This window comes from Natronosalvus halobius, from assembly GCF_024138145.1.
In the GTDB taxonomy this organism is placed as follows: domain Archaea; phylum Halobacteriota; class Halobacteria; order Halobacteriales; family Natrialbaceae; genus Natronosalvus; species Natronosalvus halobius.
The window spans coordinates 3,102,876-3,218,218 of the sequence record NZ_CP099997.1 but is presented as its reverse complement, the minus strand read 5'-3'; the positions used below and the strand labels follow the sequence as shown (position 1 = coordinate 3,218,218).

Genomic DNA, 115,343 nt, shown 5'->3' with positions numbered 1-115,343 from the left:
GTGTGCAGTAGTTCACGGTTTGCAAATGGAGCAGATAACTCGCTCACCAAATCTAACTCACGACCGGCTCGTGCTCCCCAATTACTGATCTTCTGCTCCCAATAAAATAGATCATATGGGTTAATTCCACTCTCTTTTTCATATCTTTTTGCGCAATCGAGCCAGTTGTTGAGTTCTCTATAGCTATACTCTGTTTGTGGTAAGTGAGCCAAGGTATGACAAAGCTCAGCGGATAGTTCTTTTGTAGGGTGTTCGTAGAAGGTCCGACCTACTTCTGATACAATTCCCGAAATTACAATGCCATTTTCTGATTGGTTATTTCCGGTCCATTCAACATTTGGAAGAGTGTTATCATATCTAGGTGAACAGAAATTGGAATCAATTTTATTTTTGAATGACGCGCTAATAGGTCCGAGGTCAGCTGTCGTAACATCAATGTCTAATTCCACCTGCAATTGTTGGGCAATACTCACATCTGTTTCTTTAACATCATTACGATTAAAGACGATATATTGACATTGGTCTGAAATCGGTTTTGATGCAGCAATAAGCATACGAGAATCCAATCCGCCAGAGATCCACATCTGGGGATTTTCGAATCGTTCAACAATTGCTCTGAGAGTTCCTTCCAAAAGTTCTGAGGAGTACTTTATTGATTTAATAGTTGATGGAGGAGAATAGGGAATCCGAGATTGTGACTGCTTTTCCAGATCAAGAAAATGATTTGCCAGAACACGCGTTAGACGATCATCGTCTGTACCCCTACCCACTCGCCAGCCGATTCGTGGTATGTAGTTTTCCTTTTGTTTATTCATTACCTGTTCCGTATCGAACCACGCGAGAGACAGTTTCGGCGAAGAAGTGATAACTAAATCATCACCTATACGACCATACATAATTGGGCGAAGGGCACCAGCATCTGGAACCAGTAATTGGTTTTCCGGGTGATCAATAATTAATACATATCTCCCACCTAAGTGGTTAATTTCTTCAAATGGGTCACCATCAGCATTGAGATCAGAGGCCAGTTGACTGAGTATCTCAAAATTTGACTTTTTTGGCGAGAGAGGGTCCAAAATATACCCTATAGACGTTATTGTAGTTTGGTTCTTAGAAGCAGAGCGAACCGGTAAATCTGGATGAGAATATAAGATCAAATTCTCATCAATATATTCATCTGGCCAAGCTTCATATTTACCTGGTCTGTCAGCAGACGTCAAAAGATATTGGTTTCGAAATTGGTCAGGGTTCGTCATTATGAAGGTGGTATTGGCAGACGTATATAACGATGGCGTTAATGCAATGTATTGAATCTAGACCAATCTATTATAAAGAGATATAAGAGACTCAGCTTCGGACTCCCAACTATACTTCTCCTCTACAAGTGACCGCATCTCTTGCTTGTCATAGTTAGTCTCAAGTGCCGTCTCTATGGTTTCTGCTGTTGCAACCATATCGCTTTGTGAGACTGTGTGACAATATTTTTCAGGCATGTATTTACCAATTGCGTCAATCGGAGTCACAATAATTGGTAATCCAGCATAAAGGTATTCGAAAAGTTTTGTTGGAACTCCTTTTTGATAATGCTGAACATCTAATAGGGCAAGTCCAACATCTGCTGAATAGAGATATTGAAACATCTCGTCGTGATCTAAATATCCAGGGAATTTAACACGTGAAGTCAATCCATTTTCTTGAATGAAATGTTTTGCTTGTGCTTTGTTTGCGTCAGGTTTCCAAGATCCAATAGCCCATAACTCAATGTCAATATCGCGATCAACTAATATTTTTAGAACACGCAACATACGATGAATGCCTCGAACATCTACCAATCCCCCTACATAACAAAGCACATATTCAGAAGTTCGTTCGATTGATTTATCATGAACGGGTTGTGAACCTACTTTTGGGAAATTATGTGCAATACAGACATTATCATTTATATCAACAAACGGTTCTGCAATCCATTCTGAAACAGTAACTACAGCATCAAATCGAGAAGATGCATATCTCTCTATTTGGGGAACTCCTCTCGAAAGAAATGGGGCCACCATGTTAGGAATCCACTCTCTCATGGATGCAATATGTCCATAGTCCTCATGCACATCATAGATTATAGCAGAGTCCGTCATCTTAGATAAGTACAATCCAACTGGTATCAGCTCCGGATCATGGAAATGATAGATAGATGCATCTAAGTCCTTCGCTTTTCTAGCTGCCTGTAGAACGTTCTTCCAGCGATCAATGCGTGTAGACGGTATCCCCAAGTCATAAAATGAAACTTGGTAATCTTCACCATTTGGGGTATTATGAGCCATAATTCCAATATCAAATCCGTACTCCGCGAGACTTTTTGCCTCTTTATCAAATATACGTGTATCAAGTGGTGTATGTGCAGTTGTCAAGTGGAGTCCATCCATCACATGAAATCTCTGTACGTTCCATATAAAAGCGTTGTCAGAGACACGCTCTGAGCTGCACTCGGAAATATCAATAGCTTTGTAACCCTATCTAATAGATGACAGCGCATGGCAGAGCAACCAAATGTTTTCGTTCTCTCGGTCGACTCACTTTCATATTCTTGGTTCGCAAATAGTAGTCAAGAGTTGGCAGAACTGGTTGGCGGTGTCAATTTTACGAATGCAATTTCTCCAGCGTCATACACCAGTTCAGCGATGCCGGCTATTAACACTGGCAAATATACAGATGAAATAGATGCATGGGGGCTTCCAGAATCAGGTGAGCCAGCCCCGGTCGCGGAGGAATTTGAAAAAGCTGGGTACGATTGCGGTCTTTGGACAGATAATTACTTATTCGGCAGCGAATACAATTATGATAGAGGATTTTCAGCAGGGAATCGTGGACAACCTGGTCGGAAAAAACAGATTGTGAATGCTATCAAAAACACACCACTTAATTCTTTATTCGGTCTTTTTGAGGCAGCGTATTTTAATGTTATAGAACCAGTGTTAGCTCTGGGAGGTGAAGAAAAATCGTTCTACAGAAGTGCAAATTCTCTTAATAAGGAGGCGCTTGACTGGCTTGAAGTTCGAAAATCAAACGCTCCAATTTTTTGTTGGCTTCATTATATGGATACCCACCACCCGTATCAACCCCCAGAAAAGTACCTTAACGCACAATCGTTTCATGAATATCGCTCTCAAAGTAAACTGGGAGAGTTCACTCGAAACGCAATCAAATCTAATGGGGAATCACTTACCGATGAGGAATTGGAAGATCTCAAGGCATCATATCGAGCGTGCTGCGATTATATTCGGGATGAACTAACCAATTTCATCACGACTGTTAAAGACCGAGGGTATTTCAATCCAGGAAAAGATATTGTAGTGATAACTGCTGATCACGGAGAGATCCTAGACCGTGAAAGATATGGAATGCTGGGACATGTCCCACCAGCCTTCTGGGATGATATTGTACGAGTACCATTTATTGTCGGATGCCCCCAATGGCCAAACTCAACGGACGACAATCTAGTCAGTTTAATCGATTTAAAGCACATTCTAACTAATATTTCGGGAATTCGTGGAGAAACATCACTGTGGCCTTCAGATATTTCTCGAGACCATGTTTTCATGGTGTCAGAATGGGAGGAGCCTGAGAACGGGTCAATAACAACGTTCCAAGGAGTTCGGGCAAAAACCGGAGAAAAATGCTTTGGACTGCGTCGATTTGATGAAGATCGAATAGTCTATACTGACATCAATGATCTTGAAGAAAAAGTCATGGAAACTCATGATTTGGATGATTGCATAGAGGAGAGAAATTTAACTAGTATACATACTGACCTCTACTCAGAAATTCGGGAGCGTGGTGACGTTGTGAAGTACCAGTCAGGCAACCGTTCAATTGGCTATAAGGCTAATGAAGATCATCTTCGTGATCTAGGGTATTTAGATTAGCGCCGGTTAGGAATACTAGGAGAAATTGCGTTCTACCTTATGAATTCGACCGCGCTGATTCGAAAACGATGGCAGTACCTTGTTAGGACAGTTAGAGGAACGGGCAGGTCGTGGAGTTAGTTTGGAATGTAACTCCCAGACCTGTTCAGCGAGTGCTACGCGACGGAAGTTGATGAAGTTTGGGAGCGTATGCGACAGGGTGTTCGCTTCCACAGCCACAAATGATTATTCCTTGCTCGGCGTAGAACTCTCTCATCAAGCAATCTGTCACTGGATACATTGGCTGGCTGATAGCGTTCCAGACCCGCCAACAGCGAAGCCGTCGCGGGTCGCCATTGATGAGAATGCTGTCAAGATCAACGGCGAATGATCTAGGGCCTTCATTACTTAGACCTAGACTCACGGCTCAAACGGCAGAAACCGAACCGCTACGTTTCTGCACCAATTGACCGAGAAATACGATCTCTCCAAGACAATGTTTCCATCAATGGCTACAGCTATCTGACAGCACTCCCCGAGGAAAATTGATCGGTCGGTTCGAAACGTCGAGCGAATCTTGACCGAAATGTGATTTCATATCCTCAAAATACAGGTGACCGCTTCCAGAACTCATGGTGGGCAGCCGGACAAACGTCAGACATAGATTAAACCTTTCGGCCGCTACTATATCCACAACGACCACATCCATTACTAATCAATATATTCATTATGATAAGAAAGCTGATATCCAGTGGCTAATAGAAACGAAAAAGCAATTCCCATTGTTAATATAGACGTTGTAAGGCCTGTGTTGACCAAATTGAACATTCCCGTAACAATAATAGCCACTGATAGAGAATTTTCTTCAATGATTAAAAGATCAGAAATATAAAGAAGCAGACCCAAAGCAATGGAGATCAGAAGGATTCCTAGAAGCCCCATTTGTGCGTACGCGTCGCCAAAATAAGCGGCATTCGCGAATGAATCGGTATATTCACTTCCAACAAGTTCTGGGACTGGTGTATTATAAGTATCCTCAAATAAAAAACCAATCTTTGAATTCGAAAACCAAGACTTTTCTCGATGAATAAAATATTCGTAATAATAAAACTGATTACGAGGTTGGGTAAAGAACAGTCGTCCAATTAAGATTGAAGGGAAGATAACAAGGCCGGACACAATCCATGCTAACCAAGAAAGAAGCACTCCAACTGAGATCCCGCGGAGCAATCCTAAAAAGAGCCGATTACGCTCCAGCAGATAAAGGATAAGAACTAGAAGTACAATTGCCATCACAAAAGATTTGTGCGCCATATACAGATACAACACTATTTGGGCAAAGACGGAGAATAGAAACAGTATATAATTGCGATTTAAAATGGATTTTCCGATTAAAAATGGATTTAGAATATTTGCCTGCCATAGAGTGAGATATAAGAATAAAGGATGAAGGAAGGTTGTAGACCCACGGACTTCGTATACAGAATATGGATTAATGGCAGTAATCGAAGGAATTCCGTTTGACACGTACAATGTAGAATAGACAACAATGCTAAATACCAAAATAGATATCCAAAATCCACTTTTAGGTACTGGAATTAAACAAAGTTGACCCCGAGGGAGCGCTCTTATCATTAAAATAGTTAAAATAAAGCCAATAGAGACAGCGTGTATATATATTCTAGGCCCTCCATTAAATGTATATAATATTAGTGTAGGAATAAACAAGAATACAGAAAGCATATTGATTACTGACGAGGATGGCTTTTGGTTATACCCATTTAAAGACATTAAAAAGAAAATTGAGATAATAAATAATTCGAACGCCCTCAATAGATCGTACTCAGCGGAATAGCCAACATGGGCAAGGATCCTTGCGGCAAATAACATATACATCATTGAAAGAACAGTGATAAATAATATATAACTGCGTACTTCTAATACATATCTCTTATTTATATTAATTTCCATGGATTTTATACCTCATATCCCCAAATGCTTAATAATGCACCCTGTGTCAAGCATAAAGTCTGGAGGTTTTTGCTTCGCTGGAAAATCGGAACGGTAGCTAATAATACTGTTGATGGGCGAGGCGGGCGTTGTTCAGATTTAAGATTGAAGGAGCGGCAGTGGAATTCGTGATGGATATGCCCGAACTTGACCGCCTCGGCGGATCTGTTACAGAAATTTAGTCAGGGTTTGTGGAACAAAAAGCGATACCACGTGAGTTGATGCACCTTAGTATCCACCTGCATTTGCACGGGTTATCATTTTCATGTACTCTTGTATACTCGAGAGATCCGGTGTCAAACGGGTTCGATCTCTATTCACAACCGGGTCCAGTAGCAGACTTACAGCCTACAGACGGCACGTCACCGAATCAAGTCGCCGTTAGCGAATCGGTGATCTAACTCACTGACCTGCGTTACTGGCTGTTCACTTCCGTCAATCCCAAAACTAACGAATTCCTTCACTCCCGGTTCTTTCCGCCGCGAAATATCGCTGTCACTTCGAACTTTCTTGCCGGACTTTCCGAGAAACCGACATCAAAGACGCTGTATTTCTCGCTGATTCTGCACAGCGGCTACACGCTTCACTCCACTGCTAAGAGCTCCGATTTCGATACGAGCGCCACGAACATCAAAGATAATGATAAGAGGTTCTACCAATGGCTTTATCAACTCAAAATGCAGAAACCTATATATGGCTAAACCTAATGTTCTCTGGATATCTCTTGAGAGTGTCCGTGCTGACTACACATCCTTGGGGCAGTCGAACGATACACCAACTCCGAATATTAAGCGAATAGCTTCCACAGATGAGGGAAGATACTTTAGCAACTGCTACGCTCATGCTCATTGGACTCCTGCTTCTACAACATCAATTCTCACAGGAACATATCCTTCAAGCCATGGTGTCGGTTACAAATCTGGGAAAAATATAACTAAAGTCCCACGGGATTTGTCTACTGTCCCCCAACTACTAGATGGCCAAGGCTATCAAACAGCTCTCTTTGGGGGCAATACATATGTAAGCTCCGCCACAGGCCTTGATCGTGGATTTGACCAATGTGATACGACTTCTGAAACGGATCTATTTTCTTTAAGAGGTATGAAAGCATTCTACCAGTATATAAAGAATGTGAGATATAATGGTATAGGGCTGAGGACAGATATTCCAACTCATGGAGATAGTTTCAGAGAGTGGCATCAATTCATTGGACTAAGGGACTGGATCAAATCCTGCACAGAGTCTGAAATGCCATATTTTGGCTATGTCCATATTAATAACTCACACCATCCGTATCGACCCCCCAATGCAGTATTGAGACATACGATATCTGACAATGATATAACGATCTCTGAGGTGAGAAAACATTCCAATAAATTTAGTGATGGTATCATGGATTTGATAGCTAATAACTCTACACTGAATGCTAATCAACGAAGGGCTGTATTGGCAGCGTATGAGGCTGAAATTCGATATGACGATTATTTCATTGGAAAGATTTTCAATTACGTCCGGTCTCAAAAAAATACTATTATAGTTATTACCGGCGACCACGGTGAACTCTTTGGTGAAAAAGGTGTGTTTGGACATAATCTTATTTTGCATGATAAACTACTTCATGTCCCTATGGTAGTCTATGGGTTAGACTTGGAGACTGTTTCTGACGATGCACTTATGCAACATATGGATGTCATGCAGACGATCCTCAATACAATTGGTGTAGATACAACCCAATTTCAAGGGTTTGATTTGAATAGTCAGAAGAGGGATTTCGTAATAGCTGAACGTGGTCCGCGGCCCGAGGATATCGATAATTTGAAGAAGATAAATAGCCAAATAGATGATAGAAGATTCCATCGAACTGGGGTTGCTTGTCTTCGGTCAAAAGAATGGAAATATCAGAAAAGCACTGACCGAGAGGAATTATTCCGCTTGCCAGATGAAACAACCGATCTCTCTAGCGAATTTCCAGGAAAAAGAGATGAACTCGAAAAAGCACTTGATGAACGACTCCCTACTGACAAATTTGAATCTTCTGTAAAGGCAGAATTCACGGAACAAATGAAGGATCAACTTCGAGATATGGGATATCTTGACTAAACACGTCTCATAAATACCTTCTTCGCTCTTGCGAACCAGATTGTTCGCCAGGGAGAGCTACCGCTGGAAGGCCTAGTGGTAAGCTATAGAACTTGTCGAGAATCTTATTAATCCGTCATCCCGGCATTGTCTAGTTAAGCGCTTCTGGCGTAGACCGACGCTTCACCGACTGTCGAGGCTCTCCTGCTGAAGGGTAGATATTCACTCATTGTGAGAAGTGTACTGAAGTTGTCGAATGTCCGCTGCTCGTCGGTCGAGTCCCACTTGTGTCAGAGACTATATGGTGGTGTCAGGGGTGTCATTACGTCTTCACCCTCTCCAGGTCTTGCGGTTTCCCCTATCTAGACAGTGCCGTCATCCCCATCAGGATCGGCGAGTTCAATGAATGGGCGATGCTCACGTTGCAAGTGCTTTGAACTAAACTTAAAAAGTCCTACACCCGGCGATTAATCTCCTAGGAAAATGCCAGACATCCCAATGATATTGACCTCACGCAGCCCTCTCACTTTACCGTGCTTCGTGACAGGTTCAAAAACATCGCTATGGAGACTTACTATGCGTTTCTCGGCTGGTTCGTTGCTAAACGTATTGGCAACGTTCTGTCGACTCAACAGGGTTCAACCGATATCAGCCGTCTCGCCATTACACGACTCACGCTCGCAATTGTGCACTCGCTCAAGTTGACGTGAAAACGCTGTACGTCTTCGATGTTCACTGTACAACGATGAAGAAACACGATGTGAAGATTGGACCTAAGGTCACTGGCCGCTGCCAAGACTACGACAGAAAACCGGTTTGAGATGGACTCCTACCGGTGGCATGCGCCCCACTGATCAAGCGCCGGGTCTACTCTTCACTTGATAGAGCACACAACGCTCGGATGAGCATCCGTGGATACCCTATACTGAACGGGCGAAACCGTCTTCTCGTTGATTAGGCGTACCCACGGTTCCAATTTACGTTCGTAAAAATGGAACCTCAAATTCTGGGATTCCGACCCTCTATTCGATATCGAACACGTCCATCAGGTGGCCATATCGATCGAGTGTATCGTACGCGCTGTCACTGACAATCCACTTCGGTTACTGACGGTGAATGCGTTACGGGCGACGCGCATCGCCGTCTTTTCAGGCTTATTTGCTTTCGGTAGACTTTCCTACAATAGGGGTTTGTCCTATTGCTACGGCCGTACAGCCGTAGTACTCTTCAGCAGTTGGTTGTAGCATTTCTACGAATCTTGATTAACGGGCATCGTTCCTACGTCAGTCAAATCAATGCAGTAGGTCAAGTTGAGCAGGCCGCAGCAAGTGGCTTGGTCAACGAGATTGTCGAAGACTCCGTCAATGACGTGTTCAAGATCAATAATGGAGGGATCAACCGTATATCTGGACGGTTGATAATCGAAGCTGAGTTGAGCCAGACAATCAAGTTGTTCAGTTCTTGCGCAACGGAGACTGCTGGAATGCTAGTAGCCAACCAATGTAGATAGCCCGGTGAGACTGTTCAACGCCAAACTACCGAAGTCTTTCAAAGCGAACAACCATTGCGTGGAGGCGAATGGCGAATAAAATACCGTGACGGGCGTTGTTGTCCGTTGGCGCTGCTAACATCCATCAAATCCTGCCACATAGCATTCACTGAGTCGATCAGTGAGCGTGATTTCAAATTAACTTCACAACCCACTTATTCCTAAAACTGGCCTAACTATACGGTTTTCACCTCAGTGCTCACTCTATTCCTTGAAAACTGTTCTATAATATCCTCACCCACCAAACTAATCTGTGAAAATCATAGTCCAGGTAGTACGGATTTTCTCCCATGTTATTATGCCCAATCCTATAGCGATCAGTGTGAACAGGACCCCACCTAAGGGGGGAATTATTATGAGCTTGTGTATTGGGCTTGTTATATTATACTGAACAACAAATAGTACAATTCCAGTTAGAATTCCTGTGATAATTACACGGACCGGTTGTGTACCAGAAAACGGATTATACCCAATGGATCGTGCAGAGAGCAATTGGGTTATCAATAACGAGCTGTAACCCAGAGTTGTAGCAACAGCGGCACCTACCATTCCATAGGGCGGAATTAATAGCATATTTAATATTATATTGATTCCAGCAGCAATACCTGTTCCAGTGATCAATAGTCTCATATCACCTTTTGCATGAGTAATAGCAAGAGATGGTCTGATGACTGCGAAACAAATTGTTCCAGGCAATAGTATCAGAAGTGGTGTTGTCGCTGGGGAGTAACTATCACCGAAATAAAACGGCATAAACGCCTCAGCGAGTACCATTAGTCCGACAGCTAACAATATAGTGATTAAGGACACATATTTTGTTATTTTAGATGATAATTCGTTGATTTTATAGATGGAACCCAATCTCCAATATTCGGAGACAGACTGAATCAATACTGATTGAATCGAACGAGGTATTACCCAGAGCAATTCAACAATAACAAGTGCAGCCTTGTAATATCCTACAGTTTCCTCACCTGTAAATATCTGCAACAAAATTACATCAACATGATAGAGCGAATATAGTAGGAAGGCAAAAAGCACAGAACTATAGTTGAATTTCCATAGCTCTCGTTTCGGAAACTCCTTCGGAATGGGATCCGTGATTTTTGACAAATCAATTTGGTTGTGGACAATTACTGAACAGATTAATAAGGCAAGCCCAACTGAAATGATATGACCTATAATCACCCCAGGTACGCCAAATCCAATTGCCGTTAGGGTAATGGCTACGATCCCGAATGTTGCTTTCTCAAATATTTTGATTGGCTCCGAATATTTTTCAAGTTGTAGACCCATAAGCGCACTGACTAACAAGTTTCGGAATTGGGTGATTAACGCAAGGATTGAAAGCAAGTAGAATAATAAAATGTAAGATTCACCAAATGTAATGGCGATAATTCCACTTGCAGATAGAGTTGCTAATCCAAAGGCAAACAAACTGCCAAATATTATTGATATGTGCAGATAGGTGGATAAAACATGATTTTTCCAGTTTGGTATCGAGCGTTCCTCTGACAAATATTTCTTTGTTCCGCTTCGGATTCCAGACACCATAAGTATTTTTACCAATAGAAATATCGAAAGTATTGTAGCATATTGGCCATATGATGATGGACCTAACAATCGTGTTAGTAGGGGAGTGATAAGTGCACCAACGACAATAATAAAAATCCTGGCACTAAATACAGCACTAATAGCAAACGAAAGCGACCGGTTCATAGCATTCGATCTATTGATATCTTCACACGCCCGGTCGTTCCATAGATATTAGTTTCAGTCCAAGAAAGTAACTTATTTAGTTCAGTATTATCCATATCATCACGGTAATTAGGAATGTATCTGCTAAGTAACCATATATCGTGCGAATAGCTTCTCAATGCAATTCTCCTTGTAAATAGTTCAAAGATGTCGTTCCTGTTCAAAGCGCCGATTTCTCTCGTTTATTACCCCCTGAGAGATTCTGTCTGTTTCAGTGGTAGAGATGTCAAATAGAATGTGGACATGATTAAGATCAGGCAGTATCTGGTTAAGCGGTTCTAAGGACGAGCAGTCCGTGGAATGGACTGGGAACGAGGATCGCAAACTTGCTCAGCAAGTTTACGTAGCAGAATTTGATGACTGTTGAGAATGTGAGCGGCAGCGACAATCGATAAGGTGTTCGCCGTCCGCCTTTGTTCAATCGGTATTCCGCTTCAAGATTCTCGGTTGAATCTTGATGTCGCAGTCTTCGGACAACGAGTACCGATCCAGGCACTGCGTTTCTGCACCGATTGACCGAGAAACACGATCTCTCCGAGACGGTGATTCTCGTCGATGGCCGCAGCTATTTGACTGCCCTCCCTCAATTGAAACTGAGCGTTCGGTTCGATTACGTCGAGCGAGCTTCAGAAACTAATTGAACAGTTCGTACACGCCTACAACACAGAACGACTGCACCAGTCATTAACGGATAGACGACAGCGGAGATGCTAAACTAGACAGTGCCACCAGAGCTATCAACTTTGATCTTTAACCCGTTTTCTACATGTTCCTCAGAAATTTCAACAGTACTGTCGCCGATCGAGTACTTGCCAGGGTATGGTACCGTCACCTTAAATTGGCCGCCCTCTCCAACGGTTACTTCGCGCTCGTATGTGAAGGACGCCCCGTCGACGGACACATCTGTACTTACGTTCACAGTCTCGTTCGCTTTGCCGACACCTTCAATCGTTGCACCCGGTACCAAGGCGAATGCTGCAACAGTCCGTTCGTTATTAATGGTCAAAAGTCGGTAGTGGTCTAGCGGCTTGGTAGTATTATTCCCTGTTCCAAATTCCTCCATTAATTGTACTTGCGCAGTGTCTGCCGGCAAATTACCTTCAACATCAGTCATGATAACATATCCAACTCGGTTTCCAAACTGGTCGTAGTAGTCGTCAGGATCGTCGCCAAAGCGGAAGTCATTGAAATATGTTCTCGCGTACCGATAGCTTTCCGATTCTCCGCTCACGAAGTAGTTGTACATCCGATTATTGCCCCATTCACTTATCACATAATTTTCAGAATATCCGCGATCAGTTTCCGCTGAGTGCTCATTAATCGCCATCGCAGCGTCGAACTCTGCATCGCTATACGAGATTTGTCCGGACAGCCCGGGAATATAGAGAAAGCTGAAGCTGCAGATAAGCAATCCGATCCCAAGAATGTATGCGGCTTTTCGCCGATCGGGAAACGTAATCAACTGTTCACCACTCCCACTATCGGGTACCTCTGACTGGAATTGGTTGCTACCGCTCTGCAACGGCAGAGGGCATCGTACGAGGTCAATTGCTGACAGAACGTACACGAAGCCAACACCGCCAAGAAAGGATAACGAAACAACAAGTTGCGCAGCGAACCGAACCTGTATTCCCGCCAACACCATGAAGTATGACGTGTAGACCGCAAGCAACAGCCACGCGGGTTCATATCGTTTATTGACTATCCAGATAGTCCAAATAAGTACTGCAACACCAAGATAAAACCCCACTCCAATCTGGGTCAATGGTCCAAAGATCACCCCATAGTCGAAGGTGAACAACGAAGATGTCTCAGTGGCGCCCTCCCTGAAGAACAGACTGTCGACTCGTCCTTGAATGTCAGTCCAATCATTTGGCCGAACTAACCAAAGCACGTACAGCCCTAATCCGGCGACGCCGACCTCAACCGCCACCAGTCTACTATTGTGCCATTGAAATCGTTGCCAGAGTTCCCCTAAGAGAAGAACGGGGACAGTCACTACGAGCACCATCCCAGGCGTGTAGGCAACGAATGGCTCTCGCCAGCCCCAGTTGATGTGGACCCAAGCCGAGAGTGTGCTACTTAACGCGAGACCGACCACTAACGGAAAATTCGCCAGCATTGGTGGAATGCCCTCGCGAGCATCAAGAATCGCTCGCAGTCCAATGTACACCGCTAAGGGAACAAACATCAATGGTGACCCACCCCAGAGGTGGACCGAAATCCCGAGCGCGAGACCTAATATAACCGCAAAAATCCACGTCACGGGCGACAAGAGGTGTTCTCGAACAGCTGCCCGCTGATTCTCAGACTCGAATCGCTGACGTAGATCGACCGCAAGCCACGCCAACACCAGCAGCGTCACGCCAAGCCAAAAGTATTGATGTAGTCGGTGCTCGAGAAAGCCCACCTGCGTATAGACGACATGAACGGGTGCAACACCGAAAAGTATGACCGAAGCGAGTCCAATGCGGATATCCCTCGTCACTACTATTGCTAGCGCGTAGATGACGATACCTAGTGCGAGCGTCGCAACGATAGGGAGCCAAGTTGCGACTATGTCGGCGGCCCACTGGTCGCCCCCTAACAGCGTTGCGAACCACCAGTTCAGCGCGTGGGTTAGCGGGCGCATAGTGTTTGCACTTTCTGGCATCTCCGAAAGTAGCCCAATATCTGTCGGCCTTGAGGACTCGGCCAGTAATGCCTCCATCCAGTACCGATAGTAGTACGGGTCGTTTCCCGGCGAGACGACGTGGTCGCCGCGGAACACCGCTCTGTACTGAGTAATTCGCATCGTGAAGACCAACAACAGTGCGCCGACCAGTCCGCCGAGCGCCCGTCGGTCACCCCAGATACCCAGATCGAACTCAAGCAAAGACTGCCACGACTTCTTGGACGACGAATCCGCGACGACATCCTTGCCCGCCACCACGGCCTTGATGGCCGTACGATCGGTGATCCGATACTCCTCATCTACCTTCTCGACAATCCCTCTAGAGACCAACTCACCGAATGTACCCGAATCGAGGTCAATATCATCGAAGGTCCACGTTTCGAGTTGCGAATCTACCTCAAGGACGGCCTTGAGTGCATCTTCGCCCTTAGGTTGTTCCTCAAGGAACTGGGTTGTAGCCTCGTATACAGCGACGCGGTCTGCCGCAGCCATTGCACCGATAGTGAGTATCGCGTTCCATTACCCTTTCGTTCCAGGACACAACCGCAATTCCCCAACGCAACACCAAGACCGATAGCTCGAAAGGCGGCAGCCACGCTCGGCCCGTCTCAAGTCCTCGACAATCTCGAGCCCTACTACGACCTCGGGATCAAGGAGCACAATATCGACGCGGCGAAGGCAGCGGCCGAAAACGCTGATTCGAACTACGAGTTCGTCGAGGGCTCGATCACCGACCAGTCCCTCCTCGACGACCTCGTCGCCGACGCCGACGTGGTCTACCACTAGGCGGCCCAGGCCGGCGTCCGAAAGAGCGTCGAGGAGCCGGCGAAGGTCAACGCCTTCAACGTCGACGGGACGATCAATCTGCTCGAACCGCTCGCGCCCACGACCTCGAGCGCGTCGTCGCCTCCCCCTCCTCTGTCTACGGCAAACCGGAGTATCTCCCCTACGACGAGAATCATCCGACGTATCCAGTGTCGCCCTACGGCGTCTCCAAACTCGCGACCGAGCAGTATGCACGGGTCTACAACGAAATCTACAGCCTGCCAACGGTCTCATTCCGATATTTCACCGTCTACGGGCCCCGAATGCGCCCGAACATGGCGATGACAAATTTCGTCTCACGGTGTCTCCACGGCGAATCCTCGGTGATCTACGGCGACGGCTCAAAGACGCGCGGTTTCACCTATATCGACGACGTCGTCGGCGTCAACGAACAGCTACTCACCGACGACAGTGCCGACGGCGAGATCCTGAACGTCGGCTCAACGGACAACATCGACGGCCTCACCCTCGCAGAGGCCATCCGCAACGAAATCGATCCGACTCTCGAAATCGAGTTTGGGGAGCCTCGAGAGGGTGACGCAGAGCATACCCACGCAGATATCGCGAAGGCTAACGACCTGCTCGGCTACGAATCGAGTGTGGATATTCGACAGGGTATTTCGAAATTTATCGAGTGGGATCGTGCTAACCAGGATTGGTACGATCCGCTTGTCCGTTCATCATAGAGTAATTCCAGAATACCGCTGGCAGCAGATGGAACCGTTCTTTATAAGATTGTCCAGACGAATAAGCAACTAATCAGATTTTGATATACAAATGCAGGTAGACCCCTCCACCTTCGAAGACTTCGAACTCAACCACTCCCTCTTCGACCTCCGGATCGACGACGTTGCGATCTGGGAACGGATCCGATTTCGGGCGTTCAGAGAAATCCAGAAGCAAAATGGAATGGGCCAGGCCCACACCGGAATCGAAAAGAACTGGCGAGACTACACTCGTGGATTCTGGCTCTTCCTTCGGAATCTCGTGATCAAGAATCCGTATTTCGGGGGCAAACACGACATCCTTTACGTTGGCCACCATCGACGAAAGAAGCGTGAAGACGGCTACTGGTGGGACATCTACTGCGACCCTATCCACGAGGCCTGCGGTCAAAGCTACCTTCATGTAGAGTCGCCACACCGACTGGAGCACCACACCCCTGCAAAGACATCGAACCTTCGATATCTCGATCTCGCACAGTATGCGGGGACGATTCAGCAAATGCTAGGCGTGAATGAGCCGACTATTCCAGCCATAAAACGACGTAAGCTCAAAGACGCTCAACAGGCGATACGCAGAGAGTTTGATACTGATGTAGACCTCCTCTCAAGGGCCAAAGAACAACTCCACGTTCGGCGAACGACGCTTCCCTTTTACGAGTACTTCCTCAAACGAGTTGACCCGGAACTAGTGGTGATGATTGTTTCCTACATCCGCGAAACACTAGTCGAAGCCTGTGATAATCTAGGTATTCCAGTTGTTGAACTCCAACACGGCGTCATCTACGAACATCATTTCGGCTACTCGTATCCTGATCCACGGACGAAGGAGACCTTTCCCGATTATCTTCTTACATTCGGTGATTTCTGGAAAGATGCTGTGAAGTTTCCAATTCCTGATGAGCGTGTGATTTCCGTCGGCTATCCCTATCTCGAGCAGTCAATCGGCGAGTACAAAGACGTCAAATCGAAGGAACAGTTGCTTTTCATCTCCCAGGGGACGATCGGCAGGCAGCTCTCCAAGTTTGCCATGGAGGCCGAACGACATCCAGACATTAATCACGAGATCGTGTACAAACTTCATCCCGGCGAATACAACCGGTGGGAAGCGGAATACCCATGGCTTCTAGAAGCCGACTTCGAAATTGTCGATGATTCGGATCGGCAGCTCTACCAACTGTTTGCGGAGTCAAGTGCACAGATCGGTGTCGGTTCGACAGCTGTTTACGAGGGATTAGCATTCGGACTTGAGACGTTCGTCTACGAATGTCCGGGATCGTCAGTATTACAGCCATTGGTTGACGAGGATACAGCTAATCTTGTATCATCGGCAAACGACCTTGCCTCATTGCTCGGGCACAGGAAGGTTTCATTTGATCGTGAATACTACTTTACGCCTGGAGCAACTGAGCAAGCTTGTACTGTGATCGAACGGTTGGCCGACGAAGGGACGGTGTATAGGCGGTCTGTTATTGAGAACTAGTGCCATTTGAGGGTTTTATTCACCAGTGTAATAAGGAAACAATAGTACGGATTCCAATACTCTTAATAGTGGAGAAGAAACTTCGAGATATTTGAATATCCCGATTCGTCCGTGGCAAAAGAGTAATAATGTTTGAAAATCAATTAATATCTGTATGACTATTGACGTTATCTACTCAACTACTCCTTCCAATGATTGGCCAGCTGTCGCAGAAAAGTTATACAGAAAACACGGATTGCGGCCAAGATACTGGATAAGTCACGATTTAAAGGACGATATCAGCGAAAGATTCAGAAATACAACTGTACACGATTCTATCGACGCTATACAGGGACGATTTCCCGACGAATACGATCACAGTTCATTTCACTCATTGCTCGATTCTGAAGTTTTAAACCGATTTCAGGAGTATGAGTCGATCGTTCTAAAGATGATGGATCGGATGGATGCTGGTAATGTTACAGGAGGTGATTTTACGCATTCTGATCGTGTAAGGCATTATCACCGGCAACTCTCTTACTGGATTCATGTAGTTGATAATATCAGTCCAGATGTTGTCATCTTTGGAGCTGCACCACATTCCATCTATGATTATTTGCTCTATGCAATCTGTGAGCAACGTGATATAGAAACAGTGATTTTCACCCACACTAGTCTTCCAGATCGTTTTTGTGTCCGAAAAGGGATTCACGAAAGTCCCACGCAATTCGAGAAAACTGATATTGATGATTCCAAACTCTCCCCCGACCTTGAGGAACACGTGCAGAAATTACGAGGGAAGTATTCGCAAGCAGAACCTGAGTATATGCAGGAAGACGCAAGACGAACGGATTTGAGTAGATTAATCACCTACGGACTAGAAATCGAAAAAGCCATAAATAAGTTGTTGAAATTGCCACTCTTGTTGCGTGAGAAGCCGAAGGCATATATTAAAAAATCGGGGAAGCCTATCGAAAAATCTCGGGTGAGATTTTGGGAATGGGAACTCTACCGTGTTAGGGCAAGATACTACAGGCGAAGGTTGCGCCTTCAGTACCAAAAGTATACAATAGAACCAGATTATTCAACTAAATACATTTATTTTCCTCTCCATTATCAGCCTGAAAGGACTACCTCTCCCGAAGGTGGGCAGTATGTCCACCAATATCTCGCTGTTGAACTGCTTGCCGGATCCTTGCCAGATGGAATATCCGTTTACGTCAAGGAGCACCCATCGCAGTTCAGTTCGAGGTTAAAAGGTGAGCAAGGACGACAATCCCACTATTACGAAGATTTGAACACTATTTCTAGTGTGGAACTAATTTCTCTCAATTCAGAACCATTTGAACTAATTGACAACGCTATGGGTGTCGCCACCGTTACTGGGACAGCAGGTTGGGAAGCCCTCGTTCGTGGTACACCAGCAATCACATTCGGAAGTGCTTGGTACCGTGATGCACCCGGTTGTCATCACGTTAAAACTCGTGATCAAATAAGCAATGCAGTTGAAGATATCCTTAGGAAGGACACTATCACAAATAGAGCTATCGATAATTTTGTCTCAAATATTGAATCGTACGTATATCATGGATCCCTTAATACAAGCAACGAGGAAAATGTATATACATTGTATAATGCTACTTGCGATAATTGTGAATTTGTAGAGATTAATGGCCAAAAGTCAACCTCTTCTACGAGTTAGTGCTTTCTGAGGTTTTCGTTCAGTGACATTGTATTGTTCCGTACCTCATCGAGTTGCGTCTTTCCATCGAGAGTTTAGTGCGGTCATTGACGGTTATCGTATTTAATTAAGTGAGTTCCACCAGACGGCGAAGGCTTGCAACCACGTTTCGGCGGGCATACATATACGAGACATTATATAGTCCGTTTTGCTGGTATCTCGTTTCGAATTACATCTTGAATCTTCTCGTAGGTTTCATCAATAATTGGTGCAATAGTCGAAATACGTCTGAAATCAGACCGGTATTCTTCGTCGATATAATGACGGAGATTGGATACCAAATTCTTATTATGAGTTTCTAGGTGCTTATCGAATAGCGATGAGACCCGGTAGAACGCGCTATTTGAGGAAAACGCGCCATGTGCAACGCGACGGCTAAATGCCTGGAAACAGGTATGACCGAGTGAGTTCGAGAATCCAACACCGCGACCATCCTCTGAGATGAGAATAGATGGACGCCGTTTACGGAGATGAGCGACGTGACCGTGGACGCGGTACCCGACGTGTAGATCCGACTCTTTGTAAAAATCAATTGCTGAAATGTTGTTAGCAGCGTTCACCACCTTACCGCCACGACGTTGGCAGTGATCCGCGATACGCTGTTCATGTGAGGTTGGCTTACTGTGCAATGTACAGGTAACATCTGCAGATGGGAATACTTCAAAAAGCATATCAGCAACGTCAATCGCCTGCGATTCGTAATGGCCCGAATGTGGGGTAGTAAGTACCACACTATCGATCGACTTGGGGCGATGCATCGGCTCACCAAGGTAGTCAGTATCGTACCAAGCACAATCGCCAGTCATGACTGTGTTAGCAACGCCATTTTCACGGAACGCCCGGTCAGTCATGTAATCTCGAGTAGAAAGTAATGATACGCCCGAACTAACTTTTGAGAGAAAGTCCTTCGTATCGCTGTTATATTCGGTCATTTCTGCATCAAGACGATCACCTGGATAACTTTTCCATCCCGATCCGAGTGGCACGGCCGGGACAGATACCTTGTCGAAAACCTCCGCAATAGCATAGGTACTCGAGATAGGCTCTCGAACTGCAAATCCAGGAAGCAACACAGTATCAAACGAATTCACGTAATCGAGGCGATCAGTGAGATCTTTACCACGAAATATTTGTTCGAATTCAATCTCCCCGAGTTCATGCTGGAGAAAGTCTTTCGCACTCTCTGTGATGAGTTTATCTCCAACATTCCCCGTGCCACCTTTCGGCCAAGTGGTTAAAACAAGGAAACGATAGTCTGGGCTCATAATACTCTATTTTGAGGTTTTTTCATAGCATTATTACTCTTTTGACTATCGGCATACTTGGCATATTGGTAGGTGAAAACACATGAGCCTACAATGATGAAATTCAAAGGTTGTGGAGCAAAACTTGGTTGGTGTTGAATTGGAGATTCAGAGTAATACTGCCTATTCTCACAAAGTAAACCCACCTAAAAACACTCTTGACCTCCATAGGACCAATAAGTGTAAGGATAAAGAAGCCAAATCACAACCAATGAAAAAGGTAACCGCTACAATTCAGGCTCGAGTCGGATCAAGTCGTCTTCCTGGAAAAGTGATGTATCCTTTGAACGGAGAGCCAGCAATCGGTCACGTTACCAGGCGAGTACAGGCTGCGGAGCAAGTCACAAATGTGGTCGTTGCAACGTCGACAGAACCACAGGACGAAGTCATATATCGATCTGCCCCACTATGCGATGCTGATGTTCTTCGAGGATCAGAATCAGACGTTCTGAGTCGATTTGTGCAAATCGTAGAGCAGCACGACCCAGATATTGTCGTTCGAATTACTGGCGATTGTCCACTCATTGATCCCCGGACTATTGATGCTGTAACCACCAGACTGGTAGAGACGGGAAGTGACTATGCAACAAATGTTCTCAAACGTACTTTTCCGAGAGGATTGGACGTAGAGGCCTTCACAAAGAACAGTTTTGAGAAAATTCAAATCGATGCAACTGAGCAGCACCATCGAGAACATGTCACGCCTTACTACCACGAGAACCAAGACCAATTTAGACTCGAGAACGTCACATCTGACGAAGTCTTCAATCAGGAATGGATGCATAATCGAACGGATCTCCGATTGACCCTCGATGAAGGACCAGATTACGAAGTTCTTCGTCAAGTATACGATAATGTAGCATACGATGAAATCCTCCCAATCCAGGATGCAGTTCGTTATGTAGATGAGCAGGATTTAATGGATGTCAATAAACATGTAAATCAAAAAGAAATATGATGAGGATTACGATCCGGGCAGACGGAAATGCAGAGATTGGTTTTGGACATCTTTTTCGTACCAGTGCAGTAGCGGAAGAATTGCTGAGGCGTGGGCATCAAGTAACCTATGCAACGACGACTCCCAGAAATGTTGCCTCAGTAACCCCCTCATCGGTCGAAATCATCGAACTCAAATCGAGAGATAAACCCAGGTCGTTTACTCAGGTTCTCCCTGACCAAACCGACGTAGTCTTGATTGATTCCTACAGGGCGGGCAAAGACTATCAACGAACCATCCGTGATAAAGTATCAGTTGTTCTCGTTTCAGACGATACACGTCACCCTGTCTGCGCAGACGTCGTGATTAACGGAAATATATACGGGACTGAGCTCGAGTACGAGGTTTTGGGTAATGAACCCGTTTGGTGTCTTGGTGCCGACTATCTCTTGCTCCGTGAATCTATAGCGAGTAAAGCAGTTGAGGAACCACCGTGGCGAGAACAGCCTGAACGAACCATCATTACAATGGGTGGAAGCGACCCAACTGAAATGACACCAAAAATACTAGAAGGCTTTGATGGAACCAGCCTCCGAGTAGACGCAATCATTGGGCCGGGTTTTTCTGAGAGACAAGAGCGCCATATTCGACGGATCGCTGAAACTGTTTCTGCAGATGTGTATCCAATTCGTGAGCCCGACGATATCGCTCGACGGATTTTCGAATCAGACTTTGCAGTTTGTACAGCAAGCACTACAACGTACGAAATGCTGGCCCTTGGAACGCCAATAATCAGTCTTCCCGTAGTCGACAACCAACAACTAATCGCAGCGGAACTTCTCAAGCGCGACGCAGCGACTGTCCTCCAACCAGAATGTGATGTAGCGAGACTCCGAGAGGCAGTAGAGACCTACATCCAGAAAAAAGATCTAAGGTGGAATCGACGGAGTTTAGGAAGAAATCTCGTTGATGGAAAAGGAACACACCGGGTAGTGGATTGCTTAACTAACAGGTATTCGTCGTAAACCATCAATGGTATTATCGACTCGCCCAGTTCTATGGCTATGGCATACTGTGGATTTTGTCATCAGAAACTCAGGCATCGCACAGACAACGGTGGGAAGCAAGAGAAGAAGGTCGGTTGTGATGCTTGTGAGAATCTCATGGAAGATAGGGCAGAAATGAGAATCTCGTCAATAGATAGAAACGATCTCGAACTACTACTGGCATGGAGGTCTTTTCCAGAGATTTACGAGCATTTTCGTAAGCAAGATGGGCCACTATCGTGGGAAGAGCACCTGAATTGGTTTCAGAGTAGAGATGAGAATCGATATGATTTTATTATACACTATGAAGGCCGACGAGTCGGAAGTATTAGTTTAAATTCGGAAGATGAAGTCGGGATTTTCATCGGAGAACATTCCGCACAAGGATACGGTGTGGCAACGAGTGCACTTAGATGGCTTTGTGATCGGTTCGACGATCATACCCCGTTAACGGCGAACGTTTCTAATGAGAATACACAGTCAATGCAATTATTCAGCCGATGCGGATTTGAGAAACAAGCAGAAAATGGGGACTGGGTGAAGTTACAATACACTACTTAAACATCGATATCGTCCCACTCAATGCCTTTACCACTGTTAATAGGTCGGGCCGCAATTTTCCCGGTGATTTCTTTATAGAATTTTGGAGGTAAGCCACCTTCTTGACTTCCAGACCGTAATATCTTGACATTTTCCTCAGATATTCTCTCTCCTGCGCTAATATCAGAAACGGCGTGGACCGCACGCCGAGCCTTCTCGTAAAGTTCGTTTTCGACCTCAAGGACACGCTTCTCAGAAGAGCCGAGTGCAGTCTCTGTTGCGCGAATAGTGGTAATCATATCCTGGAGTTCGGCAGGTTCCAAGGCGAACTCGTGGTCAGGCCCATCCATGGACTTGTCCAGCGTAAAGTGTTTTTCTACGACACAGGCACCGAGAGCGACTGCAGCACTGGGTGCGATAGTTGGATCAAGCGTGTGATCAGACAGACCAGAAATTATCTCAAATTCATTCGATAGTGTTTCAATAACACGTAGATTGATCTCCGATAGCGGCGTCGGATACGCTGCCACACACTGTAGTAATACGAGATCAGAGACACCAGCCGATCGAAGTACCGAAACTGACTCGGAGACTTCTTCAAGGCTATGAGCCCCTGTCGACATAATTATCGGCATCTCGGTATCGGCCAGATATTCGAGAAACGGGATGTGGCTGCTCGTATACGAAGCGACTTTCCACGCGGATACGTATTCCTCCAGTTCTGAGGCTGATCGTTCGTCAAATGGCGTCGACATAAAATCAATCCCACGTTGGTTGCAATAGTCATATAATATAGGTATCCACTCATAAGGCATTTCCATCGACTCGATAATTTCGTAGATAGACCGTTCATCCTCGAGGTATTCTACGTCACCGCTATCTTCAACATAGAGATCCTCGGCCCGAAATGTCTGAAATTTTACTGCATCGGCACCAGCATCAGCTGCAACGTCGATCAATTCTTTTGCAATCTCGAGGTCACCGTTGTGATTCGATCCGGCTTCCGCGATGACGTACGTTGGCTCGTCTGGGCCAATTTTTCGATTGCCGATAGTGAACGGTTCCATGGTCCAACTCCAACGCGGGAGCAAAATAAAGACACCTACTCCCGGTGGTGTGATCGAAGCGCAGTCACCGCCGTAATAACGTCTCCGACGTCCCCCCCGTTCATCTCAGCATGAAGTGGAAGACTCACTAGCCCGTCGTACACTTGTTCCGTCTTCGGGAACTCGCCCCGACTGTATCCGAATTCCGTCTGGAAGTACGGATGGTAGTGAAGCGGAACGTAGTGAACTTGCACACCAATGTTCTCCGCGTGCATCGCCTGGACGAACTCCTGACGATCGCACCCAAAGTCCTCACCAATTTCGACTGCGTATAGATGACACATCGGACCCGACTCCTCCGGTACTGGTGGCGTTCGAATCCCCTCGATACCAGAAAATGCCTCGTTGTAGCGGTCGATAATCTCGTCGCGTCGCTCTTTGAACTCGCTGAGTCGATCCAACTGCGCCAATCCAAGTGCAGCCTGCAGATCAGTGACGTTGTAGTTGTAGCCAACGCTCTCGGTCACCTGGTACCAGGGCTCGTCTTCGTGCCCAGCCGGGTCGTAATTCATGTCGAACGACCGAAGTCGGCGAAGTCGACGAGCCAGGTTGTCATCATCGGTTACGACCATGCCACCCTCTCCGGTCGTGACGTTCTTCACTGGATGGAAGCTAAACACGGCCATGTCGCGTTGGGCACCGATTCCTTCGCCACGCCAGGTTCCACCGAAGGCGTGACAGGCGTCCCAGATGACCGTCAAGTCGTGCTCGTCGGCAACCTCGAGCAGCCCATCGATATCAGCAGGGTGGCCAGCGTAGTGCATCGGAACGAGTCCCACAGTATCGTCAGTTACCTGCTCGCGGACCGCCTCCGGATCAAGCGTTCGGCGATACGGATCAATATCTGCGAACACTGGCGTCGCATCGTTGTACGTCGCTGCGTGCGCCGTCGATGCGAACGTCAGTGGCGTAGTGATCACCTCGTCGCCAGCCGAGAACCCGGCAGCGTCGCCAGCGAGGTGCAACGCCGTCGTTCCAGAGGTCGTCGCAATCGCGTGGTCGACACCGACGAAATCCGCAACGCGAGTTTCGAATTCCTCGACAGTGGGACCGCGAGTGATGTAATCTCCCTCGAGTGCCTCGAGAACGGCCTGTTTCTCGTGATCGGTTATGCTCTGGCTGCCGTAGCCGAGGACTGATTCACGAACTGGCTTACCGCCGTACAGTGCTGGCGTTCGGTCCGTCATACTACGCCTGTTCAGCACCCTCTTCCCGTAGCCACGTTCGAAGCCGGTCGACGCCTTCTTCGAGGCTCACTTCTGGCTCCCAGTCGAGCATGGCTTCGGCCTTACTCGGATCACAGCGGAGCGTCTGCACCTCGCTCTGTGGGTGGTGGTGTTCGACGTGTGTGATTTCCGTTCCGTCGGTCGAAATTAGTTCGGCTAGCTCGTTGATCGAGATGTCTGATCCGGTCCCGGCGTTCAAGACCTCGCCAACTGCTTCGTCACAGAACGTACCTTCGACGATGAATCGTGCACAGTCTGTCGCGTACAGGAGGTCCCGGCTCTGGGTTCCGTCGCCGAAAATCTTCAGCGGTTCGCCCTGGTTATCGCGGTTCGTGAAAATTGAGACGACACCGCCGGCCATTCCGGTCTTCTGGAAGGGGCCGTACGTGTTGAACGGTCGGAGGATAACAACGGGGAGGTCGTAGCCGTGGTAGTAGCTCTCCGCGAGGTTCTCTGCCGCGAGCTTCGAACCGGCGTAGGGTGATGCAGGTTTAACGGGATGTTCTTCGCTGATGCCCTCCTCGGAACCAGCCATGTCGTAGACCATACACGTGCCGACGAGTCCGAGGCGCGTATCCGTCCGACGGCAAGCCTCCAAGACGTTTTGCGTGCCGACGACGTTCGAGTCGAAGTGAGATTGCGGGTCCTCGAGGCTCTCCTGAACGTCGATCTCCGCAGCGAGGTGAATACAGGCGTCGACACCTTCGTTAAAGAGTTCATCGACAGCGTCCTCATCGCAGATATCACCTTCAGCGATCGTAAATCGCTCTGACTCATTGAGTTCCTTGATGTTGCGATACGAGCCGTTCGAGAAGTCATCTAGTCCATATACGCGGTGCCCGCGGGCAAGTAATTCGTTGGTGACCCATCGACCGATAAACCCTGCTGCACCAGTAACGACGATTTCCTTGGTCATTCTAATCTAAAGCGTGCTCGATTCGTCAAAGCTGAGTCTTTGCTCTTCCGATGACGCGCCAGCGCTACGCCCCGAAGTGCTTGCCGTCTCACTGGTCATGCCAAGAACGTCATTTTCCTCTAACAGCGTCACTATTTCGTTTTTCGAGAGTTTCGGAGCGTGTTCTGATGACAGTACGATCTCGGAGGTTTCTTTGAACTCCGCAACGCCATCAACGGCCTGAAACTCAGTCATCTCTGGCGCGATAGCGTACAGTGTCTCGTTTTCGTACGCTCTTCGTGCCTCACGATTCGTCATGATCTCCTCGTGAAACGTCTCTCCAGGGCGGCGGCCGATTACTTCGATCCCGATTTCTGCCGCATCATGGCCGAATTGCGGCGCCAGCGTTTCGATCATTGCTTTCGCGAGGTCCTCGATTTTGATCGCTGGCATCTTATATACGAATACCTCGCCACCCGCCGTTTTCTCAATAGCCTGTGTGACGAGATCGAAGACATCGTCGTACGTCAGGAAAAACCGCGTCATTTGTTCGTCGGTGAGTGTGACAGGACCGCCCTCGCGAATCTGCTCCGTAAAGATCGGAATAACCGACTGGGAGGAATTGATGATATTGCCAAAGCGAACGGACGCTAGTCGCAAATCTCGATCGCCACGGTGGTTGTTCCCTGCTGTGATGAGTTTCTCCCCCAGAAGTTTCGTCGTTCCCATCGTGTTCGCCGGATTGACAGCCTTATCGCTGCTCGTAAAAACCACACGCTCAGCACCCGCATCAATAGCCGTATCGACGATATTCTGCAATCCGAGTGTATTCGTTTTCACCGCCTCAAACGGGTTGTACTCGCAGATGTCCACGTGTTTCATCGCCGCTGTATGCACGACGATGTCTATCTCTTCCATTGCTCGTGATAACCGATCTTTGTCTCTAACGTCGCCCGTAAGATACCGACATCGATCATCACTACCTGCCGATTTGATTTTGGCGAGGCCGGGTTCGTTGTTATCGAAAACTCGGAGAACATTCGGGTTTTGATCCAGTAATTTGGGGATAAGCGCCCGACCCACCGAGCCGGCCCCACCCGTCAGAAGAACGTTCTTCCCAGTAATCATTGTTTTTAGTCAACTTCGGGGCACATATCAATCTGTTGGAAGCGCTTGACTGTATTGATAATGAACGGAGAAGAAAGACGTACGTAATGGCTAGCCTAGGTCGCCTTGAATTATATAGTAGCGTTAGGAACTCTAGTTGAGAACGGAAGCCGGGTAGACTATCTTATCCCTTTGCTCCTGACATATGCTCATTAATCTGTAAACTAAAAGAAGCCGCCAGGCCAGTCCGTCCAGGACCGCCATACAGAGTAAAAGCACGACCAATACAGGAGGAGGGGTTGAGTAGGCTTGAAATAATTAAGCCCACAACTCCCATCCCGGGTTCTATGAAAATCGGCGTGATGCCGGTGGTGTACCCAAATACGTCGAAGACGTTCATAACTGATCAGGTAACGGGAATGATCGACCGGGGGCATTCTGTCTCAATCTTTCCCGCTCGCCCTTCGCGTGACTCGGTTCTACACGGCGAACTCGAGGAATACCAGTTAGACCAATATATCACGTACACTGGCCCACCAGATTCGTTACTACTCGCGGGCCTCGGACTGCCTCGAACATTGCTCACGCTTCTCGAAAAATACCCCCCGTGTCTAGGCAGTTTTTTCGACCTCGCCTTTAGACAGGGGCCGATGATCGCCGGGAAATTCGCCTATCAGGCGCCACCAATCCTGGATGCAGATCTCGACGTGCTCCACGCTCATTTCGGACAATCGGGCCGGATCGGTGCGAAGCTGTACAAGAACGGCGAGTTCGATGCGTTCGTCACCTCGTTTCACGGTGTGGGGCTTCGTGAGGGTGAGGAACGAGGCAGCGAGATCTACCACGAACTCTTTGAATCTTGCGATCAACTCCTCGCGAATAGCGAGTTCGCTCGAGAGAAACTCATCAAATTTGGGGCTGAACGGGACCAGGTCATCGTCCATCACGTCGGTATCGATACGGAAAAATTTCGAGCGAAAAAGCGAGACCCAGATCCGGATCGAATAACGATACTGACGGTCGCACGGATCCACGAAGTGAAGGGCCACGAGTACGGTATACGTGCGATTGAGGAACTCGCCACTCGAGTGCCCGACGTCGAAATCGAGTATCGGATCGTCGGAGACGGGCCGAAAAGAGCACAGCTAGAACGACTGATAGCAGAAAGACAGCTCGGAAGCATCGTCACCCTCTGTGGCGCGAAGAATCAGGAGGAAGTAGTGCTCGAGTTACAGAACGCGGACGTCTTTTTACTGCCCAGCGTACGGGAGGGGTTTGGAAAAGTCCTCCTCGAAGCCCAGGCGTGTTCACTTCCTGTCGTCGCTTCGAATGTAGGCGGAATACCGGAAGCAGTCGAGTCAGGGCGGTCGGCAATTCTCGTGCCACCACGCGACCCGTATAGAATTGCTGCCGGGTTAGAACGGCTCGTTCGGAATCCGTCCAGGCGGCTCGTCATGGGGGACGCCGGGCGAGAACACGTGGAACGGAATTTCGATAAGGAAATCCTCAACGATCGGTTGGTAGAGATCTATCGAGAAGCGATCAGGGGGCGGTCGCCCCAGTCGATTACCTCTCGATATAGCTAGAGATGTCCAGAAGTAGAACCAACTCGTCGACAGCGGTAATCCAACTGAAGTGGGGGACGGCCTGATGTCGATACGGTCGAGGCTGGTCTCAGCGGGATACGATGTGTATCTCAGCGCAGCTCTATCCGCGTTCTCCCGCTACCCGATAGGGACGAACGTATTCCAACGGGAGTGGGACGTGCTCGTATTATTGGACACGTGTCGAGTAGATGCGCTTCGCGAGGTCGCACCGGAGTACGACTTTCTCTCCGACATCGACGCGATGACGTCCGTGGGAAGTACCTCGAGCGAATGGATAGCGTGTACGTTCGTCGACGAGTATCGCGAGGAAGTAGCGGAAACCATCTACGTTTCGGCGAACGGATTCGACGAACCGATCCTGTGTCAGGGCATGCTACCGGGCCACGATCGCAGGTTTGCGTGGACGAATTGGTCGACGCTTAGCGAGCGCGACTTATTAAAACTGGATCAGGTGTGGAAATACGCGCCGAAACCGGAACACGGCCACGTCCGACCACGACACGTAACGGATCGAGCGATTACGCACGCGAGGGATCACGAGCCAGACCGCTTAGTCGTTCATTATAGCCAGCCTCACGAACCGTACGTCGCCAACGCCGACGCCGAGGGACGAGGGGAACTCTACGACTACGAAAAAAGACCGTGGACCTATTTGCAAAACGGTGGCGACTTTGAGACCGTCTGGGCTGCGTATCTCGATAACCTTCGGCTGGTCCTCGACGAAGTCTCGGTTTTGATCCAGAGTATCGATGCAGAAGAGGTAGCAATAAGCGCCGATCACGGGGAGGCGTTCGGCGAGTGGGGGATTAATCGGCATCCGATGGCGATTCCCCACCCGAAGATCAAACGAGTCCCGTGGGCGACGACGGTTGCGAAAGATACCGGCGAATACGAGCCCACGCTCGAGGAAAGAGACCAGTCCAGGGACGTAGAAGGACATCTTGAAAACTTGGGATACTTGTCATAGGAGGGGGTTGGCAAATAGCAGACCGGACTCCTGCATCCTCCACCGAAAACGGAATTGGGTAGTGATTCTCGAGTAGGCTACCGCTAATGGAAGCAGAGATTCGAGCGATGTCCCAGCGTTTTTTGTAAGCTACCATTTCGCCTCCCTCGTCTCACAAAGATTGATAAAGCGGATCGTGGGAGGAGAATATTCACTAATGGACGCCATCATACTTTCTGCAGGGAGAGGAAGCAGGATGCAGAATCACACCCGAGAGCTCCCAAAGTGGTTTCTCGATATAGATGGACGGCGGATCTGTGATATTCAGCTAGCGGTTCTCTCAGCGGTGGTCGATGACATTCACGTAATATTAGGACACGGGTTCGACGAGCAGACCGTTGATCAGGCCCCAATAGATGGTGATGACGTCAATCTTCACTATTACAGTGGATGGCGCCAACACGAGAACGGCGGATCGTGTTATTTCGCGCTAGATCAGTTGGATATTGACGATGACCTCTTGCTCGTTTGTGGCGACGTGATATTCAGACACGAGATGCTCGAGAACGTCGTTGAGCAGTTCGAAAAGGAAGCGTTCGACGATCACAGCGCAGCAACCGTGATCGAGGGCGTGCAAGACGAGATGACGGCGGTCACATGGGATGAAGAACAGAACATCGTCGATTACGGAGCCATTCGTGGACATCAAGAGGCAGGCATATTCATTTTAAACCAGGCCCACATCGAAACGGCGAAGGATATCCTTTCGGAGAACCGTGACGAGTGGTTCCCAATAATATTCCCACAGATACCGACAAAACCGATAAAAATAGCGGAAAGAGACCATGCGGAGATAAATACGCCGGAACATCTACAGCAAGCAAGGCGTAAAGTAGCCCGCCAGTGGATGGTGGATAGACCAGGTTTGAATACAGATTGACTCGTGCAAGGTTCGGTCTTTCCATGGAAATCAACGTCAGAAATAGCGTAATTGAGACGAAAGAGACCTCAACAGCCAGCTGCGTTCACAACAGTCCTTTCTCCTCAGTGACGGGGCGCTCCAAGCGAGACGTAACGAGAAGAATCTACCAGATACTGAAAAACCAGTGTTACACCCTTAAGGCGAGACGTCGTGATCTACTTCATGGATCCACTGGGAAGAATTGAAAATTCGGTCCCAAAGCCACTCAAAGTGACTGCCAAACAGATCGGACTGAACACGTATTTTACTCACCTGAAAAAATCATCGCTGTATAGGGACTTCCAGGTTCGGCACATGGAGAAGAAAAAACTACGATTCGAAACAGCCGCAGGTGAATTCGTCCTACTCGTGCCAGACTATTCGAGCGGCGTGTTAGTGACGAAATCCGGGAGAGAGGGCGGTTACGAACCGGGCTTAGTGAGGGAGTTAGCAAGCATTTCCGATAAGAACGACGTTCTGTATGACATCGGAGCGGGATATGGCTATAATGCGAAAGTTGGGGAATCGCTTTCAATTCCCTCTAAAAATATTCATCTTTTCGAGATGAACTGGAAACGTGTGAGGTTCTGCAAGCTGAACAGTCCCGAATCGAACCGTACCCAGGTCCGCGTTGGGGACGGATCGGATGGAACGTTCTCTGTTGATAGTTACGCAAAAATTCAGCCGTCTCCTTCCATAGTCACGATGGATATAGAAGGTGCCGAACTGGATGCGCTTTACGGACTCGAGAAAACACTGGAGACAGCACGGCCAAGATTGTATATAGAGGTTCATCCCGAATTACTCGGGGCTGCTGAAACGGATCTTCTCGAGTATCTCCAGGAGCTAGGGTATGAATTATCTGTGATGAATCACCGATCGCTAACAGCGAGCTGGTCAGCGGACATTCGAAACCCGTCGATCAGCACAGAAGCGTATACGCCTACGTATCTTCTGCGCGCAGTAATCAAATGAAATAGGTGAAGGAGTACGTCTCAGCAGCCGATGCAGGTCGAGCGTCTCGGAACATAATCTCTGGAGACCGACAGTGGCTACAAACACACGAGTTGAGCCGTGAGATGAGCCCTCATTGTTGCATCAGTCCGCAGTTGAAAGTATAACATAGTTGCAATTCTTCTCCAATCAACTCAGGACTCGCTTTTGATAGTCTCGTATATGTGTTCACATGCGTGTGGATTCTTTCCCTGAAGGATTTTCCTTCTCACGTCTCGTCTCCGCTCCCCATACTCATCCTCGTCGATGCATTCTTCGATAGTCTGTAGCAGGGAGGCGAAATCGTACGCTTTCGGCCCGGGGGTGAACTCATCATAATCCAGGTGAAACCCACGTTCCTTCTCGTACAGTTCGAAATCGAACGGGTAGAAGATAGCGGGGTTGTCGAGGAGCAGATAATCGAATACGATAGAAGAATAATCCGTGATCATGATATCGAATTCCTCGAGGAGCGGATAGATATCGCCGTATGCAGGCAGCAAGTGAATCCGATCATACTGGTCATCGATGTTCACCTCCATGTACCTGTGTGGCTTGTAGAGGAAGTGAGCATCGTTCTCTTCGAGAAATTCGTCGAACCGATCGTACTCGAAATTATCGTAATTCACCTCGTATTTCCGCCACGTTGGGAAGTAACCGATGATCGTCTCCGAATTGCCGATTTCTTCGAGTAGATCATTGGTCTCTACAGGAATTCCGAGAGAGGAATTAGGGATGTCCTTCAATAAGACATCGTTCCTTGGATAGCCAGCATAGATGGCTTTCGTATATCGCTTCGTTTCTTTCAGGTATTGTTCCGTCAACTCAGAGTTGACTACGAGAAAATCGTATTTCAATAATTTCTCTTTCAGATCGTGTACTGGTTCGTGGTGACCGGTCAGGTTGAGATTTTTCAAAGGAACGCCGTGCCAAAGTTGAATAATGGTTGAACCCCCGTAGTACGCCCATTCGACGAGTCCCAATGTGGTCGTGGTGACGATGTATTTGCTTTTCAAGCGAAGATACCTCGCTTTCCAACTATCAGAGCGGTAGACTTCATATCCTCGAGCGTTTAGCGCATCGTGCACTTCTTTACTAGAGGTGAGCCAGATTGCCCGTTCGTCTGTCTCTTCGTTCAGGTAAAGGTATAGGTACTTACCATTATCGGAGAAGCCAGCGTTACGTGCGTGATTCGTAAACAGCCATATCGAGTCATCTTTTTCAAAAAACATTGACGCCACGTACGTGATGACATACACAATAACGGATAGTTGTCTTACGAGGTAATCTTTCGAATCGATTAGTAATTTTTTCCCCCCCTCCTGATTATAGATTTCTATCGCTCTACGAATTTCTTGCATCTACGTATCGCTTCAACAGCCTGTAACTATACCTTTTGGTCGGGTTCTCGAGGTGAATGAGAGGGCGTCTTCGCGAGACGAACTCAGGATATCGTTTCGACTCTCGAGACGAGATGGGCTAATTTGTTTCACAGCGCTTCGTGCGGTCGTTGATTGATTACGTTAACTCGTACCGTGATCCCTGACTCACGGGACAGGTGATACAACCAGATCACACCAGAAGTCAGAATTGGCGTCAATTACCTGTTCCCCTCCTCAATTTCCAATAGAATATTAAAAAATGTGTGAAGTTCATAGGATTATGTGGATCAATAAAGCTATTTTCCATTGTGAAGATATAGCGTACATGGATCGAAATATCGTTCTCATCTGTGTCGATACGGCTCGAAAGGACTTCTTCGACCGGTATGCCACCCGTATTCAAGAACGGGCAGACGTGACCTTTTCCCAGGCGAGAGCGGCTAGTTGCTGGAGTCTTCCCAGTCACGGGAGCATGTTTACCGGGAAGTTTCCATCAGAGCACGGCTACCACTCCCATAATCCCACCTATGCGGATCTCGAGATATCAGAGACATTCCTCTCGGAACTCCCGGGATATTCCACCGTTGGCGTCTCTGCAAACTCGTATGCGAGTTCTGATTTCGGTTTCGACGTGCTGTTCGACTCGTTCGTCGATATTTATCGGGGGACGCTGTTCAACAACGGCATTCGAGTCTCTGAGTGGCTCGAGGAGCACGATTCAGAAAGTCTGAGAAAATATCCGCAGTTTTTTCGTGCAGCCATCACTCACGAGCACCCACTTGAGAGTATCTCGAACGGTATCATGAGTCAGCTTCAATCTGCTTTGCCGAATCTTGGTATCCCCCGGCCCCTGGATGATGGGGCAAAAAGCATCCTCAGAGAGACAAAACGGGAATTTGGAAGCCTCGACGAGCCGTTTTTCCTCTTCGCGAACATAATGGACGCGCACGCACCCCGGCATCCGCGACTGGGGTATGACAATAGCCTCCATGGCCTGCCTGCGGATTGGGAACGACGTTTCAAGACATGGGAGATACACTTGGGCGACGACAAATCGAAGTTCAATGACGTTTATACCTCGCTGAGGAAACTCCACGCAGCAGAAGTGGACTACGTTGACCGGATGGTGGCGAAATACATCGATTACATTCAGGCGAACTCCACCCGAGAGACGACGTTCGTTATCACTGCCGACCACGGCGAGAATTTCGGGTACCCGGACGAAGAGTACCTCGTCAAACACACGAGCAGTGTTTCGGAGGGGTTGCTCCACGTCCCCTTTGTGATTGTCAACGCTCCAGAGGGGTATGACGAGCTTGAGGATGGTCTATTTAGTCACATCCGACTCCCAGAACTACTGGTTGGACTCGCGAATAACGAAACGCCGGACGTCTTCGATGAAACGATCGCCGCTGAAGTAATCGGGATCTGTTCGGCCCATCGGAAAAATGTCGATGAAGAACAGATCGAGTACTGGGATCGGATGATCCGTTGTGCGTATCGAGATGGGACCAAAGTCGAATGGGATTCGTTAGGATCCGTCAGATGGTACGCGCTCGACCCCGACACACCCAGTTCCCAGACGGAGATCGAGCGGGAAGAAAACCCGCCCGAGTGGGCGCTCGATCATTTCTCGACCGATATTACGACGTATAAAGAACAAGCAGTGGCAGCGGACACGAGACAAGGAATAGAAGAAGGGATGGCTGAAAGTACCCAACGCCGGCTAGCGGATCTCGGCTACATATAGCCAGTCGACGAAGGGAGAGTAGATGTCTGGCCGATTCGTTATTGGCCCGACTGAATCGCATACAGGTTCGCGTACTGTCCACCGTTGTCGATCAAGTCGCGGTGCTCTCCAGCCTCCACGATCTCCCCATTGTCCACGGTATAGATCCGGTCGGCATTCTCGACCGTCGACAGGCGATGAGCGATAGCGATCATCGCGTAGTCTCGATCCATGGACTCGATGGCCGCCTGAACCTCCTGCTCGAGGTTCGAGTCCAGGTCACTCGTCGCCTCGTCGAGCACCAGCAGATCAGCATCTTGCAGTAATGCTCGAGCCAGCGCCACCCGCTGTTTCTGTCCACCCGACAGCCGAACGCCGTCGTCGCCGAGCATGGTGTCGTACCCGTTGGGTAGTTCCCCAAAGAATTCGTCGACCTTCGAAATCTCGCAGGCCCGATCCAGTTCCTCTCGAGTGACGTCCCGGTTGCCGATTGTAAGGTTGTACTCGAGCGTGTCGTTGAAGATGAACGGATCCTGACGAACCACGGCGACGTGGTCGCGCCACTCCGAAATGTCCATCTCGTCGATCGGAATGCCGTTCGCTCGAATTTCTCCCTGGTCCAGTTCGTACAACCGGGCGAGCACGGAGACGATCGTCGACTTCCCGGCACCGGACTGGCCGACGAAGGCGACGAACTCGCCCTTCTCGACGGTGAAGTCGATGCCGCGAAGCACCTGCTCCTCGTCGTCGTACGAGAAGTGGACATCGTCGAACTCGACATCCGTCACCTCTGCGGGAACCGCTCGAGTCGGTTCGTTGGGTTCCTGCCGGGTCTCGAGGTCCTTGATGAAGTTCTGCGTTCGAACCAGGTGCGGCAAATCGTTCTCGACCTGGTAGAATAGTGTATTTACATGGCTCACTTTCGGCCCGAGCTGGAACATCGCGAAGAGGAAGACGCCGAGCGCGCCAACCGAGAGATCAGCGAACGTCAGCGCGAGGTAAATAAGGACGAATACGGACACTGCAACGCCGAGGTTGTAGAAATTGTTGATCGCTGCCTCGTTTCGCCGGAGGGTAATCCGCGCGCTCGTGAACTGATCGATCGCGTTGTTAAAGTCCTCTCGTAACTCACTTGCGAGTCCAAAGAGTCGAACGTCCCGAATCCCCTGTGTTCCCGCCTGTGCCGCTTCCTGCCGACGCTCGTTGGCCTCGGCGACCAGATCGCCGACGGCGTATCCCGGTTCGACGACTCGTCGAAGAAACACGGTCAAAAAGCCGAGGATACCAGCCGCAAACACCGTCAACATCGGCGAGATGACGAGCGCAATGACGAGATACGCAAGCGAGAGAAAGACCATCTCGAGTAGTTTCACAACCCGCTGAATCACTCGCCCTGCGTAGGTCGTCTGGGTCACGATCGCGTTCAGGATGTCGTCCGAGCCTTCCTCGTCGAAGTAACTGACCTTCGCGTCCAGCGCGTTGTCGTACGCCCGCAATTGCAAATCCCGAATGTAGTACGTCCGCAGCGCTTCACGAAACCACGCGACGACGAAGCTCGTGGTGTAGCGAACAGTCATTACCGCGGCCACGCCGACGACGATATAGCCGAGCGTGAACGGAACCCCCAGGGTATCGTATGCCATCACGAACGCCCCCATGAGGCCGTCGGCCTCCGCCGTCGGATCGTCGACCTGGACGAGTTCGATGATCGGCAGGATGAAGCTCAGGCCGACACCCTCGAGGACAGCCGCGACGAGACCGAGGACGACGATCACGGCGGCGAACTTCGGGTTGTATCGGGCCACGTCGAGGAGGGCTTCGAGTTTGGCGCGTCTCGAAACGCGTTCCGAATCAGAAGATGACATATGGACGTGTAGTTACACAGTGTTCATCCACAGGCGGTTATAACCTCGTCGGAATACTACCACTAAGGCTAGCCGAGTCCAGGTGACCGGCTAGAGAAACGTATCCTTACTCGACGACGACCGTCTCACCGGACCCGACGTCTGCCTGCGACACCGCCACACTCTGACCCCCGACGTCGTACGTCCCTGGATAGGCCACGGTGACCTGAAGTCGTCTCTCTCCATCCGCTTCAACGACCCGCTCGTACTCGAGCGACTGGCCGTCCACATCGACGGTCGTCCGCACCGAAACCTCCTCGTTCGGTGAGACGGTCGCGTTGATCGTTGCCCCGGGGACGACCGCGTAGGCCGCACTCGAGTCCGATAGGAACACTGCCTGGTAGTGACCGAGTCCTGGAGCAGTTCCGTTCTCCTGGAGGAGCTGTTCGTGTGTACTCCCCGAACGAACCGTTCTATCGTCGTTGGTGACGATGACGTAGCCCGCCACTCGTTCGGTCGTTTTGAAAGATGGATAGAATGTCGAACGAACCCGGTCGTCACTCCGTTTCGTCGGCGTCCTCGAGGCGACGTTTGAGTAGATAGCCGAGTCCTCCCATGGTTCCGACCGCGCTTACGATCCCAAAGCCGGGCATTCCGTCTTCAGCCTCCCGATCGTCAGCACCACCGGAGTCGGATGAATCGTTGTTCGGAGAGCCGTTGCTCGGTTCTGGGTTGTCGTCATCCCCGTCAGTATCGTCACGTTGGTTTTCGTCATCTGGTTCATCCTCGCCATCCGTCTCGTCGTCGCCATTCTGCTCGTCACCGTCGCCTGATTTGTCTTCGTCATCCGTCTCGTCCTCGTTACCTGATTCGTCCGGTTCACCCGGCTCATCCTCACCATCCGGTTCGTCGTCGGAGACCAGGGCGACCGTTCGTGACACGCCGTGTTGATCCAGTTCGATAAGATAGTCGTACTCGTCGGGTTCGAGGTCGCTTGTATCGAGATCGAACTCGACCGTCTTCGACGAGCCAGGGTCGAGAGAAATCGCGAGAGACTCGACCACCTCCTCGTCGAAGGTAAGTGCGACGGCATCGTCCTCTGTGGTAGCACCGTTGTTCGTCACGGTTACGGAGACGACGAACGGATCGCCGGGTTCTATCGACGCAGGCGCCTCGACCGCCGCGATCCTGAGACGACTCTCCCAACTCAGTATCGGATACCCGTCGGTCACGGTCCAGCTCGAGTCGAAGTCGAAGCCATCCAACTCACGGGCCGCGGCCTCACCGGTCAGCTCCTCGGTCGACAAGCCGGTACCACCCCCGATCGACGTATTTCGTCCGGTCGTGTCCCTATCCCAGTAGGAATCGACGACGGTCGGATCGCTTCCGGTCGCGATCAGGCCACCGCCACCCGAACTCTCGAAGGTGGCCGCTGCGTACGACTCGACGAGCGTCGCGTCGAATGCTTCGTGGCCGATCAGCCCGCCGACGGCCGACGTACTCTCGAGTTCGCCGAGTACGTAGCATTGGGAGATCGAATCGCCCGAACTCTGTCCGAGGAGGCCGCCGACTTTGCGGTCGCCGACGACCGTTGCATCGACGGCGACGCGGTCGATCTCGATCTCGCTCGAATCGTTGCGGCCGGTCATCGTTCCCCCAATGAGCCCCCCGATATCCGACTCGCCCGCAATCGTTCCGGACACGCGAACCGTCGAGACGGTCCCCAGTCCGTTACCGATTCCGACGAGACCACCGACGAAATCGCCGCCGGTGACGGTCGCATCGACCAGGCGGAGATTCCGGATTTCGCCGCCGTGCAGTTCGCTGAACAGCCCGACGGCGTCGTCCGTCGAGTCGATCGTCAGTCCACTGATCTCGTGGCCGGCGCCGTCGAACGTGCCCGAAAATGAATTTGCTGAACGACCAAGCGAGAAGAAGCTCGTGTAGCCCGAGAGGTCGATAGCAGACGCCACCTCGTAGTGAGCGTCCATCTCGAAGTGAACGTACGCCAGTTCTCGACCGTTTTCGATCCGATACGGCTCCTCGCTCGTCCCGTTGCCGAGCGCCGGTCGTTCCGCGATGACCACAGCGGCTGCGTCGGATTCGCCTTCCACGCTGGCCGTGACGGTGAGTTCGTCCGCGTCCGTGGACGAATCTATTTCGATGACCGTAGACACTGTCCGGTACTCGCCGATTTCGAGCGCGATCGGCTCATCGCTCACGACGTCACCGTCGATCGAGAAGGTGACGAGCGCCTCGTCCAGGTCGTTCGGATCGCCGCCCAGCGTTCGAACTCGTGCGTCGACAACGACCTCGTCACCGCTCAGGACGGCTGGGTCGGCGGTCGTTTCGACCGAAACCGCCGGGTCGTCCGGCGTGCTGACCGTCTCCGTGTCGACGGCGATCGGATCGATGCCGTGGGGGTCGTTGTCGACGATCCTCGCCACGACCTCCCTGGTCTGTTCGAACGGAACGCCGTTTGCGTCGGTGGACACCTCGAACGTATCGATCCCGTCCTCACCGGGTTCCAGCGCCCGCATCACGGACGCCCCGCCTTGCTCGGTGTCGAGCCGGAGCGTCGGCGTCTTCATCGGGTCGTACGACGCAGCGAGTTCGTACTCGACGGTGACCTCCGATTCGCCGGCAACCGGCGCCTTGACTAGTTCGACCCGACCCATTACCGTGGCCGTCTCGCTGGCTAGTGCCTGCTCGGGATCGGTCTGTCCCGATTCTAAAAGCGCGACGTCGATCGTATCGCCTGCGACCAGGGATTCCGACAACTCGAGGGCCGTCAGTAACTCCCTTTCGGGCTCGAGTGTCGCCGGATCGACCGTACTGTCGCTCCCGGTCTCGTCGAACACGCGGACGTCGTAGGTCGACGATTCGGTCGTTAGCGCGTGCACGTGAACGGTCGTCGCGCCGATAGCCGGTGGCGTCGAGAACGCGACGGAGTGCGGGACGACGCGCTTACGGTGAAAGGTGATGATCTCGGAGTCGATCGGCCGGTGACCGACGTTCGGATACGTCGTCACTCGGCCGGTCGCATCGGCCTCGTCGTAGACGGACTTACAGTACGGCATCCGATCTTCCTGCATGTGCTCGCCGTATACCTCGAGCGCGATATCTCGCTGCCTCGAGTTCCAGGCATCGCCGTACGGAATCGTATCGTTCTCGTCGTCGCCACCCATGTAGACCAGCTGGGCCGTCTCCGCCCAGGCCCCTTCGTCGAACTCCTCGCCGACGAGTGACGCGAGGTCGGCAACACCGATCTGATAGTTTAGCGTGTGGTTGCTCGCTTTTGACAGTGGGAGGATCGCAGTTCCGTTGATCCCGCCGGCGGTGACGGATCGGACCAGTTCGGGATGCAGTGCCGTGAATCGGTTGACGAAGTTCCCGGACGCCGAAAACCCGTTCATGAGGATGTCGTCAGCGACCGGAATCGAGTGATCAGCGAGTTTCGCCTTTGCGTCCTCAATCATACTGATAAGTTGGAGGTCGACGCGGTGTAGGTCCCCGGACTCGATCTGCATCGTCTCGGTGTCGAGCGCATGGATGTAATGCGTCCAGTCGACCGGTTCCGAGCGAGGACGAGGAAACACTGGGACGAGCATCGGAACGCCGAGCGAATCGCTGAACGCCGTCGATCGCCATTCGATCAGCCGCTCGGCCGATTCTCGATGAACCTCGAAGTCATCAGTATTTCGTCCAGTGTTGTTCGGTTCGACCAGAATTGGCCGCTCATGATTGTCGTCAATCGCGGGTGCATAGAGATAATACGGGTAATTGAATCCCGCGTCCGGATTCGCCTCCACGAACGTAATGTCTAATCCAGTTGAGACGGCCCTGGTCTCTCCAGTCGCCGTTCCGCTCGTGAGCCCGCTGGAGGCTAGCACCGTTCCGGCACCGGTTGCTTTGAGCACGTCGCGACGGCCCATCTGAAAGTCCGTCATCGACGTCCCCCACACCGGCAATACAGAACGTTAGGTCGCAGTTTGCTACAGTCACACATCGTCTCGTACTCCCTCTGTACGTCCATTGATTATTCGCTTCTTCTTTCATTTGTGCTTAGTTCTGGTGGCCGTCGATGCCGAGGCGAATCTTAGTCACTGAGGATGAGGAGGGCTGCTGCTGGCAAACGGCGAGAGCTACTCGAGATCACCCGAAGTCATGGTATCGAACGCTTGTGGGTAGTCATGCTCTTGCTCAAATGGACAATGATGGAGTGTTGGCGTCTGCAGCGGCTACAGACATCTTGTATGACTTTGTTGACGAGAGGAGGAATCTCCACCCAAAACTCTACATGGAGGTCAAAAAGAAACTCTGAACCTCGCGGATCACGGTATTGGCCAGAACATTTCCTGATCATAACCACGACAACTGTCCGGAAGATGTGTGTAGAGGTGATCTATGGACGAACCTAGGAAGAGATCCTGGAGTAGGAGGTTATCGCTCGAGATAGCGTCCAGGACAGAGGTGGGCGTGAGCAGGGCAAAGTGAGTGACCCGAAAAGAGGGAGAAATCACGCTCTCAAAAGTTCATAATCGGTTTCTGTCTTGCGTTTTTCGGGTTGGCGGTCACCAGGAAGAGAATCGCTATGAAGAGCGTCTCAGATCCATTCCACGAAATTGGATTCGCTGGTTTAGAGCCTTCTCTACAGGGATCTCACTCACCCACTCGAGTCGAGCGTGTGACCGTCCAGGACACGATTCAAAATTTCATAATCGGTCCTCTGCTATCGGTTTTGGGGTGCTAGACAGTACTGAAATTGCCGAACAGGTTGAGACACTTCCCGAGAACGTAAAAACACCATAGAGCGCTTCTCGAACCGGTTATGCACGTCTGATGCCTCGAGCTCTGCATCTACGCAGCGAGTACCGATCACGAAACGGTCCTTGCTCGTTCATCAGCACCAGCAATCATCAAAACATACGCGAAAGTCCCCTAATCGCCTCGAGAGGCCACTTACTCGACTATTGGGTCACAAGCCATACACTCGAGGGAGAACCTCATCGTGCAATCTTTCCTAGACTATCTTCATAATCGACTCTCGAAGCAGAGACCAAACCTACTCTTCCGGACGTAGAACCCGATTATGAGCTATTTGAAACGCGAATAGTACGCTTTGCTACAATCCTGAGTAGATTGCGAAAGTTGCCTGTTAAATGCAGAGGATCTGGGAGGCGGTCGCACCGATGAGCGACCACACCGTTATCCGAATCGATCTCTTAATGCACGCGATGGCAGATGATAAACAGGGCCGGGACAAACAAGCAGATGACGAAGAGCGACGTCAGCATGAGCGAGAAGTTGAGGAAGCACGTACCCGGGCCGATGAGGCCGAACCGATGCGCAACGACGCTGTTGAGCAGCTTGATGACCTTGATGAAGCACTCGAAACCCATGACTATCCAACCACGACGGATGACTTGATCGAGGCCTATGGCGACTATGAAATCGAAACGCAGGATGGATGGGAATCCCTAGATGAAGTGCTTGGCCCAACCGACAACCAAACGTACGTTTCCGCCGATGACGTTCGAAGCCGGATACTGGGACGCATACGTCGCTGATGAATACGTCCCAATCACCCCGCATCTCGCCAGTCGGGCATTCCTGTCTCTAATACGTACCTCCTCTGTTCTGACCGATCACCACATTCGAAACCCGAATTGAATCTCGTGCAACATTCTCGCCCTGTACTGATCGATTACCACCCCTCGTAATCGACTTTCATCGAGTGTTACACTCGCGCACTGTATTCAGCACGGCTGATTAAGCATATCACTGGCGGAGGGTTTCAATAGAGCCGATTAGTACTGCTCTCGAAGCCAGTCTGCGGGGTAGACAGCGGTCATCCCTGGAGTATCGATGCGGAACTGCTGGGGTGGCGTTGTCTTGGCGTAGGTCTTCTCGACACGAGGCTCACCCTCTAAAGGATCATTGAGCGCAGAAAGTACCTTGTGACCATCGGCCTGTTTCATAACCACCCAGATAGCCTCGTCAGGCTCGCACGAAGCCATCTTATCGAAGTCCTCGGGAACGGCCCGGTGATAATCGTTGTTGATCCGTTCGACTTCGGCGGTGACGACGATCTCGCCATCGGCGTCGACACCTGCGAGGTCGAGTCGGTGTTGGTCGTCGAGGTCGTAATATGGAATCACCTCCGTGACGCTCGAGTCAGCGCTCTGGGCATACACTGCCTCGAGATACTGGCGAGTCACCTCGATGCCGAGGACGTGCTGACTAGACTCTTCGAGGTCGCCAGCGCCGTGGCCATAGTCGACGCCGAGGCGATAGCTCTCCCCAATGACGTCGCGACCGTCCGATGACACGGTATAGAGCCGGTGTGGGTGGTCGGTATCGTGACGAAGAACGTCTGCCTCGATCAGTGGCGTGATGTCGTCGTTTTCGATCCCGACGTACTCCTGGAGCCTGAGCATTGAGTCGGAGAGGATGTCGTACTCGAGTGGATCGTATCGCAGCTGCTGGGCGTTGTAGACTGCCTGCAAGAACAGTAGTTGTCGATCACTCCATTCGGAGGCTTCGCGCTCGGCTGGCGTGAGTTTGAGATTGATTTCACAGACCGGGATATCGTCGGCGTCGACGTCCTCGAGGGAGTGACAACACTCGATCGCTCGCTTCATCCCCTCGATCGTTGGGTCGTAGCGGTTCTCACAGGACGCACAACAGAGTGCGTCGATCGCTTCGTCGTAGACGACACAGTCAGGAAATCGCTTCGTGTGTGGCAGGAGTGAGTCGACACGGAGTGACGATTCACTGTGCGCTGGTTCGTCTCCGTCAGAATCGTTCGGTGACCCCGTATGAGCAGCCTGTGTTGGTTCTGATTCGTGACCGAGCCCCGAGCGTCTCCAGGTCTCGAGGGTGATGGACTCGAAAGCCGCGTCGAAGGCTCGTTTTTGCTCGCCCGCAAGTGGTTCATCGCTCGCTGGATGGCCGCGTGGTGGCGATAACGAACGGCCGAGAAACGGTCGTGCAGGTGGGGCGCCAAATTCGGCAGCGGGGCGGATGAGCCACTCCCCGTGACGAATCGCAGCGAGGCGTCGTGCTACCTTACGGGGTGGGACGTCATCAGTGGCCAGCGTCTTCGCGAGGTCGTCTTCGATGCTGACGTTGCCGACGACGAGCGTGCCGATCTCGTTGAGCGCCTCTTCGTACGTCTGATTCGAGGGATCGGGTGAATCGAGTTGGCTCGGAAACTGGACGCCCAGCATGATCGAGAGGCCGAAGGACCGACCCTGGGAGAGCAGCGTATCCACCAACTGGGTCGCCGCGACGTCTTTCGCTTCCTCGAGATACAGGTTGACCTGCGGTGGGTTCGCTGGCGTGCTCGGAGCTTCAGCACGAGCTTTCAACGCACTCCACATATTCGAGAGCAAGACGAGTGTGAGCGCTCGCTTGACTCGCTCTTCCATGCCACCGAAGTCGAAAATGACGACACAGTCGTCGTCGATAACATCGATGAAATCGAAGTGTGGGTTTCGAATCTGATCTGATTCACGTTCTAGTTCCATCTGTGTTGCATCTTCAAAACGTGATTCACGACCAGAGTCCTGGACTGTGTCTCCGTGCTCAACGTCTGAAGACTCGATGTGAACGTAATCGAACAGCGGCGCCAGTCGATCGTCGGTGGCAATCGTCTCGACTCGAGCAACGGCACCACCGAGGACCATATTGAAGACGTCGCGATCGCGCTCGAGTAATCCTGCGAAGTACTCCGTGAGTCGTTCGTCTGAGGTTGGCGGTGGTGATCGGTCACTCAGCGTTCGCTGAAGCGCTCTGTACAGATCCTTGTGTGAGATCGCATCCGAACCATGGATGGGGTCGTACAACGCCCGTAGGTGATTACGGATGGCTTTGGTCGACTCGGTGGCGCTATAGTACTGCTCTTCACCCAGGAGTCCCGCGAGAATCTCCTCGTAGTGCCCCGCGATCCGTGATCGAGCCTCCTCTCGGGAGAGACCCGCGTCCAGGAGTGGGCCGATGTCGAACAGCGAGAGCGCAGGGAGCATCTTCGTGAGATCGAAGTACTGGACGGTATCGCTGTCGAGGCCACCAGCGGCCGCGTAGTGCGTTTGGAGATACTCTTCGGCCGTGCCTCCGCCTTTGTAGTCGAACAGGATCTCCGGGCCAGCTGTGGCCGTCGTGTTGGACAGCATGGCCCCAGTCGTGAGGACGGATTTCCCAGAGCCAGTATCACCGACGATGAACAGGTGGCGGTCTTGCAGCTCGGGCGGGAGGACAAATCGCTGTGCAGTCGGCTGTCGATCGTCGGTCAAGGGACGGCACAGCGCCTGTCCAGTCCCCGTATATCGGGCGAGTTGCTGTGGGGCCGGAAGCGGGAGTCCAGTTCGCTCTGCATGTCGTGCCTCGAGGGCTCGCTGACCGCGTGCAGTGAGGCCACCACCATCCAGCAGACAGAACACAGGCAATTCCGTTGCAGAAACGACGATTCCAGGGCTCTCGTGTGACTTCCACGGGAAGCGTTTTCCGAGATCGTCGTACGTCGACTCGAGACAAGTTCGATCGATGAGTGCCTCGTACAGATGCGTGCCAGGTGGGGTGAGACCCGTATGAAACTCGTCGTCGGTGATGACGTGGCCCGTAACCTCGTGGAAATCCCCGCTGAGATGGGACAGCGCCCCTGCAAGATTGTGTGCGACCCTGGTCACCGTCTCCGGGTCGTCCCTCGAGAGTGCAACCGCTCGGACGGATGCCTGAAACGCGTGTCTGTGATCACGACGGTTGAGCACCTCGAGACGGTCTCGATATGCCGGTGTGATCTCCCGAGACTCTGTGCGCTCTTCTGGCACTGGTCGCGGAAAGAGGAACGCAGAGAGTCGATCACCGCTCGTGACGACCTCACTCTCGAGTTCGAATCGGTACTCGTCTGCGAGCGGCTGCAGAGAGCCCGCCGGTCGGCAGACCACCTGGTAGATGACCGGGACGTCACTCTCACAGAGCGTTTCGACGAGCGTTGCAAGCGGAACGCGAGGTGAGTCAGTGGATCGAGACTCCTGTTTGGACCGGGCTGAGGATCGATTGTCCGACTCGTCGAACGACCTGAACGGCATGAGCCAATCGCGGCGTAACTGGGCTCGGCCGCGATACTCGACACCGGCGACGAACGGATCCGACGTGGAGACTCGCTCATCGAACTCTGTGTCTAACTCGCGGTTGGGAACGTTCAGTACTGCCTCGAGATCGCGTGGATGCCACTTGACCCGCGTTAGTTCGTACGAGTTCGGAACGACCGTCCGACAGATCCCTTCGAGATCATCGAGGAAGTCGTCGTCTGTTGTCCCGATCAGATACCGAATACTCGTATCCGTGTGCCCATCTGATACGAGAAGCATCTCGACGACCGGCGTGTTCGAACGGCCACGTAACGAGTTCAACACACCTGTTGTCGTCCGATCATCGAGTCGCCTGTAGAGTAACTCCATTGCCTGGGCAACGGCACCGTACTCCAGCGAGTCCGTCGACGGTCGGATCTCGAGGTACGTTCGCGAACATGGCGTCTCCAGAAGCGAACTGTCTGTCGTCTCGTTCTCTTTTGACGTCGCTGGCGGGCGATCATCGCTGTCAACGGATGTCTCGAGATCACCCTGTGGGGCGGTTTCAAAACCCGTCTCCGCGTCTTCTCCCATCGAGATTGACTCTGCAGGCGGCGTAGTGTGTTTTTCAGTCGCCATTGATAGCTAACGGAGCGCCAACAAACGCGGCGTCGTCACTCAGAAGATAGCGATAGAGCGGCCGTGTTCGAGTAACTCCAATACCCCGTAACTGGAGTAGGTCGTATTAAATCCGTATTCGAGTTCGTGTGACTGTCACCACAACCGATAAGCGTGGCTCGTTGACTTGTGGATTCAAAATTACGTTCCAACCCATCCAACGCCTCACTCTTTCCCGAGGGGAATCCTTACTCCGTTATCCAACAATACTAATGGACCGATTACAGAGGAACCAATTAGTACCCTCAGCGAGGTCACTCAACCGGTTCGACCGTCTCTTCGCCACAGTGAGGGCAGTGATCGTAGTCATCGTCCACTGGCTCCTCACAGGAGCGACATACGTACGGCGTTTCCTTCCCTTCCATAAACGACTGTTTCGTTTCTTCGAACTTCTCCCCGGCCTTCCTGAATAGATCCATTGTTCATAACAGGCTGGCAACCCGAATAAACGTTGGGACAATTACTCCTGATTCGCTAACGGCGAGCAGTCCGAACGAGGGATAGATGTGGAGTCACAGTTAGAGTGGCTTACAAAGCGATTTTCTGTTAGAAATGGCGGACATCAGGACAGTCGAAGAGCAAATTGTTTAACAGGAGCTTGCATCGGACAAAAGGAATACACTATGCTACCACTCCAACAGGCAATCCCTATCGATCCCCAGCAGTACGTCCCACCACTTATCAGCGCGGTTACGACTGTCGTCTTGTTCGTCGTCGCATTCGCGCTCATTTACTTGCTCGGGAAGTATTTCATGACGCAGGCAGTAGAGAGCAGTCTCGAATACCGCGGCTTCGACAGGACACTCATCGATCTCGCGGTGAGCATGACCGCTGTGGTGGTCGCCGTCGTGGCGGTCGCGCTGGCCGCAACGGTCGCCGGCTTCGGCGTCGTCCTGGCAGCGTTCGCGACCCTCGCCGGTGCGCTCGCACTCGCGATTGGCTTCGCTGCCCAGGACCTGATCGCCAATTTCGTCGCTGGCGTGTTCATCATCCAGGACAAGCCATTCAAGTCGGGCGACTGGATCGAATGGGACGACAACTCCGGCGTTGTTCGAGATATACAGCTACGAGTCACGAAACTCGACACGTTCGACAACCAGCTCGTCACCGTACCGAACAGCGACCTCGCGAGTGCAGCCCTGATAAACAACGAAGCAAACGACGAGCGCCGGGTATCGGTCGAGTTCGGCATCGGCTACGAAGACGACATCGAGCAGGCACGTGAGGCGATCATCGACGAAGGATCGCGCATCGAGGGCGTGCTCGACGACCCCGAACCGACCGCTCCGGTCACGGAACTGGGCGACTCGGCTGTTGTGCTCTCGGGACGGATCTGGATGAACACCGAGGAAAGCAGCTACGGGGCGGTCCGCGCACGATTCGTCGAGGCTGTCAAGGAGCGCTTTGATGCCGAAGGACTCGACATGCCGTATCCCAACACCGAACTCTCCGGGGACATCGAGGTCACGAACGCCAGCAAAATTGAGACGACCGCTGACGACTGACACCCGTCCTGCCGCGGTTCGATGAGGCATCGTTTCCACTAGAACACGGACGGTTCGGATAGCAGTCATCGATAATGGACTTTTCTGACTAAGTGTCAAGAATGAAGCGTGGGTTCCGAAATCTTACTCTTTCATTCCTCGTTTGTGGGCAGGCCATACCTCACTCCAACGCCGTGTCCTTATTCAACAGCGCGCTCGAAAAACTACAGCTGAAGAAGGGGATTTCGCTGGCCTATGGGCACCGGTAGTGGTGGATTTTTGGTGCCCTCACGGGTAAGGGCACTCCATTCGGTGTGCCTGTTCGACCAATGGCAACGAAACAACCCACAGTAGCGTCGTTCGAGGAGACCGAAACTCGACACGACGAGATGAACGAGACGATCGAATCGTGGCTTAGCGATCTCGTCGATCTGATCAGCGAAGCACGAGCGAGTGAGGAGTTCAAACACTGGCTCGAAGTACAGAGTCGCTTTCACGACTACTCTCACCGGAATACGCTCTTGATCGCCCAGCAGTGTCCATCAGCAACGCGCGTCGCCGGGTATCGAAGCTGGCAAACGAATTTCGACCGGCAGGTCAAAAAAGGAGAACGAGCGATCTGGATCTGGGCACCAATCACGGCTCGAAAATGTCCATCCTGTGGGCTCTCGAAATCGCGTCACTCGAGTACTGGGTGTGAGTACACCGAAACGCCTCCAGAGGAGTGGTCGAAAGGCCTCGTCGGATTCAAGCCCGTTCCCGTCTTCGATATTTCTCAGACAGAAGGCGAGGCGCTTCCGTCGCTCGAGACCGAAACAACGGGAGATGCTCGCGAGATCGTTCCCCTACTCTATGAAGCCGGGAAGGCGCTCGATATCGAGGTGACGATCGTAGCTACGGAAGCGTGGCCCTTCGGCTCAGCCAGAGGCGTCTGTGAGTTTCATCGCGACAGGCGGCCCACCGTCAAAGTACGTGAGCGTACAAACACTGCCGACCTCGCTACGACGCTCGTGCACGAATACGCCCATGTGCTGTTACACGCAGATGGTCTCAGCAAGAGCGAACATGCGAGTCGCGAGGTCGAAGCCGAGGCAGTCGCCTACATCGTTGGTCGATACGTCGGGCTCGATACGAGCGGCTCGGCGTTTTACCTGGCCGCGTGGCAAGGCGACGAACCTGAAACGGTGAGTGAACGTTTCGAGCGTATTCGCTCGAGTGCACATATAGTTATCAAACAACTGGAGTCAATTGAGTAACGAGAAAGCAGCGGTAGTTCACCACGAATTGTCCTCTCGAACCGACAGTGACGGACAAAGAGGCAGAACTTGGCCACCACTATCAGCGATAGTTCTATCAGTACCACCCACGTACCACGATACATGAGCACGGATACAGGCGACAACGGCGACATGGTGAAACTCAACGTCAAAGTTCCCAGACGGCTTCTGAAGGAACTTGATGAATTAGCGGAGGAGCTAAACTACACTAATCGATCAGAGTTCATCCGCGAGGTACTTCGCGACACGACCGAGCCGATCCTAACGCCCGGGGCACAAGAAGGCATCTCCGAAGGCTACGCGGACGTGGCCGCGGGACGGACGATGTCAATCTCAGAAGCGAAGAACCGACTCGGCATCGACAACGACAGCGGGGAGTGAGGATTGTCGAGTGCCACACGATATTATCCTGACGGAAACATTCTTTTCGACAGTAGAACAGTTCGAGACAGAAGACGCGAAGCGCGTTATCAACAAACTGGAAGGCATAAGGGACTTTCCCGGCCACTTTCTCGATCGGCTGAAGAACCACCCAGGGTACAAGCTCCGGGTCGGTGACTTCCGTGTGCTGATCGACTGGGACAAAGACAACGAGCAGATCTACGCCATCGATGTCTTCGAGCGCAAGAAGGAATATCGGGAACTCGGGAAGTACCGTGAGGTCTGGGGGTCCTGGTGCGACGACGAGTAGCATAGAAGATGGCGAGTCAGGGACTTTCACCGTGGGTGGTAGTGCGGAGTTCCCTTCCTCGAGCGCGAGCGAAGTCGTTCGAAAGACCGTAGGTCTCTCGTGATGACGAAAACCGAAGATTTTCGAACCACGAGTGAGTAGGGAGGGGGTCCGCGCTTCCCGCCAAAGCTGAAAGAGCATATACCTTCGACCCCCTCGAACTGAATGACCTACAAGAGCGAACACGCAAGCCGCGAAGTCGAAGCCGAGGCAGTCGCCTACACCGTTGGCCGACACGTCGGACTCGATACGAGCGGCTCGGCGTTCTACAGATGAGCAAGGCGAGTGCCTCGGGGCTTGACCGCGAGGTGAAGCCAACATCGCCTAATCTATCAACGCTAACCCATACCCTTACAACACCGCAGTCCGTCGAAAACAGTATGGAGAAGCCGCTCACGAAGACACTCGTCTTTCAACTCCAACCCAAGAAAGAGCGACTTCTCTCCGAAGCATACCACGAAGCTCGATGGGTGTTCAACCAGACCATCCACTTAGCGAAAGACGGGACAGACTGGGACGACATCTCACCCCCGTCTTGAAGACGAAGCTGACCTCGTGAAAAACACCACGCAACGCGTCGTCGCAAAGTCCCTCGACGCACTTCAGCAGTCTTACGACCGCGACGACTACAACACACCCAGTCACGAGAAGACCGGGCCATACCCGTTGCGGATGAACTTCACCGAGGGCTATAACCTTACACTCGTAGACGGCAAGATACACTATCGAATCAGTGCCAAGCCGTACAATCCAGTGAAAGGCACGCTTCGTGGCTCACCAGACAGCCTCGAGCTCCTCACACACGCACTCGGAAATGAGGAGTGGCGAGTGGGAACCGCTGAAGCGATGACCCGCTACGGCAACCACGAACTCCACGTCAACGTCACTCACCTCGAAGCGACAGTTCGAGACAAACACGATGCGCAAACCGTTGTCGGTGTAGACATCAACGAAGACTGCGTGGCCCTCGCCGCCCTTCGTGAAGATGCCATCGTTGATTCGGTGGTTATCGAATATCCTGAAATCAAGCAAGAGCGGCATCGGTACTTCACGATGCGAAAGCGGATGCAGAGCGTTGGGCAGACAGCGTTTGACCAGGTATTCGAGGGCAAGGAAGAGCGATACGTCCACGACCAACTCCATCAAGTCTCCCGACGGATTGTGGAGTGGGTTCAGCAATTCGAGTCGCCGCTCGTTGTGTTTGAAGACCTCAAGTATATGCGAGACTCGATTGACTACGGCACTCGGATGAATCGTCGGTTGCACTCGTTGCCGTTTCACAAACTCCGTTCGTTCGTCGCGTACAAAGCGGCGTTCGAAGGGATTCCGAGCGATGACATCGACCCCGCGTACACCAGTCAGATGTGTTCGTTTACTGAGTGTGAGCATACGGCTCGGTCGAATCGTCGGAAGAAGCGGTTCACGTGCAACGCGTGTGGTCGGCAAGACCACGCTGACCGGAACGCGGCAGTGAATATTGCGAAGAAGGGATTGGAGTCGTTGAATCGAAATGTGCCTGCTCTCAACACGCTTCCGACTGTTCGGAAACTGCGACGGCAGGCATCGGGCTGTGTGAATCAGCCGACCGTGACCCACCCGACCGCTCGAGGTTATCAGGCCGATGGTCGCGTGGGAGTGTCCGACTAACCCACGGGAAGCCTCGGGCTCGACCCGGAGGCGGTTCACCTGGCCGCGTGGCAAGGCGACGAACCTGAAACGGTGAGTGAACGTCTCGAGCGTATTCGCTCGAGTGCAAGCACGATAATCAAGAATTTGGAATTGATCGATCAAAAAAGTGAACTACCCAACTCAATCAGCGAACAGCATCAGTCGTGAGTGAGTAGGTGACACAAGGCAAATTGTGCTCTCCCAGCAGGCCATCCTACACGCAGTTGCATATATCTGAATGATCCGAAGATATATTGAAAGTGGCCACCTACAGGGAGGTATGACTGAGTTCGATCCAGCCCCCGAGTCCAACGGTGCCCAGCGACGGTGGCAAGCAGGAACGGACACGTTTGGTCGTGTCTACGACGTCGTCCTTGGGGTTACGTCTCCGATTGCGTACACCGAAATTGCAGAGCTTGCAGACTGCTCTCCGAACGCCGCGAAAAAGCACCTCGAGCGCTTGGCGGAGATGGGCATCGCCCGAGCCGATAGAGACAGCCGCCCAGCGACATACGAACGAAACGAGGGGTATCTCGAATGGCAAGACGCCAGTCGGATCGCAACCGAGCTCTCTGTCGAAGAGATCATCAATCGGGTGGAGGCGCTTGAAACACAGCGTGCGGAATACGAATCGCAGTTCGGGACGGCAGACCCAACGGCTGTCAACGTGTTCGACCACGGTGATCACGAAACCATCCACGAACGGATGACCGCCGTCAGTGAGTGGCAGGGTGTGATTCGGGACATTCGGCTATATGAACTTGCTCGCCAGCTCTCCCAGAACGATGGGCATCTAATTCCAGCCTAAATGAGTCTGCCACCAGATGATTCAGCGCCTCACTCGACAGGGCCACCGGATCGACAGACATTGCGTCTATTGGAACGACACCTTACGTCGGATTCACTCGTCGCCGAAACGACGTTCGACCCGGATTCCTACGAACCCCGATTGCTTCATGTGCTCTTCGACGCTGGACGGTACCCAGACTCAGTAACCACGGCCCGACTCGACATCCGGTGGTTCACGACTGGTGATTTCTCGGTCCACTACGTTGAAGAACACGGGGATGGAGAGCTCTGGGAGTGTCGCTGGGATTGGCATCCGAATACGCACAACACCCGGTTACACTTCCACGAGCCGCCATCTGCCACCGAAGTCACCAATCTCGAGTTCCCTTCACTCCATCCACTCGAGGTATACTCGACAGTGCTCACCGCGATAGAACAACGAATAGAGACACTGTGGTCCTAGCAAGTGGTCAGAACAGACGGATACATCGACGATACTGAGTATCGCGATGGACGTCCAGCAGATGTGCAATAGCAGCGCTGTGGTGACACGGCGGCCCTGTAATTCACGTTAGTAGTATACATCCGTATATACCGATTACACATAGATCTCGTCTTAGCGTTCACACGTATACTATTCCGCGCTTGTCTCCCCATGAGTGGACTTGCCCATTGGATGCCTCGGTCCGAATGTTGTAGCGCCGCGTGCTTAGATCCAGATATGAGCGGGTGACGAACTGGTTCGATTGAATATCGGTGGTACTGTTTTGTGTATGTGCTACGCACGTACAAGCGTATGTCTGAATCTGAGACCAACAATGGCGATCCCGAAATCGAACGCATCAACCTTCGCATTTCACGGTCGTTCCGAGAAGTCGTCTCATCAGAGTGGTGCGAATCAGCCGGTTTCCTAGGGTGTTTCTGGATGGCCCGTCCCGCTCGCCGCTTCTGACCGTCGCTCACTCCCGCTCTTCGGTTGCCAGTATTAAGCGCGCTTTCGGTCTTCGCTCGCTCAGACGCGAAAACGGCGTGAACTACCCCCATAAACGTTCACGATCGAACCGTTCACTCTGTGAGGGTGGGGCTTCCTGTTTCCACGACACGCTTTGCAGACACAGAAGTATCAACAGGGAGCGCAGTCTCCACAGGCGTTAATTCGGAGTGAACCACTCCTACGTCTTCGAGGCCACGGGAAAGGATGTTCCATGCCGCATTCGCGTCTCTATCCGATTCAAACCCACACGCCGGACACGAGTGTTCACGAACCCACAACGGTTTGTCCGTCTTGATACCGCAGGACGCGCACTCCTTCGTCGTATTCTTCGGATCAACAGCGACGAAATGCGTTCCCTCGCGCTCGCACTTGTATTCGAGCATTCGTAGGAACGTTCCCCACGCCGCCCCCACTCGGTCCCGAGAGTTGCCGGGGAGTTCGACCAACCCTTTCGCGTCCAAATCCTCGACCGCCACGAGGTCATACTCTTGGGCGTAGTAGTTCGACAACTTGTGGAGGAAGTCTCGACGCTTCCGTTTCAGGTCAGCATGGCGCCGGGCGACGACCTCTCGCTGTTTCTCCCAATTCGCAGACCCGTGTTCTTTCCGTGAGAGGTTGCGTTGGGCGCAGTCGAGTCGGTCACGTTCTTCACTCAAGTCAGGACTTTCAATAGCGTATCCCTTGGTATCGTGTGCGTACTTGAGAATCCCTACGTCGATGCCAACGACCTCCTCGGTCGTCTCAGGTTTCTCGGGAGGATCTTTCTCCACGTCGATGCCGAACGTGGCGTACCACTCACCCGTGGGGTCTCGCTTGACCGTGACCTGTTTGATGGTCGCGTCCTCGGGGATGTCTCGGTGGAGGTGAATCGGAATCTCACCAATCTTGCTCAACCACAAGATGGGCCGACCACTCGTATTCTTGAGTTTGAAGCCGGACTGATTGTAGGTGAGCGACCGATACTCCCGAGGCGGTTTCCACTTGAGCATCCCCACGGAACGCCCGTTCTCCTTCTGTGCTTTGAGCGTGGAGAGGTTGTCGTAGACGCGCTTGACGACCATCTGGAGGACTTTCGAGTGAACGTTGTTCAGGTCGTCCCACCACGTTTTGAGGTCGGGGAGTTGCCCTTGCACCTCGTAGCGGGATGGGATATCGTCTGCGTCGTTGAGTAGGTAGAGAACGTTGTTGTACAGTTGTCTACAAGTATCGACGTGATACAGAAGCTCCTCTTGGAGGGGTTCTGGCGGGTCAATTCGATACTTGTAGTTGTACTGCATTGACTATTCGTCTGAGTTAGGTTTGGAGACGCGGACGACTTTCACGTCGGCTCCGCGCCAGCGTTTGGGAACGATGACGTGAGCGCTATTGCCCGACGGTTTTGCCGTGCCATCGAGGACTTCCTCGCCTTCGATTTCAAACCTATCCATCACCATTGTATAGACTATGGATAGACATAAAGGTAGCGATAGACCTCTGAAGTGGGTATCGTGGGTGTTTGAGAATGTGCGCCGTTGACGAGACGCTCTGCGTCTCGCTCGCACACCAGAAATTTCCAATTTCTGGGGGCGCTGTATCCCTCCCTACTGCGCTACTCTGCCGTATCACTCCCTGCATTGGTCCTTGAGGAAGGGGGACTTAGCAACTAAGTTCAGAAACTCGTGTGTCGCTGTATTCCCCCTTTTTGTGCTACTCGGTCACTTCGTATTCTATGTTGCTCTTAAAGAAGGGGCTTAGCACCTGAATCAAGTTACACACTTGACCTGACGGCGCGCACCGCTCGTCGCTTCCACCCTCCGCATCGCTCGCGACCGACCATTCCGGGCTGCCTGCCTGCAGTAGCGGGCGGGCTGCCGGGCTAAAGTGGATGTGCCCTCGACGCCAGCAGGTATCCCCGTCGGTTGCGCCCCTTGCGGGCCGAACACGAGCGGGCATATCCCGCTGGACGCTCGCTCCGGTTGAAGCGACGCGCGGTACTGGTTAGATCTGACATCGGCGCGTCTCGCTCGCGCCCCAGGGGGCGCGTGCGAAGGCGCGAGCGAGACGCGTGTGATGGAGAAGTTGAACGACGAAGAGAGCCAGGGCTGGAGAGTCGTGGTGTCGGAAAAGACACCGAGTGAGCGCCTTCGGAATTAGCAAGAATTCCAATGTCTACTAAGAAGTCAGTCAGTAAGATCGTTTCGGTCGATGAACAGGCGTACGAACAGGAGGCGGTTCGAGGAGAAGACGTCGTCGATGAGACTCCAGAGTTCCGGCCAACGGTCGAGATGGAGATACAGGCGAAGGTGGATTCGAACCACCCGGAGGGGATGGTCGACACCAGCGGAGATCGGATCTACGGCGTGACCCTGGCCCAGGAAGAGCGCATTCGAGCGAGAGAGGAAGAACTCGAGCGAATCAGCGTACAGGCAGCGTTCGGTCGACAGGAGGGACGAGCGGAGCGAACGAGAGCAGTAGTTGAAGCGGCGCGTCGTGAGCGGCCGGTCAACGAAGTCGATCCTCGAGAGAAACTCGAGCGAAGAGAACTGGGACAGGTCAATCGGCAGGCACGGCGGTTGGCAGAAGACGTCCAAGGTGGGTACACGCGAGCGGTCATCGGGAAGCGAATTGCCAGTCGAGTGCTCGAGGGTGCGGACATGTTCGAGGCGGTGATGGATACCAAAGAAGAGATACAACACGAGGCAGGGACGATCGTACCGATTGGAAGGCTTGAGTCGATTAGAAAGGGCGAAGTCAGTGTCGAAGGCCGTGTGATCGAACTGTGGGATGCCTCGAGTCCCGCGATTCAACAGGTCGGGTTACTCGAAGACGAGACTGGAAGAACAAAGTTCACGATTTGGGCGAAGAGTCGACAGACGATGGTTCGAGAAGGCGAACGGGTGCGGTTCAGGACGGCGGCGAAGAACTGGTACAATGGTCGGTGTTCGATTGCGCTGACTCGGTGGTCGGAAATCGTGTTCCCAGAGCGCGAGTCCTGGTGGGAGTAGCCGACAACCTCTCTTTTTTACTGGTGCCCGATCACCCACTACCCACCGCCCCACCCACCTCCACGTTCCGGGCAGCTCACGGCCAACGGCCATTTCGCTGCCGGGCTTTCGCAGAAACTTCGTCTCACCACAACACCCAGCGCTTAACCTGCTAGGACAATTTATTTATAACTCGTTGCACAATATCATACAGTGTCTGAAATAGCGGGTCAAGATGTGGCGGTGTGTATCGATGTCAATCCCACCGGTGATATCGATATTTTCCGAATTACTGCAACTGACGACATCCTTCGTCTGTTGGCTGATGCGCACGAGACAGAGTTTACTGTGACATCCTCCTCGCCGTAAACGGCGAGGCTTCCCACCCAGTAGGAATACCGGACTTGCCGGTAAGGTTTTAAGACTCATACGCTCCAAGCGTCATTTGCGTAGGTGCGCTCGGCTTGGGTGGTCTTACGGCGGTGTCACAACCGCTCCCATCCTGTGGCGAGTCATCGTCACACGGTTTCCAAGTGCAACTCTCTCCCCACGGGTCAACCCGTTGAGCGATGCTTGCAGCAGCACTGATATCCGCCTGAAACGTCGAGACGTGACAGTCGTCGTTCGTACATCGGAGTTCGGCTTGCGTACTTCGCTTCCCGATGTGTCCGCACTCGTGGCACGTCTGGGACGTGTAGGCTGGATTCACATATTCGACTGGGATACCAGCGTCCGTCGCTTTGTCCTCAACACGATCCTGAAGCCGTGCAAAGGCCCATGCGTGGAGTCGTCGGTTCATGTACTTGCCGTAGTCCAAGTTCTCGCGGATGTACGTCAAGTCCTCCATCACGATCACCGGATTCTCGAAGGTGTTAGCGTATTCGACGACTTCGCAGCTGGCCTTCTCGAGAATATCCGTAAGCGCGTTTTGGTAGTAGTCGAACCGTTCGTCAATGCGCCATTCAGCATCGCGTTCCTGTAGTCGCTGAAGCGTGGTCGACATCTCCTTTCGGAGGTGTTTCGCACGTTTGCCACTCCAAAGAACGGGTCTTGTCGGCGTACCGCGCTTAAGGCCACAGGCCGTAATTAGCGCAGTCTCGCCGGTATCAAGCCCGACTGGTGTGGTGTCACCGTCCGTCGTCGGTTCTTCAATCGGGTACTCGACGGTGACGTGAAGTACCCAGTTCTTCCGGTGACGCTGAAGTCGAATCTGACCGGCTTTCGCATCCTCGGTGAGTAGATCGTGCCAGAGGGCTTCTTGCTCCGGGTTGATTCGAAGCGGAATCCAGAAGTTCGTTCCGTGCCCCGGTCGCGGTGCCCACCACGTAAACTCATACTCACGTTCGCTCGAGTGGTCGAACGTCGCAGCTTGGTTCGTGAGTCGGAGCGGATGTTCGTCGTCGATCTCACGGGCATTGTACGTCGTTCGGAGCTTCTTGACGTAGCTACAGAGTGCAGCCTTCGCTTGGTACGGAAGGTTGAACGGTGTCACTACCTCGGAGACTCCGCCCATCGTATCTGCACCGGAGTCAAACGCATCCTGAAGCGCCTCACGGTACGTCTCGAGGGTATCCTGTAGCTTCTCCTCTTTGTGCGCTGTTGGCGGGGCAAGTGTTGCTTCGAGAGTCTTGTTCGCCGTGGCCGACATTACTGATCCTCCACGTAGTCCATGAGAACGTCAATGCTCACTTGCCCCGTGCTGGCGAGGAAGTATCCCGGTTGCCAGAACGAATCTTCGAGCGTCTGTTTCACTTCAGGGTACTCGCTCCGAACCTTCCGTGACGTCACGCCCTTTAGCGAATTGATGAACTTCGTTATGTCAGTGGTCGGTTTCGCGGTGAACAGGATGTGGATGTGGTCGGCCCCGCCATTCACGTTCTGAATGTCAACCCCGAAGTCCTCCGAGAGTTCGTTCGCAATCTCACCGAGACGTTCTGCGATTTCTTCGGTGAGGATAGCCGCACGGTACTTCGTGACGGTCACAAAGTGATATTGGAGCGCGTATACCGTGTGCGACCCTGTTTGAAGGTTGTACTTCATTTGGCCTCATCAGATTCAAGGGGCCAATTGTATTAAACCTTGTTTCGTGGGGTATTCGGTGTGCTGTAGTTCGTGATTTATGTAGTCGACCGACGCGATTCACGCCCGCCGTGAACGGTGGGATTCTCTCGTTGTTTAAAGATAGAACTCGGCCTTGATGTCGAAGACGCTGCACTCCTCCAACTTCGGAAAGCATGCCGACTGCTAGCCGGTGCAGAGACGCTCCGAGAAGAAGGCTATCATACTCTCGTTATTGAGGCGTCCTTTGTTGCAATTGAACGGACTGTGGAGTTTCGGCTCTTGGAACGAGGGACGATGCGACCTGTGGACTTGCCTGGAACGCATCCTGGTGTGTATCGGGAAGCAGCTTCCGTCGGAATCTTCTCTGAAGCGACTGCCGAGGATCTTGCAGACCTCTGGCGTGATCATCAAGCAAAAACGTATTATCAGGATGGGCTCGCTGCGGCGAATCGGGCTGAACAACTGTTCCTACTCGCAACTGAGATTCACGCGTTTGTTGTTGGACGCTCATCTCAGGGCCATGAGTGCCTCTGTGGCTCGAGATGACTATCAAAGTGAAGAATGGGGCTGAGTTGTTCTGAGGAGATTCGAGTGTACACTACCGTGAAAGCCCCTTGACGCGCTTGAGTCCCGCGCCTAGCGAGACGCACGCGTCTCGCTTGCCTTCGCTCCTCACGAGGTTACGGTGCTTGTGCCGTTGAGGTTCCCCGAACAACATCTCTTTTTATTGATGCCCGGTCACCCACTACCCACCTCCACGTTCCGGGCTGCTCACGGCCAACGGCCGTTTTCGTTCGAAAGAGCGAAGCTCTTTCGTGATGACGAAATCTTCGATTTTCGAACCACGCTGCCGGGCTTTCGCTACACTATCTGTGGCAAATCTATTCAGTACACCATGTCTTTAATTGCCCATTCTACGTAGAATCGGCAATGTACGACCTGACTGGGTTCCAGCGTGACCTCTTGTATGCGGCTGCAGGGCTGGACGAACCGCATGGACTCGCGATCAAAGACGAACTCGAGAATTACTACGAGAAAGAGATCCACCATGGCCGTCTCTATCCGAATCTTGACACCCTCGTCGACAAAGGACTGATCGAGAAAGGTGAGGCCGATCGTCGGACGAACGTCTATTCCGTGACGCGCCGAGGACGTCGTGAGATCGAAGATCGACGACAGTGGGAAGACCAGTACGTCGAAAGTATTCTGTCAGTAACCTACGACTGAAGTCGTGGGCTTTCTCCTCGAGTCTGTGTAATGCTCGGTCAGTACAGAAGGCTTATTGAGCGAATATACTCACCCAGAGATATGCCCAGCACTGAAGTGGTTGTGCACGTCTCAAACGGTGGTCTCTCAGATGGACCGTGATGACCCGTGACTGACGACGCTACAATCAGTATGGATCGCCGAACCGTCCTTGGCGCACTCGCCGGCATCAGTGGAACAGCTGTGGCTGGCTGTTCGTCGTTCAACCGTGAGAGTGACGGCCAGACGAGTCGGGTGGACGACGAAACGGCCCATGAGTTGGCAACGCAATTCGCCCCGACGCTATACTTCGATGTCCACGAGCCGTGGTTTGCGACGGACCCGCGGCCCTACGCCAGTGAGCGCGATGGCGAGACCATTATCAGCGGATTTGATGCCTTCGACGGCTACCACGAGCAGTACAGCGAGGGAACCCCACCGAATCCAACGGTGTTCTATCACGTCGTCGAGTACGATGAATCACCACTGGCCGCGGTCCAGTTCTGGCTTTACTCGGTGTTTGACCAGTTTACGACGAATTTCCACTGGCACGACTGGGAAGTACTGCACGTCTTCGTCGACACCGAGACCGGCGATCCGCAACTGTACGTCGCCAGTTCACACTCTCGGAAGGTGCCTAACAACGAGTTCCTGGATCCAGACCCGGAGATGATTCCGCGCGTTCTCTCGGAACTCGGCTCACACTCGAGTGCGCTCTCGGTCAACGATGTCCCCGAACGCTTCCAACGGATCGCCGTCGAGGACTTGCTGGCAGACATCACGAACACGGCGATCGAGGGTCTCGAGGACCTCGCAGACATCGAACTCCCGATCGCGTACGGCCTGCCACGAGACGAAGGGTCGCGGCTCCCCTTCATCGTCCCGGAGTACGAGGGCGCACCGATATACGATCACGAACGCCTGCCGTCTGTCACCCGCGAGTCGCTGATCGACGCCGACCTGACGATCCGATCGTACGACACGCTGACGTCGCCGCCGACGAACCTGCCGACGCGTGAAACGGGGCTCGTCTTTCGCCACCGCGAGCGAGAGGGTAACGCCGACGCCGACGCCGACGTCGAATACGACCTCGTCCCGAGCGGCGAGCTCGAACACATCGCGGGCTTCACCGGGCCGCAGTTGAGTTTCGAGTTTGCCGTCCCCGACGTGGTCGAAGACGCCATCGCTGGCCACATCACGACGACGGAGACGCCGTGGAACCAGCCTCGCTACGACAATCCGGCGGCGGACATCACTGTCACAGCCCATCGGGCAGCACTGGCCGATCGCTACGACGCTGTGGGCGAACCGGCATCGATCAACACCGTGGCCACCCACATTACGGAAGCGATTACGGCCGACGACGCACCGGAGAACGAAGGGCTGACGACGACGGAGTCGACTGTCGAGTCGATCGTCCTGCTGGAGAGCGAGCCGGAGGCGGTCCCGACGTTCGGTGGCGTCGCCATCGTACAGAACGTCCCGCCCGGCGAGCACCGACTGACGGTCAACGGTGCCGGCAGAGCGCCACACAGCGAACGCGTCGTCGTCTCGGGCGACGGGACCACGACGGGAGCCGGCGTCGGCGGCGAGATTCCGCTGGTCGCCCGCGATCGCGCGACGAAGGTGGAATTCATCGGCGAGAACGCCGAGATCGATCTCTCGGCGGTGGCCGTCGAAGACGACTTCGCCGGGCGGCTGTACGAGTCGTCGGTGGAGGGGAACGACGCCGTTTACGTCCACGCCGGCGGGGCCTACACGGCCGAGGTCAGAGACAGCGACAACGCCGTCGGCGCCTACCGGGTCAACCCTCCCGCTGAGGGTAAGTCGGCAATTCGTATCGAGCGCCCCGAGACCGGCAAGACCTCCCTCGCGCTGTTCGTGGCGGATATCGTCGAAGAGACGCGGGCGGCGGTCGCGTCGCATAGCGAGGGGAATAAGGAGAACAGCGGTTCGTCGAACGACGTCGAGGGGCTCGAACGCGCCCTCGCAGCCGTCGTCGAGGCCGCCCGGAAGGCCGCCGAGCGGGCACGCGCCAGCGATCGAGGCCGTGCCGACAAGCAACTTGATACCGTCGCTGAGCGACTCCAGCGGGTAGCGAGTCGGCTCACCGAGGTGAGCGACGACCTGCCAGAGCCGCTTTCGAACGCGGCACATAACAGGATGAAGCAGGCCAATCGGCGCACCGAGCAGGCCCGGAACGCCGAGAATCTTTAAAGAGAACAGCGAGAGTTCCACGGGTCGCCTGACCCGTGGGTGAATCGCGTTCACTTTAGAACCATCGGGATATTCAATTATTCGATAATATTATATTACTTACCATGCTTAGGTGATACAGGAAATGTCGGGTAGTTCATACCTTCATTTCCATTAAACAATGACGCGAGAGAATACGCGGGGAATGAGGGAAGGTATTAACCGGGTTAACGTTGGCAGACGTCGGTTTCTCGGGGCCGTGGCTGCTACTGGAACGGTCATCGGGGCGAGTGGCCTAGCGAGCGCAGACGCAGGCAATACGTTCCCGCCCAACGGCATCACCGAGTGGGGAACTCCAGTAAGCCTGGGCAACGGCGAGGTGCGGGCGTTCACGACCGTCACGCCGTCAGGACGTCCAAAGTATCACGGGATGTTTATGGAACGAGCCGCCCTCGAGGGACTCCCATCGGCCGTAGAACTCGAACAGTCGGGAACGGATAACTACACAGACAAGTACGGACCGACCGGCGAATCGGTGATCATTCACCACAAGTGGTCCCAGGAATTCTTCATGCCGTTCCCGGAAGTATCGACGACACCTTTCACCTTCCTCGGGTTACACTGGAACCCGGATGGACACCCACCACCGAACGCCTGGGAAGTGCCTCACTTCGACATTCACTTCCACATGCTACCGGCCAACACTGTCGACGCCATCACCGGGCCGGCCGCGCCGACGTACGATCTTCCGAGTCGATACATCCCGGAGGGGTACGCCCGAGGACCAGTCGTAGACGAGCGAGTCATCACCGATATGGGAGAACACATGGTCGACCCCACCGTTCCCGAGATGACTGGTGGGGAGTTCGCGAGCACGCTCATCTGGGGCGCGTATGACCCCGATGGCGATGGGACTGCAGAACTGACGTTTGTGGAGCCGATGATCACTCGAGAGTACTTACGAAAACACTCAGATACTGATCGTCGACGGATTTCCCAGCCCGAGACATATGCCAGGGCCGGAACCTATCCAACGGCATACGCAGTCCGTGACGTACCGGATCAGGACGCGATCGCCGTCACCATCGAAGACTTCGAGGAGTTCAGCGGGGACGAGTGAAAAACTACGTTCACAATTCCTCAAGATTGGCTTCTAGGTGATCGCCCGACACCCACGTGGTGTCACGATCCTTTGCGAGCTGGGCAAACTCCCAGACAGACATCCGTGCACGTTGGGCAGCCTTGGTGAACGTGATCTCATCGGCAGCGAGTCGTTTGAGCGCTTGCTCTCGATGCCACTCCTTGAGCCCCTCCGAGAGAAGCTTTTGGACTGCTGCGCCCTGATCTAGGCGTTCTTCCTCGAGATATTCCTCGAGTTCCGCTTCAAGATTATCTGGAATCCGCGTCGATATCGTTCTCATGATGTATGCTATCCTTGGAAGGTATACTGGTGTTTCGCTCGTTCCGGTTGCCTCCGATTCCTTCGCTCGAGACGGTTTATCGTCCCGTAAGGGGTGACGGGGCGAACAGGTAGTTACCTCGTCGGAGATAGTGATGGCTACAACCAGGACCTTTAGCAGTCGCTTCGATCGAGAGTCAGAAAGAGAAACGCAGCCGAAGACGTGGTGTCCAGAGTGCAGTGGCAAACTCGTCACAGCGAACCGAGAAACCTGCTGTCGAACGTGTGGGTTAGTCGTCGACGAAGATTTGCTCGATCACAGTGCAGAATGGATCGCCACAGTGGAAAACCCAGATCGGCGTCGGACGGGAGCTCCCCTAACTGCAGGCCGTCACGACCGAGGCCTTTCGAGCGAAATCAGTTGGCACGTTGATGGACAGGGGAACACACTCTCGGGACGAAAGCGACGCCAACTCAACCGACTTCGCTACCATCACCGGCGGAGTCAGTGGCGATCAAAGCGCGAACAGAATCTCGCATATGGACTCGGAGAAGTGCGTCGACTCATGAGCGCTCTCGAGTTGCCAACGTCACTCGCTGAGCAGGCATGTACGCTCTTTCGCCGTGCCCAGACTCACGATCTCTGTCGAGGCCGATCACTCGATTCAATCGCCGCAGCGAGCGTCTACGCCACCTGTCGATGTAACGGGCTCGGACGAACGCTCGGTGAGATCCGATACGTAGCGACGTGCTCACGAGCACAGATCGAACGTGCATATGCTGCCATGAACGTCACACTCGAGTTGCCAACGGTGGTTCCGCGCCCACAGAACGTTCTCCCGCGACTCTCGAAGGAACTAGAGTTACCTGATGACGTCCAGTATCGAGCGCTCAGGTTAGCGACGATCGCCGACAACGCTGGAATCACGATCGGGTGTCAACCTCAGGGATTCGCTGCAGCCTGTGTGTACGAAGCAGGGAAGGAACTCGGATACCCGCTCACACAACGAGAACTCGCAGACGTGGCAAACACCTCCACAGCGACAATTCGAACCCACCGAAACGCTCTCCTCGAGGTCCTTGATGCTCAAAACAGTGCCATCCAGTGATACGGCTGCAGCCTCAAGGGCTTTGAGTTCACTGCTGGGATCGGAAAAGTCATACTTTAATTGATATCCTCCTCCGCGTGAACGCGGAGGAATCCCACGGCATCGCACCGCTGAGTTGGGATATTAGGGTTTGCAGTCTACCACCTCTGCCCGAGGTTGGAATCCTCGGGAGAGGTCATGAAGGTAGACTTCGGGCTGTGCCAACCAGCCGGTACTCCTATCTTCGTCCAAACTGGTCGAAGACTCGGAGTTACTTTTATTGATATCGAGACGGATGTTCTCCGCCCCGTTCACATCAGCGTTGAACGCGGCCTCACACGCCTCACAGACGTACAGTCCACGTTCGACACGCTGACTATCCTCTTCTCTCCCGCAGATACAACACGTCTTGCTCGTGTCGCGTTCGGACACTTCTACGACTTTGATACCCGAAACCTTCGTTTTGTAGGTGAGAATCGACGTGAGGCGGTCGAACGCCCACCCGTGCAGGTCGAGGTTGCCGTGGCGTCCCCAGTTTTTCGAGTCACCGTTCTCGTCCTCTCGTACACCAGAGAGTTTCCCGACGTTTATCCGACCAACTTCTTGCTCGACACACCGTTCAACGATGTGTTTGGCGAGGCTGTGGAAGAAGTGGGTTCGGCGTTCCGACCACGTGTGGTGGTGTCTGGTGGCTGCTTCGCCACCTGATTTGTCACATCTGGCGATTTCTTTCGGGAAGTAGTAGCCGTCCTGTTTCAAACGGTTGCCGGGGTAGAGGTCGGCTTGCTCGGTGCTGTATGCGACTGCTACGAAGTTGCAGATACCGAGGTCGACACCAGCCGACTCGGTTCCGGGTGCAGCGGGCGTCTCCACTTCGTGTTTGCAGACGAGATGCAGTTCCCATCGCCTTTTTACCTTGTCGTAGACGGCTCTGACCTGTTGCAGGTTCTCGACGGTGATTCCGGGGCGGGTTTCGTACTCGATGAGGATGTACTCCCACGCTTTCGGGTGTTCCTTGTGGTTCGCGCCTTTTGAGAGCCGAACACGGTTGTTCTTCGTGTCGTGGCGGATGCCGTTTTGTTTCCACGTCACCGTGCTACGCGGGTGTTCTTCGTGGACGCGGCGGCCTTGTGAGTCGTAGTAGTTTTTCTTGCGGTAGCCAGGCGGATTCGCTCGACTGTCAGACTTCCTCTTTCCGTACCACGAGTTGAAGGCTTCAGCGAGTTCCTCCAGAACGCGCTGACTGGACTGGGAGTGCAGTCCTTTGTATTTTGGATGAGTCTTCAACTCGTCTTTGAGGTCACCGTGGTCGGGGATTTCGCCCGTCTCCTCCCAGACTTGCCGGGAGTGGTAGTTAGCGACGTTCCAGAGTTTACTGGCCGACCATCCGTGCCGGTCGAGCATTCGTTCCACTTGCGAGTGGCTGAGGATTTTCGCTCGGTAGGTGCGGTGGACTTCCAGCATTCTGAACGCTTGTATAAGCACTTATACTCGCGTCTATTGTAACGATTCGGATTGGGAGCGGTGGAATATCCGGCCTTGCTATCGACGGTGGACTGTGGAGGAGTTGTCGGATTCACCCTGACCCTAAAGGGTCAGGTATTCTCCTCGATTCTGTATAATTATCACGATAATGATCTGATGTTCCACATGCGAAGGAGGAAACTTGGACAGCAGCCAACGTTATTAACCAACAAGGGAGAGTATGGCCGTATCTTGTTGGTTAACACAATGAGTTCCCTCGATTCCATCGATGATCACGGGGTGAAGTCTCTCCGCACCGGCGAGCGGTGAGACACTTCCAATGGATCAGCGATTCGAGCAGGGCTACCGGGCCCATTGTATGCTCAGCAAAACCTCAATCGTTTGAATATCGGCCAGTTGGACGACGAGGCTCAAGAACGAGTTGAGGAATTAATAATTACCCATAATAGGATGAAAATAATTATCATACTCAGCGACTCACCAACGAACTTGGATTACACGACGATCTTACAACGCTGCGCGGAACGTGACGTGGCGTCTTGTCCAGAACTGGCTCACGTCTGGGTCTGAACGGGCCACCAGTCAACTGGCCCTGAAGTCAGGAACCGTGAACGCGAACGGCGATTTCAACGCCTCCGCTGGATAGCGCCAGAGCGGGAGTTCACTGACAAGCCTCGGTGCTTGACCCCGAGGCAGTTGACCACGACTCAATGAATTTTGACCCAATTAAACACTTGCAGGTGCACTGTCAGCATCACGATCCTCAAGCAGCGGATAGTCAATATGCATCTCAATTCGATCAAAGGGAACGACTGGTTGCATCGCTCCCCCAGGTCCACCCTCTTCAAGCGAAAGGACACCGAGAACCTCGAGTTGCTTGAGATCTGAGTGGACGTCAGAGACGTCACGATCGACGAGGCGGGCGGCCTCGCGCATACTCGTCGGATTCTGCTCTGCAATTGCCTGAATCAATTCGAGGCGAAGTGGTGTAAGATTCGCAACGAGGTCGTCATAGGTCCCAAACTGGAGGATCGACCGTTCATTACCAATTTCTTCTTCCGCATCCGCGACGAACTGCAGCGTGTCCTCACGAAGCTGTTCTCGGTCGCCGACTGTGATGTGTAGCGTGGTCATGATGTGGGGTACTGGTTATTTATCGGTATGGTCGAGTTGGATCGCCGTTGACGGCGTCCCAGTATTTATCTGCGCTGGCCCAGAACTCGGCGAGCAATGCTTCCATCCCAGGAAACTCAACATCTGTGTCTCCTGCAGCCGTGTGGAGTTCGTGGCCTTTCGTATCCTCGTGAACGTTGTCGTATCGGATGAGCGTTAGATCCTCTAGCGTTCCAAGGTGGAGAGTATACTTCCACCCGGATGGGTACGTATCTGTGTCACTCGTCCGTCGAATAACGACGTTCTCAATCAGCCCGGATTCGACGTGCGTATATCAATGAGTGAGTTCTTGGCCCATCCTCTATGTGTTGGGAAGAGGCCCAACAGCATAATTGTGTTGGGAAAGGTCCCAACAGATCAATGAGAGCGTATAGAAGAACCTGGGAGGCTTTGTAGGGTCAACTGACGGAGACAAATGTTTTCCATTGTTTGCGAGAGCGAATACAACTTTTCGTATATAGTCTAGTACCGTTCTCCCTCGAGTAGCTGTTTTTGTGTGCCCCGAAGGGGTGCAGGGCTTCAATTACTGTCCTGCGTGAAAACCGAATGGAGAGACATCCACTCACGCAACTCGAGTTTACTCGACGAACGGCCAGACGCGCCCAGTACGAGGCGTTTGAATACACACTCATCCCGGAAGGCGTCCTCGTCAGGAATGCCAGTCACGAAACCCCAGCCGATCACGAATACATCGTGACGATCGAAAACGGAGTTCCAACACACTGTGAGTGCCCCGCTGATGAGTACTACGAAGGAGCGTGCAAACACCGAGTGTCGGTCGCGATCCGACGACCGCTCATTCAGGCGATAACAGACCAACAACTCATCGCTGACGGTGGTATCCCCGCCGAAAGCCAGGAGCCAGAGCAAGCACACGAGAGCGAAAACGACGAGCCAACGAAGTGTGTCTGTGCTGAGCTCAGCTCACTTCCCTGCTGGGAGTGTGTTCGAACTGGTCGAAAATCACTGGAGAAGACAGAGTGATCGTTCTCCGATGGTTGCTAGGACGAGAGCACCAATCTTCGATCATCTACGAGTGTCGACACTGTGGAACGACGCTTGAATCAGTGAAGAGCGCGTGCCCGTATTGTGGAATAAACGAAGTTGCTGTCTTCGAGCTCGGGTAGTCCACAGTCCGACACCACTGCCATTTTGTCTATATGGGTCGAATAGCCTCAACCTATATTAAGATGCCAGCCGAAGTGTGAAACATGACCGAGGAAACGCCGGATGGTACTACCGGGCTCAGAGACCGCCAGACGACCGGAGAAGACCGCGTACGGATGGTTGCTCGCCAGCTATCAGAGCCAAAAACAGCAAATTGGATCGCTTCAGAGGCAGAGTGGTCACACGAACCGACCAAGCGTGTCCTGAGGCGACTCGTTAACGACGGTGTCCTTCGTCAAGATGATAGCGGGACTCACACGACGTACTATCCAGACTACCGCCAGCAAGCGATGCAGGAAGCAATGCGACTCCGTGATGGTGGCCGAACAGTTGAAGAGCTAACCGATAGACTCGCCGAGATGAAAGGGCAAATTCGCGACTGGGAGGAAGAGTTTGAAGTTGAGTCACCGAACCAGCTTCGAGCTACCCTCGCTGATGAGAATCTTGGTCCTGCTGAGGAGGCTCGCCGACGCGACATCGCACGCGAGTGGACACATCTCCAACGGCGTATCCAGATCGTTGGATTCGCAATCCGCGAATGGGACTTCCTGGCACCGAACGCAGAACATGCTGATGCCAGGAGTTGATGGATGTCCATCCAACATCCGGGAGGCGATCCAAATGCAAATCTGTATGCACAACTCAAACAGGACGTCCTCGAGCGAATACCCCACATCACGACAGTTGAATATGTTCCTGACGACGTCCAAGCCAAACAGCTACAGGCAACGTTCGATCCAACGCGCCTTGATCCACAGACAGGGCCAAAACCGCCCAAACTGATTATTGCTTGGTATCGACAGACACCTCATGATTGGTTTCGGGTGAATTACACCGATCCGAACACAGGCTTCCACGCTGGTTGGCACCAAGATGAGGATCACCCTGATCTCGGCCGAGCACATTTCCAGTACAAAACAGAGACAAGTGAAGACCGATGGGAGATCACGTTTGAACACGAGACCCCATCTCTAATTCTCTGGGAAATTATCGACGAACTCCTAGAGAAAGTTCTCCCGACATACCAGTCATCTACTCACGGCTAGATCTGAGTAGGGTGTTTTGCCTCGAGAGTCATGTTCTGTTGGTTTGCAGAATCGACGTTAGAGGGCTCGTACAACTCGTTTTTGTGCTGACGACCAGCTGATAGTGCGAAAGACTCTCACTCGAAAATGGTAGTTTAATCCAACATATTTTATCCGCAAAATACTTAGTCAATCACGGGAGACTGAGTGTGACGACACAATGACTGCCGTTCCGTATACGTACGAAACCTCTTCCTGGATACCAATTGAGAGGCGCGCCTAGATGAGTTCGAGTACCACCGCTATCGAAGCCGCATCTGAACCGACACCGAATCAACTCCAGCGATTCATGCGTACAAGCGCTGGAGTCGTCGTCTTGTTGACCGTAATCGCCGTCGATCCAGTACTTGCACAAGATAGCGTTGTCTGTGATGCTGAAGGCCTCCCCGGGATGATTTCTGGATTCTTCCAGATCACGACTGCCCTCGGACTCATGGGACTCGTCGTCGTCTGGCAGGCAGATTCACTCGTCGAGATGTTCACGATGAACTTCGAGCAAAAGAAGGATCTTAAACAGCACAAACGGACGGCACTCAAGTCCGCGCTCATCCTGGTAATACTGGGGCCGCTGTACACCGTCGCTGGGTCGACGATGGGACTGCCACTCGCTGGGTGTGTGGATTTCGTGCCGTGGTAATCACGAGCCAACGGCGGCGAGGTCATCCCCTCGAGAAGCACCGCTTTCGATCGACGTTTATGCTACTGGTGGTCGTGACTATCGCGGTCATTGCCAGTAGTGTGGCCGGCCAGAGTTCTCCAGTACCTGCCGACGAGGACGACCTCAATGCCAACGAAACAGCAACGCTCTGGTCGAAAGACCTCGACGAGTGTCTAACCCCTTCTGAGTACGAAGCTCAATACGGCAAAGAGCCATCAGCGATAGAAGAACTCGTCACCTGTACAGACATTTCGTTCACCCAGCCACCAGATACAGCCACACGTTGGACGACACAGGACTACGACCGCCTTAACGCAGGCGGAAATGACACCTCGAGGTATCCCGAACACGCCACACTCACGGATTCGATCGGCATCGCCGATGCGCACGCGACGGTGTTTGCAATCCATCCATCGACACGAACGCATATCGATCCAGAGCAATCCGTTCACTATGTTGCCCCAGAAGGGACCGTGAGGGGGTTCGTCGATTATCGGATCCGACTCGACGAAGCCCAACTACGAGATACCGAGATCGTTTCGTGGTCGATCCAAGAGCACGGTATCGACGAAGTCAGATTACGAATAGACGAGACCGTTGTCGAGACTGCCGAGGGGACGCACAATCCGGTATTCGAATACGACTTCGAACACTCTGGGCAGGGGACGCTAACACTCGAGGCCGACATCTACACGCGCCTCGAGATAGAGGCACGGGTTGGCAACCAGAGCGCGGTCGAAACTCGAGTCGTCTCCGATAACGTGACCGTGAGTCAAGACCTCGAGGTTGAGGTCTACGATCCGCAGGCAGCGATCTACTATGCATCGTATCCCGATGACGATGATGGCGTTGCGATCTACCAGCGACAGCCCTGGAACGGATACACCCTTTCTGAAGACGGTGACGTCGGCGTCCGTGGCGTGTGGCGATACTATACGGCTCGCGACACGAACTGGGATCGCCTCGTCGAGTCGACTCGAGACGGTACACAAACGCTCAACGAAACACCGCGTCCCGTGTACGTCCACGCGTTCCCATCCGATATCGGGCCGCGCGTAGAGCCAATTCGTGATGGGCCGACACTGCTCGAGGTCTGGGGAAGAGAGACCGTCTCACCAGCACCTTCGATACACGAGAACGTCGAAGTTGACGTCGTTTCGGACTCGTATACCCGTTCATCGGGAATCGCCCTCCGATACGACGTGATCGACCCTGATTCGATCACCGTCGAGGGAATCGTTCGTGGGGTTACTGCAGAGATTGTCGAACCCGATAACGGTACACAACGTGAGATCCGTGAGAGCGAGCTCTCGGTAGAGGTCGTCAACTCGAGTGACACAGCGAGTACGCTTCGAATCGAGCTACGCGATACGGCAACCGGAGATCCGATTATGCTCGATACCCTCGACGATCCGCGGTTCTCGTTGATCGGTCAGGACGCTCGGTCAGGGTACATTACCGTTGGTGATCGCCGTGTCAAAACGGACGCAACTGGAACCGCCGAGATAACAGTAAGTCAGCCGGGAATCTACACGGCTGAGTACCATCCAGGGTCGTGGCGCTCACATCAGCCAGCCTATCTCGGGGATACCGCTACGGCAACCTGGCACCCACTGACGTCGCCCACTGGCTGGTTTACGCTGCTGGTCGATCTCGTACGCTTCGCCCTCCCGTTTGCAGTCGCCCTCTATGCTGCCAAGCGGATTGGCACCTTCTTGAAATTCGATGACGAGCTGCCATGAAAAGCAACCAACAGACATATCGGAGACGAACCGCCCTCAGGGTATTGGCCATCGCTACATCAGTAGGGTTGGCTGGCTGTGCGGCCTCAGGCAATGATGAAACAGCGACTGAGTCGAACGACTCCCTCGAGTTCACCTCGAGAGTTGAGGGAACGCAGCTGGTTCTTCGATTCCAAGCGGGCGTAATCGACCAGGTGAACGTCGTCGATCCCGCAGGAGAACTCTTCGTGACTCGAACGGTCGAAGCTGGTGTTTCTCGACTTGCCGTCGAGATCGGGACAGAGTATACTCCAGGACCATATGAGGTGATCGGCCTCGATGCAAAGGAGGTCGTGGAAACCCAGTCTTTGAAACTCGAACCCGATCTCGAGTTGACCAAACTTCGGCTGGGCAAAGAGTATCCCGAAGAGATGTACGAAGGAGCGACCGAATCGGATACGAATGCTGAGGCTATTCTGTCTGTTACCAACACCGGAACGGGGCCTACTGCGGTTACGCAGCTCCGGTTTCGTGGTGACGTTCCGCTTCCAACCCACGAAAGTTACGACGAGACTGGCGCTAGCGGAATTTACGATCCAGAGAATGACTTTGGCGCAGATGCTGATGCAATTGTGATTCCAGCTGGGGAAACAGTGTTAATCTACAGTAACAACCGTCCGTTCTCACCCACAGGCAGAGGGGTTGAGTGTGGTTTAGCAGGAACAAGAGGGCATTTCACCGTAGAGCTGGCTTCAGTGCATCAATCAGAAAAGGCCAGCCTCGAGTACGAGATACAGTATCAAGATACAGAATCTCATGGCTGTGAATACAAGATTGAGAAGGTGTCTTCGTGATTGCATGGTCCCTTAGCGATGTCGGGCTCAAATGGTTTGAAGATACAATTGACAAGCTCATCCAATGGTTCCAAGAGGGGCTGACAGAGGCATACAGGGCGATCACGTCCCAGGTCTTCGGGACACCAACACCGGAAACAAATGGTGCGTTCGTATTTGGTCAACCGACAAATACGCCGTGGGTAGACATTCATGGCGCTCTCGTCACAGGCGAGATCATGCTCGTTGCTCTTCTATTACTGGTAATGTGTGTCCAGGGACGACACACGATCCGTATTTTCAATATGGGAAGCGCCTACGATGCACGGAAAACAAAACGAAGCGCCTGGACGGGCGCATTCCTCATTGTGACGTGGTACTGGGTTGCTGTGTTAGCCCTCTATCTCGTCGATGGATTCACTATTGCTCTCATTCCTGAGGTATCCGCGGTCACAAAGGTGATGACTGATTTGTTGGGCCTCACAATTTCGAACCCACTTCTCGCCCTCTTTTTGACCGGTATTGGCGCGACAGCGATGTGGATTCTTCAGGCGTTGTTTTTCCTTCGAGAGATTCTGCTCTATATCTTCATCTACGCGATGCCGATTGGGATTGCACTCGCCTTTGGAAATCTGCCTGTCGTCTCCCATATCGCAAAGACAGCCTGTATGAAATTCGTCCCGCTGGCGATCATGCCGATTCCGGTCGCACTCCTGTTCAAAGGCTATGAACTCCTCTTCGGTAATGGTTCGGACTCGAGTCTCGTCCCGGACAGCGCCTTTTTGAGTTACCTCATTGCCGTCACACTCCCACTTCTGTCGATCATCATCGTCTGGAAGCTGTTCAAATACGCTGCTCCAATGACGACCAAAATTATCGGAGCAACGGGCAAGGCAACGGTCACGGCCGGTGCAGTCGTTGGCGCAGGGGCAATCGCTGGACCGTCGGCCGCTTCGGCAGCGGCAATGTGGGGACCAAAAGCTGCCGCAGGCTATACGGTAGCCTCGAGATTTCGCGACTCAAACAACCCATCCCAATCACGAGCCACTTCAAGTGGAGGTGCTGGCAGTCAGACGACGAACGATAACACGGTGATGGATGCCTACGGCAATAGCGGGGTTCCCGATTATCGCCGTGCGGAAAACGATCCGGGGTACTACTAATGGCACGAGAACACGATGCCGCCAGTCGGCGGATTATGGATGAATTCGGTGAAGAGAGTCGGATACCGCTATTGAATATCGACGAAGGAGACGTGTACGTCTTGGTTGGCTTCCCGATTGTTGGCCTCCTCTTTGGGGGATTAACCGGCCTCGATGGAGCAATTCTGCCGTTCGTCTTGTTCGGCGTTGTCCTCGGTGGGATAATCGTCTACGCCTCACCGAGTCACCTCCCGGCGACGGCGTGGCTTGGAGACGTCTATCGCTACTACTTCAAGCGTCCTCGATTCACCTACAGTGGTGAACCCGGTCAAGACGCTGGTGGGTCGACGACGGAGGGTGGGCTGATCAACTACACGCCGTTTAAACCCGATGAGTCCACCCAGGACCTCACCTCGATTGCCCGCGCCTGGCCGGGCGCTGGAGCGATCGAACGAACTGATGGAGCGATGGAGGCCTTTCTCGAGATCGATGCCGGAAACATGGACTTCGCCATGTCCGGCGACTGGGCACACATCCAGCGTCTTGGCGAAGAGTTTGCGAATCGTGAACTCGATTTTAAACTCACTTTCCACGCGACAACTCGGTCGTTTCCCGTCGAACAGTTGATCGACCGTATCGATGATCGACTCCTGGATGAGGACGTCAAGGACAACCCGGTTTTCGAAGTCCTCCTCGAAGAGTATCGTGAAAAACGACCACGAGAGCTTGCAGGGACTACGCAGCTCCGATACTTCATCGGCGTCGAAGTGGCCCCGCTCGAGGTCTACGATCGCTATCAGGATGAGCGCTCACCAGCCGAGAAGCTCACCTCGTTTCCGGTGATTGGCTTTCTGTTCAATCCGTTCGTCACTCGACGAGAGAACATGACCGATGCCGAGTTACGAGCAGCGATGTTCGAGAAACTCGAGACGCGACGACGAACGGTTCAGACAGAGTTCGTGCAAAAAGCCCCAGGGTGGTCTGCACGTCCACTGAGTACGGTCGAAGTGTTCCTCCTCGCGATGGACTTCTGGAACGGCGATGAACACGAGTACGACATCCCGGAGAACGCAATGCGCGAACAGCCAGTAATCGGAAATCAAGAGCGAGGAGACGAATGATCGGAGGAGGAATCGCGTTCGTTCCCCTTCCGTACGTAGCACAGATACTTCCCGATCCAGCAACGCAGGAAGGACTCGCTCTATACCTCGTCCTCACTGCTGTGGGGACGCTCCTCGTAAGGAGTGGCTGGGATCGGTGGCACACAGAAGAAATCGACGAAGTCGAGTTAAGTGCACTTCTCGAGCAAGCAACGCTCGAGGCAGCCCAGGGTGAGGGTGCAATTCTCGACGAGGTCGCTCACCGACAGCAAACCCTCATCGCCCCCGACGCAATTGAATGGGAGACACGCGCCGCTCAAGTCGGCGAGCAGTGGACATCAACGCTCTACATCGCGGACTATCCGGATTATCCCAAAGATGGCTATCTCAACGAACTCTTCGAACTGACCGATGTCGAATTCGATCTCACGGTACACCTCACGCCCAAGAATCAGGAGCAGGCTCGAGACGAGTTACAGCGGGCCGCAGACGATTTGCAGGCGGATGCCGACCTCGAACGGAGCGTCCGTGGAGCGTATTTGCAGGAACGAGCCGCAGAAGCTGTATCGACGTACAAGAGCGTCGAGAATGGGAGTCGCGTCTTCAGACAGGGCATGTTCATCACGATCCGCGCCCAAACACGTCATGAACTTCGAGAGCACGTCCGAACCGTACGGAGCCGACTCCGTGAAGATCCGGCTGGACTGTCACCGAAGACGGCCATCTGTAAGCAAGATCTGGCGCTTCAGGCAGCTGCTCCAGTAGGACCGAACCCCTTCGGCCGCGAAGCAACAGCATTAGGCGGAGCCGTAGGCGCCCTCTTCGCTTCGGTACATACGGCGACGATCCTCGAGGATGGTGGCGTTGAGTTCGGCACTCACTGGAAAAACCAGAGCCCGGTCGTGATCGACCCGTTCGTCCGCGAAAATGGCTATGCGATGTTCACGATCGGTGATCCCGGCTCTGGGAAATCGTTCGGCGCAAAGCAGAACTTCATCCGCTCGATCGAGCAAAGCGAAGACCGCATCGGCATCATCCTCGAACCTCTCAATAACTGGGCGGGCGTCGCCGACGCACTCGGTGGCGAACGAATTACGATCGGCGGAGACATGGGGTTGAATCCACTCGAGATCAAGCCGACGCCTGAACGGATCCAGCGGGCGATGGGCGAAGACGCGAGCCCATATCGCGAAAAACTCGATAGCGTGATGAGCTTCCTCTCGAATTACTTCGCTCTCCGTGGAATCTCCCTCGACGATCGCCGGACCACTCTCGAGACAGCGCTCGAACGAGCGTACACTCGAAAGGAGATTACCGACGATATAGCGACCCACCGCAACGAGAGCCCAACGATGCGCGACGTCCTCGATATCCTCGAGGAGATGGTTGAGAATCCAGCAGAGTACGTTGTTCGGACGTCTGCAGAAGCAGGCAAGATCGGATCTGATGCAACGTGGCTCATCGATCAACTACGACCATTTTCCCAGGACGGCCGGTATGAGAACCTGGGACGAGAGACGGAGTTCGATATCCGCGACGAGAAGGTGATCTACCTCGACCTCGCCCAACAGGAGGGCAGTCTCGGTGGAAGTACGAGCCTCGTCATGCAGTTACTGATTTCGCTGGTGTATGAACGAGCCAAAGAGACCGAGAAAGAGGTCGTCTTCGTCATCGACGAAGCGCGATATATCATGCAGGATGCGGCGAGTCTCGAATATCTCGAGGTAGTCTTTCGCCATCACCGCCACCACAACCTGTCGATTCGGCTTCTCACTCAGACCGTCGACGAGTTCTTTCAACATCCCGAATCGGAGGCGATCATCGACCAGTGTGCGATCAAGCAGTTCCACCACCTCGACGGTATGGATCACGAATGGGCCGAAGAATTTGGCCTGAACTCGGCACAGATGCGGTTCGTCCAGGAAGCCGTCCCCGGTAACGATCGGACTGGGTATTCAGAAGCCCTCGTCGGCGTCGACGGTGAATGGCGCGGTATCGAAGTGCGCGCGATGGAGAACGAGGCGACTGTGATCGATTTCGACCCGAAGGCACACACTCGAAGCGACCTTCCAGGAGCGGCCGAACGAACTGTGGAGTTTGATGCTGACCGCACCATGGGTGACGGTCAGCGAGATAACGCCGTCTCAGACTGAGAAGATGATAGAAGGATCCATCCCGGAGAAATTGCGAGCGCGAGATCAGTGGCTCTGTTGGCGAAGCGAAGATCGCGACGGAAAATCCACGAAGGTACCAATCGATCCGAAAACGGGTTCGTTCGCCTCCTCGACAGACAACACTACCTGGAGTGACTTCGACAGCGTCCTCACGTATTCACAATCTGGAATAGCAGATGGAATTGGCTTCGTGTTCACTCCTGATGACCCGTTCGTTGGGATCGACCTAGATGATTGTCGCGATCCCGAGACAGGGCGTCCAGACACCGAGATCAAATCGATTGTGCAACAACTCGATTCGTATACCGAAGTCTCCCCATCGGGAACAGGATATCACGTACTCGTCGAGGGCACGTTACCCAGTGGGCGAAACAGACGTGGGCAGATCGAACTCTACGATCATGCCCGATATTTCACCGTCACTGGGGATCGCGTTCCTGGCTTGCCCACAGAGATCGAGCACCGACAGGCAGAACTCGAGGAGATCCATCGTGAGTACGTCGAGCGAGACTCGAGTGGAGATGGGAACTCGAGTGCAAGGGCTGAGAGGAGAAAATCACGCCTCACGCTGTCAGATGAGGAGTTACTAGAAAAGGCCCGAGCGGCCTCGAATAACGAGAAGTTTGAGAGACTCTGGAACGGATCGACTGTCGGATACGATAGCCACTCTGAGGCTGATATGGCCCTTTGTTGTTTGCTGGCGTTTTGGACTGGCGGCAACCAGAACCAGATGGATCGACTGTTTCGCCAATCGGGGCTCGTTCGTCCCAAATGGGATGCCGTCCACTATGGAGATGGCACGACGTACGGCAAACGGACGCTCGAGCGTGCTGTCGAGCACACGACCGAGTACTATGAGTCAGGTGCCCAAGAGGAAGCAACGGCGAAGGGTAGATCGAGAGGGACGTCTGAGTCGACAAGAGTGAGGACGGAGAACGATCGAGAGATGTATTATCTCGCGCGGAAAAATGAGATCCTAGAAAAGCAAGTGAGAAACCTTGAGGAGGCGCTTGAGGAGAAGAACCAGCGCATTAGTGAGTTGAAGGTGACTATCGAAGACAGAGAAAACGAACATACGAGGAAAACGAATATCTCTACAGGAAAAATCGACAAGTCTGATTCTACGCCCACTCCCTCGCTTTGGAAACGGTTACGACGGCTCGTCATTCATCGAGACAAGTAGCTACTTTCACTCGAGATCGATCTCACGCATTTAAACAAGCCCGAGAGCGCGGGTTACTGGCAGACAACTTGATGTGGGCTAATTAAGTCGATAAGTACCGTGGACGAGTTTGTCGGTCGTTTCAGGATCCCTCCCGTCACCCACATCCTCGTAGAGCAAGTCGGAGTCCCTCTATTTTTGCACGTTACCGACGACCACTCTCAGGGGCGGTTCACGAAACCAGGTCCAACACCAGTGTGGCCACGGCCAACAGGAGGAACACGTGCTGCCCACTGACCGAGTAATCGCCAGCGCGCAGGTGGACGATCGAGGCACCGACAAAGTACACAACGAGGCCGACTGCGGCGGCCGTCCCGATCGATGGGATTGGCACGCCGATGCCGATCAGCAGTCCGAGCGCGCCCGCCGCTTTCAGAGTGCCCAGCATGGGCAGCCAGGATTCCTTCACGTCTACCTCGACCATGTCTTTGAGGAGAACCTCAGGAGGGCGAAAGAAGCCTACTGCCGAAATGCCGACAGCGACGATGGTCAGGATAGTGACACCCATGTGAGCAGTGGACAAGGTGAGTGCCATGGTTTATTCTCGTGCGTTTTGCATGGGCGATCGTTCATCATGTTCCATCTGTATCTCCGACTGAGCAATCGCACACAAACCATCGGATTCGATTTCGAGCGGAATAGTAACGAGGTTAGTGAAGTTTTGCATCGCATTCAGCCACGTGATTTCGACGATCTCCCGATCGTTGAAATGCTTGCGGAGCTCTTCGAACGTAGCGTCGGAAACGTTCTTGTGGCGCGTGAGTTCCTCCGCATACGCCAGCGCCGCTCGCTCCCGATCGGAAAAGAGCGGGCTCGTCTGGTACTCCGCGAGCGCGTTGAACTTTCCCATCCCGAGGTTCTCGCGGTTTGCCTCCGACTCTCCTAGATCCAAGCAATAGCCGCACCCGTTGTTCTCCGAGATAAGCGTCCTCACCATGAGCTTGAGTTCAGGGTCAAGCGGAATCCTCTTGTGGAATTTCTGGAGCTTGCGGATAAGTCCCAGAGACCCTGGCATGCGAGCGATCACAACCTTCAGCGGGATCATTACCTTGCCAAACTTTCGTCGCATCATCCAGTAGATGAGCCGCATTTTGAGTCCATCGGGCTTCTCGATCGGCTCTAGTCTCGTAACCATATATCTAAGCACGAGAGAACGGATGATGGTGGTTTACTGCAACATGTTCCATCCAACAACCAGTCAGATAGCCCCCGAGTGAAGAACCCAATATTCCGAACCGGTCGGTTCGGGGAATAAACAGCGTAATCAGCCCTCGGCGTCCGCTGTTGTGAGCCCTGGGCCGTCCCTGTATACCCACCAATCTACTCAATCAGCTCTGCGAAAAACTCCTTGACGACCGTCTCTTCGGCGTTGTGGAGTACCCTGCTCGCCGTCGATTTGCTAACCTCGAGCTCACCCGCAAGATCGGTGAGCGAACACTCGCGGGGGCTGTCGTAGTAGCCGCGCTGGAGGGCCTCGATCATGAAGCGCCGTTGGCGGTCGGTCAACAGATCGGTCGGTTGGGTCGATTGTGTGACTGAGACGACCTCGTACGTGAAGCCAGCGTCCTCGAACTCAGCTTTGAGCATCGATAGCCGCTCGTGAGAGGTTGTCAGGTCAAACGCTATCCATCCATCCCGGAGGGTGAGCGGAAATTGCACGAGGTTCCCAGAGGCCAAGACTGCGCGAAGTGGTGGTGGAATGAACGGCATTTCATACTGGAGCAGTACGGACTGTTCGTCAGTGTGGAGCACGTCATAGGAAAGTGGAGTTTCATCAAAATAGCGAAGGACGGCTTGATGGTTCTCTATTGGTGCCTCGAACGCGACGAAGAGTTCATCATCTATGGGGAAGGCAGCGAGTATCCGGAATTCCTCGTCAGGATGGTCGGTTGAAAACTCGAACGCGCCCCCCGGGAGTTTGAACTTTAATCGGGTGTGGGGCATCTACCTCTCCTTTCGATCACCGGCTATTTCTACTTTGACACGAACCTATTCTTGGCACTATCTAGTTTAACTCCCCTACTAGATTCTGTCTGTTGAGTGACTGATGCAGTCGTTGCGTGTTGTAGTAGTGTGCGAATTGTTCAAGCCAACTTCTGACGATCGCCTGACTGCCCACCTACGGGCTATGAAAGCGGTCAACCCGTATCGTCAGCGTGTGAAACCACTTCTTGATCAGGTCTCGCTCGACGTAGTCGAGGTGACCTCTCGAGTCTAATCGGGAAAGGGCAGTCAGATACCCGTGCAATCGACGAGAAACACAGCGTCAGAGAGCTCGTGTTTCTCAGTCAATCGATACAGGAACGCAACGGCTCGATCGGTGCCTCGTCGTCTAAAGACTGCGACATCGAGGAGCAACTGAGAGTCGAGATCGATTGCAGCGTACACCCACGGTCAGTCACCGTTGATATTGATAGCGGTCTCATCAACCGCAACCCACGAGGGCTTCGCCCTCCGTGGGTCTGTCAACTATCAACCAGTCATGCACCCACTGCCAGATGGCTTGGTAAGACCGTTCAACGCCGATCAATCGGTAAATCGCGGCCTTGTTGAAACCCTTGCTGACAAACATGACTGGTGAGTAGCTGGAGGAAGATGGTTGCTCTCCCGAAGTCACGACTCCTTCGATTCGTTGAACGGGCTATGATGCTGGCTCGCCGTGCTGTGGCACGGTTTTCGACACGCTACTCACGGAAACGGTTCACGCTCCGCCAACATGTCGTCCTGCTCTGTCTCAAAGTGAAGAAGACAACCACATACCGCGACCTTGTTGACGAACTCATCAAGATGCCTCGCATTCGTGACGCCCTCGATCTCGATTCGATCCCCGCACCCTCGACACTCTGCAAGGCGTTCGACCGGTTGGAGATGGCCGTCTGGCGGGTGCTGCTGAACGTTTCACTTTCGGACTTGCCGCTGAACGGTGTCACCAGCATTGATGCCTCCGGATTCGAGCGGGCGCATGCATCAACACACTATACGAAGCGAACGAACCTCACCATCCAGCAGTTGAAGACAACGTTGTTGGTCGATACAGCGACCAATGCTGTTCTCGATGTTCACGTGACGACAACGCGAAAGCACGATACGCAGATTGCGCCACAGGTAGTGAAACGGAACGCAGAGTCCATCGCGGTCTTGACCGGTGATAAGGGATACGACGACCAGAAGCTCCGGCGACTCGCCAGCGACCACGATATTCGACCACTTATAAAGCATCGTGAGTTCATCTCACTCCACAAAGCGTGGAATGCACGGCTGGATGGCGATCTCTACCATCAGCGGAACATGAACGAGACAGTCAACGCGGCGATCAAACAGAAATTCGGTGCATTCGTGCGGTCACGTCTCTGGTGGAAGCAGTTCCGGGAACTCGTCATCAAGTGTGTCGTTCACAAACTCGAACGAGGGCTCACTATTGCATTCAAGGAGGGCGAATGTCAGTGATTCCGAGAGGAAGGGACTGCTGAATACAGAAGATGAGTTCTGCACGACAACACCATTTGATTCAAACTAATCATGGTGAATTATTCGCCCCAATTCACGTGCTATATCGACTCACAAAATATATACTAATATCTGTTGGAGAGTATCCAGAATGTTCTTGCGCTTTGTTTCTGAATGCTATTGTATGGCTAGAGGGAACTCACTAAGCCTTCAAATTATCGAAGCAGTTGCTGAGCGGGAACGAACTGATCCAGTAGAACTCGAGCCACCGCTTCATTCTGTCATCGACCCAGAGGCGCTCGATTCCTTGTTCCAGTCAACTTCCAAACGGAGCCGAGCAAATGGGACAATCCAATTTGACTACTGCGGCTATACAGTTCAGATCAGCAGCTCTGGTGGGGTTCAGCTTACCGACCCAGCCACTAGCCCACAAGCGGATTCACAATCGGCCACGGACTCACTCAAGAGCTAATTACAGTTGGCCGCCTCTCCAGTTCAGTTGGACTCGAACATTTCGGTCGCAGTCACAGAATCTTCCCAGCGAACGACATCACCATTCCGATAATAGTATTCCAGAGGCTATAGCTGCCCTGAACCAGTGTGCGAGATACAGAGGATGGATGCAGTACGGTGGCGCTATTTATTTCACGCACTCAAACCGGAACCAACCGCTACATACGGCTGCGAACTAGTCACTCGATTTCTAACTGACCGCTCCCGCCGTCCCCCTCATTGCCGTTCTCGTCCCATTCGAGTTCGAACTCGATACTCAATTCTCCGGGGCCGTCCGTTGGCCCTTCGCGTTCGGCTTTGACCTCAAACGTCGGGCGTGATGGCGGTTCCATTGTCACGGACTCGGAACCGGATTTGAGTGTGATTGTATCCCCTTGTTCGAGCTTATCAGCGACACTGCGGAGATACGAGGCGATGTCTTCTCGGGTCTGGTCACTCTCTGATTTGAACAGGACTTCTTCAGGCATAATGAACGATACGCTGCCTGCACCGATAAATGAATCCCCTGTACTGAACGATCACCACCGGCACAATCGAGCCAAATCTCATGCGACATTCGCGCCTTAAGTTCAGCACGCCAGGCTGGTCTGGAAAGTGGCTTTGGCTGAGTTCTGCCACTCAGTATCCGAAATCTCATGCCCGTTCATGGTGTCGTGAACGTTGGCTAACACTAATTAGGAGGTCCGTAGTACTTTCAGTTATACCGATGGGAAAAACCAGAAATGTAGTCATCGCTATGTGTACTCATTGTGGAAAGGTGCATTCAGGAAAACGGTTGGTTGATGGACCCATTAAACTCTCTGGAAGAAGTGGCTGTACCTGTGGAGGATCGGATTTTAAGGCGATTGAAAGCCTAGAGTGACTAGTCCTGCCACTGTACTGAACCATCACTACCTTCCCAACTGGGCCGGTCTTGTACTACATTCGCGGTTTCTATTTAGCACGCACTGAACGAACTACCCAATTCTTGTCAGAGGCGACGTGACCGACTCAGAGTGTGGATAGAACATGGCGATTGTGTTTATTTCGCTCCCTCAAGATGGGATTCTACGCCACTAAAATATCGGTCAGAAAGATTCCGCTGTTTCAGGAGACATGGCTTCTAGCTCCTCTGCACTATCAAGTAGAGACTTTCTCGCCTCAGAGGCGGTAAGTACTACATCTCCGCTTCTGCTGTCGTACTCGATTATTCCGTAATCTTCCAGCCGTGGTAAGTGGTTATGCACTAACCTGATCTTTGCGTTTTCGAGCGCCTTGTTGGTTTCTACGCGAGTCTCCGAGTGGTCGGCTAGTCGTTTAGCGAGAACAGGAATTGTGGTAAATCCGTCGTTTTTGAAAAGTTCACCGAGGATGTGCTGCCGATCACCATTAGCCAGGATCTCGTGGACATCCTGCGTATTCATGTTGATTCGTTGATGGTGCTCTGTATATAAAAGTCGAGACCCTACCCTATTAGGAACCGTTACAAAAGTCGCCAATGTGGGTGAATGTTAGTGGCCTGTCGCAATACTTTGTCTGGACTGAATGACCAGCACCTCTGAATAGAAATCCGCAGTCTGTGGCACAATCGTGCGCTGTATGCAGCACGGCTGCTGAAACCTATCACCGATTGAGGGTTTCAACAAAGCCAAAATCGCTTGTGTCCCTCGAAGCGAACAACCGATCGTATGGAGGCGGACGGCGAACACCCTGACGGGCGTCGCCGTCTACTCGCGCTCCCAACATTCATCAAATTCTACTCCGTAGGTCTCGCTAAGCAAGTCTGCGAGCATCATTCCAAACTAACTCCACGACCTGCTCGTTCCTCAAACTGGCCTAACTAGATACTGCCATCAAAGGCTGCTGAATCGAAGCCACATATCGTTCATTAGCGGACCGATCCCTAGCACACCGTTTCTCTGGTCAAATAGCACATCCTGTTCAACCCCTGCAAATGTTTCATAGGGCGGCATTATGTGACTGGCACCCATAGTAGAATGGAGGTCAACTAACCCATGGTAGACAGAACATCGCCAGACCTGCAAGCGCTCGCACTACAATCGATGTCTGGTAAGCCATTGAGGAGTCATCATGCCTGAGACCACACGCTCCCTTACGGAACTGTTCGAGTATCCACTGTTTCAGGCCATTTTCGGGCGTCGATCCCGTCGGTTCGGTCGTGGACTGTCGATCCCGTCGGGGCCGCTGGCGTTCGAATCGGACGCTGACCCGCTTCCATTATCCGACCTCGAGCAATCGGTCCTCGTCGCTGCTGGGACCGGGGTGAGCGGGTGGCACTACGGGATTCCGTTCGGCCCACATCGGCCGGACGGGCACACCGACTTCTCGGTCCGGTTGACCGGTCGAACGGCACCGACGGCAGCCGGGATCGGCACACCGGTCCTGTTCTATACCGACGACGACGGCACATACCTAACGAACACCCGGAGCGTCGAACCGAGTCGACTCCGCGAGGCAATGGACCTCGAAGACGACGCCGGACGCATTATGGCAGTGGCCAGAGCGCACACCGAGAAACTCGCCGACGAGCGGGTGGACATCCCCGCCGAATCCGGCCACATCCTCGAGCCGAACCACTGGTGGACCAACACGCCAGGGTCAACGCTGTTCATGCCCGTCGGCGACGCCAGTGAAGAGATGCTGGCGCTCCTCTGTCTTTTCGTCGAGAACGGCTACGTGATCATGGATGACGAGATCGGGGAACCGGCCGGCGACCTCGGGCCGTACATCGAATCGGGGTTGTTGGACGCCGATAAGGCGTTCCCGCTGTCCTTCCTCGAACGCGCCACCCTGGAACAGAACTGTGCCGAGCTGTCGTTCATGGCACACAACATGGTGCTCACGATGCAGGCGGTGGGACTCGGCGGATTGTATTTCGCGGGGATCAACGAACTGAGCCTGTTCGGTGCCCCGATGCGTGACGATCTCGACGGGCTCGGGTTTCGGTTCGTCGACAATGAGGACTGGACCGTACCGAACCCCGTGGGCCTCGACGACCGGTACGAGGGCCTCTGTCCACCGTACTACCCGGACATGCACGCAGCGGTCGACGAACTCGTCGAGCGAAAGTTCGGCCAGGGCAGCACTTACGACCCGGCAACGCCTGGTCCGTGGGAGGACAGCGAGGCGGTGAAGCGCTCGATCGAGCCATACGACGACGAAACGGTCGAGTGCCTCGGCGAGATCGCCCAGTACATCTACGACAAACACGGGAAATTCCCGGGGACAGTGCCGACGATGGTGCTGCCCGGTTGCGTCCAGGCACATCATATCGACACGGACTACTACGACGCGCATTTCAAAGCCGGTGCGTACCTCGATACCCACGCCGACCACATGCAGCGGTGGCACGAAGAAGTAAGCCCGTCTTGATCGCCTCTTACATTCGGGAACGATTACACGGAGGACGTTATCGCAGGCATGTCTACTCTATATTTAGCACGTTTGTCCTGACGTCATTTTAGTAGGTAATTCAGACGCTGCTGAATACAGGGCACGAATGTATCACGAAATAATGGTCGATCTACGGAGTGTGCTAATTCCTCAATACAAATCATAGCATATCTGCCAGATAGTGTATTATCCGTCGTCTGCGAAACCAGCATAGTGAATACAGCACGTCTAGATTCTGCAAGGAGAGGACCCAGCATTCCTCTCGCAGGTCGGACGAATTGGTTCACTGGGTCGCTTCGAGGAACTCGTCTAACGTATCCGTGAGTTTATCCATATGTTCTCCATTTTCTTCGGTTGCGTATCGGACGATGTAGGTTTCGTTCTCGTTGGACTGGCGAGTTGAATCCACTCCATCGACTCCTTTCCGAATGACTGTGGTTTCAATTACCCCATAGCGGTCATGGTCGTAGGTGTCTCCTCGTTCGATAACGTGATTGGCCCCTGCGGCGCCCATATGGAATAAACTCTCTTAACCGGCCTTACGCCTTACCGTCTCCTTCGCCCCTATTGTGGTTGCGGAAAGTGGCCCCTCCGTTCGACATGGTTAGCCCAATGCGTCCAATGAAAACCGATGTTGACAAGACGAGCGAATCTAACGAGTCCGAATTTACTGATCCAGAAGACCCGTGAGTTAGTTATTTTCACCCGTGGATTGGACTTAAAATCGAAGGGACGATGACAAGTCATCCACTCGTAGGTTGAGCCTGAATCCACCGAATGTGAAGCACCAGGGTCGTCGTCACTCAGGCAGCGATACCGGTTCGAACTTCTGGAGCCCGAAGTACGTCACCACGACGGCCCCGAGGCCGATCAGAAGGAGCCCGCCCGCGATCAGATCTCCGAGAATCGGAACCGCGCCGGCCACCTGCAATAACACCATAATACCGATGACGCCGAGTCCGGTCGCCAGCCCAACCCGTGGCATGTCTAACAGCTTTCCGGCAAGATATCCCAGCCCAATGATCCCGTAGGCGATCGCCACAAGTCCGATCAGGAGGCCGAGGATACTCACCGGAAGAAGGATCAGGGTAAACGCCATGAACACGAACACGGCCAGGAACGTTACGGAGAGGAGTGCGCCCACAGTGAGGGAGATCACCGGATGGTCTCGCGCGGTCGTTCCGATATTTTCGAGCAACATTGGTCGCTTTCGGGACAGCCATGCCCCGACGAGCGACAGGATCAGGGTCGTCAGAACGACCGGTGTGTACGCGGCGACCGGACCGGGTTCGGCCGGAGTAAACTCGACGGGGGTTCGCTCAGCAATGGCCGCTTCGTCTGCCACCTCCTCGCTCCCGCCGATGTGCTGGAGTTCGCCGTCGATCGCTGCACCGTCTTCGACGGCGAGTGACCCGGAGAGTTGCGTCACGTCGCCTTCGACTGTGCCCTGAACCTGGAGCTCGCCGCCGATGACGTAGACCGGTCCGGAGATCGTTTCGTCATCAGGGATTGTGACGGCCGCGTCGCCGACGATCAACGCGCCCCGATGCTCGGTGATCTCGTGGTTGCCCTCGATGACGAACTCGGTGGTTTCAACGTCCACCCCGCCTGCCGAGATCATGAGCAGTACGATGATCAGGAGGGGAATGAGTTCCAGGTTCATGACGCTGCCTCTCCACGTGCTAACTCGAACATTCGATGGACGTATAGCAGTACGGGCAGCGCGACGACGAACAGCAGTGACAGCGTGTTAACGTACGTCAGATGACTCCCGAGCGGGAGTTCAATTCCTTCGGAGTAGAGCGCCAGCGCGGTACTCATGAACGTCGCCAGCCACCCCGCGATGCCGACGCCGAGAGCCGTGTGCGTACCGATCGTCTCGGCGGTCGAGAGATCCGGCCAGAGCGCGAAGTTGAGCGTCGTGTAGAAGCTGACCGCGAGCACGTAGAACATCGGCAGGATAAGCGCCGGCGTCTCGCCGACGCCGAACCGGACGTCGAAGACGTACAGCAGGTGCGTGAACGCGAACAGGCCGAACACCCACAGGAACACCCAGTTCCGATCGAAGTTCGTATACAGAACGCCGGCAGCGACCGCCCCGACGATATGGAAGACGGCGATGAAAAACCGGACGCTCAGGTCGGGTGATTGCCACGACGTGTAGATGTAAAGGGGTTCCTCGATGATCCGGAGAAAGCCCAGGCTATCGATGAAGAAGACGCCGAACATCAACAGGATCGGTCCCCACAACGCGACGCTTAGCGTTCGAACGGGCGTCGGCCGGCAGAATCGCCCGGTTCCGAACGTACTTCGTTCATGCTGGCTGGCGAGAACATCGACGAACGCGAACCGTTTTACCGAAAGCACGGCCAGAACCAGCACTGCTGGAACCATCATCGCGCTCATAACGAGGCTAAACTCGTCAATCCGCCACTCGACTGGATACAGTGCCGCAACGAAAAATGAGAGGCCTGCCACGGTCGCGGCGACGTACCCCCGGTCTCTGATGGGGATGAAATCGAGCATGAAACTGAACGTCACCGGGATGCCGAGTCCGAGCGTCGCCGAACAGACGACGACCCACAGCACGAACCCCTCGACTGTACTCACGAACGGGGCAGCGATCGTCAGCAACAGCTGGACAAGGATAATCAGAAAGAGCAGGCGAAACTTCACGTACAGATCGGTGCTCCAGCCACGCCGATCCATGACGAGGCCGCTGCCGACGGCGGCGACGAGTGTGAGAAGCGCCAGTACGGCCATCACTATCGACACATCTTCGGGGGACATCCCGATCTCTCGCGTCCCGAGATCGGTCAATCCCAACTGGACAAAGGTGAGGTTGTAGTAGTATCCCGCCGTGAGCGCCGCCACGTAGATCAGGTAGCCGGTAACTGGAATCCACTGGCGCTCACGAACGAATGCGAAGAGCTTCATTCACCTAGCATAGGGGGCGATCGATCAGACTCTCGGATTCTCCCGCACCTGCTCCGCCAATTGGAGCGGAGCGATTGAGCTGTCTCGATTCACGTGTTTGGTTCATCGCTGGTCAATCGTCTGAGGGTAAGGTACAGTACGACGAACATCACGATGAAAACGGTTCCTCCCTGTATTACTATGGTGAGCCGGCTTTTTTCTTTCGTGTCTGACGTATTGCCTTCGTTGATCGTTTCTTCGATCGCTTCAAGTGACTCTCCGGTCGTTTCTTCAACTGCTTCGAGAATCGGATCACGTAACGGCGACCCCATGCCGACTTTCACCGCTTCCGTGACGAGCAACTGCACAAGGTCGTGTTCCACATCGAGCTTCTCGATTGCTGTTGCCATTGTTACTGTCCTCCGCGTTTCGAATAGCTTCGTGACATGATGGAACGGTATCGGATAGTACTACGCACCAACAGATAACTGTTACATCAGAGTAGAGACTAGGATTGACTCGTCACGGAACGCGTGACGCAGTCATCCGTTTGCTTTTAGAAGCGATGGTCTCAACGCCGGAACTGTAGAGGTGAACTGGATCGGAATCCGGAGTCGTGAATCCGTTTGCCTCGAAGAGCGTGTTTTCCTCGATCTCGACGATAGCATCGTATAACGGCCACGGTTCGTGCTCAATGTCAGCGTAGCGGATGGACCCATCCGGGGTTTCAGTATAGTAGCGGTAGCGCTCCGTGAGAAAGTGAGCGAGCGTGCCTGCCTCCGCAACGGTTCGACCGCCGCTCGGTCCATACGTCGCTTCGAACGCAACTGGCCTCGCTCCGGGGTGAAGGCGACGACACGTGAATCGAAGCCGCCCATTCTCCTCGGTGAGATCAATGCTGGCGTTGTAGTACGGGAGGTGATGAAAGAGGCGAGCCCCAGCAACTCCCGCGATTCCATCGGCATCGAGACTGAAGAAGTACACTCCAGGGTTCCCATCGAACGTGACGTACGTTCGGAGATTAAGTTCGGGGAGGGAGACTCCCGTTCCAGCGGGGAATACCCGTGGTCGGACATCGACGTTCGTAAACGGAACGACCGACAGCCACGCCTTTCCATCGTAGGTATCGAGCGTCAGGCGGTTCGGGAGCCGCGGCTCGACGAGTTCCGGGTCGATCGGCCAATTGGCGAAGCAAACGTGATGCCATCCCATGAAAAGCGAAACGACCATCCACCCGGTCTTTCGGTTGTATGATACAATATTGTATCGCCAAGTAATCTCACCAGCGACCGCGAACGCCATAGCAATGACAGCGAGGAGGACGAACCGGTTAACGAATAACGGATGGATGCCGAGTGGGATGAACGCGACCCAGAGACCTGTGACGGCGATAAAGACCTTCGGTGGAACGAGCCCTCACTCGAAGACTATCGAAGGTCCGTTCTCCGCCGTTCCGAAACGAGCGTCAACAGAACGCGGAGCGGTCCGATTGGCAGTCAGTAGTCAAAAATTGTGGTGAGAGTGTTGGTCGGAATCGCATCCAGTTAAACCGAACTCAGTACTGTCACCGGACAGGGCGCGTTGTTGACCACGTATTCCACGTTGGGACCGAAGAACGCTCGCTGGGAAATCGGCCGAGTGTTCGTCCCCATCACGATCACGTCAGCACCGTTTCGATCCGCGATGTCGACGAGTTCCGCACCGGGTTTATCTGATACGGTAACGGTAGTGACGACCTTGGCCCCGAGTCGTCTCCCGAATTCTGCGTCGCGGTCGACGATTCGATTGCCGACGTCCAGCTCATTCGTGAGGTCTGGACTGTCGACGAACTGATCACTCAACCCCGGGCGAGCGACCACGTGAGCGACCTCGACCAAAGCGTTCTCCTCGGCTGCGATCGTGAATGCCACCTCAGCTGCGTGGCGGCTAGCCTGGGTCCCAACCGTCGGCAGAAGAATTCGCCGGATCGGTTCGTCTATCTGCCTGGGGTCGCGCTTTACGCTTTCGGACGTGCTGACGACCATCGTTGGACACGGCATCTCCTGGACGACGCGATCGATCGTCTCGCTGAACAGCGGTCCGTCGGGATCGCTTCCGAGGGTCCGTTCACCGACGACGATCATATCGTACCTGGCGTCCGCGTTCTCGAGAATTGTATCCGCGACGCTGTCGGGAGCGTTGCGTACGAGCCGTCGGATCGAACCCGTTTGTTCTCCGAGTCGCTTTTCGAGCCCCGTGAGAACGCGCTCGGCCGATTCGGATTCGTCTTGCTCCGTCGTTCTCGGGTCGCTCCTTCCCCGACCCAGGAGACGACTGCCGATCCAGCCATGGCTGCCGTCGACAGTCGACGCATCGGAATCGTCGATGTAGAGAAGGTCCAGATCGGTCCGGAGGGGCCGGAACAACGGCCCGATGAGCCGGGCAGCGTACTGTGTATCGACGGTTCCTCGCGTTGGCAACAGAACGCGGGTAAGATTGTTCACGAAGCTCTCCTTCAGGTACTTCTCCCGCTCCATGCGCTTTCGCTCCGCATCGCCCATCTCGATCTTCGGAATCGACCAGCGCATGATTGCGGGCGCCATCAACGACGTCGCAATGGCGACCGCGACGATGATACTGTACATGCTTGTCGTCAAGATACCGAGTCCGAGGCCGATCGTGGCGACGACGATCTCCATCGCCCCGCGGGCGTTCATGCCGCCGCCGATCGTGATCCCCTCCCACTTCGAGAGCCCGGCTAGTCTCGAACCGCCCATGACCCCGCCGAATTTACCGAAACAGGCGATTGCGAAGACGACGACTCCGATGGTGAACACGGTCGGATCTGCCAGTGCAGCAACGTCCATCCGTAGACCCGCGATGGCGAAGAAAAGCGGCGCGAAGATGGAGAGCGTCATCGTCTCGAAGCTCCGTCGGACTTGGTAGTTGAATCGTTTCACCTGGCCGACCAACACGCCGACGACGAACGCACCGAGAATCGCCTCGAGTCGCATATAATGGGTGATCGCTCCCGCGGCGAGTGCAAAGATCATCAGCGTGGATAGCAACGCGGCGTCGCTACCGACGGCATTATCGACCCATCGAATAGTCTCCGCAACGACGCGTCGTCCGATCGTAAACGCGACACCGAGAAACACAACCACTGACAGGATCGTGGCCGCAGCCGAGCCGAGATCGACGACCCCCGTTCGAGCGAGCCCGGCGACTGTAGCCAGCAGAATCCAGCCGATCGTATCGTCGATCATTCCTGCCGCGAGAATCAACTGACCAATGTCGCGTCGAATGACATCCAGTTCGATGAGGACTTTCGCGATGACCGGAATTGCCGAGATGCTCATTGCAGTCGCGATAAATAGGCTGAACACGAGGCGCTGATCGGGCGCCCCGATGAACTCGACGGGTAAGTACCACCCCAGTGCAAAGCCGGTCGCAAAGGGGACGACGATACCGCCGACCGAGAGAATAACTGCTGTCCGTCCCTTGCTGATGATGAGATCGATATCCGTTTCGAGGCCGGTGACGACCAGCAACATGATGAGACCGATCCAGGAGATGACTTCGAGGAGGTGGAACTGACTCTCCGAAACCGCAAACAGCGACTCGTACACAGTAGGTGCGACGACACCTAGAAGAGATGGTCCGAGGAGGACGCCTGCGAGCAATTCTCCAACGACCGCTGGTTGGCCGATCGAACTGAACGCCTCACCTACCAGTCGTGCGACGAAGAGCAGTAGCGTCAGCTGTACGATGACGAGAAATAGTTCGTGGTGACTGAGCGGTTCGATAACTACCATCTCTCCATCTCCTAACTACTGTGGTATGCGTGCTACTCCGTCGAGATGCTTTATTCATCTTACAGAAACCGATGATATAATGCGTATATTATATTTAATAGGCGCTAATAGGAATCTCCGTTTTTGACTTGGCCGGTTCGTTATACAGCAAACAAAGGGGCTCGGAGATGGCTGTCATGCCGTAGGTACACCTCGTCAGAGCAAAAAGATCTCGCCGCACATTGCGGAAGAATGTAAAGTACTACGGGTCGGATGACCCGTGGAACTCTCGCTGTTGTCTTTAGATGAGAAATTCGTACTGGACTGAGGACTGATCGCGGCCCTTGTGGACGATAGTTTCTACTTCACATGAACATGCGATCTTCAGGGAATTCATAGCCTCCTGAGGGCCGTTCACCGCTTCCGAAGCGTTCCATTTGATTGGCAAGTTCCTGATAATACTGTTTGACTTCGTCAGCGCGGTGACGGAGTTCTTCTTCATCGATTGTAAACTCATAGATGCGCTGAAGCGCTTCGAGGAAGAGTAAGGCCGAATCGAAATCGGGCCCTGGCGGATGAGTCGGGGTGATAAGAGCGCCAGTTGGTGGTGCCTTACCGGTGAGATTTGAGGTTATTAATTCGGAGGCGATGCCATCGAGGTAGCCTCCCTTGAGAGGTTTGATTTCAGTATCTTCGAGTTGTTTCGTTCGATAGGGTGTAGACGCGACGTAAAATACATCGTGTTCGTCAGGCCCGTGTGGGAAAGGAACACCGTGAAGAACAGTGATCTCACCGATCCCAGCCGATGACGTCCATTCCAGGAGGGCTTCAACGAACGAATCTGCTGCCCATGTAGGGATGAACAGTTCGCCAACGAGTATCGATAGATCAAGATCTGGTAGGTCGTAGAGGCGTAGTGGCAAGCGTGGTTCTCCTTCTTCAAAAGGGGTTATATCAGGGATATTTCGTGTCAGGATGTGACCGTACTCTGTAGAATTGTTATTCTTGATGAGGTGGTCTACAGCGGTGAGTCCAGCCAGTCCAACTGTTGATACTCCTATGACAAGCGTCTCGCTAGGAGAAACATCTGCCGAACTAGTCACCTTGAAGGAAGGTTCAGAAGGCATATCAAACATACACGGTCCATCGTTATAATGTCGCCACCATTCAGAATGGTGGAACATCGAAACTCGTGAAGGGGCCAGCGCCTGGAGAACGACGCCGGCCACATGGAATCTGTCCTGATGGATCCGACCCATACGGACCGCTAGCAGTGTCACGAGGACGATCTCGAGGATCGCTTCTAGGATACCGAGCTTCGAAACGAGGGAGTGAAGCTGATCATGGACGACCGGATTCGAGGGGTCTCTCAGCGGGGTCACGGACACCTATTCCGAATGATTTCGACCCGGAGCCGAGCGAGGCCGATGGCGAGCAATCCATCATCTGCTGCTCTGTTGAAATCCTCCGGACCTGGCAAGAACTGCGTGCTGAATACAGGGCGCGAGTGTCGTATGAGGATTGACTCACTTCGTGTGAAGGAAGATCCTCAGTACAACCCACCGATGAATCATCCAAGAAGGAGGTTTTAGTGACTATCTTCTGTCGGTTCCGGTATGAGAAGTGATCCGAGTGTTATGAGAAGTCCACCATAAAGCAAAATAAGGGGAAGGGATGCTCTTCCCCCACCAGTCAATTGCCAAGTGAAATAGTCATCGATGCGGAGGAACCCTCCGAGAACCGTTATATGAAGACCAATAAGAATCAAATGAGTTTTGTTTATTCTCATTGGAATGATTTGGTGATTGAATGTCATAACAGTTCTGATTCGCTGCATCCATCCTCTGTATGCAGCACAGCAATTCAAACCTATCACCCACTGAGGATTTCAACAGAGCCTCATCTGCCGGAAACAGAAAGATGAGTATACGCACGACTCGATTCCCTGTGGGATCGGTCCCAGGTCTGTGGCTCATCGGTGGAGTATCACGAAAAGTCCGAATTGACGCTTAACAGTCACCACGCCTCTGTCTTCGAGTGCTTGACGCGTGGGGAACGCCGGCTTCGTGGCCAAAACTGCTTCTACATACTGAAATCGAGGTCGTGACGCTGTGAGTGATCGGTGCTTGTATACGATGGGGCAACAGCCTTTACGCTCACCGGTGGAGTCGAAAATGGTCTGACACCCCCCAGGGGATACAGGCCAGCGGTAGGTGTTAAAGCGGCGTGTCGCACCATCATAACCCGGCCACCTTTCCAGAGTGGCCGTCACCTACCGGTTCACGTACTAAAACCCTCTTTCCCAATCCTCACTCGTACAAATAAGAGAGCAGGAATGCGAGAACCAGTGAGATCACGGCTAGTCCAACGAATAGAGGATTGCGTCCATCTGTCGCGAGGAAGACGAACCCGACTGCCATGACACCAGTAGCAGCAAGGGCCACCTGGAGGGCAACGATCGTGGTGACGAGGTGCCTTTCAAACCGACCTCCGGAGAAACGAAGCTGAAGATCAGAAGAGCCGTCCCGGTCGGAAACCATAGGTGAGATTGAGTTCGGAGCTGTAATAATTGTTAAGGGCTTTACCGATTCATGGGCCGAAACCCTCGAGTCACCGTCTTACGGAAGGGTTGCTCAGTGGAAGAGCACCGTGGTGCACTCTGTCATCGCGGAGGCCAGTTGGCCTCGTGGCGTTCGAATCCCACCCCTTCCGCTACGTGGTACTTCAGGTCGAATGCCCGTCATTAGCTGGAACCGGGATCGAATTACCATTCGGCGCCCCATGAGTCGACATCAGTTTTCACGCGGCCGATCCAGGACGGACATCGCGTCGCAGAACTCATAGCTGAGCTTACCGGTTTAATCATAAAGCAGTAATCCTTATTCAGCCTACGGAGACTATAGGATGTCAAAATCACAAGACGTCGATTCATACATTTTGAACCAGGACGAAGAAGCCCGGTCAACGCTCAAAGAACTCCGCGAGATCATCAAATCGACCGTTCCAGAAGCGGAAGAAGGGATAAAGTACAACGTGCCATTCTATGAATTTCACGGTACTCACGTTGGGTTTACGGCGTTCAAGAACCACGCCACCTTTGGCATTGGTGCAGACGCGTTTCGGAGTGAAGATCGCAAACTGCTCGAAGAAAAAGGGTACAAAATTGGAAAAGAGACCATCCAAATCAGGTACGACCAAGCAGTGCCGACCACAGAGCTAAAGCAGCTTCTGGAACGGAAGGTAAAAGAAGCTACAAAAGCGCAGTAAGCAAAGCGTTGCCGTCGAAGTTTCAGCGCCAATGATTTGGCTCTCGGTGTCCATCTCTACCAAATGGGACAAACAGGAATTCCGCTGGCAGAAGTAGCCCGGAATTGGCTCCGGCGTGAAAATAAAAAACTCTATCGAGATTTCGACTTTGAGCGGAAGGAAGCGGAGTGGGAACTCGTTGGGGAACTTCTCTGTCAGTGCCCGTTTCAGGCCGCATTCATCTGGCAACATCATCTGACGTGGCATGCAACGGAGCTGGATGAGACGGAATTTCTGCGTCTCAGAGTGATTGATGGGGCAGCAGACAGTTCGTGGCGAAAACTCTCGCCGAATAATACGATCCGAGGGGCCGCAAAGCGTATTATCGAGTCGGAATTACCGGATACGTTCGAAGATATTGACGTAGCCCATATCAAGCGGCTCGCTGACAGCTTCGAAACGACGACGCACGAAGAACGATTGACGCTCTTTCAACCCAATCCCGACGAAGCGTCGATTGTCGTGGACGGGAACCACTATTCGACAGCGAAGGCGATTCATCAAATCCGAAGTGGCACGTACGACCCGCAACCAGTCTATCTCGGGGTTCGTCAAGACTGTACGATACACGATGACGGTTACTCGTAGCTAACAATTGAACGGAAGCCACCGTACGCCATGCGCTCCGGGTCGAAGGGCATCTCCTCTTCGTAGCTGTTGGGGTCCATCGTGGATTCTTCCATCACCTTCGCGTTCACTTCGTCGCGGTGGTCCCGCGACTCGAAGACGATAAATGAGAACACGACCGTCTCGTCGTCTCCTGTGTCTGCGAGCTGTGGGAAGGTCACCATCGGCATGCCGTCCATGTCAGGCTCCATGTCGTCTCCGACCCCTTCGAAATACTCGAGAGCGCCGTGTTCGATCCAGAGCTTTCCGGCCTCGCTGGCCATTTCACGGTACGCATCGAGCCGTTCGTTCGGGAGCGGGATGACGAATCCATCGACGTATCGTTCCATAACTTACGTACGGAGGACGTGAGAGGTGTTGAACGTTTTTACACCAATCGAGATTTATCTCAGCAATGAATTTTGCCCTGCTTCATACATCCTCTGTATCTTGTATACTCCTCTTTACACAGATTTGAGGAGAAACCCACGACTGAAGTCGTGGGAGTAGTCACGCTGTCAGGTCGTCGGCCCACTCCGCAGGGAGGATGCGTAGCATGCCGTCGGTCGCGAGATCCTCGGTCGTGACGAATAGGATGTCATCGCCGCCGATCACGGCGGTACCGCCGCCGAACACCTCATCCCAGTGGTTGAGGACAGCGTCGGGGATCGGTAGCTCGCGGACGTCCTGGCCGATTTCACTGCTGGCAACGTACTGCATCCCATCGCGACCCCCGATAGCGTCGTAGTCTATGGAGACCAATACTGCGTCGTCGCGTGCGCGGATTCCCCAGAACGCCTCGGTCGAGTGGGCCAGATAGCCCTGGTTGAACGCCCGCTGTGGCGCTGGAACCTCCCGGCTCTGCCTGTCGAATGCCGCCTCGCCCAGACGATCGATATCCGCTGTTTCGGTGCCATCCCCGATGTCAGTGCCCTCCTCGGCCGTCGTCTCCTCGCTCGTCCCTTCTTCGCCACCGGCATCCCCCGTTTCGCGCTCGGTCGCCTCCGATAGGTCCTCGCTCTCGATGCCGGTGTCGACGATTTCGCGCTGGCCGACCGATCCCGACTCGGCGTCAGATTCTGACTCGAGTCCCGATCCCACGTCCTCGACATCCGGGGACGTGTCAGCGACCTCCACGGCCGTCTCGCCGGTGGCGTGGTCTTCCTCCCCGACGCCGCCGGCCTCGTCGGCGACTGCATCGACGTCAGGCGACGTGTCTACCACGTCGGTTTGCTCGACGTCAGACAGCTCACCGCGGCTGTGGGATCGGCGTTGGCCGAGCGCGGCCACTATGAACCCAGCTCCCAGGACGAGCCTGGCGAATCCGCGCTCGCGCTCGCCGGCCAGGAGCGCTCGGATACCGCTGAGGAGGCCCGTCCCTCCGATGATCGCCGTTACTGTACCCGATTCGACGCCGCGCTGGAGATACGGTGCTGCCTTCGAGATGTACTCCCGGCCGCTTCTCGCCGCGGCCCACGCGGTATCGACTCCTGACTTCGACTCCGATCGTGCGCTGATGTCGGTCTGGTTCACACCTGACCGTTCGGTCGCGACGCACAAATCCTCACCGTCAACCCATCATATATCTGCTAGTAATCGTGCCCAGTTGTCACTCTGCTGGATTGTCTCAGAGAGGTCAGATACTGCGTCTGAAATGGTGAGACTATCCGTGTTTTATTTGTTTTCTCCTCATCGGTACTGCATGGCAACACCAGAGGAAGGCCAAGGAAGAGCGAGACGAACGGTAGCGTCCTCGGTCCGCTCCTCACCACTGTGGGCATTCTTTGGGTTAGCGTACGCTATTTCGTGGCTGTTGATTCTTCCGTGGTCGGTCAGTGAGACTCCCATTGGCCTGGGCTTGTTACCGTATACGTTGCCGGATGCTATTGGGGTCGTGATGTTCGTATTTGCAACACTAGGACCCGCACTCGCAGCTATTCTCGTGACTTCTGTGGTAGAGGGGCGGGCGGGCGTACGTCGATTGTTGGGGCGGATCAAACAGTGGCGAGTGGGCCTTCGCTGGTACGTCGTCGCTCTATTTGGGTTCCTGTTTGCATGGATTCTCGGCTACGTCGGTGTTCTCGGGGTAGACCCGCTCACAGCGCTCGCCGAGAACTGGACCCAGTTCTTCACCGTCTTCCTCCCTCTTGTACTGGCGGGGATTCTCATCCCATCGATTGGTGAAGAACCTGGTTGGCGGGGCTTTGCACTCCCTCGGTTAGAAGAGCGCTACGGGCCAGTTTGGGGGACACTCATCCTTGGAACGCTTGTCGGCCTCTATCATATACCAGCATTTTTCACGCCTATCCTCGGTCCAGTCACGGTTGGGGAATTCGGCGCGTTCATGGTGACTGCCATTGGGGCCTCGTTTATCTACACGTGGGTGTTCAACGGGAGTGGTGGTAGCCTGCTGATCGTTATTCTCCTTCATGCTGCTGGGAACGCAAGTAGTTCGCTTCTCGGAGGCCTCTTCGATGAGTTACCCTACGGTGGTTGGGCTGCCATCGTCATCGATGGTGGGGCGTTAGGTGCTATCGTTTTTTCTATAATCGCAGCACTCCTCGTTGTTCTCACTGGAGGCCGTCTCTCCTACAGAGCAGGAGAACTGAACTAATTCGCGTTCTCTTTGGCTTCCGCCGCCCACGAATCTGTATCGAACGGCAACCCATCGTCGTAATCGCTTGCAGTCGCTAATGTATGCCCGATCGCACGTCGAGACGCGACTTCGTTGTCGTCGTTGTCAGTCATCGTCGCCGTCCTCCACGCGCGACTCTCGAGGGGCGTCGAGACCGATGGCCTCGGGGCCAGGACGCCGTCGCGGTGAGAGGTGCGACGAACCGTACACGATGACGAGTCCGACAGCAATCGCAACCAGTACGACTCCGGTGGTGGCTTCGGCTAGCAAATTCAGCCATGGATCTGGAACCCCACCGGGGGCGAGTGCGTCCCTGTCCGCAGGATGAAAGATTCCCATGGCGTTGATGCCTGCGTGGAAAACGGCGACGGCGAGGACGCTCCCTCCCGTGCTGTTGTACATCCACGTCCAAAGCACCGACCCAGCGAGAATCGTCACGACCCAGATGAGCTGCTGGGAGAGCGGCCACCCGCCGTGGGTAGTATTGGCGTTGAGAAACAGCGGCAGGTGCCACCCTGCCCAGGCGATTCCAACGACGATACTCGACGTGAGCGCGCTGTAGCGCGCTTGCAGAACGGGGAGCATGAAGCCGCGCCAGCCGAGTTCCTCTTGCCCGCCACCCCAGATAATGCCCCACGCCATCGCGAAGACGTAGATGCCGACGAACGGGAGCGAACCGACGTCGATCGGACCGCCAAGGAGTGCGTACAGGGCGCTCCCTGCGACAAGAATGGCGATCGGAAGACCGAGCGCGAGGACCCACCACCGTACGCCGATTCGCCACGTAAATAACTGCGAAATCCAGGAGCGCAGGTCGCCGCCGCTCGCCCAGAGGACCACCGCTGCACCGACCGGTGGCCCGAACGCACCGAAGCCGACCAGAATCGACAGCGTCCACGAGGCCTCCATGTCCGTCGCTGCGAGTACTGCCTGAATTGTCCAGGTGAACGCGTACGTGACGACAAGAAAACTCACTAGACGATGCTGAGCGATCCACGACCGAGCAGTCGCGATCATACCTGTTTCTTCGCTCGCGACGATTGTTTATTGGCCGGTGATTCTCCCGAGATGAGAGTCGTCATCCGCCATCGCTTCGAGAGTGCCCGCAGTTTCAATTGCGTGCTGTAGGGGTACTTGGATCGGACAGCAGTAAACAGTTCATCTCTGATCGCTCGAGGTATCGGCCTTCTTGCCCGTTTTCGAGCGTATCACGAGTGACCGACTGGGAATTTTCGACCGAATCCACGATGGGTTTCGGCTAACCAGGTATTACCGATACCGGTCGATCACTCCCCCACCTCATTGGCCACTACCTGTTACCACATTCGCGCCGTGACTACTCCCACCACCTTAGTCGAGCTACCGGTTCGGGAGGAGTATCTATCGAACGACTGTTGAAGAGAAGAGTTGATTCGTTAGTTCGATTCACGGATGAACGCAAGCACCTCGTCAAGGAAGTGGTCTGTCGCGGTAAGCATCGCAACGTGTGCGTGCCCATCGAAAGTAACGGTCCGACTGTTTGGGAGCGCTTTGTTGACCGCATCAATCCCGTCTCTGTAAAGTGGAGGACTCTCGCTGCCGGACAATAACAAGGCCGGTGTGGTCAGGTCGGTGAACCGGTCAGCATCGAATTCGTACTCGGCAACTGCTTTCAATCCGCGGGGGATTATGTGGGCTATGTCCACTCGATCCCGCCAGGTCGGTGCCGAGCGAAGGGCATCGAGTTCCTCCGGGGATAGCCCGCCGACTTCTTGCAGGAACAGAACGAGTGCCTGCTCCTTCTCGCCATCGGCAAGCAGCGTCTCAATTCCATCAACAACCGCTTCCACGCCGAGTTCGTGATCGCCGACCGCGATGGGGGGTTCATACAGAATGAGTCTGTCGATATTGTCAGTTCGGAGGGTTGCCTCCAGCGAATAAAGGGCGCCGACGGAATGGCCAAGCAGCGTCACTGGATCGGAGATCGCGTCGACGACTGCGGCCACGTCCTCGACCTCGCGTTCTAGTTCGTACTCGTCAGCGTCGCCGCTTTCGCCGCGTCCACGGCAATCCATCGCGTAGACCGTACAATGTTCCGCAAAGGCAGGACGAACGCCAGCCTGATCCCATCGCGTGTGATCAGTGGTCGCTCCTCCAGCAACGAGCACGAGCGGTGGCCCGCTCCCCGTCCGTTCGAAGGCAATCTCAGTCCCGTCTGCTGACGTGACTGTTTCCATTTCTTCGCTTGTGTTTGGTGTCCTTACGTTTGCCATGGTTGGGCCTCTTTATTCCGAGAGCTCGTCGGCACAGTATTCGTTGACTGCCCGTCGAACCGAAGAACGCTCACCTCTCCTAGCCCGTGTAGCACGTTAACACTTTACATTCCATGGGCGATCAGTCCTGCTTCCGTCATCGACGGAAAATGGCGGCGTCGTGGTGAACTCATCCTCTGTCTTAAGCCCAATATTCCTATCAACGGTTGACCGTTTCAACAGAGCCGAATAGCCCCACGTATTCGTCCGACGAGCGAATCCAGGGGCTTGCTCGATGACCACGATGAATTGTTATTTTACTTATATTTAATCACACAGTCTCATCTCGATACCACCCAGCGTTTAACTCTCTCGAGGATTAATGAGTGGTAATGGAACGCCTGACTTCCCAGACAGAACGCGAAACGCAGACAGAGCACGAAACCACTGGAGAAGAGGGTGTTCGAACCTGCCCGGAGTGTGATTCGACGTCGCTCTCGAGAAGCGCAGACGGGAGCGAGATTAGCTGTGAGGACTGTGGACTGATTCTGGAAGAGGAGACGATCGACCGGGGCCCGGAGTGGCGAGCGTTCAACGCGGCCGAGCGCGACAGCAAGTCGCGCGTTGGCGCGCCGACGACCCAGACGATGCACGACAAGGGCCTCACCACGACGATCGACTGGAAGAACCAGGACGCCTACGGGCGATCCCTCTCCTCGGAAAAGCGCAGCCAGATGAATCGGCTGCGAAAGTGGCAAGAGCGCATCCGAACCAAGGACGCGGGCGAGCGCAACCTCCAGTTCGCCCTCTCCGAGACCGATCGGATGGCCTCTGCCCTGGGCGTTCCGCGCTCCGTCCGTGAGGTCGCGAGCGTCCTCTATCGCCGCGCGCTCGAGGAGGACCTCATCCGTGGACGGTCCATCGAGGGCGTCTCCACGAGCACGTTGTACGCGGCCTGTCGGATGGAGGGCATTCCGCGATCCCTCGACGAAATTGCCGCCGTTTCGCGGGTCGACCGGATGGAGATCGGTCGAACGTACCGATACATCTCGAAGGAACTCGGCCTCGAGATGCAGCCCGTCGATCCGAAGAAGTACGTCCCTCGCTTCTGTTCGGAACTCGAGTTGCCCGAAGAAGTACAATCGAAGGCCAACGAGATCATCGACGTGACGGCCGAGAAGGGGATGCTGTCGGGGAAATCGCCGACGGGATATGCCGCAGCCGCCATCTATGCGGCGGCGCTCCTCTGTAACAAGAAAAAGACCCAACGGGAAGTCGCGAACGTTGCCCAGGTGACCGAGGTCACGATTCGGAATCGATACCAGGAGCAGATTAGCGCGATGGGAATTCACGAGTAGCCGAAATCTATCTCGTTGTTCGCAAACAGAGGGGTTCCGATCGATACCAGGAACTTTCCTCGAATAGAACGATTGCTTTTCGATCTACAGGTGCTCAGAACCGCTATTTCCTTCTGTGGCCGCGGGTAGGCTGAGACTCGAGATTGACGACCGCGTCGCACTCGTGAGTCCCGATCACACGAACACCCGAGTCAAACGAGGTCGTAGCGAGTTATGCCTCCGTCTGTATCGATCAGTTGTTACTGGTTCGGTTCTGGAATGGTTTCATTCGTCAATAACGCCACACCATCTATTGAAGAGGAAGAAAATCACCCCACACCATCTATTAAAGAGGAAGAAAATCCGGCAGAAGTAAGTGTGCTTTTTTTACCTGACGACATTGACCGGTCACATTACCGGTAAAAAGCCGCTCACCTCCCGACAGCGTCCACGGACGATTGAAATCACGGGTCTGCCCGTGTGCACCGCCACAGATCCGGTTCGAACAACGACGAACGAACGGCAGAACCCATGCTCATCAAACCAACACGAGCCATCCTGATCACAGCCGTTGGAGTTGTCCTCGTATTGAACAGCCTGGCAGCGACCGGGGTCGCAATCGGAGAACCAACGAGCGAACCTGTGACACACAGTCATCACGGCACGGAGCAGATCGAGGTTCTCGACGATACGATCGATAGCACGTCTTCGTCCGAGACAATGCTCTCGATATCGCCCTCCACGGTCACGTCTATCATCTTTCTGGCTGGCCACAGCCACTCCAGGAGCGCTGATCTACTGGAACACGACGTCCGCAAGGAGGTTTACGAGACGGTCCATCAGACGTCCGGGATATACGTCGGTGATCTTCGAGAGACCCACGACCTCCACCGCTCGACGCTTCGGTATCACCTCGATGTACTCGAACAGGCGGAGTTACTCGCCTCCGAGACGGTATTCGGGAAGGTCTGGTACTATCCCGCTGGGAGCGACACGAATCAGCTCCGTGCCGCATTTATCCACGAACCGACCGGAGACATCCTGGAGGCGATTGCCCGCCTCGAACCCGTCAGCGTAACCGATCTAGCGAACGAAGTCGATCGAACTGACAGCACGGTGTCACACCATCTGGACCGTCTCGAGGAGAAAGGGCTGATCGAACAAGAACGTCGTAACACGACGGTACTTTCACGGTTGGTGCCAGAGGCCCGTGCCGAATTAGAAACGGTATCGGATCCGGGACAGTGGACGGAGCAGTAAGGATTCAATCACTCCACCACCCTATTTAATGACCACTATCTGTCGAGTTTGAAGAATTGGTCAGAACGCCCATATCAAACGAATTCGAACGTCAGGGCATGGGGGGATAACGCGATGAAAATCGTAAATAATCAGTTGCCCTCCTTTCATCAGTCGGTAGATATCTTGCTCGTCGAAGACAACGCCGGCGACGTTCGTCTCACGGAAGAGGCCTTCAAGGACGGTCGAATCGCGAACACGCTCTACGTCGTGAACGACGGGATTGCCGCGCTCGACTTTCTCTACCAGCGTGGTGACCATGCAGACGCACCACGGCCCCACATCGTCCTCCTGGATCTGAATCTCCCGCGAAAGAACGGTGACGAAGTCCTGCAGGAACTCAGATCTGAGCCCGAGTTCGAACGACTTCCGGTCATCGTCCTGACGACTTCAGAAACACAACACGACTTCGTCAAATCGATCGTTCCCGAGGCCGACGCCTATCTCGAGAAGCCGGTCGACCCCGACGACTTCATCGACACCGTCCGCACGTTCGAATCCGTCTGGCTCTCGGTCGGCTGGGCGTCGAAGCGTGAGGACGATTGACCAGGACAGTCATCTCTCGCTCGGCGTTGTGGTCTCGGGGGCCGAACGACGATTCTGGGGTTTAACCAGTATCGACAGAGAGTTCGATTCAACGAAGGAGGACGTCTCCAACACTGGTCTGTGGGTCTCGTAACCCGTGCGAAGGGGCGTCGGGCCAGGTACCAAAACGGCCAAAGAGGTACGATTACTCGGTCTGTCCGACCAGGGCTACCATCCGCCCACGAACGGACGGCAGTTCGATGACCTGCCACCCGACACCCGCTCCTACTGTCCCCGCAAGCGCCAATAGGGCTCGAGCGCTCCCACCCGTCACCACCGTTGCCAGAACGGCGATGCCGATCGCCACGGCGAACGCGCGCTCGGGGCGCCCCTTCGCGAGCCACGCGATGGCGACGAGATATCCGGTTCCAAAGAGTACGGCGGCGAGGACGTCGACGAGGTAGTGTACGCCAAGCACGAGTCGTGAAAAACCCACCAGCGAGATCACCAGCCCGGCACCCGCAAACCGGCTCCATAGCTGGCCGACCGAGAACCACGCCGCGAGGGAGCCGAAGAAAATCGTCGCGCCCATCGTGTGCCCGCTCGGGAAACCGTACACGCTCGCCTCGGCCACCTGAAGCTCGAGGGACGTCCGCGGCAACGCGAACAGTCCCTTTAAAAGCACGACCAGGGCACACCCGCCGAAGACGACCGCTACGAGAAACGCCGTCCGGGTCGAGCACAGTGGCTCCGATCGATCGTCTCGAACGAGGCTTTGCCCGACGTCCGTCAGATAGAGGACGGCGAGTGCGGGGACGATCACCACGAGGTCGCCCAGCATCGAGAGAGCGACGAACAGCTCGAGCGACCACTCGGGGACGACCTCGCGAAGTGCGTTGGTGACACCGAGACTGCGACTCATCGGTTCTCGAGGGAGGCTGCGTGGTCGGTTGTTCGACGGGAGGAGACAGCGGTCGACAGGTCGGCGAGGCCACCGGCGCGCCTCACGATATCGGGATTCATCACCGAAACGTCAGGGGGTGACACGAAAAACCCATTGCTTGACATCTCTCTCGAGGTCCAGTGTCCTCTCGAGGTTCAGTCTCGGACCCCCCTCGATACGTTTACCCCTCGAGCGTTTCGTCGATGAACTCGAGCGTCGTTGCAGCGTCCGCGTTCCGTTCGTTTCCGTCCCCAGAAAACGCCTCGATGAACGCGTTTTCGAAGAGCAGGCGACGACCGAGCCTCGAGATGCGGTAGGCGGTCGCCGCGTCGTGGGCGACGACCAGGCCGTGTGTCTCGAACGCTCGGCACCGTTCGGTGACGTGCGAGGCCGAGTAGGGCAGGTTGAGCGAGAGACTCTCGGTGGTGACCCACCCGAGATGAGTCGCGAGTTCGACCAGGATCGGCCGATCGGACGAGTCCATCCACTCTACGTCGTCGCACATACGTACACGTGATCCGTCATCGCTGCCTCTCATCAATCTACGCCGCTGTCGCACGCCGTGAGTCTGTGGATCGAAAGCTGTGAGCTTTCTCCTCGAATCACCCTAAGTCCCGTCGTTCGTTCGGACCCGGGTCGAGTCCCAGCCCCGGTGTCGTCCACTACCCCGTCCTGTACAGTTTTCCGTGCTCGTCGTAGCGCGCCTCCAGGATGCGATCGAACTGCTCGTCCGAGAGGTCGACCTCAAGGGCCCCGAGGTTCTCCTCGAGCTGGTCGACCGTCCGCGCACCGATTATCGGGACGCAGTCGAAGTCGGGCTGGTCGATCAGCCAGCGAATCGCGACCTGGGCGGGCGAGGCGTCGCACTCGTCGGCGATTTCCCGGACCGCCTCGAGGACGTGCCAGCCGCGCTCGGAGACGTAGTAGTCCAGAAAGCGGTCGTCGAGCTGGGCGCGCGTCCCCTCGGGGGCGTCGAGGTCGTAGGTATCCTCGCCGGCGCGGTCGTACTTCCCGGTCAAGAAGCCCCCGGCCAGCGGCGAGTACGGACAGACCGCGAGGTCCTGGTCGGCACAGACGTCGAGGTACTCGGCGACATCCTCGTAGTAGGCCGCGTGGAAGAGCGGCTGAGTGACCGTGAACGCCTCGTAGTTGTCGACGTCGGCTTTCCACAGCCCCTTCGTGAGCTTCCAGGCGTCGGCCGTCGAGAGGCCCACGTAGTGGACTTTGCCGTCGCTCACGAGATCGTCGACGGCCCGAAGCGTCTGCTCGATGGGCGTCTCGTCGTCGAACCGGTGGAGGTAGAGCACATCGAGGTAGTCTGTCCCGAGACGCTCGAGCGACCCCTTGACCTCCGCCCGGACGTTCTTCTTCGAGAGGTTCTCCTGGAAGCGCGAGACGGTCGACCAGAAGCACTTCGAGGCGACGACGTAGTCCTCGCGGTCACGCTCGGCGAGCCACTCGCCGATCCAGCGCTCGGAGTCGCCGTCGCCGTAGCCGTTGGCGGTGTCGATGAAGTTCCCGCCCCGGTCGGCGAACGCCGACAGCAGGTCGTGGGCCGTCTCACGGTCGGTCTCGAGGACCCCGTTCGATTCCTGGCCGAAGCGCCACGTGCCGAGACAGAGCGGCGAGACCTGGAGTCCCGTCGTTCCGAGTCGTCGGTAGTGCATACGGTATCACTGCCATTGCGAGCGTGTTAAGGGTTGGCGGGCTCCGTCGAGGACTGGATTTGCGTGCCAAACTCGAGCTAGAAGGCAGCGTGAGTTGCCTGTCCACGGACTTGCGTTTGGTCGATGCACGCTTCCCCCGATTCACTCGGCGAATCCCCAGAGTCTCGATCCAGCGGCGCTTCGCCGGGTTCGAGCACGGTACGAATGCGTTCGCTTCCTCACTTCCGTCCGTTTTGGTCCGCGAGGGCCAGCGCCCCGTACAGGCCGATGAAGTCTCCGAGTGGCGTCACCTCGAGCGCGGGTCGCTCGACGAACAGATAGTCGTCGAGGTGGGCCTCGATGGTCTCGAGGAGCACGTCGGCGTTGTTCAGCGCGACGCCGCCACCCACGGTCACCAGCCCCGGATCGTGGGCGTTACAGACCCCGCCGAGGCCCGCGGCGTTCAGCCGGCCGATTCGCTCGAGGTAGTCCTCGGCAACCTGGTCGCCGGCGTCGACGGCCTCGAACACCGCCTCGGCGGTCACGGTCTCGTGATCGAGCGTCGTCTCCCGGGACTCCTCCGCGAGTAGGGAGCGAACGTACTGCGCGATTCCTCGCCCGGAGCAGTATGCCTCCCACGCCCCGCGCACGCCGCAACTCTCGAGGTCCCCGTCCGCGACGATGGGTAGCAGGCCGACCTCGCCAGCGTGGCCGTGTTCGCCCCGGAGCAGGTGCCCGTCTTCGACGACCCCGCCGCCAATCCCGGTTCCGAAGGTGACGTGGGCGACCGTGCGATAGTCCGCGCCGGCGCCGAAGGCGTACTCCCCGAGGGCCGAGGCGGTACAGTCGTTCGCAACCGCCGTCGGGAGGCCGAACGACGCCTCGATTCGTTCGGCGAGTCGGACCTGCGGAACGGTCTCCCCGCCGGGTGTGTCGAACGAAAAAACCGTGCCCGCGTCGTCGACGAGGCCGGCTGTGGCGATGCCGACCCCGTCGAGGTCACCGTCCACTTTTGCGGCCAGGCGCTCGAGTGCCTCGAGCGTCTGGGTCTCGAGTTCGTACGGTCGTGTCGGTTCAGTCGTAACTTCCTCCAGGAATCCTTCAGATGGTGATCCGAGAACGGAGCGAAAATTAGTACTGCCAATGCCAAAGACGGCTATCCGATCCATTGGACTCGAAAAATCGGCAAGGGGGTAAAGGTATTCTGTTACTAAGCGGGCGTGAGCGTCGGATCGTGAGTTCCCGAACAACCAGCGGACACGCCACATTCGGGGCGAATTTCGCGTGTGCAACAGTTCCGTTGCGAACCCGATTCCGTCGATTCCGCTGGCGAACCCAATTTGGTCGAGTTGCGAATTCACAGGTTTCGAATCGGACTGGCCGATATTATAAGACAGTTCGAAACGTAACTGGAAGTATGCGGGACAGGGCTCGCGACCCGGACGACGTGCTCGCAGCTGACGTCGACCTTGAGGGGGTTCGATCGGTACTCGAAGCGAGCGACGTTCGCTATGCCGTCGTATTCGGATCGTATGCCACTGGATCGAACACGTCGACGTCGGACCTCGACGTATGCCTGCGTTTCGCAGACGAGTGCTCCCGACGCGACCGGTTTCGACAGCGAAATCGGATCGATAGCACGATCCAGTCCCACGCGACCTCATTCGTAGACGTGAGCGATTTCGAGACACTCCCCGAGACCGTCGCGCTCAATGCCCTCCAAAACGGGATTCTCGTCTACGGAGACGAGGAAGCGAAAAGCGTCGACGAACGACGGCTCGAGCAACGCCTCGCCGACACGGCTGAACAGCGAGAACGACAGCAACGCGAATTTATCGACCGCCTTGCCAGAGGCGACATTTGATGGTCGACGACGAGATTGTTATCAGTCGACTCGAGTTGATCAACCAGTACACAGACGAGTGCAAGGAGATGCGCGAGGTTAGAAGAGCCGAGTACCTCGACGATATCGTTCTCCAGCGCGCTGCCGAACGGTCGTTGATGAACGCGATTCAGTCCTGTATCGACCTGGCAGGTCACATCCGATCAGCTGAGGAACTCCAGACTGCAGAAACGTCGCGTGAAGAAATCGAGGCGCTCGCAGACGCAGCGATCGTCTCCGAGGAGACAGGCACGAAGCTCGCAGAGGCCGTTGGCTTCCGGAACCATCTCGCGCATCGGTACGGACACATCGATCACGACCTCGTATACGACGTCCTTCACGAGGATCTCGAGTGGCTCGACCGGTTTCAGCAGGAAATCGCAATCTGGTTTCAGCAGCGCTGATGCCGTCGAATCCGAGGTCGTTTCTCATCCCGCCGACGAATCGGTTACTGGCAGCGTAGTCGCTCACCCGCCATAACCGGCCATTACCACGCTATTCCTCTCGAGATCAACGAGACGCCGGAAGCATAATCGAACACCGAGAACGAGCAGCGTAACCGACCATAGCGATCCGTAAACCACCGATGACTCCGCGTTACGGCGCTCGTACTTACGGCCGACGGCCGCACAGTCACGCCTCGAGATGGCCCCCGCGATCGTTCACTTCCTCGTCGGCGCCTCGCTCGTCCTCCTGGTGGCAGCGCCGCTGGCGGCCCGGTACGACCTCGACGGACGGTGGCCGCTGTGGCTAGTCGTCGTCGGTGGCATCTGGGGCCTGGGCCCGGATTTCTATCACGTCACACCGGTCTATCAGGCCCAGCTGGAGGCCTTCCACGGGACCGCCTGGGCCGACCTGTTCGCGTTTCACCACACGCTCGACCGCCCGTTCGTCCGCGTGCGCTACGACGCGAGCGTGTTCGGTGCAATCGCACTCTTCCTGGGTGCGGTCAGCGTGTACACGATCGCGGACGTGCTAGAGCCGTGGAGAGGGGGAACCGGTGAGCCAGCACGGCCGACGCTGGCGTCACCGTCGTTGCTGTTTCTCAGCGCGGCGATCCTCGGTGGGCTCGTAAGCCTGCTCGTGTACGCGGCGATCGTCTGATCGGTACGCTCCTCGGATAACGGTGACGCACGTCCGTTTCAGGTTCGCAGGACACAGACGTCGAGTTCCCGTCCACCTCGCGAGCGTGGCGCTCGAACGCGTCGAGGCGTCACGATGGTCCGATTCGGAAATGCGGGATTAGGACAGGCATTTGACTATTTCGCCCGTGATTGGGGGGTCAAAGCTATGACGTCTTGTTCGAAACACCTACAGTGGATATGGCAATCGATGACACGTCACTACCGAGCCGACGAAAGGTACTGACTTACACTGGGGTTGCGGGATTGACAGCCGTCGCCGGGTGCATCAGTACGACGGACGAAGAGGGCAACGGAAACGGTGACGGCAATGGTAACGGCGACGACGATGGAAACGGCAACGGCAACGGCAACGGGAACGGGGACGCCGACGGAGACGTCTACGAAATCGGAATGGTCGACTCCCTGACCGGCTCGCTGGCCGACTTCGGCGAACGAAACCAGCGCGCGAAGGACCTGGCGCTCGAGCACGTCAACGAGGTGGGGGTCGGTGACGGCGAACTCGAGATCATCGTCGAGGACTCAGAGAGTGAGAGTCAGGCCGGCGTCTCGGCCGCCCAGAAACTGGTCAACCAGGACAACGTGCCGTTTCTCATCGGCGCGGTCGGATCGGGCGTCTCGCTGTCGATTTACGAGAGCGTGATCCAGGACACGGAGGTCGTCCAGTTGAGCCAGAACTCGACGGGACTCGGACTGACGGATTTCCCCGGACTGCTCCGGATGTCCCCGAGCGGACGCACGCAATCGATCGCTCTCGCGGACATCATCGCGGAGGACGGCTACGACGAGGTCGCGGTCACGTACATCAACGACGAGTTCGGCGAGAGCCTCTACGATGCGTTCGAGGAGGCCTACGAGGGCGAAATCGCCTACGATAGCGCCCACAACGCCGAGGAAGCGTCGTACTCGAGTCTGGTTTCGGAGATGAACAGCTCCGAGGCCGAGGCGTGGCTCTGTATCACCTACCAGCAGGAGTTCGCGACGATGGTGACCGATATGTTCGAGAGCGGGTACGAACCACAGCTCTACGGTGCCGACTCGAACCGCGGGGACACCGTCATCGAGAACACGCCGGAAGGCAGCATGGACGGGATGAAACTCGTCGAGCCGGCAGCCCCCGAAGACCAGGACAACTACCAGGACTTCGCGGCGGCCTTCGAGGAGGAGTACGACGAGGCCCCCACGGCCTGGTCGGCGTTCGCCTACGACTGCGTGGTGACGGCCGCCCTCTCGATCGCGGCCGCCGACGACTTCTCCGGCGAGGCGCTCGGCGAGGTCGTCCGCGACGTCACGCGTCCCGAGGGCGAGGAAGTGTTCACCTACGAGGACGCTCACGCGATCCTGGCCGACGGCGGATCGGCGTCTGACATCGACTATCAGGGGGTCAGCGGGCCGATCGATTTCGACGAGAACGGTGACCCGCGGGGCAGTCTCGTCGTCTTCGAAGTCCAGGACCACGACTACGAGGCAATCGAGTTCCGGCAGTCGTAGGCCCATCCAATGTCTGTCATCGAATTTGCGGCCAACGGCGTCGTCTACAGCAGCATCATCGTTCTCGGGAGCATCGGCCTCGCGATCATCTACTCCATCGCCGGCTTCGCCAACTTCGCCCACGGCGATACAATGACGGTCGGCGGGTACGCGGCGTTCGTCGCCTTCGGCGCGATCGGTGGCCTCGGCGCAACCGTCCTCGCGCTGCCAGTCGGCTTTTTCGTCGCCTTGCTAGTCGGCATTGCGGTCGCCGCCGCCGTCGCTATTATCACCGAGAAAATCGTCTACGAGCCCCTGGACATCGGCTCCATCGGCCTCCTCATCACCTCGATCGGGGTTGCGTTCGTCTACCGGGCGCTGATCCAACTCGGCTTCGGTGCCGGTCGGAACCAGTTCGACATTCCCGCCCAGCGGCCGATCGAGGAGCTGATCGCCTACGGCGTTCGGGTAACCCCCCACGACCTCGCCATCGTCATTTCCGCGGTCGTTCTCGTCGTCGGCGTTCACGTCCTGCTCCAGTACACCGATCTCGGGCGCAAGATGCGGGCGATGGCCGACAACCCCGACCTCGCTCGAGCCAGCGGCATCCGAACCCACCGGATCAAGCTGTGGTCGTGGGTCCTCGGCGCGGGACTGGCGGGGGCGGGCGGCGCGTTCCTGGGGCTCTACAACGCCCTGACGCCGCGGGTGGGATTTAGCGTCCTGCTAGTTATCTTCGCCGCGGTGATCCTCGGCGGGATCGGCTCGGTGTACGGCGCGATGCTCGGGGGCTTTCTCATCGGCATGGTCGTCGAGATGACACCGCTGCTCTCTCGCGTAGGCATCCCGATCGGCGTCGACTACGGCCCCGCGGTCGCGTTCGTGATCATGGTCGTCGTCTTGCTCGTTCGTCCGACCGGCATCGCCGGCGACGGAACCGCGGGCGGGGAGGGGATCTGACGTGACCGATCGATTCGATGTCGGGGCGTACTGGTCGAACCTGACGAACGCGGAAAAGCGTCTCACTATGGCGATGAGCGTCCTCGTGTTTGGGCTGGTGATCGCACTTCTCACCGGCGCGCTCGGCGCCTCGTACTTTCTGTTCCTGTTCGGACTGGGCGGGATGTACGCGTTGCTCTCGCTGGGACTCAACAGCCAGTGGGGGTTCACCGGTCTGATCAACTTCAGCGTCGCCGCCTTCTTCGGCATCGGCGCCTACGGCGCGGCGCTGATGACCGGGAGCAACTCGCCGATCGCCGGCGGGTTCAATCCGATTTTCGGGCTCGCTATCGGGCTAGTGCTGGCCGCGATTGTCGCCGTCGCCATCGGCATCCCGACGCTTCGTCTACGGGCCGATTACCTCGCTATCGCCACACTCGGACTGGCGGAAGTGCTCCGGCTGGTCTTGCAGAACGAACGCCAGTGGACCAACGGCAGTGCCGGGATTCGCGGCATTCCCAGTTTCTTCGACGGGTGGCCGCTCCTCGGCGAGTTCCCGCAGTGGATGCCCGGTCTCGAGATCGCCATCGTCCCGGGATCGCCTGTAATCCTCGGGACGCCGTTCTGGCGCCAGTTGCTCAACGTGACGCTGTTGCTGGGATTTCTGGGCGCGGCGTTTTTGATCCTCCGGCGGGCCCAGCGCTCGCCGTGGGGGCGACTGCAGCGCACGATTCGGGCCGACGAGGACCTGGCGAAGGCACTCGGGAAGAACACGTACAGCTACAAGATGCAGGCGTTCGTGCTGGGCAGTCTCATCATGGCGCTTGCGGGCGTCTTCTACGCTCACCTCAACCTCTTCGTCAACCCGGGCGACCTCGACCCGATCACGACGTTCTACGTCTGGGTCGCGGTTATTCTCGGCGGCAGCGGCTCGAATCGCGGGGCCTTACTCGGCGGGTTCGTCGTCGTCGCCATCCGCGAAGGGTCCCGGTTCGCGAACGACATTTCGTGGCTGCCCCTCGACGCGGCTCCGTTGCGGTTGCTGATGATCGGTCTCTTGATCATCCTGGTCATGCGATTCCGGCCACAGGGAATTCTCCCGCCGCAGCGAGAGTTGATCTGGCCGAGCGCAATCGGTCGCGAGGCACCGTCCCGACCCGACCGCGGCGTGCCACAGTCCAACGGCGGTGAAACCGATGAGTGAATCCACAGCCAACGCTCGAACGAACGCCCACATGGCGAAAAACGACGTTCTCCTTCGCGTCGAGGACCTCCAGAAGTCCTTCGGCGCGCTCCAGGTCACCGACCACGCGAGCTTCGCGGTCGAGCGCGGCTCGATCACCGGCCTCATCGGACCGAACGGCGCCGGCAAGTCGACCCTGTTCAACCTCATCTCGGGCTTTTACGAGCCCGAAGGGGGCACGGTCACCGTCGACGGTACCGACGTCACTGGGTTAGAACCCTACGAGGTCGCCACCCACGGTCTCATCCGGACGTTCCAGACTCCCCGCAAGGTCGAGGGGATGACCGTCCGAGAGGCGATGCTCGTTGGACCTCAGAACCAGCCCGGCGAGTCATTCCTCGAGCTGTTCACCGCCCCCTCGAGGGTCGGCGAGGCCGAACGCGAGAACCTCGAGCGCGTCGAGCAGATCCTCGAAGAGTTCGAGATCGATCACCTCGCGACCCAGCCAGCGACGGACCTCTCGGGCGGACAGATGAAACTGGTTGAACTGGCTCGTGCGATGCTCGCCGAGCCCGAAATATTGCTGCTCGACGAGCCGGTCGCCGGAGTAAACCCGACGCTGGCGAACAAGCTGGCCGTCCAGATCGAGCGGCTCAACGACCAGGGAATCACGTTCTTGATCATCGAACACGACATGGAGTTCATCATGAACCTCGCAGATCCGATCATCGTCCTCGATCAAGGAAGCGTCCTCACGGAAGGCCGACCCGACGAGATCCGCGCGAACGACCGTGTCATCGACGCCTATCTCGGTGGTGGCGCGTGAGCGCGACTCGAGACCTCGAGGATGGGACGACCGCGGCCGAAAACGCCGTCCTCAGCCTCGAGGGGGTCGACAGCGGCTACGGCGAGGTGCAGGTACTCGACGACTGCTCGTTGCACCTCGACACCGACGAAATCGTCTGCCTGATCGGGCCGAACGGAGCCGGGAAGTCGACCGTCCTCAAGACGGCCTTCGGAATGCTGACGCCGTGGACGGGCTCCGTCCGCTATCACGGCGAGGACATCGGCGGCATGGCTCCAGAAGACATCGTTCGTGAGGGCATCGGCTACGTTCCCCAGACCGAGAACGTCTTCGGCTCGCTCACCATCGCCGAGAACCTCCGGATGGGGGGCGTCGCCCGAAAGGACGACCTCGGGCCGGTGCTCGACGAACTGTACGAGCGGTTCCCGCTCCTGGAGGAAAAGCGCACGCAGAAGGCTCGGAACCTCTCGGGCGGCCAGCGCCAGATCCTCGCACTCGCTCGAGCGCTGGTGATGGAGCCCGACGTCCTCCTCATCGACGAGCCTTCGGCCGGACTCGCGCCGAACACGGCCGACGACGTGTTCGCCGAGGTCCAGACCGTCAACGAGATGGACACGTCGATCCTGATGGTCGAACAGAACGCCAAGAAGGGACTGGGAATTTCCGACCGCGGCTACGTCCTCGACCAGGGCAGCGTCCGGTTCGAGGGCCGCGCCGACGCGCTGCTCCAGGACGACGAGGTCGGAAAGCTCTACCTGGGCGGCTAATCTCCTCGAGTCCCCGCTACGCTGGGCGGCTGACCACATCGATTGGCCCTGCACCTACAATCGCAGGCACTCACACTGCGTTTCTCACCCGTTAGATCGGCCGTAGCTCTCGAGTTCATCGAGACTGGTGATCTGTGATCCGAAACAGGAGACCTGGACGACGGAAGCCGGTACGTTGCTGTTCAATCGTCGTCCATCGGCATCGTCATCGGCTCGACGCGCTCGCCCCGGGGCCCCTCGAGGTCCACCCCGGGGAGCAAATCCCGCAGGTACAGCCCCGTGTAGGAGTTCTCGCTTCTGGCGACTGCCTCGGGGGTGCCGGTGGCAACGACCTCGCCGCCGTTCTCGCCGCCCTCGGGGCCGAGGTCGACGATGTGGTCGGCGTTCTTCACGAGGTCGAGTTCGTGCTCGATGACGACGACGGTGTTGTCGTTGTCCGTCAGGCGGTGAAGCACGTCGATGAGCTTGCGCTCGTCCTCGGAGTGCAGTCCCGTCGTGGGCTCGTCGAGCAGGTAGAGCGTGTTGCCCGTGTCTCGCTTGCCGAGTTCCTCGGCGAGCTTGATCCGCTGAGCCTCCCCGCCCGAGAGCGTGGTCGAGGGCTGGCCCAGTTTCATGTAATCGAGACCGACGTCTTTCAGGAGCTGGAGGCGACGGCGAAGCTGGCTCGAGGACTCGAAGAAGTCGTAGGCCTCCTCGATTGACATCTCCAGGACGTCCGCGATGGTCGCATCCTTGTAGGTGACGTCGAGAGTGGCGTCGTTGTACCGGGCGCCGCCGCAGGCCTCGCAGGGGACGTAGACGTCCGACAGGAAGTTCATCTCGATCTTTACTGTACCT

At 54.4% G+C, this 115,343-nt stretch carries 98 protein-coding genes, 1 tRNA gene and 8 pseudogenes (2 of these 107 cut by a window edge); 58 read left to right on the top strand and 49 right to left on the bottom strand.

The window, feature by feature from the left end; all coding sequences use genetic code 11:
• Positions 1–1,256, bottom strand: partial view of a hypothetical protein gene (locus tag NGM15_RS15620; RefSeq protein ID WP_253432918.1) — the 5' portion only. The gene continues 211 nt to the left of window position 1, outside the view; the window shows 1,256 of its 1,467 coding nt (coding positions 1–1,256); the start codon lies at positions 1,254–1,256; the stop codon falls past the left edge of the window.
• A gap of 57 nt (positions 1,257–1,313) precedes the next feature.
• Complete coding sequence (locus NGM15_RS15615) at positions 1,314–2,420, bottom strand: glycosyltransferase family 4 protein (RefSeq protein WP_253432915.1); 1,107 nt, start codon at positions 2,418–2,420, stop codon at positions 1,314–1,316.
• A 108-nt stretch (positions 2,421–2,528) separates the two neighbouring features.
• On the opposite strand from NGM15_RS15615, the gene NGM15_RS15610 reads away from it, so the two are divergent.
• Entirely contained in the window at positions 2,529–3,920 is a 1,392-nt protein-coding gene (locus NGM15_RS15610) for a sulfatase-like hydrolase/transferase (protein ID WP_253432912.1), read from the top strand.
• 141 nt (positions 3,921–4,061) lie between these two features.
• Positions 4,062–4,433 (top strand): annotated as a pseudogene (locus tag NGM15_RS15605) (transposase domain-containing protein); the annotation flags it as partial.
• Positions 4,434–4,610: 177 nt separating this feature from the next.
• On the opposite strand, the gene NGM15_RS15600 reads toward NGM15_RS15605, so the two are convergent.
• Positions 4,611–5,213, bottom strand: a complete 603-nt coding sequence (locus tag NGM15_RS15600; protein WP_253432909.1) for a hypothetical protein — start codon at positions 5,211–5,213, stop codon at positions 4,611–4,613.
• A 1,389-nt stretch (positions 5,214–6,602) separates the two neighbouring features.
• Between NGM15_RS15600 and NGM15_RS15595 the strand changes: the two genes are divergently transcribed.
• Positions 6,603–8,009, top strand: coding sequence for a sulfatase (locus NGM15_RS15595; RefSeq protein ID WP_253432906.1), 1,407 nt, complete (start codon positions 6,603–6,605; stop codon positions 8,007–8,009).
• A 1,774-nt stretch (positions 8,010–9,783) separates the two neighbouring features.
• Here the strand turns inward: NGM15_RS15595 and NGM15_RS15585 are convergent.
• The gene (locus NGM15_RS15585) at positions 9,784–11,256 is read right to left on the bottom strand and encodes a flippase (protein ID WP_253432903.1); all 1,473 of its coding nucleotides are present in this window, start codon (positions 11,254–11,256) and stop codon (positions 9,784–9,786) included.
• 477 nt (positions 11,257–11,733) lie between these two features.
• On the opposite strand from NGM15_RS15585, the pseudogene NGM15_RS15580 reads away from it, so the two are divergent.
• Positions 11,734–12,009: pseudogene (locus NGM15_RS15580) on the top strand (IS6 family transposase); the annotation flags it as partial.
• A gap of 1 nt (position 12,010) precedes the next feature.
• Here NGM15_RS15580 and NGM15_RS15575 read toward each other — a convergent pair.
• Positions 12,011–14,461: an MFS transporter gene (locus tag NGM15_RS15575; protein ID WP_253432900.1), complete on the bottom strand. Its 2,451-nt coding sequence runs from the start codon at positions 14,459–14,461 to the stop codon at positions 12,011–12,013.
• A gap of 81 nt (positions 14,462–14,542) precedes the next feature.
• Between NGM15_RS15575 and NGM15_RS15570 the strand changes: the two are divergent.
• From NGM15_RS15570 to NGM15_RS15560, 3 genes and pseudogenes are all read left to right on the top strand, one after another.
• A pseudogene (locus NGM15_RS15570) lies at positions 14,543–15,480 on the top strand (GDP-mannose 4,6-dehydratase).
• A gap of 91 nt (positions 15,481–15,571) precedes the next feature.
• A complete protein-coding gene (locus tag NGM15_RS15565; RefSeq protein WP_253432897.1) occupies positions 15,572–16,999 on the top strand; it encodes a hypothetical protein in 1,428 nt (475 codons plus the stop codon).
• 154 nt (positions 17,000–17,153) lie between these two features.
• Positions 17,154–18,680 (top strand): capsular polysaccharide export protein, LipB/KpsS family, encoded by a 1,527-nt coding sequence (locus NGM15_RS15560; RefSeq protein ID WP_253432895.1) that lies wholly within the window; start codon positions 17,154–17,156, stop codon positions 18,678–18,680.
• Between the two features lie 173 nt (positions 18,681–18,853).
• Here NGM15_RS15560 and NGM15_RS15555 read toward each other — a convergent pair whose 3' ends face one another.
• Positions 18,854–19,984, bottom strand: a complete 1,131-nt coding sequence (locus NGM15_RS15555; RefSeq protein ID WP_253432892.1) for a polysaccharide pyruvyl transferase family protein — start codon at positions 19,982–19,984, stop codon at positions 18,854–18,856.
• A gap of 112 nt (positions 19,985–20,096) precedes the next feature.
• On the opposite strand from NGM15_RS15555, the gene NGM15_RS15550 reads away from it, so the two are divergent.
• From NGM15_RS15550 to NGM15_RS18960, 3 genes are read left to right on the top strand one after another with little or no spacing between them, the layout of a single operon-like run.
• Positions 20,097–20,981, top strand: a complete 885-nt coding sequence (locus NGM15_RS15550) for a cytidylyltransferase domain-containing protein (protein WP_253432890.1) — start codon at positions 20,097–20,099, stop codon at positions 20,979–20,981.
• Positions 20,978–21,985, top strand: coding sequence for a PseG/SpsG family protein (locus tag NGM15_RS15545; protein WP_253432888.1), 1,008 nt, complete (start codon positions 20,978–20,980; stop codon positions 21,983–21,985). Before NGM15_RS15550 ends, NGM15_RS15545 begins: the two co-directional genes overlap by 4 nt.
• A 33-nt stretch (positions 21,986–22,018) precedes the next feature.
• Positions 22,019–22,567, top strand: a complete 549-nt coding sequence (locus NGM15_RS18960) for a GNAT family N-acetyltransferase (RefSeq protein WP_425494454.1) — start codon at positions 22,019–22,021, stop codon at positions 22,565–22,567.
• Here NGM15_RS18960 and NGM15_RS15540 read toward each other — a convergent pair.
• From NGM15_RS15540 to NGM15_RS15525, 4 genes are read right to left on the bottom strand one after another with little or no spacing between them, the layout of a single operon-like run.
• Positions 22,564–23,613, bottom strand: a complete 1,050-nt coding sequence (locus NGM15_RS15540) for an N-acetylneuraminate synthase family protein (RefSeq protein ID WP_253432886.1) — start codon at positions 23,611–23,613, stop codon at positions 22,564–22,566. The two genes, NGM15_RS18960 and NGM15_RS15540, sit on opposite strands and share 4 nt — an antisense overlap.
• A 35-nt stretch (positions 23,614–23,648) precedes the next feature.
• Entirely contained in the window at positions 23,649–24,839 is a 1,191-nt protein-coding gene (locus tag NGM15_RS15535) for a DegT/DnrJ/EryC1/StrS family aminotransferase (RefSeq protein WP_253432884.1), read from the bottom strand.
• Between the two features lies 1 nt (position 24,840).
• Positions 24,841–25,794 carry a dTDP-glucose 4,6-dehydratase gene (locus tag NGM15_RS15530; protein ID WP_253432881.1) on the bottom strand — a complete coding sequence of 318 codons (954 nt, stop codon included), beginning with the start codon at positions 25,792–25,794 and terminating at the stop codon, positions 24,841–24,843.
• 6 nt (positions 25,795–25,800) lie between these two features.
• Entirely contained in the window at positions 25,801–26,901 is a 1,101-nt protein-coding gene (locus NGM15_RS15525) for an SDR family NAD(P)-dependent oxidoreductase (protein WP_253432878.1), read from the bottom strand.
• 326 nt (positions 26,902–27,227) lie between these two features.
• Here NGM15_RS15525 and NGM15_RS15520 point away from each other — a divergent pair, with 326 nt between their 5' ends.
• From NGM15_RS15520 to NGM15_RS15505, 4 genes are all read left to right on the top strand, one after another.
• Entirely contained in the window at positions 27,228–28,466 is a 1,239-nt protein-coding gene (locus NGM15_RS15520) for a glycosyltransferase (protein ID WP_253432876.1), read from the top strand.
• A gap of 64 nt (positions 28,467–28,530) precedes the next feature.
• Positions 28,531–29,454: an alkaline phosphatase family protein gene (locus NGM15_RS15515; protein ID WP_253432873.1), complete on the top strand. Its 924-nt coding sequence runs from the start codon at positions 28,531–28,533 to the stop codon at positions 29,452–29,454.
• Between the two features lie 196 nt (positions 29,455–29,650).
• Positions 29,651–30,373, top strand: coding sequence for an NTP transferase domain-containing protein (locus tag NGM15_RS15510; RefSeq protein ID WP_253432870.1), 723 nt, complete (start codon positions 29,651–29,653; stop codon positions 30,371–30,373).
• A gap of 204 nt (positions 30,374–30,577) precedes the next feature.
• Entirely contained in the window at positions 30,578–31,369 is a 792-nt protein-coding gene (locus NGM15_RS15505) for an FkbM family methyltransferase (protein ID WP_253432867.1), read from the top strand.
• 173 nt (positions 31,370–31,542) lie between these two features.
• Here NGM15_RS15505 and NGM15_RS15500 read toward each other — a convergent pair whose 3' ends face one another.
• Positions 31,543–32,748 carry a CDP-glycerol glycerophosphotransferase family protein gene (locus tag NGM15_RS15500; RefSeq protein WP_253432864.1) on the bottom strand — a complete coding sequence of 402 codons (1,206 nt, stop codon included), beginning with the start codon at positions 32,746–32,748 and terminating at the stop codon, positions 31,543–31,545.
• Positions 32,749–33,094: 346 nt separating this feature from the next.
• Between NGM15_RS15500 and NGM15_RS15495 the strand changes: the two genes are divergently transcribed.
• On the top strand, positions 33,095–34,519 hold the full coding sequence (locus tag NGM15_RS15495; protein ID WP_253432861.1) for a sulfatase-like hydrolase/transferase: 1,425 nt from the start codon (positions 33,095–33,097) through the stop codon (positions 34,517–34,519).
• A 38-nt stretch (positions 34,520–34,557) separates the two neighbouring features.
• Here NGM15_RS15495 and NGM15_RS15490 read toward each other — a convergent pair whose 3' ends face one another.
• The 3 genes from NGM15_RS15490 to NGM15_RS15480 all read right to left on the bottom strand — a co-directional run bounded on the left by NGM15_RS15490 (position 34,558) and on the right by NGM15_RS15480 (position 40,292).
• Positions 34,558–36,363 carry an ABC transporter ATP-binding protein gene (locus NGM15_RS15490; RefSeq protein ID WP_253432858.1) on the bottom strand — a complete coding sequence of 602 codons (1,806 nt, stop codon included), beginning with the start codon at positions 36,361–36,363 and terminating at the stop codon, positions 34,558–34,560.
• A 106-nt stretch (positions 36,364–36,469) separates the two neighbouring features.
• On the bottom strand, positions 36,470–36,850 hold the full coding sequence (locus NGM15_RS15485) for a hypothetical protein (protein ID WP_253432855.1): 381 nt from the start codon (positions 36,848–36,850) through the stop codon (positions 36,470–36,472).
• Between the two features lie 49 nt (positions 36,851–36,899).
• On the bottom strand, positions 36,900–40,292 hold the full coding sequence (locus tag NGM15_RS15480) for a M26 family metallopeptidase (RefSeq protein ID WP_253432852.1): 3,393 nt from the start codon (positions 40,290–40,292) through the stop codon (positions 36,900–36,902).
• Between the two features lie 1,287 nt (positions 40,293–41,579).
• Between NGM15_RS15480 and NGM15_RS15475 the strand changes: the two genes are divergently transcribed.
• Positions 41,580–41,912, top strand: a complete 333-nt coding sequence (locus NGM15_RS15475; RefSeq protein ID WP_425494485.1) for a DUF5789 family protein — start codon at positions 41,580–41,582, stop codon at positions 41,910–41,912.
• Between the two features lie 240 nt (positions 41,913–42,152).
• On the opposite strand, the gene NGM15_RS15470 is transcribed toward NGM15_RS15475, so the two are convergent.
• Together NGM15_RS15470 and NGM15_RS15465 are read right to left on the bottom strand one after the other, a co-directional pair.
• Positions 42,153–46,010, bottom strand: coding sequence for an ATP-binding protein (locus tag NGM15_RS15470; protein ID WP_253432848.1), 3,858 nt, complete (start codon positions 46,008–46,010; stop codon positions 42,153–42,155).
• Positions 46,011–46,348: 338 nt separating this feature from the next.
• Positions 46,349–46,513, bottom strand: a complete 165-nt coding sequence (locus tag NGM15_RS15465; protein WP_253432845.1) for a hypothetical protein — start codon at positions 46,511–46,513, stop codon at positions 46,349–46,351.
• A 204-nt stretch (positions 46,514–46,717) separates the two neighbouring features.
• Here NGM15_RS15465 and NGM15_RS15460 point away from each other — a divergent pair, with 204 nt between their 5' ends.
• From NGM15_RS15460 to NGM15_RS18955, 7 genes and pseudogenes are all read left to right on the top strand, one after another.
• A complete protein-coding gene (locus NGM15_RS15460) occupies positions 46,718–47,599 on the top strand; it encodes a mechanosensitive ion channel family protein (protein WP_253432842.1) in 882 nt (293 codons plus the stop codon).
• Positions 47,600–47,907: 308 nt separating this feature from the next.
• Positions 47,908–48,834 carry an ArdC-like ssDNA-binding domain-containing protein gene (locus NGM15_RS15455; RefSeq protein WP_253432840.1) on the top strand — a complete coding sequence of 309 codons (927 nt, stop codon included), beginning with the start codon at positions 47,908–47,910 and terminating at the stop codon, positions 48,832–48,834.
• 123 nt (positions 48,835–48,957) lie between these two features.
• Positions 48,958–49,236 carry a ribbon-helix-helix domain-containing protein gene (locus NGM15_RS15450; RefSeq protein ID WP_253432837.1) on the top strand — a complete coding sequence of 93 codons (279 nt, stop codon included), beginning with the start codon at positions 48,958–48,960 and terminating at the stop codon, positions 49,234–49,236.
• Between the two features lie 10 nt (positions 49,237–49,246).
• Entirely contained in the window at positions 49,247–49,546 is a 300-nt protein-coding gene (locus tag NGM15_RS15445; protein ID WP_253432834.1) for a type II toxin-antitoxin system RelE family toxin, read from the top strand.
• A gap of 419 nt (positions 49,547–49,965) precedes the next feature.
• Positions 49,966–51,232 (top strand): annotated as a pseudogene (locus tag NGM15_RS15435) (RNA-guided endonuclease InsQ/TnpB family protein).
• A 301-nt stretch (positions 51,233–51,533) separates the two neighbouring features.
• The gene (locus tag NGM15_RS15430; RefSeq protein WP_253432831.1) at positions 51,534–52,061 is read left to right on the top strand and encodes a winged helix-turn-helix domain-containing protein; all 528 of its coding nucleotides are present in this window, start codon (positions 51,534–51,536) and stop codon (positions 52,059–52,061) included.
• Positions 52,062–52,505 (top strand): toxin-antitoxin system TumE family protein, encoded by a 444-nt coding sequence (locus tag NGM15_RS18955; protein WP_425494453.1) that lies wholly within the window; start codon positions 52,062–52,064, stop codon positions 52,503–52,505.
• A gap of 602 nt (positions 52,506–53,107) precedes the next feature.
• Here the strand turns inward: NGM15_RS18955 and NGM15_RS15425 are convergent.
• Together NGM15_RS15425 and NGM15_RS15420 are read right to left on the bottom strand one after the other, a co-directional pair.
• The gene (locus NGM15_RS15425) at positions 53,108–54,313 is read right to left on the bottom strand and encodes an RNA-guided endonuclease InsQ/TnpB family protein (RefSeq protein ID WP_253432828.1); all 1,206 of its coding nucleotides are present in this window, start codon (positions 54,311–54,313) and stop codon (positions 53,108–53,110) included.
• Positions 54,314–54,316: 3 nt separating this feature from the next.
• Positions 54,317–54,466: a DUF2080 family transposase-associated protein gene (locus tag NGM15_RS15420; protein WP_253438152.1), complete on the bottom strand. Its 150-nt coding sequence runs from the start codon at positions 54,464–54,466 to the stop codon at positions 54,317–54,319.
• A 714-nt stretch (positions 54,467–55,180) separates the two neighbouring features.
• On the opposite strand from NGM15_RS15420, the gene NGM15_RS15415 reads away from it, so the two are divergent.
• Entirely contained in the window at positions 55,181–56,020 is an 840-nt protein-coding gene (locus tag NGM15_RS15415; RefSeq protein ID WP_253432826.1) for a DNA-binding protein, read from the top strand.
• Between the two features lie 397 nt (positions 56,021–56,417).
• Here the strand turns inward: NGM15_RS15415 and NGM15_RS15410 are convergent, their stop codons facing one another.
• Both NGM15_RS15410 and tnpA read right to left on the bottom strand, forming a co-directional pair.
• Complete coding sequence (locus NGM15_RS15410; RefSeq protein ID WP_253432823.1) at positions 56,418–57,647, bottom strand: RNA-guided endonuclease TnpB family protein; 1,230 nt, start codon at positions 57,645–57,647, stop codon at positions 56,418–56,420.
• Entirely contained in the window at positions 57,647–58,039 is a 393-nt protein-coding gene (tnpA, locus tag NGM15_RS15405; protein WP_253432821.1) for an IS200/IS605 family transposase, read from the bottom strand. Before tnpA ends, NGM15_RS15410 begins: the two co-directional genes overlap by 1 nt.
• A gap of 141 nt (positions 58,040–58,180) precedes the next feature.
• Between tnpA and NGM15_RS18950 the strand changes: the two are divergent.
• The 4 genes and pseudogenes from NGM15_RS18950 to NGM15_RS15390 form a co-directional block, all read left to right on the top strand.
• Positions 58,181–58,606 (top strand): annotated as a pseudogene (locus NGM15_RS18950) (DUF8154 family protein); the annotation flags it as partial.
• Between the two features lie 384 nt (positions 58,607–58,990).
• A complete protein-coding gene (locus NGM15_RS15400; protein ID WP_253432819.1) occupies positions 58,991–59,287 on the top strand; it encodes a PadR family transcriptional regulator in 297 nt (98 codons plus the stop codon).
• Positions 59,288–59,458: 171 nt separating this feature from the next.
• Positions 59,459–61,522 (top strand): hypothetical protein, encoded by a 2,064-nt coding sequence (locus NGM15_RS15395; RefSeq protein ID WP_253432816.1) that lies wholly within the window; start codon positions 59,459–59,461, stop codon positions 61,520–61,522.
• Between the two features lie 238 nt (positions 61,523–61,760).
• The gene (locus NGM15_RS15390) at positions 61,761–62,621 is read left to right on the top strand and encodes a hypothetical protein (protein WP_253432815.1); all 861 of its coding nucleotides are present in this window, start codon (positions 61,761–61,763) and stop codon (positions 62,619–62,621) included.
• Between the two features lie 10 nt (positions 62,622–62,631).
• Here the strand turns inward: NGM15_RS15390 and NGM15_RS15385 are convergent, their stop codons facing one another.
• Positions 62,632–62,922 carry a hypothetical protein gene (locus NGM15_RS15385; RefSeq protein ID WP_253432812.1) on the bottom strand — a complete coding sequence of 97 codons (291 nt, stop codon included), beginning with the start codon at positions 62,920–62,922 and terminating at the stop codon, positions 62,632–62,634.
• Between the two features lie 133 nt (positions 62,923–63,055).
• On the opposite strand from NGM15_RS15385, the pseudogene NGM15_RS18835 reads away from it, so the two are divergent.
• Positions 63,056–63,628, top strand: a pseudogene (locus NGM15_RS18835) (transcription initiation factor IIB); the annotation flags it as partial.
• Positions 63,629–63,685: 57 nt separating this feature from the next.
• A complete protein-coding gene (locus NGM15_RS15375; RefSeq protein ID WP_253438149.1) occupies positions 63,686–64,009 on the top strand; it encodes a transcription initiation factor IIB family protein in 324 nt (107 codons plus the stop codon).
• Between the two features lie 123 nt (positions 64,010–64,132).
• Here the strand turns inward: NGM15_RS15375 and NGM15_RS15370 are convergent, their stop codons facing one another.
• The 3 genes from NGM15_RS15370 to NGM15_RS15360 form a co-directional block, all read right to left on the bottom strand.
• On the bottom strand, positions 64,133–65,452 hold the full coding sequence (locus tag NGM15_RS15370; protein WP_253432809.1) for an RNA-guided endonuclease InsQ/TnpB family protein: 1,320 nt from the start codon (positions 65,450–65,452) through the stop codon (positions 64,133–64,135).
• A 747-nt stretch (positions 65,453–66,199) separates the two neighbouring features.
• Positions 66,200–66,607, bottom strand: a complete 408-nt coding sequence (locus NGM15_RS15365; protein WP_253432806.1) for an HVO_A0114 family putative DNA-binding protein — start codon at positions 66,605–66,607, stop codon at positions 66,200–66,202.
• Between the two features lie 19 nt (positions 66,608–66,626).
• The gene (locus NGM15_RS15360; protein ID WP_425494484.1) at positions 66,627–66,899 is read right to left on the bottom strand and encodes a toxin-antitoxin system TumE family protein; all 273 of its coding nucleotides are present in this window, start codon (positions 66,897–66,899) and stop codon (positions 66,627–66,629) included.
• Between the two features lie 293 nt (positions 66,900–67,192).
• On the opposite strand from NGM15_RS15360, the gene NGM15_RS15355 reads away from it, so the two are divergent.
• The 10 genes from NGM15_RS15355 (at position 67,193) to NGM15_RS15310 (ending at position 77,709) form a co-directional block, all read left to right on the top strand.
• Positions 67,193–67,630 (top strand): SWIM zinc finger family protein, encoded by a 438-nt coding sequence (locus NGM15_RS15355; RefSeq protein WP_253438141.1) that lies wholly within the window; start codon positions 67,193–67,195, stop codon positions 67,628–67,630.
• A gap of 227 nt (positions 67,631–67,857) precedes the next feature.
• The gene (locus NGM15_RS15350; RefSeq protein ID WP_253432804.1) at positions 67,858–68,400 is read left to right on the top strand and encodes a DUF7342 family protein; all 543 of its coding nucleotides are present in this window, start codon (positions 67,858–67,860) and stop codon (positions 68,398–68,400) included.
• Positions 68,401–68,403: 3 nt separating this feature from the next.
• Positions 68,404–68,859, top strand: coding sequence for a hypothetical protein (locus tag NGM15_RS15345; RefSeq protein WP_253432801.1), 456 nt, complete (start codon positions 68,404–68,406; stop codon positions 68,857–68,859).
• A 262-nt stretch (positions 68,860–69,121) separates the two neighbouring features.
• Entirely contained in the window at positions 69,122–69,535 is a 414-nt protein-coding gene (locus tag NGM15_RS15340) for a DUF7985 family protein (RefSeq protein WP_484549588.1), read from the top strand.
• 59 nt (positions 69,536–69,594) lie between these two features.
• Positions 69,595–71,298 carry a DUF8186 domain-containing protein gene (locus tag NGM15_RS15335; protein WP_484549587.1) on the top strand — a complete coding sequence of 568 codons (1,704 nt, stop codon included), beginning with the start codon at positions 69,595–69,597 and terminating at the stop codon, positions 71,296–71,298.
• Positions 71,299–71,342: 44 nt separating this feature from the next.
• The gene (locus NGM15_RS15330) at positions 71,343–72,131 is read left to right on the top strand and encodes a PLP-dependent aminotransferase family protein (RefSeq protein WP_253432795.1); all 789 of its coding nucleotides are present in this window, start codon (positions 71,343–71,345) and stop codon (positions 72,129–72,131) included.
• Positions 72,131–73,273 carry a TrbL/VirB6 family protein gene (locus tag NGM15_RS15325; RefSeq protein WP_253438136.1) on the top strand — a complete coding sequence of 381 codons (1,143 nt, stop codon included), beginning with the start codon at positions 72,131–72,133 and terminating at the stop codon, positions 73,271–73,273. Before NGM15_RS15330 ends, NGM15_RS15325 begins: the two co-directional genes overlap by 1 nt.
• Positions 73,273–74,373: a TraC-like domain-containing protein gene (locus NGM15_RS15320; protein WP_253432792.1), complete on the top strand. Its 1,101-nt coding sequence runs from the start codon at positions 73,273–73,275 to the stop codon at positions 74,371–74,373. The genes NGM15_RS15325 and NGM15_RS15320 overlap by 1 nt, the downstream gene beginning before the upstream one ends.
• A complete protein-coding gene (locus NGM15_RS15315) occupies positions 74,370–76,505 on the top strand; it encodes a VirB4 family type IV secretion system protein (protein ID WP_253432789.1) in 2,136 nt (711 codons plus the stop codon). The genes NGM15_RS15320 and NGM15_RS15315 overlap by 4 nt, the downstream gene beginning before the upstream one ends.
• A 4-nt stretch (positions 76,506–76,509) precedes the next feature.
• Positions 76,510–77,709, top strand: a complete 1,200-nt coding sequence (locus NGM15_RS15310) for a phage NrS-1 polymerase family protein (RefSeq protein ID WP_484549593.1) — start codon at positions 76,510–76,512, stop codon at positions 77,707–77,709.
• A 211-nt stretch (positions 77,710–77,920) separates the two neighbouring features.
• On the opposite strand, the gene NGM15_RS15305 is transcribed toward NGM15_RS15310, so the two are convergent.
• The 4 genes and pseudogenes from NGM15_RS15305 to NGM15_RS15290 all read right to left on the bottom strand — a co-directional run.
• Positions 77,921–78,283 (bottom strand): DoxX family protein, encoded by a 363-nt coding sequence (locus tag NGM15_RS15305; RefSeq protein WP_253432784.1) that lies wholly within the window; start codon positions 78,281–78,283, stop codon positions 77,921–77,923.
• Between the two features lie 3 nt (positions 78,284–78,286).
• Positions 78,287–78,883, bottom strand: coding sequence for a carboxymuconolactone decarboxylase family protein (locus NGM15_RS15300; protein WP_253432781.1), 597 nt, complete (start codon positions 78,881–78,883; stop codon positions 78,287–78,289).
• A 185-nt stretch (positions 78,884–79,068) separates the two neighbouring features.
• Positions 79,069–79,692: a helix-turn-helix domain-containing protein gene (locus NGM15_RS15295; protein WP_253432778.1), complete on the bottom strand. Its 624-nt coding sequence runs from the start codon at positions 79,690–79,692 to the stop codon at positions 79,069–79,071.
• 61 nt (positions 79,693–79,753) lie between these two features.
• Positions 79,754–80,287 (bottom strand): annotated as a pseudogene (locus NGM15_RS15290) (DDE-type integrase/transposase/recombinase); the annotation flags it as partial.
• A gap of 56 nt (positions 80,288–80,343) precedes the next feature.
• Here NGM15_RS15290 and NGM15_RS15285 point away from each other — a divergent pair.
• Both NGM15_RS15285 and ddfA read left to right on the top strand, forming a co-directional pair.
• A complete protein-coding gene (locus NGM15_RS15285) occupies positions 80,344–81,195 on the top strand; it encodes an IS5 family transposase (protein WP_253432776.1) in 852 nt (283 codons plus the stop codon).
• Between the two features lie 151 nt (positions 81,196–81,346).
• Complete coding sequence (ddfA, locus tag NGM15_RS15280; protein WP_311136451.1) at positions 81,347–81,667, top strand: DdfA family disk-determining factor; 321 nt, start codon at positions 81,347–81,349, stop codon at positions 81,665–81,667.
• A 220-nt stretch (positions 81,668–81,887) separates the two neighbouring features.
• Here the strand turns inward: ddfA and NGM15_RS15275 are convergent, their stop codons facing one another.
• The 3 genes and pseudogenes from NGM15_RS15275 to NGM15_RS15265 all read right to left on the bottom strand — a co-directional run.
• Positions 81,888–82,175, bottom strand: a complete 288-nt coding sequence (locus NGM15_RS15275; protein WP_253432771.1) for an amphi-Trp domain-containing protein — start codon at positions 82,173–82,175, stop codon at positions 81,888–81,890.
• 600 nt (positions 82,176–82,775) lie between these two features.
• Positions 82,776–83,111 (bottom strand): DUF7344 domain-containing protein, encoded by a 336-nt coding sequence (locus tag NGM15_RS15270; RefSeq protein ID WP_253432769.1) that lies wholly within the window; start codon positions 83,109–83,111, stop codon positions 82,776–82,778.
• Positions 83,112–83,327: 216 nt separating this feature from the next.
• Positions 83,328–83,480 (bottom strand): annotated as a pseudogene (locus tag NGM15_RS15265) (IS6 family transposase); the annotation flags it as partial.
• Between the two features lie 298 nt (positions 83,481–83,778).
• On the opposite strand from NGM15_RS15265, the gene NGM15_RS15260 reads away from it, so the two are divergent.
• The gene (locus NGM15_RS15260) at positions 83,779–85,080 is read left to right on the top strand and encodes a hypothetical protein (protein ID WP_253432767.1); all 1,302 of its coding nucleotides are present in this window, start codon (positions 83,779–83,781) and stop codon (positions 85,078–85,080) included.
• A gap of 304 nt (positions 85,081–85,384) precedes the next feature.
• On the opposite strand, the gene NGM15_RS15255 is transcribed toward NGM15_RS15260, so the two are convergent.
• From NGM15_RS15255 to NGM15_RS15220, 8 genes are all read right to left on the bottom strand, one after another.
• The gene (locus NGM15_RS15255) at positions 85,385–85,615 is read right to left on the bottom strand and encodes a hypothetical protein (protein WP_253432764.1); all 231 of its coding nucleotides are present in this window, start codon (positions 85,613–85,615) and stop codon (positions 85,385–85,387) included.
• 285 nt (positions 85,616–85,900) lie between these two features.
• Positions 85,901–86,764, bottom strand: a complete 864-nt coding sequence (locus NGM15_RS15250) for a DUF8173 domain-containing protein (protein WP_253432762.1) — start codon at positions 86,762–86,764, stop codon at positions 85,901–85,903.
• The gene (locus NGM15_RS15245) at positions 86,761–88,038 is read right to left on the bottom strand and encodes an MFS transporter (protein ID WP_253432759.1); all 1,278 of its coding nucleotides are present in this window, start codon (positions 88,036–88,038) and stop codon (positions 86,761–86,763) included. The genes NGM15_RS15250 and NGM15_RS15245 overlap by 4 nt, the downstream gene beginning before the upstream one ends.
• A gap of 89 nt (positions 88,039–88,127) precedes the next feature.
• Positions 88,128–88,427 (bottom strand): hypothetical protein, encoded by a 300-nt coding sequence (locus NGM15_RS15240; protein WP_253432757.1) that lies wholly within the window; start codon positions 88,425–88,427, stop codon positions 88,128–88,130.
• Between the two features lie 112 nt (positions 88,428–88,539).
• The gene (locus NGM15_RS15235; protein ID WP_253432754.1) at positions 88,540–89,247 is read right to left on the bottom strand and encodes a YqjF family protein; all 708 of its coding nucleotides are present in this window, start codon (positions 89,245–89,247) and stop codon (positions 88,540–88,542) included.
• Between the two features lie 314 nt (positions 89,248–89,561).
• Complete coding sequence (locus tag NGM15_RS15230) at positions 89,562–91,811, bottom strand: cation:proton antiporter domain-containing protein (RefSeq protein WP_253432752.1); 2,250 nt, start codon at positions 91,809–91,811, stop codon at positions 89,562–89,564.
• A 344-nt stretch (positions 91,812–92,155) separates the two neighbouring features.
• Entirely contained in the window at positions 92,156–92,917 is a 762-nt protein-coding gene (locus tag NGM15_RS15225; protein ID WP_253432749.1) for a proteasome assembly chaperone family protein, read from the bottom strand.
• A gap of 1,182 nt (positions 92,918–94,099) precedes the next feature.
• A complete protein-coding gene (locus NGM15_RS15220; RefSeq protein WP_253432746.1) occupies positions 94,100–94,330 on the bottom strand; it encodes a hypothetical protein in 231 nt (76 codons plus the stop codon).
• 82 nt (positions 94,331–94,412) lie between these two features.
• Between NGM15_RS15220 and NGM15_RS15215 the strand changes: the two genes are divergently transcribed.
• The 3 genes from NGM15_RS15215 (at position 94,413) to NGM15_RS15205 (ending at position 95,684) form a co-directional block, all read left to right on the top strand.
• Positions 94,413–94,502: transfer RNA gene (locus tag NGM15_RS15215), tRNA-OTHER, on the top strand.
• A gap of 192 nt (positions 94,503–94,694) precedes the next feature.
• A complete protein-coding gene (locus tag NGM15_RS15210) occupies positions 94,695–95,057 on the top strand; it encodes an iron chaperone (RefSeq protein WP_253432743.1) in 363 nt (120 codons plus the stop codon).
• A 63-nt stretch (positions 95,058–95,120) separates the two neighbouring features.
• Complete coding sequence (locus NGM15_RS15205; RefSeq protein ID WP_253432741.1) at positions 95,121–95,684, top strand: hypothetical protein; 564 nt, start codon at positions 95,121–95,123, stop codon at positions 95,682–95,684.
• On the opposite strand, the gene NGM15_RS15200 is transcribed toward NGM15_RS15205, so the two are convergent.
• Together NGM15_RS15200 and NGM15_RS15195 are read right to left on the bottom strand one after the other, a co-directional pair.
• Entirely contained in the window at positions 95,675–96,052 is a 378-nt protein-coding gene (locus NGM15_RS15200) for a DUF1428 domain-containing protein (RefSeq protein WP_253432738.1), read from the bottom strand. The genes NGM15_RS15205 and NGM15_RS15200 overlap by 10 nt on opposite strands.
• A 160-nt stretch (positions 96,053–96,212) precedes the next feature.
• Positions 96,213–97,235 (bottom strand): ICP22 family protein, encoded by a 1,023-nt coding sequence (locus tag NGM15_RS15195; protein ID WP_253432736.1) that lies wholly within the window; start codon positions 97,233–97,235, stop codon positions 96,213–96,215.
• Between the two features lie 364 nt (positions 97,236–97,599).
• Here NGM15_RS15195 and NGM15_RS15190 point away from each other — a divergent pair, with 364 nt between their 5' ends.
• Positions 97,600–98,316 (top strand): CPBP family intramembrane glutamic endopeptidase, encoded by a 717-nt coding sequence (locus tag NGM15_RS15190; protein ID WP_253432734.1) that lies wholly within the window; start codon positions 97,600–97,602, stop codon positions 98,314–98,316.
• Here NGM15_RS15190 and NGM15_RS15185 read toward each other — a convergent pair.
• The 3 genes from NGM15_RS15185 to NGM15_RS15175 form a co-directional block, all read right to left on the bottom strand.
• Positions 98,313–98,450 carry a hypothetical protein gene (locus tag NGM15_RS15185; RefSeq protein ID WP_253432733.1) on the bottom strand — a complete coding sequence of 46 codons (138 nt, stop codon included), beginning with the start codon at positions 98,448–98,450 and terminating at the stop codon, positions 98,313–98,315. The genes NGM15_RS15190 and NGM15_RS15185 overlap by 4 nt on opposite strands.
• Positions 98,443–99,312, bottom strand: coding sequence for a CPBP family intramembrane glutamic endopeptidase (locus NGM15_RS15180; protein WP_253432731.1), 870 nt, complete (start codon positions 99,310–99,312; stop codon positions 98,443–98,445). The genes NGM15_RS15185 and NGM15_RS15180 overlap by 8 nt, the downstream gene beginning before the upstream one ends.
• A 440-nt stretch (positions 99,313–99,752) precedes the next feature.
• Complete coding sequence (locus tag NGM15_RS15175; protein ID WP_253432729.1) at positions 99,753–100,589, bottom strand: alpha/beta fold hydrolase; 837 nt, start codon at positions 100,587–100,589, stop codon at positions 99,753–99,755.
• Positions 100,590–100,960: 371 nt separating this feature from the next.
• Between NGM15_RS15175 and NGM15_RS15170 the strand changes: the two genes are divergently transcribed.
• The 3 genes from NGM15_RS15170 (at position 100,961) to NGM15_RS15160 (ending at position 103,750) form a co-directional block, all read left to right on the top strand.
• Positions 100,961–101,926: a transcription initiation factor IIB gene (locus NGM15_RS15170; RefSeq protein WP_253432727.1), complete on the top strand. Its 966-nt coding sequence runs from the start codon at positions 100,961–100,963 to the stop codon at positions 101,924–101,926.
• 699 nt (positions 101,927–102,625) lie between these two features.
• Positions 102,626–103,165 (top strand): winged helix-turn-helix transcriptional regulator, encoded by a 540-nt coding sequence (locus NGM15_RS15165; protein WP_253432725.1) that lies wholly within the window; start codon positions 102,626–102,628, stop codon positions 103,163–103,165.
• Between the two features lie 114 nt (positions 103,166–103,279).
• Positions 103,280–103,750: a response regulator gene (locus NGM15_RS15160; protein WP_253432723.1), complete on the top strand. Its 471-nt coding sequence runs from the start codon at positions 103,280–103,282 to the stop codon at positions 103,748–103,750.
• A gap of 184 nt (positions 103,751–103,934) precedes the next feature.
• On the opposite strand, the gene NGM15_RS15155 is transcribed toward NGM15_RS15160, so the two are convergent.
• From NGM15_RS15155 to NGM15_RS15140, 4 genes are all read right to left on the bottom strand, one after another.
• A complete protein-coding gene (locus NGM15_RS15155) occupies positions 103,935–104,651 on the bottom strand; it encodes a phosphatase PAP2 family protein (protein ID WP_253432721.1) in 717 nt (238 codons plus the stop codon).
• A 202-nt stretch (positions 104,652–104,853) separates the two neighbouring features.
• Positions 104,854–105,177, bottom strand: a complete 324-nt coding sequence (locus tag NGM15_RS15150) for a hypothetical protein (RefSeq protein ID WP_253432718.1) — start codon at positions 105,175–105,177, stop codon at positions 104,854–104,856.
• 157 nt (positions 105,178–105,334) lie between these two features.
• Positions 105,335–106,339, bottom strand: coding sequence for an aldo/keto reductase (locus tag NGM15_RS15145; RefSeq protein WP_253432715.1), 1,005 nt, complete (start codon positions 106,337–106,339; stop codon positions 105,335–105,337).
• A gap of 218 nt (positions 106,340–106,557) precedes the next feature.
• A complete protein-coding gene (locus tag NGM15_RS15140) occupies positions 106,558–107,487 on the bottom strand; it encodes an ROK family protein (protein ID WP_253432712.1) in 930 nt (309 codons plus the stop codon).
• A gap of 248 nt (positions 107,488–107,735) precedes the next feature.
• On the opposite strand from NGM15_RS15140, the gene mntA reads away from it, so the two are divergent.
• The 8 genes from mntA to NGM15_RS15100 all read left to right on the top strand — a co-directional run bounded on the left by mntA (position 107,736) and on the right by NGM15_RS15100 (position 114,506).
• Positions 107,736–108,182 carry a type VII toxin-antitoxin system MntA family adenylyltransferase antitoxin gene (gene mntA / locus NGM15_RS15135; protein WP_253432709.1) on the top strand — a complete coding sequence of 149 codons (447 nt, stop codon included), beginning with the start codon at positions 107,736–107,738 and terminating at the stop codon, positions 108,180–108,182.
• Positions 108,182–108,604, top strand: coding sequence for a type VII toxin-antitoxin system HepT family RNase toxin (gene hepT / locus NGM15_RS15130; RefSeq protein ID WP_253432707.1), 423 nt, complete (start codon positions 108,182–108,184; stop codon positions 108,602–108,604). The genes mntA and hepT overlap by 1 nt, the downstream gene beginning before the upstream one ends.
• Before the next feature lie 241 nt (positions 108,605–108,845).
• Positions 108,846–109,304, top strand: a complete 459-nt coding sequence (locus NGM15_RS15125; protein ID WP_253432704.1) for a hypothetical protein — start codon at positions 108,846–108,848, stop codon at positions 109,302–109,304.
• Positions 109,305–109,522: 218 nt separating this feature from the next.
• A complete protein-coding gene (locus NGM15_RS15120; RefSeq protein ID WP_253432701.1) occupies positions 109,523–110,833 on the top strand; it encodes an ABC transporter substrate-binding protein in 1,311 nt (436 codons plus the stop codon).
• Between the two features lie 9 nt (positions 110,834–110,842).
• Positions 110,843–111,772 carry a branched-chain amino acid ABC transporter permease gene (locus tag NGM15_RS15115; RefSeq protein ID WP_253432698.1) on the top strand — a complete coding sequence of 310 codons (930 nt, stop codon included), beginning with the start codon at positions 110,843–110,845 and terminating at the stop codon, positions 111,770–111,772.
• A 1-nt stretch (position 111,773) separates the two neighbouring features.
• Complete coding sequence (locus NGM15_RS15110; RefSeq protein ID WP_253432695.1) at positions 111,774–112,955, top strand: branched-chain amino acid ABC transporter permease; 1,182 nt, start codon at positions 111,774–111,776, stop codon at positions 112,953–112,955.
• Positions 112,948–113,760: an ABC transporter ATP-binding protein gene (locus NGM15_RS15105; protein WP_253432692.1), complete on the top strand. Its 813-nt coding sequence runs from the start codon at positions 112,948–112,950 to the stop codon at positions 113,758–113,760. The genes NGM15_RS15110 and NGM15_RS15105 overlap by 8 nt, the downstream gene beginning before the upstream one ends.
• Complete coding sequence (locus tag NGM15_RS15100; protein ID WP_253432689.1) at positions 113,757–114,506, top strand: ABC transporter ATP-binding protein; 750 nt, start codon at positions 113,757–113,759, stop codon at positions 114,504–114,506. Before NGM15_RS15105 ends, NGM15_RS15100 begins: the two co-directional genes overlap by 4 nt.
• Before the next feature lie 182 nt (positions 114,507–114,688).
• Here the strand turns inward: NGM15_RS15100 and uvrA are convergent, their stop codons facing one another.
• On the bottom strand, positions 114,689–115,343 hold the 3' portion of the coding sequence (uvrA, locus tag NGM15_RS15095) for an excinuclease ABC subunit UvrA (protein ID WP_253432686.1). 2,297 nt of this gene lie beyond the right edge of the window; only the last 655 of its 2,952 coding nucleotides appear in the window; its start codon lies off the right edge, out of view; its stop codon occupies positions 114,689–114,691.

Bases quoted from the DNA above. Each gene is read 5' to 3' on its own strand.
- NGM15_RS15335 (WP_484549587.1), top strand. From the start codon at position 69,595: ATGCTACTGGTGGTCGTGACTATCGCGGTCATTGCCAGTAGTGTGGCC.
- NGM15_RS15250 (WP_253432762.1), bottom strand. From the start codon at position 86,764: ATGAACCTGGAACTCATTCCCCTCCTGATCATCGTACTGCTCATGATC.
- NGM15_RS15565 (WP_253432897.1), top strand. From the start codon at position 15,572: ATGCAGGTAGACCCCTCCACCTTCGAAGACTTCGAACTCAACCACTCC.
- NGM15_RS15350 (WP_253432804.1), top strand. From the start codon at position 67,858: ATGACCGAGGAAACGCCGGATGGTACTACCGGGCTCAGAGACCGCCAG.
- NGM15_RS15145 (WP_253432715.1), bottom strand. From the start codon at position 106,339: ATGCACTACCGACGACTCGGAACGACGGGACTCCAGGTCTCGCCGCTC.
- NGM15_RS15155 (WP_253432721.1), bottom strand. From the start codon at position 104,651: ATGAGTCGCAGTCTCGGTGTCACCAACGCACTTCGCGAGGTCGTCCCC.
- tnpA (WP_253432821.1), bottom strand. From the start codon at position 58,039: ATGAAGTACAACCTTCAAACAGGGTCGCACACGGTATACGCGCTCCAA.
- NGM15_RS15395 (WP_253432816.1), top strand. From the start codon at position 59,459: ATGGATCGCCGAACCGTCCTTGGCGCACTCGCCGGCATCAGTGGAACA.
- NGM15_RS15560 (WP_253432895.1), top strand. From the start codon at position 17,154: ATGACTATTGACGTTATCTACTCAACTACTCCTTCCAATGATTGGCCA.
- NGM15_RS15235 (WP_253432754.1), bottom strand. From the start codon at position 89,247: ATGGTCGTTTCGCTTTTCATGGGATGGCATCACGTTTGCTTCGCCAAT.
- NGM15_RS15450 (WP_253432837.1), top strand. From the start codon at position 48,958: ATGAGCACGGATACAGGCGACAACGGCGACATGGTGAAACTCAACGTC.
- NGM15_RS15385 (WP_253432812.1), bottom strand. From the start codon at position 62,922: ATGAGAACGATATCGACGCGGATTCCAGATAATCTTGAAGCGGAACTC.
- NGM15_RS15540 (WP_253432886.1), bottom strand. From the start codon at position 23,613: ATGGAACCGTTCACTATCGGCAATCGAAAAATTGGCCCAGACGAGCCA.
- hepT (WP_253432707.1), top strand. From the start codon at position 108,182: ATGGTCGACGACGAGATTGTTATCAGTCGACTCGAGTTGATCAACCAG.
- NGM15_RS15425 (WP_253432828.1), bottom strand. From the start codon at position 54,313: ATGCAGTACAACTACAAGTATCGAATTGACCCGCCAGAACCCCTCCAA.
- NGM15_RS15400 (WP_253432819.1), top strand. From the start codon at position 58,991: ATGTACGACCTGACTGGGTTCCAGCGTGACCTCTTGTATGCGGCTGCA.
- NGM15_RS15340 (WP_484549588.1), top strand. From the start codon at position 69,122: ATGAGTTCGAGTACCACCGCTATCGAAGCCGCATCTGAACCGACACCG.
- NGM15_RS15245 (WP_253432759.1), bottom strand. From the start codon at position 88,038: ATGAAGCTCTTCGCATTCGTTCGTGAGCGCCAGTGGATTCCAGTTACC.
- NGM15_RS15185 (WP_253432733.1), bottom strand. From the start codon at position 98,450: ATGACTGACAACGACGACAACGAAGTCGCGTCTCGACGTGCGATCGGG.
- NGM15_RS15320 (WP_253432792.1), top strand. From the start codon at position 73,273: ATGGCACGAGAACACGATGCCGCCAGTCGGCGGATTATGGATGAATTC.
- NGM15_RS15615 (WP_253432915.1), bottom strand. From the start codon at position 2,420: ATGGATGGACTCCACTTGACAACTGCACATACACCACTTGATACACGT.
- NGM15_RS15525 (WP_253432878.1), bottom strand. From the start codon at position 26,901: ATGATTACTGGGAAGAACGTTCTTCTGACGGGTGGGGCCGGCTCGGTG.
- NGM15_RS15575 (WP_253432900.1), bottom strand. From the start codon at position 14,461: ATGGCTGCGGCAGACCGCGTCGCTGTATACGAGGCTACAACCCAGTTC.
- NGM15_RS15105 (WP_253432692.1), top strand. From the start codon at position 112,948: ATGAGTGAATCCACAGCCAACGCTCGAACGAACGCCCACATGGCGAAA.
- NGM15_RS15470 (WP_253432848.1), bottom strand. From the start codon at position 46,010: ATGGGAGAAGACGCGGAGACGGGTTTTGAAACCGCCCCACAGGGTGAT.
- NGM15_RS15520 (WP_253432876.1), top strand. From the start codon at position 27,228: ATGAAAATCGGCGTGATGCCGGTGGTGTACCCAAATACGTCGAAGACG.
- NGM15_RS15165 (WP_253432725.1), top strand. From the start codon at position 102,626: ATGCTCTCGATATCGCCCTCCACGGTCACGTCTATCATCTTTCTGGCT.
- NGM15_RS15210 (WP_253432743.1), top strand. From the start codon at position 94,695: ATGTCAAAATCACAAGACGTCGATTCATACATTTTGAACCAGGACGAA.
- NGM15_RS15600 (WP_253432909.1), bottom strand. From the start codon at position 5,213: ATGGCGCACAAATCTTTTGTGATGGCAATTGTACTTCTAGTTCTTATC.
- NGM15_RS15160 (WP_253432723.1), top strand. From the start codon at position 103,280: ATGAAAATCGTAAATAATCAGTTGCCCTCCTTTCATCAGTCGGTAGAT.
- NGM15_RS15585 (WP_253432903.1), bottom strand. From the start codon at position 11,256: ATGAACCGGTCGCTTTCGTTTGCTATTAGTGCTGTATTTAGTGCCAGG.
- NGM15_RS15175 (WP_253432729.1), bottom strand. From the start codon at position 100,589: ATGGCAAACGTAAGGACACCAAACACAAGCGAAGAAATGGAAACAGTC.
- NGM15_RS15465 (WP_253432845.1), bottom strand. From the start codon at position 46,513: ATGGATCTATTCAGGAAGGCCGGGGAGAAGTTCGAAGAAACGAAACAG.
- NGM15_RS15275 (WP_253432771.1), bottom strand. From the start codon at position 82,175: ATGCCTGAAGAAGTCCTGTTCAAATCAGAGAGTGACCAGACCCGAGAA.
- NGM15_RS15205 (WP_253432741.1), top strand. From the start codon at position 95,121: ATGGGACAAACAGGAATTCCGCTGGCAGAAGTAGCCCGGAATTGGCTC.
- NGM15_RS15410 (WP_253432823.1), bottom strand. From the start codon at position 57,647: ATGTCGGCCACGGCGAACAAGACTCTCGAAGCAACACTTGCCCCGCCA.
- NGM15_RS15460 (WP_253432842.1), top strand. From the start codon at position 46,718: ATGCTACCACTCCAACAGGCAATCCCTATCGATCCCCAGCAGTACGTC.
- NGM15_RS15125 (WP_253432704.1), top strand. From the start codon at position 108,846: ATGGCCCCCGCGATCGTTCACTTCCTCGTCGGCGCCTCGCTCGTCCTC.
- NGM15_RS15490 (WP_253432858.1), bottom strand. From the start codon at position 36,363: ATGTCATCTTCTGATTCGGAACGCGTTTCGAGACGCGCCAAACTCGAA.
- NGM15_RS15220 (WP_253432746.1), bottom strand. From the start codon at position 94,330: ATGGTTTCCGACCGGGACGGCTCTTCTGATCTTCAGCTTCGTTTCTCC.
- NGM15_RS15475 (WP_425494485.1), top strand. From the start codon at position 41,580: ATGGCAGATGATAAACAGGGCCGGGACAAACAAGCAGATGACGAAGAG.
- NGM15_RS15610 (WP_253432912.1), top strand. From the start codon at position 2,529: ATGGCAGAGCAACCAAATGTTTTCGTTCTCTCGGTCGACTCACTTTCA.
- NGM15_RS15225 (WP_253432749.1), bottom strand. From the start codon at position 92,917: ATGCCTTCTGAACCTTCCTTCAAGGTGACTAGTTCGGCAGATGTTTCT.
- NGM15_RS15305 (WP_253432784.1), bottom strand. From the start codon at position 78,283: ATGGCACTCACCTTGTCCACTGCTCACATGGGTGTCACTATCCTGACC.
- NGM15_RS15555 (WP_253432892.1), bottom strand. From the start codon at position 19,984: ATGAGCCCAGACTATCGTTTCCTTGTTTTAACCACTTGGCCGAAAGGT.
- NGM15_RS15375 (WP_253438149.1), top strand. From the start codon at position 63,686: ATGAACGTCACACTCGAGTTGCCAACGGTGGTTCCGCGCCCACAGAAC.
- NGM15_RS15150 (WP_253432718.1), bottom strand. From the start codon at position 105,177: ATGTGCGACGACGTAGAGTGGATGGACTCGTCCGATCGGCCGATCCTG.
- NGM15_RS15505 (WP_253432867.1), top strand. From the start codon at position 30,578: ATGGATCCACTGGGAAGAATTGAAAATTCGGTCCCAAAGCCACTCAAA.
- NGM15_RS18955 (WP_425494453.1), top strand. From the start codon at position 52,062: ATGAGTCTGCCACCAGATGATTCAGCGCCTCACTCGACAGGGCCACCG.
- NGM15_RS15535 (WP_253432884.1), bottom strand. From the start codon at position 24,839: ATGACGGACCGAACGCCAGCACTGTACGGCGGTAAGCCAGTTCGTGAA.
- NGM15_RS15365 (WP_253432806.1), bottom strand. From the start codon at position 66,607: ATGACCACGCTACACATCACAGTCGGCGACCGAGAACAGCTTCGTGAG.
- NGM15_RS15345 (WP_253432801.1), top strand. From the start codon at position 68,404: ATGTCCATCCAACATCCGGGAGGCGATCCAAATGCAAATCTGTATGCA.
- NGM15_RS15495 (WP_253432861.1), top strand. From the start codon at position 33,095: ATGGATCGAAATATCGTTCTCATCTGTGTCGATACGGCTCGAAAGGAC.
- NGM15_RS15295 (WP_253432778.1), bottom strand. From the start codon at position 79,692: ATGCCCCACACCCGATTAAAGTTCAAACTCCCGGGGGGCGCGTTCGAG.
- NGM15_RS15500 (WP_253432864.1), bottom strand. From the start codon at position 32,748: ATGCAAGAAATTCGTAGAGCGATAGAAATCTATAATCAGGAGGGGGGG.
- NGM15_RS15430 (WP_253432831.1), top strand. From the start codon at position 51,534: ATGACTGAGTTCGATCCAGCCCCCGAGTCCAACGGTGCCCAGCGACGG.
- NGM15_RS15370 (WP_253432809.1), bottom strand. From the start codon at position 65,452: ATGCTGGAAGTCCACCGCACCTACCGAGCGAAAATCCTCAGCCACTCG.
- NGM15_RS18960 (WP_425494454.1), top strand. From the start codon at position 22,019: ATGGCTATGGCATACTGTGGATTTTGTCATCAGAAACTCAGGCATCGC.
- ddfA (WP_311136451.1), top strand. From the start codon at position 81,347: ATGTTCTTGCGCTTTGTTTCTGAATGCTATTGTATGGCTAGAGGGAAC.
- NGM15_RS15515 (WP_253432873.1), top strand. From the start codon at position 28,531: ATGTCGATACGGTCGAGGCTGGTCTCAGCGGGATACGATGTGTATCTC.
- NGM15_RS15285 (WP_253432776.1), top strand. From the start codon at position 80,344: ATGGTTGCTCTCCCGAAGTCACGACTCCTTCGATTCGTTGAACGGGCT.
- NGM15_RS15310 (WP_484549593.1), top strand. From the start codon at position 76,510: ATGATAGAAGGATCCATCCCGGAGAAATTGCGAGCGCGAGATCAGTGG.
- NGM15_RS15230 (WP_253432752.1), bottom strand. From the start codon at position 91,811: ATGGTAGTTATCGAACCGCTCAGTCACCACGAACTATTTCTCGTCATC.
- NGM15_RS15255 (WP_253432764.1), bottom strand. From the start codon at position 85,615: ATGGGCGCCGCAGGGGCCAATCACGTTATCGAACGAGGAGACACCTAC.
- NGM15_RS15115 (WP_253432698.1), top strand. From the start codon at position 110,843: ATGTCTGTCATCGAATTTGCGGCCAACGGCGTCGTCTACAGCAGCATC.
- NGM15_RS15190 (WP_253432734.1), top strand. From the start codon at position 97,600: ATGTTCGTATTTGCAACACTAGGACCCGCACTCGCAGCTATTCTCGTG.
- mntA (WP_253432709.1), top strand. From the start codon at position 107,736: ATGCGGGACAGGGCTCGCGACCCGGACGACGTGCTCGCAGCTGACGTC.
- NGM15_RS15300 (WP_253432781.1), bottom strand. From the start codon at position 78,883: ATGGTTACGAGACTAGAGCCGATCGAGAAGCCCGATGGACTCAAAATG.
- NGM15_RS15545 (WP_253432888.1), top strand. From the start codon at position 20,978: ATGATGAGGATTACGATCCGGGCAGACGGAAATGCAGAGATTGGTTTT.
- NGM15_RS15530 (WP_253432881.1), bottom strand. From the start codon at position 25,794: ATGACCAAGGAAATCGTCGTTACTGGTGCAGCAGGGTTTATCGGTCGA.
- NGM15_RS15200 (WP_253432738.1), bottom strand. From the start codon at position 96,052: ATGGAACGATACGTCGATGGATTCGTCATCCCGCTCCCGAACGAACGG.
- NGM15_RS15240 (WP_253432757.1), bottom strand. From the start codon at position 88,427: ATGGCAACAGCAATCGAGAAGCTCGATGTGGAACACGACCTTGTGCAG.
- NGM15_RS15270 (WP_253432769.1), bottom strand. From the start codon at position 83,111: ATGAATACGCAGGATGTCCACGAGATCCTGGCTAATGGTGATCGGCAG.
- NGM15_RS15455 (WP_253432840.1), top strand. From the start codon at position 47,908: ATGGCAACGAAACAACCCACAGTAGCGTCGTTCGAGGAGACCGAAACT.
- NGM15_RS15480 (WP_253432852.1), bottom strand. From the start codon at position 40,292: ATGACGGACTTTCAGATGGGCCGTCGCGACGTGCTCAAAGCAACCGGT.
- NGM15_RS15510 (WP_253432870.1), top strand. From the start codon at position 29,651: ATGGACGCCATCATACTTTCTGCAGGGAGAGGAAGCAGGATGCAGAAT.
- NGM15_RS15355 (WP_253438141.1), top strand. From the start codon at position 67,193: ATGGAGAGACATCCACTCACGCAACTCGAGTTTACTCGACGAACGGCC.
- NGM15_RS15415 (WP_253432826.1), top strand. From the start codon at position 55,181: ATGTCTACTAAGAAGTCAGTCAGTAAGATCGTTTCGGTCGATGAACAG.
- NGM15_RS15120 (WP_253432701.1), top strand. From the start codon at position 109,523: ATGGCAATCGATGACACGTCACTACCGAGCCGACGAAAGGTACTGACT.
- NGM15_RS15260 (WP_253432767.1), top strand. From the start codon at position 83,779: ATGCCTGAGACCACACGCTCCCTTACGGAACTGTTCGAGTATCCACTG.
- NGM15_RS15170 (WP_253432727.1), top strand. From the start codon at position 100,961: ATGGAACGCCTGACTTCCCAGACAGAACGCGAAACGCAGACAGAGCAC.
- NGM15_RS15315 (WP_253432789.1), top strand. From the start codon at position 74,370: ATGATCGGAGGAGGAATCGCGTTCGTTCCCCTTCCGTACGTAGCACAG.
- NGM15_RS15140 (WP_253432712.1), bottom strand. From the start codon at position 107,487: ATGGATCGGATAGCCGTCTTTGGCATTGGCAGTACTAATTTTCGCTCC.
- NGM15_RS15595 (WP_253432906.1), top strand. From the start codon at position 6,603: ATGGCTAAACCTAATGTTCTCTGGATATCTCTTGAGAGTGTCCGTGCT.